The organism is Flavobacterium rhizosphaerae (genome assembly GCF_046000445.1).
GTDB lineage: Bacteria > Bacteroidota > Bacteroidia > Flavobacteriales > Flavobacteriaceae > Flavobacterium > Flavobacterium rhizosphaerae.
The window spans coordinates 461371-546333 of the sequence record NZ_JBELPZ010000001.1 but is presented as its reverse complement, the minus strand read 5'-3'; the positions used below and the strand labels follow the sequence as shown (position 1 = coordinate 546333).

The following is an 84963-nucleotide window of genomic DNA, read 5'->3' as shown; positions in this document are numbered from 1 at the left end:
TACTTTACCCCGAACGGGGATGGCTACCACGACTACTGGAACATCACCGGGCTGGATGCCTCGGCGCGGATCTACATCTTTGACCGTTACGGCAAGCTGCTGAAACAAATAAGCCCTGACGGCATAGGTTGGGACGGTACCTTTAACGGTCAGCCGGTACCCTCGGATGACTACTGGTTCCTTGTAGAATACACCGAAGGAAACCAGAGCAAAGAGTTCAGGTCACATTTTGCCATAAAAAGGTAATACTATACAAACACTATAAACTATAAAAGGCAGCCAACTAGGCTGCCTTTTGTCATGTTAAATATCAATGTTTCAAAAATAAGCATTGATATTTTTGTTATTTTTGTTTTCTACCAAAAAAACCATGAAGAATTACTTTTTGTTATTAGGGGTTCTATTTACATTACTTTCTTGCAGTGATGATAAAGATTATATATCAACGGGCGGGGGGTCAGGCCCTGATAGCCAGGGTAATATTATTTCCCTTCCGGATGTAGCATATAATTACAGTAACCCTGACTTTCCCGATTATTTTTTTATTGATGATAACGGCGGTCTGCCAAGCTCTGTAAATGGCATTGATAATACACCTTCAGATAATGAAATTACCGATGCAGGCGCTACGCTGGGCCGGGTATTGTTTTATGATAAAAACCTAAGTGCTAACCGCACAACGGCATGTGGCTCGTGTCACAGGCCGGAAAAAGCTTTTGCAGATTCAAGTCCGTTAAGCCAGGGGCTTCATGGAGAAAATACCAAAAGAAATGCCATGACTATGGTTAATTTACGCTTTTATAAAAGAGGGCATTTCTTTTATGATGAAAGAGCAGAGACGCTTGAATTACAGGTATTAATGCCTATTCTGGATCAGAAAGAAATGGCCTTAACAGAGCCCGAAATTACCCAGCGTGTGGCAGAGCAGCCTTATTACAGTATGTTGTTTATAAAGGCTTTTGGTTCTTCAAGCGTAACGACCGACAGGATTTCTAAGGCATTATCACAGTTTATAAGGAGTATGGTAAGCTATACCTCTAAGTATGATGAAGGCAGGGCACAGGTAGCCAATATGGCCGACCCGTTTCCTAATTTTTCACAACAGGAAAACCGTGGTAAAGAGCTTTTTTTAAAACCTGTAACACAGGGCGGGGTAGGTTGTTACAGTTGCCATACAACCGAAGCTTTTGTAAGCCCCAATATTGGCCCTGTTAATAACGGGCTTGATGCTGTTACTACTAATGATGAAGGCGCCTATGACCATTATGGTACAGACCCGTATAAAGGGAAGTTTAAAATACCCACATTGCGTAATATAGTGCTAACCTCTCCCTACATGCACGACGGGCGCTTTAGTTCATTGGTGGAGGTGATAGATTTTTATGACTCCGGTGTGCAGGACCATCCTAATTTATCTCCTGCATTAAAAGATACAGACGGGCAACCCAGAAAATTACACTTGAGCCAGCAGGATAAATCGGCGCTTATGCTGTTTTTAAACACCCTTACGGATACCGAAATGACACATGATGTTAAGTTTTCAGATCCGTTTATTAACCAGCATCTTTAATTTTGGGTAAGCGCATGTAAGCGGGCTACATATTTTCCTACTACATCAAATTCAAGGTTTACAACAGTACCTTCTTTAATGGTATTAAAATTAGTATGCTCATAAGTATACGGTATAATGGCTACACTAAACGTTCCATTACCAGAGTTTACCACGGTAAGGCTTACACCATTTATAGTAATACTCCCTTTTTCTATAGTAATATTATGGGCAACCGTATCATATTTAAAGGTAAAATACCAGCTTCCCCCGGCTTCTTTTACAGCAGTGCAGGTGCCTGTCTGGTCTACGTGCCCCTGTACAATATGCCCGTCAAGCCGGTCGCCCAGTTTCATGGCACGTTCCAGGTTTACTTTACTGCCCTGCTGCCAATTTTTTAAATTTGTTTTATCAAGCGTTTCTTTTATAGCCGTTACGGTATAGGTGTTATTTTCTAAAGCTACTACAGTAAGGCATACGCCATCATGGCTAAGGCTCTGGTCAATTTTCAGTTCATTTGTTATGGGGCTGTGAAAAGTAAAGTGTATATTATCTTCCTCTTTTTGTATATGTTGCAGTATTGCGGCGGTTTCTATTATTCCTGTAAACATGCTGATTTTATTTTACTAAATTTGTAGATGTAAAAGTAGCAATAAACACCATTATGACAAAAACGGGAGAAAAAGTGATTGTAGGCATATCAGTGGGCGACCTGAACGGGATAGGGACAGAGGTAATATTAAAAACCTTTGAAGATGCGCGTATGCTTGAGTTGTGTACCCCGGTGCTTTTTGCCAACATAAAAATAATATCATTTATAAAAAAAACACTTGGGTTAAATGTTAATGTGCACGGTATAGACAAACCCGAGCAAATTGCGCCCGGTAAAATAAATGTAATTAATATATGGCGCGAAGGGGTTAATATTGAGTTTGGTAAAAATGACGAAGAGGTAGGCAAATATGCTATAAAATCATTTACTGCGGCTGTAGCTGCATTAAAAGAAAAGTGGATAGATGTGCTGGTAACCGCACCTATTAATAAGTATAACATACAAAGTGAAGATTTTAAATTTCCGGGCCATACCGATTATCTGGATCAGCAGCTCGATGGCCAGGCTATTATGCTGATGGTTCAGGGTAGTTTAAGGGTAGGGTTGTTGACAGATCATATACCTGTAAATGACGTATCATCACACCTTAATGAAGCATTAATACGCAAAAAACTCACTACCTTAAACCATACGCTTAAACAGGATTTCAGGATCAGTACACCAAAAATAGCCGTGTTGGGGGTAAATCCGCACAGCGGCGATAACGGAGTTATTGGCAGGGAAGATGATGAAGTGGTAAAACCGGTATTAAAAAAATTGTTTGAAGAAGGGATGCTGGTATTTGGCCCCTTTAGTGCCGATAGTTTTTTTGGCAGCGGGCAATATGAAAAATATGATGCCGTTATAGCAGCCTATCATGACCAGGGGCTTATACCCTTTAAAACACTGGCCTTTGGTAATGGTGTAAACTATACCGCAGGGCTGGAAGGCATACGCACATCGCCAGATCATGGCACAGCTTATGAAATTGCAGGTAAGGGGCTGGCAGATCATAATTCTTTTAAAGAAGCCGTTTACCTGGGGCTTGATATATACCAGAACAGGGAGGAGTATAAAGAAATTACACGAAACCCCCTGAAGGTGAAAGAAAAGCAGTTGTAAAAAAAATATTCTCAACAGTTTTGTGTTTATAATTATTTTATATCTTTGCACGCTCAAAACTGTTGTGATAAAACAAGTTGCAGTATATTTAACTGCAAATAGATTACTAACGGTTTAAAAACTGGAACCATGAAAATGAAAAAGGAATTTTTAATCCCTTTTGTGGGGTTAAAACAGGGAAAGCACCAGTTTGAGTTTAATGTAGATAAAACGTTCTTTGATGCCTTTAATTTTGACGAATATAATGACGTTAATGTTAAGGTACAGCTTGTTTTGGAAAAAGGGAGCACCATGATGGAGCTAAACTTTAAGCATAAAGGCACGGTAAACGTACCTTGTGATGTAACTAATGAAGATTTTGACCTGCCCATTAAAGGTAAGTTAAGGCTTATAGTAAAGTTTGGCGATGAGTATAATGATGATAATGATGAAATACTTATACTGCCACATGGTGAATACCAGGTAAATGTAGCACAGTATATTTATGAAATGATTGTGCTTTCGGTACCAACAAAACGGGTGCATCCGGGAATTTCAAAAGGTACCGTTGGTGCCGGTATTTTACATAAACTGGAAGAGCTTGCCCCAAAAGAGCAGCATGAAGAAAAAGAAGAAGAAAAAACAGATCCCCGTTGGGACGGATTAAAAAAACTATTAACGGATAATAAATAATATAGAAAATGGCACATCCTAAGAGAAAGACATCGAAAACCAGGAGAGATAAAAGGAGAACGCATTATAAAGCTTCAGTTCCTCAGATAGCTACATGCCCGGTAACTGGCGAAGCACATCTTTACCACAGGGCTTACTGGCACGAAGGTAAAATGTACTACAGGGGACAGGTAGTTATAGATAAGCAGGAAGCTGTAGCCTAAGGATTTAAAAGTATAGGGTAAAACTCTCACTAAGTGGGAGTTTTTTTGTTAAATATGCTTTTTTTAAATTAAAAAGGCAGGTTAATCTCTGCCGTTTTATAAAATTTTTGTAATTTCCACCACTTTTCAATTATCCTACCCCGGAAGTTGATTTGTTTATTATTATCCCTATGAGTAAAATAACTGCCGCCATTACCGCCGTTGGGGCCTATGTGCCGGATTTTGTGCTGACAAATGAGTTGTTGGAGACCATGGTAGACACAAATGACGAGTGGATTACCTCCCGCACAGGAATAAAGGAAAGGCGTATACTTAAAGATGACACAAAAGGTACTTCTTACCTTGCTATAAAAGCTGCCGAAGATTTAATTAAAAAATCTGGCATAGATCCAAAAGAAATAGATGCCGTATTACTGGCTACTGCCACGCCAGATCAGCCCGTTGCTGCCACCGCAGTATATGTGGCTACACAAATAGGTGCTGTTAATGCTTTTGCTTATGATTTGCAGGCAGCCTGCTCCAGTTTTTTATACGGTATGAGCACCGCAGCGGCCTATGTGCAAACAGGGCGTTATAAAAAGGTGCTTGTAATAGGCGCAGATAAAATGTCGTCTATTATAGATTATACAGACAGGGCAACCTGTATTATTTTTGGAGACGGTGCGGGCGCAGCCCTTTTTGAGCCTAATTATGAAGGTTTTGGGCTTATAGATGAAATATTAAGGAGTGACGGCGTAGGCCGTGAGTTTTTGAAAATTGAGGCAGGTGGCTCACTTTTGCCCCCAAGCCACGAAACTATAGATAACAAGCAGCATTACGTATACCAGGATGGTAAAACCGTATTTAAATATGCCGTATCTAACATGGCAGGGGTAAGCGAAAAAATAATGCAGCAAAACAACCTTTCTCACAGCGATGTAGACTGGCTTGTGGCACACCAGGCCAATAAAAGGATTATTGATGCTACTTCATCACGTATGGGCGTGGAAGACAGTAAAGTATTAATAAATATAGAAAAATACGGAAATACCACTTCAGCTACCCTGCCGCTACTGTTAAATGATTTTGAACATTTGTTTAAAAAGGGAGATAACCTGATATTTGCATCTTTCGGAGGCGGATTTACCTGGGGTTCAATTTACCTTAAGTGGGCATACGATAAAAAATAGACACACACACACTAAAACAAAATACGGAAATTATGGATATTAGAGAAATTCAAAACCTAATAAAATTTGTGGCGAAGTCCGGGGCTACAGAGGTAAAATTAGAAATGGATGATTTCAAAATTACTATAAAAACTACTACAGATAGTGGTACGCCCGAAACTACAGCCACATACATACAGCATGCACCAATGGCACAGCCGGTAGCAGCGCCCGTGGCTGCACCACAACAGCCTGTAGCAGCCGCAGCACCTGTTGCCCCTGCTGCAGATGACACCTCTAAATTTATTACAATAAAATCGCCGATGATAGGTACATTGTACCGCAAACCGGCTCCGGACAAAGCAACTTTTGTAGAGGTGGGCAGCACTATATCTAAAGGTGATGTAGTTTGTGTTATTGAGGCCATGAAACTGTTTAATGAAATAGAATCTGAAGTTTCCGGTAAAATAGTTAAAGTACTGGTAGACGATGCATCTCCTGTTGAGTTTGACCAGCCTTTATTCCTTGTAGATCCATCTTAAAGAAATTTTAAATGATGAATTTTAAATGACGGAAACCTTTTTTCGCCATTTATTAATTTAAAATTTATGATTCAAAATTTAAAATTGATAAGCGATGTTTAAAAAGATATTAGTAGCCAACCGCGGTGAAATTGCACTACGTGTAATAAGAACCTGCAAGGAAATGGGTATAAAAACGGTGGCTGTATACTCTACAGCTGATGCCGAAAGCCTGCATGTAAAATTTGCTGACGAAGCCGTATGTATAGGGCCACCGCCCAGCAACCTTTCGTACTTAAAAATATCAAATATTATAGCCGCCGCAGAAATAACCAATGCCGATGCCATACATCCGGGGTACGGTTTTCTTTCAGAAAACGCCAGATTCTCAAAAATATGTAAAGAGCATGGCATAAAATTTATTGGGGCATCGCCGGAAATGATTGATAAAATGGGCGATAAGGCTACTGCAAAAGCTACCATGAAGGCAGCCGGCGTACCTTGTGTTCCCGGTTCAGACGGTTTGCTTGATTCTTACGAGCATGCCGAAAAACTTGCTAAAGAGTTTGGTTACCCAGTTATGCTAAAAGCTACTGCCGGTGGTGGTGGTAAAGGTATGCGTGCCGTGTGGAAAGAAGAAGACCTGCTAAAAGCATGGGAAAGCGCCAAACAGGAAGCCGCGGCTTCTTTTGGTAACGATGGTATGTATATGGAAAAGCTTATTGAAGAGCCACGCCATATAGAAATACAAATTGTGGGTGATGCCTATGGCAAAGCCTGCCACCTGAGCGAAAGGGACTGCTCTGTACAGCGCCGTCATCAAAAGCTTACCGAAGAAACCCCATCGCCGTTTATGACGGATGAGCTTCGTACAAAAATGGGTGAAGCCGCCATACGCGCTGCTGAATACATTAAGTATGAAGGGGCCGGTACAGTAGAGTTTCTTGTAGATAAGCACAGAAACTTTTATTTTATGGAAATGAATACACGTATACAGGTAGAGCACCCTATTACCGAGCAGGTAATAGACTATGACCTGATACGCGAACAAATATTAGTAGCATCGGGTGTGCCAATTTCAGGGCGCAATTACCTGCCGGAGATGCACTCTATAGAATGCCGTATTAATGCCGAAGACCCGTATAATGATTTTCGCCCTTCACCGGGAAAAATTACTACCCTGCATATGCCGGGCGGGCACGGTGTAAGGCTCGATACCCATGTGTACAGTGGGTATACTATCCCTCCAAATTACGACTCTATGATAGCAAAGCTTATCACCACGGCACAAACACGTGATGAAGCCATAAGCAAAATGAGGCGTGCACTGGATGAATTTATTATAGAAGGTATAAAAACAACTATACCTTTTCACCGCCAGTTAATGGATGACCCGGCTTATGTAGCGGGCGATTATACTACAAAATTTATGGAAGGCTTTAAAATGAAGGAGCCGGCACAAGAATAAAAAAATAGCCCCTGCAAAATGCAGGGGCTATTTTTTTGCAATATGTTACCGCAAAAATTTGTATCTATGCTTTATGTAAACCATAAAACTATACAGATGAAATTTAAAAGCCTTAAAAAAATGCTGTTTGCAGCCGTGCTGATGCTGCTTTTTACAATTAATGCTACTGCCCAGGACAAAACTGTTGAAGGTGCAAAAGATGTGACTTCTTATATGAAAGAGCAACTGGACCTGAATGATGGGCAATACACAAAAGTGTATGATGTAAACCTGACTTTTTTGCAAAAAGTTGCTGAAAACAATAAGAAAAACACCGGGGTAGAAAGGGTTAAAAAATTACGTGCCCTTGAAAGCGAACGAGACGAAAAATTAAAATCGGTACTTAGTACAGAGCAGTATAAAGTATATGTAGGTAACAAAACGGCAAACCGCAAAAAAATTGCTGAATATTACAAATAAGATATTTGATAATGGAACACCCGGCTTGATAAAGCCGGGTGTTTTGGTTTATAAGGAGAGTACTGCCTACTTATTATAAATTAAAATTTTTCTACCGAAGCCTTTTTCCAGAAAAGATGAAAATTATCAGGTAATGAATTTTCATCAAGCAGGGTGCCGGGCTTTAGGTCAGGATAGGTTTCTTCATACGTTTCAATTTTGGTTTTATCTACCCGGCGGCTCACCACAGTACGGTCTACTTCATCAGGATGCCTTATCCCGGCCGAAGCCATAAGATCCATCGCGTTTTTCACAGTTTCCTGGTGATAGTTAAATACATGTATATGTTTTTCTTCGGGCACAAGGCCTTTGATAAGTTGCGGGTCTTGTGTTGCCACACCGGTAGGGCAGGTGTTAGCATGGCATTCCAGTGCCTGTATGCAGCCCAGCGCAAACATCATCCCGCGGGCAGAGTTACAAAGGTCAGCCCCAATAGAAAGGGCTTTAATAACATCAAAACCAGTTATGATCTTTCCGCTGCAAATAATTTTTATCTGGTCTTTAATACCAAAGCCTTTAAGGCAATCATGCACAAACGCTACGGCATCGCGCAGGGGCATACCCACATGGTCACTATATTCCTGTGGTGCGGCACCTGTACCGCCTTCGCCACCGTCAACCGTAATAAAGTCAAAATAGGTTTCGGTTTGTACCATTGCTTTACAAATAGATATAAACTCTGATTTGTTACCAATACAAATTTTCATGCCTATTGGCTTACCGCCAGAACCTTTACGTAATGTTTTTATAAAATCCATTAATTCTAAAGGGGTAGTAAAAGCCGTATGGTAAGGGGGAGAAATGATATCGTGCCCTTTACTTACCAGCCTGATGTTTGCAATTTCATCGGTTACTTTTTCTTTAGGCAGTATGCCGCCATGCCCTGGTTTGGCACCCTGAGAAAATTTTATTTCTATCATTTTTACAGTATCCAGCTGTGCCCTTTTGCTATATTCCTCATAAGAAAAGTTTCCATCTTTATCACGGCAGCTAAAATATCCTGTACCAATATTCCAAACCACATCACCACCCTGTAGGTGATAAGGAGATAATCCCCCCTCGCCGGTATTGTGGTAAAACCCGCCCAGTTTTGCACCGGCATTTAAGGCCATTATGGCATTTTTGCTTAATGAACCGTAACTCATGGCACTAATATTAAACAGGCTTGCCTCATAGGGTTTCTGGCATTGGGATGAACCTATTTTTATCCTTGGGTCCATATTTATCTGAATAAACGGTATTGCCTTTATGCTGTGGTTTATCCATTCATAGCCTTGGTTATACACGTCCAGTTGGGTGCCAAACGGCATCATATCCGGCAGTTTAGAGCTGCGGTGGTATACCAGCTCACGTTGCAGGCGGTTAAAAGGTTTGCCGCTAAGGTCGGTCTCAATAAAATACTGGCGCATTTCCGGCCCTATTGACTGTAATGCAAACCGAAGCCGCCCCAGCAGCGGAAAGTTGCGGCGTATGGACTGGTTTGATACATACATATCATAAAGCCCCATAAGTATAAGGGGTATAAATATGAGCAGTAACAATGCCGATTTAATATTGATGTAAGTTAAGAGTGCAATTATGGATAACGAGGTTATTGCAAAGAGTATGAATATTTTTCTCATCAGGAAAAAACTTATTAATATAGCAAAAGTACAAAATAAAAGCCTGGAACTATCCCGGCTTTAAATGCTTTATATTCTTATATACTTAAAAAGTATAGCCAATGCGCAGGTGCAGGTCAACACCCACACCTTCCTGATCGTAAAAATATTTTTTGTTGTCGCCTAACATTACGTAGTACCCTATGCCAATACCTGCTTCATAGTTAAAATTACTTTTGCCTATATTTCTGCGTATACCCCATTTAGGTATAAAAAAAAGTGTGCTGGCGGTTTCTGAATCATTAGTAGAAAAAACCATGAAATCAGGATTGAAACGGGTAGATATTGTTACAAAGTTAGCCGCATTGCCAGAGATATTTCGGCCTTTACCGGCACGCTTGCCAATGTTATAGTAATAGCGCGGCTCAAGGTTTATCATTGGGATGAGGCCCCATTCTGAACCTTCAGTGTTTATAGAGAACCCGGCATCTAAACCAATTTCTGTCCGGAGCGCAAATTTATTACCAAGCCTTGTTTCATTACTTACGTATACGCCCAAAAAACCGGTTTGTACATTGTAAACAGATTGCTCAATAAAATTTATTGGGGTTTGCTGGGCAAACAGCATGGTGCTAAATGTTGATGCACTAAGGCATAACATAAAAAATAATTTTTTCATGGTTGATATTTTTGCCGTAAAAATAGAAAATCCCCGCAATGTGGGGATTTAATATATAATAAACTTTATATTGCCTACTACCTTATTATTTACTGCTTAATATCCATCTTTTTAGCAAGGTCTTTTGGTAACCCGCCTTTATTAAGCAATATGGCTGTAGATTTATATTTTACAAAATTTTTGGTCATGTACATGTACCCCTGGTAATCGTTAGAGGCACCCCAAGAGTTTTTAATAATATAATACTCTTTACCGTTTTGGTCTTTGCTAAGGCCAACAATATGCATACCGTGGTCATCGGTAGTATCATAATTGTCAAATGCCTGTTGGCGCATTTCCGGAGTAATAACCAACTCTTCTTTAGGGCCTTTAAACAAGTCTTGTTTTTCTTCGGCATCCATGGCGCTATAATCTTTATTAGGCACAAAGGCTACACCATTTTTCCAGCTAAATCCTTTTTCGCTTACATCGCCTGCCCAGCCAACAGTATAGCCTTTTTTAAGGGCATTGTCTATAATATCGGTAAGGTCGTTCATTTTTACATTATAAATCATGTCAAGCGACCAGTTGTCCGGTACCATTAATACCATTTTTTCATAATACGGATGGTCAGTAAACGATGACAGCTCTACATAATCATCGGCATTAATGCCAATTACTTCTTTAGCAAAAGTTTGCGGAGTGTATTTTTTACCCTTATAAGTAAAGTTTTCCGGTACTTTGCCAAGGTATGTATCTATAACCGATGTATACGCATCAATCCAGTTAGGGGTAAGCTCACCGTTAGGGTTTTTTACCACGGCCTCTAAAAGCCCTTGGTTTATGGCCTGCATTTCGGCAAATTTATTATTGGCTGTGCCATAGTTTAGCCCGGTATATTCACTTTTTGGCAGGGCGCCATATTTTTTATACATGTTGATAACATCATGTAGGGCACCGCCATCGCCAAGGGTTATAGCGCCATGCATACGTACATAATTTTTACCTTTTTCTATATAGGCATTGCGTGCGGTATACACCTGAGAAATTTCTACAGGCTCTTTACCCATACGTATCATTTCACTCTCCAGGAATGAGTTGGCAGAGTAGCTCCAGCAGGTTCCTGATGATCCCTGGTTTTTTACCGGGGTATTCTCTATATTAATAACATCGGTAAAGATAAATGTCTCTTTACTATTGTCACTTTTATTGTTTTTTAACTGGTTAATCAGGTAATCCTGAGCATAGCCCGAATTAAGCCCAGCCAGTATAAGTGTGGCTGCTAATAGGGGTTTCATAAGTATTTTTTTCATAACGTTATATTACTATTGCATTAAACCGCTAAAGTACAGAAAAATTATAAAATGTTATTAAAAAGTGAAATTTCTACAATGTTTCTTCAAGCCACCTAAAAAATTCATGTTGCCAGGTTAAGCCATTTTGTGGTTTTAATACCCAGTGGTTTTCATCAGGAAAATAGACCAGCCTGCTTTTTATTCCGCGTAGCTGCGCCGCCTGAAAAGCCTCTAACCCCTGGCCTATAGGCACGCGGTAATCTTTACCCCCCTGGTAAATTAAAATAGGGGTATCCCACTTGGCTACAAGGTTTACGGGGTTAAATTGGTTATAGGTTTTTTGGGCAGCAGCATTATCCTTGTCCCAATAAGGGCCGCCGCTGTCCCAATTGGTAAAAAATACCTCTTCGGTTGTGCCATACATACTTTGTAGGTTAAAAACACCATCGTGTGCTATAAACGTTTTAAAACGTTTGTTGTGTATGCCGGCAAGGTAAAATACCGAATATCCGCCATAACTGGCGCCTACAGCGCCCAGCCTGTCTTTATCTACATAAGATTCTTTAGCTACATCATCTATAGCAGAAAGATAGTCGCGCATAGGTTGCCCTCCCCAGTCTTTACTAATTTCCTCGTTCCATGCCACGCCATGCCCGGGCATGCCGCGGCGGTTTGGCGCTACCACAATATAACCCTTTGCTGCCATAACCTGAAAATTCCACCTGAAACTGTAAAACTGACTCAAAGCGCTTTGCGGCCCGCCCTGGCAATAGAGTAGTGTGGGGTACTTTTTATTTTTATCAAAGCCTGGAGGGTATATTACCCATACCAGCATTTTTTTGCCATCAGTTGTGGTTACATAGCGTTTTTCGGTATTGCTAAGGCCAATGCTATTATAAACGGCATTGTTAACGGTGGTTATCTGGTTCCAGTTTTTCTTTTTAAGGTCATAACTGTATACCTCGGCAGCGTGGTTCATATCGGTGCGGGTAGCAATAATTTTATTGCCGCTAAAGCCTACTATTCCTGTTACATCAAAAATACCATCGGTTAACTGGGTAATCAAGGGTGCTATTTTCTTACTGCCGGGAAAGTTTACTTCAAAAAGTTGTTTGGTGCCGTCAACAGCGGCTAAAAAATAAACTTTTTTTCCGTCTTCGCTCCAGGTAAAACTGTCAACGGTACCATCCCAGTTCGCGGTAAGGTTAAAGTCGCCGCCATTGTAGCGTACTATAATATCATTCTTATCGGCCTCATACCCATCGCGCTTCATTTGCAGCCAGGTTAAATGCCCCTGTGGCGAAAAGGCAGGCTGGGTATCATAACCGGGGTTGCCGGGTGTGAGGTTTTTTGTCTGTTTTGTTTCAAGGTTATATTCATACAGGTCAGTATTAGTGCTTATGGCATATTCTGTGCCTGCTTTCTTTTTACTAACGTAAATAATAGTTTTACCATCAGGGCTCCAGGTATAATCTTCTTCACCGCCAAAGGGTTTTTGTGGAGAATCATACGGCTCTCCCGGCATAATGTCAGTAAAATTTTCTTCATCGGTAACGGGGGTATAGCCTACATGGTTGTGCGTACCGTTATTCCACGTATCCCAATGGCGGTAATCAAGGCCATCATATATTTGTGCTGTGGTTTTGTCAAGGTTGGGGTATTTGTCTTTCCCTAAGAGGTCTTGTACTTTTATCTCTTTACTGGTAAGTTTCCATTTGCCGTCTGGCGAGATATATTTGTCTTTAAGCAGTTTTTTATACTCTTCAACTTCTGTAGCTCTACCGCCTTCTATAGGTATGCTGTAAAACGTGCTTTGTAGTTTGTTCTCATCAATATTGGGTACAGATACCTTATAAACAAGGGTTTTGCCATCGGCAGTAATGCCCAGGGCACTTACCCGGCCCAGGCTCCAAAGCAATTCGGGTGTCATGTTTTGTTGCGCCGAAGACGATAATGCCATAATACTAAAGGTTAATACAATTAATTTTTTCATCAGGTAAATTTTAAAGGCTAAAAGTAATAATTTTTAAAAGAGTAACGGGTTCAATATGTAATTAGCCGGGTTAATGGAAATAATTTTATAGATAGTACCGTTTTACGTTAAACGTGTAAAGATTGTGTAAAAGAAATACCATTGGGCAATAAATTTACCCGCGATTAAAAAAATATGAGTATTTTCACACACTCAATCAAACGGACATAAAACAGCTTATATGAACGACAGCTTTCACTGGACTGACCTTTTAAATCCTGAATTTTATATTAACCTGCATATTGGTGGCGTACAGGTTGGTGTCTACGTGGTTTTATTTATAGTGTTTGCCGAAACAGGCCTTTTTGCCGGTTTCTTTTTGCCGGGAGACAGCCTGTTGTTTTTGGCGGGTATTTACAGTGACTCACTAATGGCTACTTTGTTTTCTATAGATGGCGATTTCATGAATGTAACCTTGCTGGCAACGCTTGTAGCCATTTCCGGTATATTAGGTAATACGTTTGGTTACTGGTTTGGCTACCGCAGCGGTGGCTACCTGTATAAAAAAGAAGATTCTTTCTGGTTCAAGAAAAAATACCTGATACAATCGCACGAATTTTTTGAAAAACACGGTGGGCGTGCTATTATATTTGCCCGTTTTATACCTATAATACGAACCTTTGCCCCAATAATTGCAGGGGTGGTAAAAATGGAGAAAAGCAGGTTTATGTTTTTCAACATCATCAGCTCATTTATGTGGTCTTTCGCCCTTATTTTTTCAGGGCATTATTTAAACGAACTTTTCCGCAATCAGTTTGATATTGATCTTAAATCGCACATAGAGCTAATTATTATCGGGATAATTGCCATTACTACCGTACCGCTTATTCTTAATGCTTTTAAAGGTAATAAAGTAACAGAACAAGAGGCTATTGAAGAGGCTGAAGATGATGAAAGCAGTATACTGCCTAAGTAAGCTTAGGTTTATGCTTTTGTAGTTTCAACAAATTCCATAATATCCCCCGGCTGGCATTGCAGTGCTTCGCAAATGGCTTCCAGGGTACTAAAACGTATTGCTTTTGCCTTTCCTGTTTTAAGTATAGAAAGGTTAGCGGTGGTAATGCCTATTTTTTCTGCAAGCTCATTACTGCGCATTTTTCGTTTGGCAAGCATTACATCAAGATTGATAATTACAGGCATATATTAAACGCTTAAATCATTTTCTTTCATGGTTTTTGCTGTAAGCAGTACATCACCCAGTACCATAAAGAAGAGCCCCAGCATGGGTATTAAAAGTGTATAGCCCGAAATTTCAAAACCAATGTAAGATTTTGCAATTATTACATATATAATGCCTGAGCATATGTAGATTAAATAGCCAATTAAGATAGCTTTACCGGTTTGGAGCAGGTTTTTAATAACATCGGTGTGAAAAATTTTCTTCTTTAAAAACATTCCCAAAAGGTTTTTAAATAAATAGAGTGCATAGGTATAAAAGCTAAAGGAAACAGCAAATGCTAACATCATAAATATGTGCTCAGCATCCAACTCATTTGCAGGTATGCCACCTATTGTAAATGGCACCTGTTGGGGCATTACGGCTACGATAAATATAAAAGGATAGGCAAAAAACAGCGTGATACACATAAGGGTAAAGACAATACCGGCTATTAATTTTAATAATTGTAAGCGTTTCATGAAAAAGAAATTTAAAGCCAAAAGTAAAATTATTGTTTATCAATAAAAAATAATTGTTTAAAAATATTCTTATTGTAAGTTTTTATTTATTTTTTAAATAGTGACTATAAATATAATAATTATGGCAAAAGGTTTTAAAACTGTGAAAACTTTGTTAAATTCGCTGTAAGAATCATCGTATTTATGGACAATTTTCCAAATATATTGCAGGATAAGCTCTTGGAGCGCGAAACAGAAAATTCACTTCGTACTCCCGGCTCTTTAGGGAATATGATTGATTTTTCTTCTAATGATTACCTTGGGTTTGCAGGTTCTGAAGAACTTTTCTCGGCTACAAACACATATATTACAGAGAATAATATAAAGGCAAACGGGGCAACAGGTTCAAGGCTTATTTCGGGTAACTATGGCCTTTATGATGTAACCGAGGCCTATATTGCGCAGCTTTTTAATGAAGAAAGCGCACTCATATTCAATTCAGGCTATGATGCCAATTTAGGCTTTTTTAGCAGTGTACCACAAAAGGGCGATGTTGTTTTGTTTGATGAGTATATACATGCCTCCATACGCGACGGGCTTAAACTTGGCCCGGCTACATCCTATAAATTTCCTCACAATGATGTAGAGGCATTATATAGCCTTGTAGAGCGGCACCGGTTTAAAGCAGGCGAAATGTATATTGTTACCGAATCTGTTTTTTCTATGGATGGCGATACGCCCAACCTGCATGATATTGCAGATATTGCCCGGAGGTATAAATGCAGGCTGGTTGTAGATGAGGCCCATGCGGTAGGTGTGCTGGGGCCTGGTGCTTTAGGGCTTGTGCCTACCATTAGTAACCACGAAAATGTTTTTGCGCGTATTGTTACGTTTAGCAAAGCATTCGGTGTGCATGGGGCCGCAGTTTTAGGGCCGGCGCAGCTTAAAAATTACCTGTTAAATTTTGCGCGTAGTTTTATTTATACCACCGCATTGCCGCCCCATACGCTGGCAGCTATATTTACATCCTGCAAGATGATGCAGGCTATGCCGCAAAAACAGGAAGACCTGCATGCTATTATTATGCATTTTAAAGAGGAAACAGAAAAGCTTAACCTGGATTTTATTCTGAGCTTTTCGGCCATACATTGCATAATAGTACCCGGTAATGAAAGGGTAAAACGTATTGCAAAAAAACTACAGGATCAGGGTTTTGGCATAAAAGCAATACTCTCACCTACAGTGCCACAGGGGCAGGAAAGGCTGCGGTTTTGCCTGCATACCTATAATACTAAAACACAGGTTTCTAAAGCATTGTCAATACTTATTCAGGAACTTCGTTTTCTATAGCTTCTTTCGCCTGTGCTTCTTTTTTTTCCTGCCGCTTTCTTTGATGTTTTCTTGGGCTACGGCTCCTGCGCTTAAACCAGTTGTTGTCTTCTTCGCCAAACAGGTAGGCATAGGGCTGTGTGGCGGGGCTTAATTCAAAAAGTTTTTTTAATATGGCTATAGAAGGTATAATCAATATCATGCCTATTATACCCCATATAGCGCCTCCTATCAATAACCCAACAAAAGTAATAAGGGCATTTAAGTTAACATTGCTTCCTGTTATTTTGGGAGTAAGAAAGGTGCTTTCTATTATTTGGATAATAGTAAAAGCTATTACCACTGCAAAAGGATAAAAAAGGCTGTCTTTGGTTATCAGGGCAAATATAAAAGGCAATACAGACCCCAGTGTTGGGCCCAGGTACGGTATAATATTAAGCATACCGGCCAGTACGCCAAAAAAAATAGCGTGCTTAATGCCCAGTGCAAATAGCACCGCAGTATTTAATACTGCCAGAATCAACATAACTTTTCCGGCGCCAAGCATATAGGCGTGCACAATTTTTCGGATGGAGGTAAGTTTATCCAGTAAAAAATTGTTGTTTTGCCTGTGAAACACTTTAGTAACAAATACGGCAAGATGGTCTCTGTAAATAAGCAGAAAAAATATAAATACCGGTAGCAGTATTATGTTGCCCAGTGTATTTATGGTTTGAAATATAAGTTGGGTTGGTGTAATATCTTCGGGGCCTACCATTTCAACGGCCTTTTCAACTTCAAATCCGTGTGGCATACCCAGGTCAAAACCAAGATGTACTTTACTCCATTTATTCGCCTCAATTACAAATCCGTTAATTCGGTTTCCCAGTGTATCTCCCAAATCGTTTGTAAATCCACGTACCTGTAAGTATATAAACAATAAAACACCCCCAATTACCAGTGTAAATATCAAAAGGCATATAAATGCACTAAATGACCGCGGGATTTTTCTGCGTTCAAGCCTGTTGCAGGATGAAGTAAGCAGCATTGCTATATAGCCGGAAACAAGAAGTGGTATTAAAATAGCCTTTGCAATAATCATAAAAAATACAATTATGATTATGAGCATCGATATTATGAGTGCCCTTACATAAGGGGGTAGCTTTATTTCCATTTTTGAGAAAGAGTCAGGCGTTGTGTTAAAAATAATAAATTTTATCAAAAGTAAAAATTAAAAAAATTCAGATATGGTAATATTTTATTAAATTATGTAAGATATTTACTTAAATATTTTATAAAACGTGTTACCTGACAGGCGTTTGCTAAATTTGTGTTTATGGAAAATGCATTTCAAAAGGTAGCAGCTTATCAGTATTCTTCAGAAGCCATAGTGATAAAAGGCAGGCTTGAGGCCGAAGGCATAGAGGTATTTATGGCTGATAACTATACTATTGATGTGGATCCTTTAGTGAGCAATGCCATTGGCGGCGTAAAACTGTTTGTGCGGACAGAAAACGTTGAAAAAGCAAAGGAAATACTCTCTGAAATAAGCCGTTACGCCCCTTACTAACGAAGGAAAAAGTGTTGTTTGCCCTAATTGTGGCAGCACAAAAGTTGAGATGATGAGTACAATAAGGGATAAAAAGGGTTTTTGGGGATTTTTACTGGGTACAATACTTTTTACTTCACTTCCCATCTTTATAAAATATAAGTACCACTGCGATAACTGCAGGCATGAATTTGAAATAAAATGAAACTATTTATTACCGGCATTGGTACCGATGTAGGCAAAACCATTGTGGCGGCTATTGTTACTGAGGCCCTTGAGGCAGATTACTGGAAACCGATACAGGCAGGTGATCTTGATGATTCTGATACTCATAAGGTTAAGCGTTATGTGAGTAATACAAAAACTATATTGCACCCCAACAGTTATGCGTTAAAAACTCCGGCAAGCCCGCATCTTGCAGCAGCTCTTGATGGGATTGTTATAAACCCTGATGTTATAACAGAACCGGAAATCAACAATGAGCATCTCGTTATTGAAGGGGCGGGCGGGCTATATGTACCTGTTAACAGCGATGCCACCATTGCTGACCTGATAAAGCCGGACTATAAAGTAATTGTGGTATCACGCCACTATCTGGGTAGTATTAACCACACCCTGCTTACTATTGAGGCGCTGGTGAACCGTAATATTCCGGTCGCGGGTATTATATTCAATGGACGTGAAAATAAGCCGACAGAGGATATTATACTGCAAAAAACCGGTATTGCATGTATTGGGCGCATAGATGAGGAGCCTTATTTTGATAAAAACGTTATTAGCTATTATGCAGCTGCTTTTAGAAAAGAGCTTTTAGCATTAGAGTAAAAATATTACCAATGGAAGATGTATACACTATAACACCGCAGGAAGCGGAGCAAATGTTGTGGCACCCCTATACCCAACATAAAACAGCGCCGATGCCCGTAAAAATTGTAAGGGGCGAGGGTGCCCTGTTATGGGATGAAAACGGAAAAGAATATATAGACGCCATAGCCTCGTGGTGGGTTAACCCTTACGGGCATAGTAATAAATATATTGCCGATGCTATTTATAAGCAGCTTACTACACTGGAGCATGTGCTTTTTGGTGGATTTACCCATAACCCTGCACAGCAGCTTGCCGCACGTTTAAAAGGTATATTGCCCGATAATCAAAACAAGTTTTTTTTCAGCGATAATGGGTCTACAGCTGTTGAGGTGGCGCTTAAAGCGGCCTTACAGTATTATTATAACAAAGGGCACAAACGCACTAAAATAATAGCGTTTGAAAACGGTTTTCATGGCGATACATTTGCGGCTATGGCGGCCAGCGGTATTTCCTTTTTTACCGAAGCATTTAAGGGTTCGCTTATTGAGGTAGCCCGTATTCCTGTACCTGTTGCAGGGAAAGAGCAGGAAAGCATAGACAGTTTGAACTATCTGGCAGCCACAGGAGAATATGCCGCTTTTATTTTTGAGCCCTTGGTGCAGGGTGCCGCGGGCATGGTTATGTATGAACCCGGTCCGCTTGATGCGTTATTAAAAATATGTAAACAGTATGGCGTGTTTACTATTGCAGATGAAGTAATGACGGGCTTTGGTAAAACAGGAAAGAACTTTGCCTGTGATTATCTCACACAACAACCGGATGTGATGTGCCTTAGCAAGGCGCTTACAGGTGGAACGATACCTATGGCTATTACTACTTTTACCCAACAAGTGTTTGACGGTTTTTATAATGATGATGTAAATAAAGCTCTTTTTCATGGGCATACGTTTACAGCAAACCCAACCGGTTGTGCGGCAGCATTGGCAGGGCTGGACCTGCTGCTGAGTGATGAAATGCAGCAAAACCTGATACGTATAAATAAAAATCACCTGACTTTTAAGGAGAGGCTCAGTACTCACCCACAGGTAAAAACCGTTAGGGTTACAGGTATAATACTGGCGCTTGAAGTAAGGCGCGAAAGCAACGAAAGCTACTACGGTAGTTACCGCAACAGGTTATATGATTTTTTTATAAATAACGGGTTAATAATCAGGCCTGTGGGTAACGTTATTTATGTGTTGCCGCCTTACATTATAAGTGATGTATTATTAGATAAAATTTATGAAACTGTTATAAAAGCAATACAGGAAATAGTGTAAATTTAGCTTAAACTTTACATTGTTTTTTATGATGCACCCTGAAACTGAGGTCCGCTTTATTAGTGATAGAGTGGGCTATGGCGTTGTAGCCAAAAATTTTATTCCGAAAGGAACTATTACATGGGTTCAGGATGACCTGGATACCATTTATTCGGCAGAAGCAATTCAAAAGTTAAATCCCCTAATGCTTGATTATATTGAAACCTACTGCTTTACAAATGGCAGGGGAGAAAAGGTGTTGTGCTGGGATATAGCAAAATATGTTAACCACAGCTTTAATTCCAACTGTGTAACTACTGCTTATGACTTTGAGATTGCCATACGTGATATTTATCCCGGCGAACAGATAACCGATGATTACGGTTACCTGAACGTATCTGAACCTTTTGAGGCAGAAGATGAGGGGTATGAAAGAAAAGTGGTATATCCTGATGATATACTACGCTATCATGAGCAGTGGGATAAAGCTGTGCTGGATAATTTATTTGACATAGGCAGCGTGCACCAACCTCTTAAAAAGTTTATACCCGCACTGCATTGGGAAGGTTTTAGCCGTGTTATTGCTGGGCAGGAGCAACTCAGGTCTATACTCACCTGTTATTATGACCAAAAAATAATTGACCGCTTATTTTAGCGGTTTTTTGTTATACCGTACTTTTGCAGAAATAAATTTTTTGTGGCTACACCGGTTTCAATAATAACATTGGGTTCTTTTTCTCCCTTGGGCAGTACTCCCCAAAAAGTATGGCAAACGTACAAAACCAAAGCATCTTGCATTAAAACCGTGAGTCTTGGCGGTAATGAAGTTCCTATAGCTGCATTACCACACTACCTGACAGATGAGGTAGAAGCATTAAGACAATCGGCCATACATTATAAAAATTTAGATAATTCTGTGCTGTATGCTATTTTAGCCGCGCGTAATACATTACAAGCAGCAGGGGTACAGGCAGGCAACACCTTTGGTGTCAACATTGGCTCATCACGCGGCGCGACAGGTTTGTTTGAGGGTTATTTTGCAGATTTTTTAAAAACCGGTAAAACAGGAGTGCAGGCCTCTCCTGCCACCACGCTGGGCAACATATCATCATGGGTGGCGCAGGATTTAAAAACTTCCGGGCCGGATATTTCTCATTCTATTACCTGTTCTACGGCTATGCATGCTGTATTAAACGGCATTGCCTGGCTTAATGCCGGTATGGCGGATGCCTTTTTGGTAGGGGGGAGCGAAGCGCCGCTTACACACTTTACTATTGCGCAAATGCAGGCCATGAAAATTTATTCGAGGCAGAAAAATCCTTTTTATTGCCGGGCACTTGACTTTGAGAAAACAGAAAACACTATGGTATTGGGCGAGGGTGCCAGTATGGCGCTTTTAAAACCCGGAAGGGTAGCAAACGCTATAGCATATATTGAAGGTTATGGTTATGCTACCGAAATACTTAAACACAGCGTTTCTATTTCTGAAGAGGCTATATGTCTTCAAAAATCTATGGAAATGGCGCTTAAAGATATAAACCTGTCTGAGGTTGATGCAGTGGTCATGCATGCTCCCGGCACTATAAAGGGTGATACTTCTGAATTTGCGGCTATAAAAAATGTATTTGGTGCCCATAAACCATTACTCACTACCAATAAATGGATAACGGGGCATACTTTTGGGGCTTCGGGTTTGTTGAGCCTGGAGTTTGCCTTGCTGATGTTACAGCATAATGAGTTTATACAGTCTCCATTTTATCCGCAGCAGCAACACAGTTCCCTTAAAAAAATACTTGTAAATGCCGTTGGCTTTGGTGGTAATGCCGTTAGTATTTTAGTTACTAAAGCTATATAAAAAAAGAATCCCGGCAACTGCCGGGACTCCTGCATCCAACTAAAAATTACTAAAATATATGGGTAAGTCTCCCATAATGTTTTAGCATTTACTTTTTAAATATTCTGTGAGATTTTCAGAACATTATTTGTACAAATATAATTTATTATCTCACGGTTTTATTAAAAAAAATGCTGGTAAATTTATTTTTCTATATCCAAATTGTTTAAGTTAAAATTTAAATAATTCGGTATAAAAGGTTTTAATAAGCAGGCTGTTTATTTACAACCTGCCTATCAAAACTTAGGGGCCAATATTAGAAAATAAGTTTTTTGCTTACTTTACCTTTATCGCTGTTTATCTCAACAATAATCATTTGTTCCTGAGACCTTAAACCGCTTAATACGGTATGGGTGTCATTTACATTGTTAGCAGTGTATATAACCCTGCCGTGTATATCGTAAATGTTTACACTGGTCATTACAGCTTGTCCGGCATTTATATTGATGTTTCCATCCTGTTTGTAAACAATTACAGTGTTAGCATCAAAAGGTGTATCAGTACCAAGGCTGTTTCCTGCCATATATACTATTTCAAACCTGTTATCAAAAGTTCCGGCTTCACTTGTAAAAGTATACGCTTCGGCTTTAATGTCATGTGTAACGCCTAGCAGGTTATCTTTAATATAAATATCCTGGCCATCTTCAAAAATACCATCTGTATGGTCTATGGCTAAGGTAAAGTTACCTGCATTATTAGCAACATAACCTACAGGCACCACATCGGTATTTTCAAATGCAGGACGAGCCTGTATTGTCAATTCGTTACCTTCAGCAAGTGAATATAAGCTTACGTTAGTACTAGTAGACATCCTGCTTCCGTCATAACCATAATCCATACCCAGTGTAGCATCATCTTTATAACCTACTATAATTTGGTTAAATCCGTTTTGGGTATCGGTTATGTTAAGCCAAAGGCGTGATATAGTATTAAAGTTACCATCTCTAAAGAAACCTTGGTTTGCACCTGGTGTAGCTCTTCTCATACTGTTTTTAAATACAATATCGGTTGTAGAAGGCGATGTAGAAGTTTTTACATAAAATCCTTGTCCTGGTGCAATTACCCAGTTAGAAACATTTCCTGTATAATAACCAGCCTGATTCTGTCCGCCGTACTGGTAACCTGGTGTTGGTGCGCCACCAGTATCTGGTGCTCCTCCATTAGCTACAAAGCCCATAAGAGTAAGTGTAGCGTATGATGTTATTGAACCATCATTTTTCTTTCTCCAGAAATATACACCGGTATTATCACGCAGTACATTAGAGTTCTCTAAATAAAAGTCTACAAGGCTTATTGGTGATGGGTAAGGGTTACCTACACCATTACTGCGCATATCTGTTGTAGAAGCCTGTACTGTAACATCTCCATTATTAGGTACTCCGGTAAATACACCGTCAAAAGCAAGCTGATATGTTCCGGCGTTATAAGCAAGGAAGTCATTAGTAATAGGAACTCCTCCTGCTGTAGCATAAAGTTTGTTAGGCATGCGGATAAGGTAACCTACACCAGGCTGAAAGCTTTCAGAAGCCGGATCAGCTACTTGTATGTAGGCATCTTCACCATTTTCTATACCATAAGTGTAAAAACGGTTAGATAGTGTTAGCGGTGAAAAAGCCTGAAGGTTTTGTCCTGTTACTGGTGAAGACCAAAAAGTATAATCAAGCCTGAAAAGCGGATTTGCTTTTTTGTGCATAGTTATCTGGCCTGTATTAGCAACGTTATTATCCTGTACAAGTGCGCCGTTATTTTCTATTTCGAATGAGCTTGAGCTGCCAGAATTTATAGCATTAACAACATGTAAAGTACCTCCGGTTTTAACAAGTAATGAAGCACCGTTTTCTAATGTAACGCTTTTTCCACTTGCTGTGCCTGAAATAACAGGTTGATTTTGCGGTGCAACTGGTATTATAACATCATTATATGTAGTTGGTATGTTACCGCAAGACCAGTTTCCACCGGTGTTCCAGTCAGTACTGATTGCTCCAATCCATGTTGTACTTTCATTAACAACTACAGTGCTAACATCTGATGCCTCAGAACATCCACCATTTTGAGAGATAACAAATGCTCTGTAATATGATGTTGTTGTTAGGGGCTGAGTAGTATATGTTGCAGTAGTGCTGCCAAAACCTTCAGTAACATCTGCCCAGTTGTTTACACCGTTAGGTGATGTTTGCCAATGTATATTTCCTGAATATCCTGTAATAGTTAAGTTTACTGTATTACCAGCACAGATTGACTGATCGCTAGATATAGTGCCAGCCGATACAGCCGGGTCTACAGTAACTTTTATAGGGGCAGACTTGGTAGTTGTACAGGTGAAACCTGTATTATATACTTCTGCATAATAATATTTAGTACCAACTGTAAATTGTGAAGGGGTATATGTTGATGATGTTGCACCACTTATTGCAGTACCTCCTGTATTAGAGTTACTGTTGTTGCTATACCACTGATAATGAAGGTTTAATCCACTTCCGGTAACTTCTATTGTTGGTGCTATTTGATCAGCAAAACAAGCATTTATCTCAGTAGTTACTGCTTGTACTGTAGCATTAAAATATATAGGTTCTGATATTGTTGCACCAGATGGGTTTGTTATAAGGCATGTATAAGTACCTGCATCAGATAATGCAACAGGGCTGATAGTAAGTGTAGCAGAGTTAGCGCCTGATATAGTACTGCTGTTAGTAACATTTACACCATTTTTCCTCCACTGATATACAGTTTCAGTTCCTGGCGACGCTACATTTACGGTAAAAGTAGCCGTACCACCCGGACAAACTACCTGAGAAGAAGTCTGGCTTACAATTTCGGGAGAAGGTATTTGGAATGTATTACGGTTATAAGCCATAAATGCCATATCACTGGTACCACTTGGCATTACTTTAAAGTAAACTGCCTGGTCTTTATTACTTGGGTTAATACCAAAGTCTGATAATTTATAGGCTACAAGTTTTAACTCACGCGTAGTATCTCCAATATAAGTTGCTTGTGTAGGAGTAGCTGTGTTAAGCGATGTATTTGTTAAACTGAAGAAATCAGATTTATATGTTCCTACAGATGGTATAGAAGAGGTAAATTGTACCTGTACAGGGTTACCTACAATGTTTCCATTTGCATCTACAAACGAATAAACATCATAAGAGCTACTTGGGGTGGCAATCTGTGTAACTAAAATATCTGGTATGTTGTCATCAATCCCGTCTGCAACTATATTTGTTGCCTGAAACAGCATCACTGCAGATGATGGTACATTGGTTACACCTGTACCTATATCAAGGCCCCTGAAGCCATCAATCAACACATCGCGTATTGTACGGCCTGCTATATTTGATGATAATACAGTTGATGTAGCGCTACCATCAATTTTGCTTGCCATAACCAGTAGGGTAGGGTTAGAAGCATTGGCTGCTATACTGCCTTCCAGGTTATTAATAGGTAGAGCCCTAAAGTTACCAACGGTATAAGGACCAGCGCCATTATTTTGAAGCACACTTGTTATCTGGCTCTCGTTACCTGTACTATATAATGTGTTGTTATATTTAAAAGCGCAAAGGTTATGATCCAGGTCGGGCTGGTTGGCCGCATTGCTACTTGTTGTAGATGAATTCCAGTAACCGTTCCAGTCAGTAATAATTTGCGTAACTTTTGCAACCTGAGGTGTAGCCTCTGCTGCAATAAAGGTAAAAGTACTTGCAGAAGTAACTGTTCCTCCTGTTGTTGTAACTTTAATAGTGCCTGAACCAGCATTTTGCGGCACAACTGCCTTAATCTGGCTTGATGAAACATAAGTAATTTCAACGGCATTAACACCATTGAATTTAACATTAGATAAATTTGACGCCATTGCAGACGTAAAATTAGAACCTTGTATACTTACACTTGTGCGGTAAGTAACTTTGGTAGGGCTGAAACTTGAAATAGTTGGTGCCTGGGCGTAGGAAGCTGTAGCCAGGAACATTGCGAACAGTAGTAAGCACCACTGTTTGCCAATAGTAATTTTTAGCATAATAAATAAATTAAATTTTGTTTTTTTTGGGGCAAGAACATTATATGGATATATTCGTAAAATAAATATATTTATACGTATGCTCTTACGGGCTCAACAAATGTATATAATTTATTTGTTGATAATCAATGATTAATGTTAATTATTGAATATTTAAATATTATTTATATTTTAAATATTGAATTAAATATTTAGTACATAAACATGAGTTTTTTACATATTTTTCTTTCATTATGTATAGATATTATAGTGGCTTATTTTAAAATTACAATCAATACGTAAGAATAATACTCCAAATTTATTTGAGAAAATGCTAATTTTGGTGTTTATGTTAAGGTTTTATAAAAACATGTTTTTTAATGCTTTAATTCTCATATTAATAGGTATTTAGCATTTATTTATTGAAGCCTTTTTCTTGCTAAATCTATTTTATGTTTTGGTGTAAGATAAATGCAAAACCCCACCTTAAAATACATTAAGATGGGGTATGCATCCAACTAAAAAATTACTAAAATATTACAACGGTGAACCGAAGCAATTTCTTTATAGCAGTTGGTGGCTAATTGTATTTTTGGGGGAATTATATTTAAATTTTTGAAAACAGGCCCCGGCTTATAGGGCGCGGGGCCCTGATCCAACTAAAATTACTAAACAATTATAACGATTAATTCATTATAATTTTCTTTGAAACAACTTGTTGGTTTTCAAGTGTTATACGTACTATTACTACCTGTTGGGCAGTGGTTATGTCTGAAGTATTAAATTCAGTTGCTGCTATATTGTTGTTACTGCTGTATAATTGTCTTCCTAGCATATCATATACTGTTACCGAAGAAATATTTTTAGGGGCAGTAATATTTATCTGGTTGCCATTGCGGTATGCTATCACTTCGCTGTTGTTGATAACAGGAACATCAGTGCCTAATGCAGATTCGCCGGTATAAACAATTTCAAAACGGTTATCAAAAGTACCTTCATCGGTAGTGAATACATAAGCCCCTGTTTTAAGGTTGTGTGTAGTTCCTGTAAGGTTGTCTACCACATATATGTCCTGGCCAGCACTAAATACACCATCAAAGTGATCAAGGCTTAATTCATATTGCCCGGCTACTGTTGTTTTAAAACCTAATGACACTCTGTCTGTTACTTCAAATGCGCCACGGGCTTCAATTGTAAGTTTAGTAACTTCATCATTTATATTTAGGGTTGAATACAGGTTAATAGACCCCGAAGCAATCATTTTACCATCATAGCCGTTATCATAACCTTTAGAGGTTTCGGCGCTGTAACCTACCGCCATTTGGCCAAATTTATTGTTACTGCTTTTTACATTTAACCAATAGCGGCTAATGGTTTGTTCTACAGCAGCAGGGGTTTGCTCAAAATTACCTGTTTTGAAAAAGTTATTATAATTATGTTTTACCCTCATACTGTTTTTAAACACAACATCATCAGTTGTTTTTGCAGCTACAATAAAGCCTTGTGCGGTATTAATTATTGGGTCAAGTACTCCATCGCCATCCAGGTCAAGTATAAATGGATCAGCTATCAGATCATTTCCATCATTTCCATCACCCAGTGGGTTACCTCCACCAAGTGCCATGTTAGCAACATAAGCCATTTTAGTTACAGTAGAGTAGCTGGTTTCATCGCCATTGTTTGTTTTTCTCCACAACCATATTGTACCTTCAATAACATCTATATTTTCATTGATGAATTCTTTTACGCTCAATGGAGATGGGTAAGGGTTACCAATCATATTGTACCTGTAAGTCTGATCCTGATAATCAACAGGTATCCTTACATCGCCATTGTTAGGTGTACCTTCAAACGAAGCAAGAAAACTAAACCTTATGTTGCCAGCGTTATATTGAAGGTAATCATTAGTTATAGGTATTCCTCCACCTGTAGCATAAAGTTTATTAGGCATACGTATAAGGTAACCTTTACCTTTTTCAAATTTTGTAGTAAATGGGTCTACAGAGTCATAGATTTCTTCAAAGGTATTGTATACATAAAAGCGTGCTACAGGAGATGTTTGTGTTAGTGGAGAGAAATCGTGTAGCGACTGGAAATCCTGTCCTGCTACAGAAGAGCTTCCCCTGTAATCGTGTACCGGTGCCGACCATATGGTGTAGTCAAGACGTTTAAGTTTTGAGCCGTAACGTTTTACTGTAACAATACCAGTATTCTGGTCGTTTTCAAGTTGTAAAAGGGTAGTATCGCTTTCAAAAGTAAGGCTAGCGCCATCAGCAACATTTACATTGTGTTTAACAGTAGCGTTAGCAGCGTTAGTAAAATCTACATTAGCATTACCTTCAACAAATATTGAACATGCATTAAACGTTCCGCCATTCTGGGTATAGTTTCCTGTAAAAATAACATCGGTAGATAAAGCATCTGCTTCAGACATTTCAAGAGGATTACCGTTGCTCCAGCTGGTACCGTTCCATGTGGTAGAAACATCACAATATACGCCATCATTGCTTCCTGGCTCTGGCATTGTAACACTACCAAATTCATCAGCGCCTATATCTGGGGTTGTAGTACTACGTAGCTGTCCGTCGATATCTTTTGGTACAGTTGTTATATAAGCATTTGTACCTTTGTTGTTGTACTGGGCTATTGTATTTGCATAAGGGTTTACATGTAGGTCGCTGGCAGATATAAATTCTGGTAATACATCTAATGAATGTGCATCAGTAGCTGTAATGCCTTTCCATATTTCAAAATCCTGTACATAATCAGGGTTTTCATTTCCGGGAGAGCTAACATCTCCCTCTCCCCACTGGTTGGTTATATAACCAAACCTTCCGGCAGAGTAGTAAATATTATAATCTAAACCGTTAGGGAATACAGTGCCTAAAGTGTTAACGTTTTTATGTATGGTTATAGCTGTCCTTCTTACATTAGTATTAGTTTCATTATTTATAAGTATGTTGTTTTTAACATCTAGGTTAGAAACTGCATTGTTAATGTACAAGGCTGATGAATATCCGCTGCCGGGGTTAAACTGGCCTTCAGGATTATCTTTAAGGTATATAGTGTTGTTGAAAATTTTGTAGCCACCACCCGATACAACTATCATACCGTGTCCGCCGTATATTGCACCGCCACTTGTAGTACCTACTACCCTGTTGATAAAGTTGTTGGCAACAAGTATTTGTGTATCTGTAGCAGAAGACTCTAATACGATACCGGCAAAGTAAGAACCGTTATCAGCTGTTTTGGTTAAATCTTTTATGTTATTTTTAGTAATAGTACCATTTGTAGAATTACCAGATACATATACACCTGAGGCAACTAAATTTCCTCCGGTATTATCTCTGTAAAGGTTGTAGATTAAGTTTTCTGAGTAAGTAAAAACAGATACGTTATTTAAACGCGTTGGCTGCACAATTGTTTCCAGGTTGTTTTCTGCACCAAGGTCGTTTTTAGTTATTTCTACATTTGTGGTAACAGTGTTACCTCCATTTACATATACACCTTGTTTTACGTTTGTAAACTTGTTGTTTGTTACCGTAAGGTTGCTGTTATTAGCAGTAGCAGCATCGTTACTCCATGCGTTGTTTGATACGGTGTTGTTAGCAGAAAATATACCTACACAATATGCATAACTCTCATTTTTACTGATCATTTTTAAAGTACTGTTTTTAACAGTGATATGTGTAGCGCCATCTGTACCATTAGATGCAACCCATATTATAGAACGGTCTGCATAATTAGTAACATCCTCGTTGTAAAAAGTTAAGTTTCTTGTAGTTCCACCAGTAGTATTGCTTCCATCAAACGTAATATAATCGGCACCGTTAAGTTTAATAACAGTTGCTAAAGGGCTGCTGTTGCTGCCGCTTATTATTGCATTGTTACCCGGTGCAGGCTTAAATGTTACATTATTAATTGCAGTAAGGGTGTTGTTGCTGTTGATAACCAAAGGAAATGTTTCTCCTGTTGTAGTACTGTAGGTAGCATTAGTAAGTAAAAAGGTTACAGGGCCTGAAACACCATTTGCGTTTAAATAGTTAACCGCAGATGTTAAGGTTGTAAAGTTACCGCTTGTACCTACATAATATGTTCCGTTTAGGGCGCCTGATGGTGCGGTAGCTTGCACAGTAATGTTTACCGTTGCAGTAGAAGCAGGGTCTGTAGTATTGTTTATTGTGTAATTAAAGCTATCAGAGCCTACATAACCGTTAAAAGGGTTGTAAGTAATAGTTTTGTCTGTATTTACAGTAACACTACCGTGAGAAGGTGTTGTAGTTGTTAATGTTGTAACAGTGTTGGCTTTAACGTCGTTAGAAAGTACATTTATGGTTACAGGAGTATTTGGATTTGTAGTTGCAGCATCAGCGTTAGCAGTTAGCGCGGTTACAGGAACAGATGCTTTTAAAACCGGGCCAGGTACACTGCCCTCTGCGCCTTTAATTCTCCATGGAGACCAACCGCCATTAGAACAATCATAAGCAAAAATACGGATAGTTACTGTTTCTGAGGGGGCTAAAGAAACATTTGAAAAAGTACCTGTGGCTAATAAATTATCAGAATGATTAGTTTGTGCACTGTTAGGAGTATTTGTTTCAGCAATCAGTATTTCATAAGTAGAAAAACCATCTTTAGAATACCTTACTTGATACTTATTACATCCTTTTCCATCCCACCATGCATTATAGTAAAATTCAAATGAATTTAAGTTGTAGGTAGTTGTACTGTTGTTTGTGGCTGTAAATTGTATGTATTTATCTGCGTTTAAGATTGAGCTTGAAGGAAGGTTTTCAAACCGGAACCATCCATAATTCCATCCCCAATATTCCCATGAAGACGAATTAATACCACTTTTTGTAATATCTCCACCGGAAATGTTTGTTGCATTATAGGTTGGTGAAAATGAACTTCCGTCCCATTGTACCAAAGCTGTTTGAGATAGGGCAATAAAAGGCATTGCCACTAATAATAATAGTAGTTTTTTCATTTTAGTAAAATTTAAATTTTAGATAGTTAAGGGGGCTTAACTAATTTTTTGGATGCGGGTGCAAAAGTAGATACACTTTGTTAAATACTAATGCGATTTTTAATTCTTTTAAAATCTTAGTTTATTTTTAATTTACATCTGATAGATAGGGACTTAAACTATAATATCAGTTGTTTGGATCATGGTAAGGAAAATAATTTCCTTACAACATAAAGGTGTACTTTAAAAATAGCTATACGACCTGCAAAAAGATAGTTGAATGTGATTTTGTCATTTTAATAATTTTTAGTTTATACTTAATTTCTCTTGTGTAAATTAAATTTTTGGATGCATATAATTTACATTACAAATGTATGGCGCCAAGCAAAGGGTTTTGACATTTATTCGATTACTGTCTTTTGAGTGTCGATAAACGGTTAGTTATATCAGACGAACAGCGTTAAAAAAATAATGTTTGATTTAACACATTGCTTAAAAACCGAGGGCAAAGTAAAGCCATGAAACTGTAATTTGGAAGAAAAACGTATAGACAAACTATAGACAAGACAAAAAAAATAGCATTGATAATCAATGCCTTAAAGATTAAGTGCATATTTTTTGGATGAAATGCGTTAAAAAACATGCTTATTTGTGTGTAAGTAATGTTTTATGGCAGGCTAAGTAAGAGCTGATCAAAATCTTCGTCATTCTGTATTTCCATCTTCTTTTTAATGCGGTATTTTTTGGTAATAACGCTCTCGTGTGATATTTGCAACAGTGCGGCAATTTCTTTATTTGAAAGATTGAGTTTTAAAAGTGAACAAAACTCTATATCATTTTTGGTGAGTTTGGTAAATCGTGTATTTAATTCGGTAGCAAAATCCGGGTGCAGGCTGTTAAACCTTTTTTCAAATTGTTTCCAATAATCGTTTTGTTTGTTTAATTGTGCCAGTTCTTTTTTAATATCGGTGATGGTTTTATAGGCACCATCATCACAATTTTGTATTATCTGTTTAATGCTGTCCTGAAAGTTAGACATTACAAGTGCAGAAGAGGTTAACTCGCGTTGTTTTTCTTCAATAGTTTCTTTTTGCTTGGCATTTAATTCGTATTCATATAAATGCTTTTGCTCAACAATATATTTATCGGTTTCAATAGATTTTAATTCCTGCTGTTGTAATTTGTATCTAAGCCTGTAGCCTCTTAAAAGTAATAAAACAACACACAATACAGCAAGACTAACTACTATATAAAGTATCAGCATGTGCTTTTCTGTACCTATTTGCTTTGTAAGTAGTATATTGCTGGCTTCAAGGCTCATGTTTTTTTGCCGTTGCAGTGCCGTTTGAAACTTTGCCTGACTCTCCCTTATAGCGCTTTGTTTCTCATTTTCATCAATAGAATCTTTTAATGCAATGGTTTTTTCAAAAGCATCTAACGCACGCACAGGGTTATTTGTTGCTTTGTAAGTTTGGGCAGCAGCATTGCTGTATACCATTTGGTCTTCAATATTTGTTTTGTTATAAATATTGAGTTTTTCTATATGGTTTATAATATTTAAGGATTTATCATACTGTTTTTGGCTATTTAAAATACCAATATATTCTGCGCCTATGCGTAATGTATGTATTGATTTTGTTTTTTCTGTATTGTTAAAAGCTATTTCATAATACTTAAGAGCTTTATTACTATTGCCTTTTATATAATTAATATTGCCTATTTTAGAGTAACAAACCCCTATAATTTCTTCATCTCCATACTGTTTTAAGCCCTCAGCGGCTTCGCTTAGTATTTTTTGGGCTTCTTTGTACTGCTTTAAATGTATTAGGGCTTCACCCATATTAACCAGGGTGAGGTAATAGTTTTTTTCCATGCCAAAGGCCCTGAAATCTTTAATGCACTCCCGGTACATATCCAAAGCAAATTCAAAATTATTTTTTGCCAGATAGGTATTAGCCAGCTTTTGACGTACCACGGCCAGGTGTATGGTATCTTTTTCAGCCTTAAATATCTCAATAGATTTTAAAAGATATTTAACCGATGTATCATACTTTAACATGTAGTTATAGTTAGAGGCCAGTTCTCCGTAAGCTATTGCAACACCTACTTTATTTTTTTGGTCCCTATAAAACTTTAATGCTTCTTTCTGGTATTTTATGGCAGTTTGGTATTCTCCTTTATTACGATAGCCAAGGGCAAGGTTCATCAGGCTTCTTACCCTGGTTTTTGGGTAATCATTAAGGTAGGTTAATGATCTTTTTGTATAGTAAATAACAGAATCGGGCTTGCCGGTCATGCCATAATATATACCATACAAATTATATGTATTACCATATACAGTATCATGTATGTTGGGTTGCGCAAGGGTATTTTTTATAATTGCCAGCGCACTGTCAGGACTTTTATAAATAAGCCTGCGGCATTCCTGTTCAGCTTTTTTAAAATCATATTTTTGTGCAGAAGCCGTAAAAACCAGTAATAAACAAATGAGCAAAGTGCTTATTTTGCTAATTTTTTGTATAGACATATATTGAACCATTTACTTTTTGCAGTGTTCTAATTTAACAAAAAATTAAGAAATAGATTTTTTTAATCGGGTAAAAATTAAAAATTAAAAATTAAATTTTTATTAAGATGACAAGGCTGCAATTTTATCAAAAACCAAATGGTTTTCAAAACCTTTTCGGATAAGGAAACCGGCTAATTTTTGTTTCTTTTTAAGCAGGTTAGGTTCTTTTATTGTCTCCCAATGGTGCTGTGCAATACGGTTAAAAACCGCATCATACTCATCTGCGGAAATTTCTTTTAACGCCCGGTCTATATTATATATTGATATATGCCGTGCTTTAAGTTCATTAATTATGCGTAGCCTGCCCCAGTTTTTAATGTTGAATTTGCCTCGTGCAAAACTGCAGGCAAAGCGTTCTTCGTTTAAAAATCCATGCTCAATAAGGTGTGTTACAATAACATCTATAGCCTGGGGTATCATATTAAGGCTCTTGAGCTTTTTTATAACCTCTTCATGGCAACGTTCCTGGTAAGCGCAGTAATACTCCAGTTTTTTTTTGGCTTCTTCTACCGTATAGCTTTTGTACATTTGTTTTGGTGCTTTTTGTGGGCATTGCCACACTATACCGGAATGTTTAGCTTTTTGTGGGTGCGTATTACTGCCTGCTCATTTTTATAATCTATCCAGCTCTGGCCTTTATATCGCCTCATGAAACCATCAAAATGGCGCATTATGGCAATGTTATAAGCGGCTTTTATAAGATTAGAAGGTTTTCGGGGTAGCGAACGTAAACTCATAGAGAACCCCGGCGTTACATATTTCATATAATGCCAGTATCCCTCCGGCATATATAGCATTTCGCCATGTTCAAGATCTGCCACAAGGCCTTCAGCATATTGTAATGCAGGCCATTTATCAAAATCGGGATTATCAAAATCTATATCCTCCCTTGATATAAGGGCATGCGGCACTTTATAAAGATAAGGAGTTTGCTCCGGAGCAAAAAGTATGCATCTTTTTTTACCATGAAAATGAAAATGCATTATGTTGCTGAAATCTATATCATAATGTATAAAAACCTTAGAGTTTTCTCCACCAAAAAAAAGCATGGGTAATTGCTTAATGAGTTTCAGGCCCATATCCGGCCATAAAAAATCATTTTTTAAGCTGGGTACCTCCTTCATAAGATTGTACAAAAATATCCGGTAATTGGTAGGTTCTTTTTGTAACAGGTCTATATAATCGGCCATTTTCATGCGGGCATGGGCTTCATTAAAGCCGTCTTTATGAGAAACAGGCCTGTCATCATACAAGGGTACAGTTTTTTCACCTGCTATATCTTTAATATAGCCGAGTTTCCATTTATTATAGGCAGGCCACTCCCGCGTCAGGTTTTCAATAACAAGGGGTTTTTGTTTTTTTACGTAATTGTTATAAAAATCTTCCCGCGAAATGGTTTTTACACGTTCAATTTGGGTTAATTTCAAAGACATATCCTTAGAGCTGTTTAGCAACATAATATAATAAATGTTGCGAAATTGTAAGCTAAGTGCTTAAAAATAAATGATATAATTTAATTTACCGATGTTATAATAGCGTTAAGTATAACTGAAGTAAACGTTTTGGTAATTTCTTAACCCAAAGGTATAAATCTATGTTTTACAAAAAATCAAATTAACTTTTTATAAAGATTTTCCCACTATTATAATGTTATAAACCACTCACAATAATAAATTCAATCCTCCTGTTTTTAGCGTGTTCTTCGTCAGTACAATTTTCACCACAATCAATAAGCGGTTCCGTTTCTCCATATCCCTTGCTGGAAATACGCTCTTTACTAATACCTTTAGACAGTACATACTGCATGGTAGCCCTGGCCCTGTCGTCCGATAGTTTAAGGTTATATTCTTCACTGCCGCGTGTATCAGTATGGGCTTTTATGTTAATAACCATGCGCGGCCTGCTTTTCATGGCCTGCACCAGTTTATCCAGCTCTTTAGCGGCTTCGGCTGTTATAAAAGACTGGTTGTATTCAAAATAAATGTTGTTTAGCATTACTTTGCCATCTACAATAATGTTTTCTACAGGCTGCAATACCACTGTTACTTCATGATTGCCACCCTTGCCGCTAAATGATGCTGTGTTGGCAAGGTAGCCATCAGCAGTAACCTGCAAGGTATAAAACCGGTTACAATCTACATCATACTTTACTGTGCCTTTATCATTGGTTGTTTTGGTCTCAATTACATTTTGTTTATCATCGGCAATAGCTACACTGGCATCGATTATTGTTTTACCGGTTTTTGCATCGGTTACTGTTATGTTTGCATTTACACCGCAAACAGGTATGGCCATATATAAATTATCATTCCCATCTTTACCGCTTGAAAAGAAACCGATATTTTTTTCTACGTTAAAGCTAAATGCAAAATCATCCTGCGGTGAGTTAATGGGCAGCCCCACATTAACTATTTCGCCATCATCCTGGTTCAGGTCAGTAAAAAAGATATCCAGACCTCCAAAGCCTTTGTGGCCGTTAGAGGCAAAATAAAGTATATTATCATCGGTTATATAAGGATTGTTTTCAAAACCTTCGGTATTTATTTTTTTACCAAGATTTACAGGCTCACTATAATTGTCGGGGCCAAGCACATCAACTTTCCAAATATCTGTAGCGCCAACACTCCCTTTTCTGTTAGAGGCGAAATACAGCGTTTTGCCATCTTTGGTTACGGCGGGGTTACCTGTGCTGTATGATGTGCCGTTAAAAGGTAAAACTTTTACATCTCCCCACTTGCCATCTTTTTTAGTGGCTTTATATAAATATATGAGGCTTTTGCGGTCTCCGCGTCCTCTTTCAGAATCGCCTTCCCTAAAGCTTTCACTGGCAAAATACATGGTGTTGCCATCACCGGTAACTGTTGCAGGCCCATCATGGTGTCTGGTATTTAATTCTTCAATGGGTACAGGTTCAGTAAATTTTCCTGTTGCCGGGTTGTATTCGGCGGTGTATAAATCAAGATAGGGTTCTTCATTTCTTCCGTATGTCCTGCGGCTGGTATTACGGGTGCTGGTAAAGTAAAATGTGTTATTATCATTTAGCACCCCGCCAAACGAACCGTATTTTTTATCATTGATATCCAGCTTTTTTTCGTCAAAAAGTTTGGTCTGGCTTTTTAATTTGGGTAAATAATTAGGATCCTGGTTAAAAATAACAGCACGCTGGTCTTTAGGTACTAATTTTGCAAAGGCCTGCATTTGTTTGTTTGCTTCTTCATAACGGCCTTCAGCCTTTAACATTTGCGCGTAGCGGTAGTAGGTTTCGGCATCCTGGGTGGTTTTTACCGCCTGGGCATACCATTTTGCGGCCTCTTTGCTGTTAAATACATTATAATAGCTGTCCCCAAGCATTTTATATACATAAGGCGTTTTATCTTTTACATCCAGATAGGCCCTGGCTGCATCCACGTACTCAAAACGGGCATAGAGTTTATCAGCTGCTGCAGTGTTTTTGTCCTGGGCCATAGTGCTATACAGGCCACTAATTAAAAATATAAATGTGAGGTAAGTGTTCTTCATCGGTATAACAGCTGTTTATCGGTTAATGCTGCCAGAGAGGGTTATCTGTTTACTTTAGTAAAGAGCAAAATATCCGGCAGGTAGGTAATTACTTTGTAAAAAAAATAAAATTCAGTTAAATAGTACGCATTTTTCAGGTTTTTTTTACTGTATTACATGTATTTAACATTAAGCATAAATTGTTTTGCCTGTTACATTAAAAAAAACAGGCTGCCAAGTGGCAGCCTATTCTATATATATCTGGTACATTTATATTTGTTTTCCTGAAGCTTTCAGGTTACGTTCAATGACATGACCGGGGCGACTCCATTTTGGTTTTTCGCCCAGTGGCTGGTATTGAGATTCGGTAGCCTCTACAGTTTTTGGCTGTGTTACTTTAGTGAAAGGTTTTTGCGGGATAAGGCCGAGCATTTCAAACATTTTCATGTCTTCATTAACATCGGGGTTGGGGGTAGTAAGCAATTTGTCTCCCGCAAATATAGAGTTTGCACCGGCAAAAAAGCACATGGCCTGGCCTTCGCGGCTCATTTGTGTGCGCCCGGCCGAAAGCCTTACCTGTGTTTGCGGCATAACAATACGGGTAGTGGCTACCATACGTATCATATCCCATATTTCTACAGGTTTTTCGTCTGCCATAGGGGTACCCTCAACAGCTACCAATGCATTTATAGGCACCGATTCCGGCTGGGGGCTTAAAGATGCCAGTGCTACGAGCATACCCGCACGGTCTTCTACACTTTCTCCCATACCTATAATACCGCCGCTGCATACCGTTACGTTGGTTTTGCGCACGTTTTCTATGGTTTGCAGGCGGTCTTCAAAACCGCGTGTAGATATTACTTCTTTATAATAATCTTCTGATGTGTCCAGATTGTGGTTATAAGCGTATAAGCCGGCTTCGGCAAGGCGTTTTGCTTGGGTTTCGGTAAGCATGCCCAGTGTGCAGCATACCTCCATATCCAGTTTATTAATGGTGCGCACCATTTCCAGCACCTGGTCAAACTCAGGGCCATCTTTTACGTTGCGCCATGCCGCGCCCATACACACGCGGGATGATCCGCCGGCCTTAGCACGCAAAGCCTGCGCCTTTACAGTTTGTACCGTCATCAGGTCGTTACCTTCTACATTGGTATGGTAGCGGGCTGCCTGCGGGCAATAGCCGCAATCTTCGGGGCAGCCGCCTGTTTTAATACTTATAAGGGTGCTTACCTGTACCACATTAGGGTCGTGGTTTTGGCGGTGTATAGTGGCTGCTTCAAAAAGCAGGTCCATTAAAGGTTTATTATATAGTGATATAATTTCTTCTTTGGTCCAGTTGTGCCTTATCATGCTCATACTCGTGGAAATTTAAAGGCTCAAAAATAACCAATTTCCAGTAAAAGCATCCCTGTTTAGTATAAAGATTTAATGACTTACGTGGCGTACATCATCTACTTCGTTGATTTTCTCTACTTTATCTTTCCAGTATTGCATTAGTGCAAAAGATACTATAGCAGTGGCTGCAAGCCCTTCAAGAGTTAATCCGAAAGCAAACTGGTAGATAGAAGGTTTACCTGCAAAAATGTATTTTTCTACAAAATGGTGCAAATATTCGTCTCCACCTTTATATTCAACATAGCCAATAAAGCTTAACACTGTAAGCGCTAAACTTACAACACCTGTAAGAAAGGCAGACTTAATATTGGTTAAATAACCGTAAATATGCTCGTCATAATTTTGTTTGATGGTGCGGTTAATACCATAAATAACAAATATGAAATTAAATAACCTGAGCCATACATTATCAGACATTCCAAACATTTCCATAAGTAGGAAAAAGGCAGCTATAGCTATATAAATTATTACACCGTTTATAATAACTCTTGAAATTTTCATAGTTCTTGTTTTTGTATTGATATTTAGTTTTATTGAATAATTTCTTAAAAATAACAGCACCGCAGGTGCCTGCCAAGTATTGGCTTTACCTGCAATATGTTACCCGAATTTAGCCATAATATGGCAGATATTAATATGAATTAATAAAACTTTAATACAACAAGTATGATTAAATTAAGAGATAGGTTAAATGTTTTATTTTATGATATTGCCGTTTTTATCATATAATAAAATCCAGTCGCAATGAGAAAAATAGTCCCATTTTGCTGATGCAAGATCAGTTTTATGGTCTATAAGCCTGTGGTATGGCCCCATGTTAATGCTGGCATGGCTATCGGCATATACGGCTACCTCTTTGCCCTGTGCGTTAAACTCCTGCTTAATGAGTTGTGCCGTTTGCCAAATCATGTCTGGCTTGGTTACCATTCCGTTGCGCTGCTTTGCAGTAAGCCGGTGGTTGATAGGGTAAAATAATTCTTTTCCTGTGGCTTTATCAATTACCTTAAAGTGTGTATGGCCGTTCCTGTTGCGCAACATCATGCGCCAGCTAAGGCGGTGGCCTTCTTCCGTCCAGAGTACATCACCTTTTATAAGATGGTGGCGCAAAGGCAAAATAAGTTGTATAATAATATAAGGTATAAAAAAACAATACAGTATGTTTTTATATTCATAAGTTGTATTGCCTTGTATAACAGGCGGCTTTTTACGAAAGAAGATTTTGCGTATTTTTTCGGGAGGGTAAAAAAATACAACAAAGCTTAACGCAAAAAAGGGGAAAATACCAATTTGCAAGGTAATGCTGTTGAATAGGTGGAAAATGAGCGATGCCACAAAAGCTATAGTCCTGGTTTTTTTAAACAGGAGTAAGGGTACCACAAGCAAATCAAAAGCAATGCCGGCATAAGCAATAAAAAGGTAAAACCATTTTTGGATAAATATGTTATGCAGTGTGGTATTGGTTACAGCACGTTCCAAAAGGTTTTTTGTAAATGTGCCGTCTAACCAGCCGGGATAAAATTTTGCTATAGTGGCAAAAAAGTATACTATGGTTACCTGCACTATCATAACCCAGGAGCACCACGCAGGCATGGTAAGTTTTTTTATGCGGGGGTTACGTACAGCATCTACAGAGGCATAGCGGTGTGCCGGAAGAAAAAACATAATGAGGCATACCAGCATAAGCAGGTAATAATGGTTGTTATAAGAGGTTTTTTGCACAAAGTAAGAGCCTGCCCACATAACAGTAAACAACCCGATACTGAAACGATATTTAAACCCGGCCATAACCATAAGCCCCAATAGCCCCATAATTACAAAATAATAATACATGCCGTAGCCGGGCAGGGGCTGTAACCACTGCATGCCAATATGCGAAAAGGTAACCTGGGGGGTTACCATATTTTCTTTAACCCATCCGGTGGCAATGGCGCCAAAGCATTCGCATGCCAGTAAAAAGCCTAAAAATATGCGGAATAATACCAAAGGGGCATTGTCTATTTCTGCAAAAAGGCGGTTTTTCATAGCTGGTTCTGGTTAAAGTAATGCAAGGTATCCTCTTTATCCTTTTTTAATTGCTCTTTAAGCGCATCAACCGATTCAAATTTTTGTTCATCGCGTAACCTGTAATGCAGGCTCACGGTAATATCTTTATTATATAAATCTTCGTCAAAATCAAAAAAATGGGCTTCAATCATGCGTGTTGTGCCATCAACAGTGGGGCGTATTCCTATATTCATCATGCCCAGCACCGTTTTATCGCCCAGCGGTGCAGATACGGCGTATACTCCGTTAGACGGGATAAGCTTGTACTCTTCGCTTACTTTAATATTAGCCGTAGGGAAACCAATAGTGCGCCCCAGTTGCTTGCCGCTAACTACGCTTCCGTTTATAAAATAGGGGTAGCCTAAATATTTGTTGGCCGTTTTTATATGGCCTTCGTTTAAGGCACTCCTTATTTTTGTGCTGCTTACCGAAACTTCATTTACCTCAAGCGCCGAAATTTCTTCCACTTCAAAACCATATTGTTCCCCAAACCGTTTCAGGTCATTAATATCGGCAGTGCGGTTACGCCCAAAGCGGTGGTCATACCCTATAATTATTTTTTGTGTTTGTAGCTTATCTACCAGTATATCACTCACAAATTCTTCCGCCGTCAGGCGTGAAAATTCGTGGCTAAAGGGATGTATAATCAGGTTGTCTATACCAAAATTTTCAAGCAGGTGCGCTTTTTCGGCCATGGTGTTTAGTAACCTTATATCGGTATTTTGCTGCAATACCATGCGCGGATGCGGAAAAAAAGTGAGCACCAGGCTTTCGTAACCGGTTGCCTGGCTGCTTTTTATGAGCTTTTCAAGAATGCTTTTGTGCCCTTTGTGTACACCGTCAAAAGTGCCAAGGGTAACAATGGTGGGCCTTGCAGGTATAAATTCCTGTAATGAGTTATACGTTTTCAATCGAAATATTTATATCGCAAATTTAAATATATGCAGCAAAACAGGCATAAGAGTTACTTTTTTTTTAATGAAATTATGTTTTTTATAACGGTACAGGCTGTTTTGTAACTGTAAATAAGATAATTTAAGATTTTATAATGGGCTTTATTGGTTAAATTTGTAGGTACTATTTTTTAATACTATAAAAATGAAAAGAATTTTATTATTACTCATTGTTGTTTTTACGGTAATAAATGGATATGCCCAAAACAGGTTTTGGAGGATGGCTGCCGAAAATGACCTGAGCACTTCAAAAAAAACAGAGCGGACTTCAATTCCTTCAGCTTATAATTTAATGAGCCTAGACCTTAACGCTTTTAAAGAAGCCTTGCAATATGCCCCTTTAAGAAATTCGGGTAGTACATCATCCCTTATCCTTCCTTTTCCTGACGGGAGCGGCAACCTGCAGCATTTCAGGATTTATGAGGCGCCCGTATTACAACGGGAACTTAGCGCACAGCACCCGTACATAAAATCGTACTCAGGGCAGGGGATAGAGCATCCTGAAGCTACCATACGCTTTAGTGTAACTATTTTTGGTTTGCATGCCATGCTGCTTTCTACAAATGGTACGGTGTACACTGACCCTTATACCACAGACCTTAAAAATTATATTGTATACAAAAAGGCATCGCTTACAGCACCGCATGCTTTTGGGTGCGAGGTTACGAGCCAAACGGGTAACACCGCAGGAAAATTGGGTAACCCGCAATTTACCACAATGTCTGACGATGGTTATTTCAGGACCTACCGCCTGGCAATGGCCTGTACCGTAGAGTATGCAGCCTACCATATAAGCGCCGCGGGGTTAAACAGTGGCACGCTGGCACAAAAAAAAGCAGCAGTACTTGCTGCCATGAGTGTTACCATGACCCGGGTAGATGGCGTGTATGAAAGGGATATGGCCCTGACAATGGAAATTATACCGAACAATGAAGACATTATTTTTATAACCTCTGATGAGCTTAATAATAACAATGCTAATATCCTTATTAACCAGATACAGGGTGTTATAGATGATGCTGTTGGTTTTAATAATTATGATATAGGTCATGTAGTAAGTACAGGAGCCGGGGGGCTGGCCTCTCTTGGGTGTGTATGTACAACATATAAGGCACAGGGGGTTACAGGTAGCCCTGCCCCTGTTGGAGACCCTTATGATATTGATTATGTAGCCCATGAAATGGGCCACCAGTTTGGCGCTAATCATACGTTTAACGGCAATACCGGCAGTTGTAATAATAATGCAAACCCTTCTACAGCGGTAGAGCCGGGCAGCGGCAGCACTATTATGGCGTATGCAGGTATATGCCCTGGAGCCAACGTGCAGAGTAATTCTGATGATTATTTCCATACGGTAAGTATTACCCAAATGCAAAATTATATTAGCGGTACCGGTTGTGCCGAAGAAACAATAATAACTAATACACCCCCGGTTATAGGAGACTTGCCTTCTTACAGTATACCTAAAAGTACTGCTTTTGTTTTAACAGGCACGGCTACCGATGTAGACGGGGATGAGCTTACCTATACCTGGGAGCAGACAAATGCCAATGGTGTACAGGTATCTACACCTTCGGCTACCGCTACCAGCGGGCCAAACTTTCGGTCATTACCGCCATCAGAATCGCCTGTACGATATTTGCCCTCTTTTAGCGATGTGCTTAACGGCAACCTTACCCCAACATGGGAAGTAGTGCCTGCTGTAGGGCGCACCCTTACCTTTGCTTTTACAGTAAGGGATAATGCCGTTTTTGGGGCACAGACTGCAACACAAAACACATCGGTTATAGTAAAAAATACAGCAGGGCCTTTTAAAGTTACTTCTCAAAACGAAGAAGATACAATATGGACAGAAGGTACCCAGCAGGTTATTACCTGGGATGTGGCTGGTACTACGGCAAACGGTATAAATACATCTGCCGTAAATATACTCATGTCTGTAAACGGAGGGGAAAGTTTTGATTATGTACTGGCAGCCAATACCCCTAATGACGGATCGGAGGTTATTACGGTTCCGGAGGCACAGGGCGCTTACTGCCGTATTATGGTTCAGGCTGTGGGTAATATATATTATGCAGTAAATGAGGTGCCATTTTCTATAGGGTATACGTTAGTAACCGCTTGCGAAACGTATGAAAACAATACCGTAAAGGCTATACAGGATGCTGCAAATGATTACCAGACATCAGCTATTTTTATAAGCGATGATGTTGATATAACATCAATAAATATAGGGGTAGATATTACCCATACACGTATTGGGGATTTACTGCTTGCGGTACTTAGCCCGCAAAACACACAGGTTGCCTTATGGAACCTGAACTGCAGTACCAGCGATGACCTTAATGTGCTTTTTACGGATTCCGGAAATACCGTTACCTGCGATAGCCCCACTACGGGGGATGTATTGCCTTATGAAAGCCTTGCCGCGATTGAGGGGCAATCATCCGGAGGATACTGGGTGCTTGGTTTTGCAGATATTTATGCACAAAATACAGGTACCTTAAATTCGTGGTATGTTGAAATATGTTCTAAAACATCAGTGCCATTAGATGCAGCACAATTTATGCTAACCGATTTTATGCTGTACCCTAACCCTAACAACGGTGAATTTACCATACAGTTTACTGCTGCAACACAGGGCGAGGTTGAGGTATATGTTAATGATATACGTGGCAGGAAGGTGTTTGGGCAAACGTATAATAATAGCGGCCTGTTTTCCCGCAATATAAACCTTGGGGCAGTACAGCAGGGTGTTTACCTGGTAACGGTACAACAGGGCGAGCGTAAAGAAGTACGTAAAATTGTAATTAAGTAATTACTTCCCTTTTAATAAATAAGTAAGAGCGCCCAAAGGCGCTCTTACTTATTTAAACTTTGCAATGACCTGTTGGGTTAATTGCCCGTCTATAATATCATCCGGCAATTGAATGGTAAGCAGGTTACCATGTAATGTAATGGTGCCACTTTGTGGTTTATAATAACCGGCTTTTCCCCGGCAAAAACACATAACCCCAAATAACGCCTTTGCTTCTTTTAAGCGAATCCCTTCCTTTAAGGCAGTTAATGAACTATCAGTTTCAAAAATTACCTCCTCATTATAAAAATCATCCTGGTAATCGGGATTACGTTTTTTACTATATGTATATTTTACTACCAGCATGCCGGGGGTATCGGTTATTTCATAATACGGGCGGTTTGTGGCCGTATCTGTTTTTATAGCCAGGCCTTTGTTGTGCAGTATCTCAAGGGTACACTCTCCTTGTGGCGGGCATTCACTTTCAAGGATATAATCATCCGTCAACCCCTTACCCGTAGCACAAGAAAAAAAGATAAGCGGCAATATCAATAACAGTAGTTTATTCATAGCCTGTTTGTTTCAAACTAAAGTAGTATTTTTTGGCCAAAATGTGAACGATTTCTACTTTCCGTTAAAGGTGCTCATGGTATTGGCAAGTCCGCTAAGGGTAAATTCCCGTACGGCATCGGCAGATTTATCCAGCCTTTCTGGCAGGGCAGATTTTTCTTCTTCGTCCCATTCGCCAAGCACATAATTTACCTGTTGCCCCTTTTTGAACTGGTCGCTTATCCCGAAACGGAAACGGGCATATTCGGTACTATTTAATGTTAACTGAGTGTTTTTTAGTCCGTTATGTCCGCCGTCACTTCCTTTTGCCTTAATGCGTATGGTTCCAAAAGGTATATTGAGGTCATCTGTTACCACCAGCAAATTTTCCTTCGGAATATTTTCTTTATCCAGCCAGTACTTTACCGCCTTACCGCTAAGGTTCATGTAGGTGTTGGGCTTTAGTAAAATTAGTGTACGGCCTTTAAGTTTATATTCTGCTACCTGACCCAGCTTGGCGGTAGAAAAATCAATCCCTTCCTGTTGGGCGATGTGGTCAAGTATTTTAAAACCAATATTATGGCGTGTATTTACATATTCGGCACCGGGGTTGCCCAGCCCTGCAATAAGAAACTTCTTCATGGGATCGGAGAATTCTTTTTCTTTTTTGGCAAACAGTTTGGTGAGCCATTTCATGATGCAAAGATACGATATTTTGGCAGTTGGATTTTTTTTGGATGATTAGGTTTGTCAAATAATCATAAAAAAAGCGCCCCCGTTGAGGAGCGCTTTTGATATATTCTGGAAAAGATAAATTATTTTTTCTTTCCTTTTGCAGGAGCTTTTGCAGCTTTTGCAGCTTCTTGAGCAGCTTTCATAGCAGCACGAGATATACGTATTTGTATCACCACAGTGTTATCCGGGTGAAGCAATTTGTAGTTTTCGCTAGCCAGTTTGGTAACATAAAGTTTTTGGCCCATCTCTAATCCTGAGATGTTAGCTTCTACATAATCAGGTAGGTCTGCAGGAAGTGCACGCACTTTAAGTTTACGCTGGTTAAGGCGTAGCACACCACCGGCAAGTACACCTGGAGAAGTGCCGGTAACTTTTACTGGAACCTCCATAGTGATTTCTTTATCCTCGTGTAGTTGGAAAAAGTCAACATGAAGGATTTTGTCACTTACAGGGTGAAACTGGATGTCTTGTTGTACAGCATTAAATTTTTTGCCGTTTTCAAGCTCAATTACTACTGTGTGTACATTGGGAGTGTAAACCAGGTTTTTAAAAGCTTTTTCCTCTGCAATAAAATGTACTGGCTGATCTCCTCCGTATAACACGCAAGGAACCATTCCAGCATTACGTGCCGTACGCGTTGCCGCCTTACCCACGCTTTCTCTTTCAGATCCTTTGATCGTAATTGATTTCATTTGAATAATATATAATTAATAAAAAAAGTTACTTATTGTAAAAACTTACTGCTTATAGAGTTGTTGTTTTGCACCATGTGCATAACTTCGGCAAAAAGGTCGGCACAACTTACTACCCTTATTTTAGGTGACTGTTGTTTAAGGGGTATGCTATCAGTAACAATCAACTCTTTTAATTGCGAATTTTCAATTTTTTCATACGCACCCCCGCTTAATATGGCATGTGTACAAATAGCACGTACACTAACGGCACCACGCTCCATCATCAGGTCGGCTGCTTTGGTAAGGGTTCCGCCTGTGTCTATCATATCATCTACCAGTACTATATTTTTTCCGGTAACATCACCAATAACTTCCATAGTATCAATCTTATTGGCTTCTTTACGCTGCTTGTAGCATATAACCACGTCTGATCCTAAAAATTTGGAGTAGGCATAAGCCCTTTTACTACCTCCCATATCTGGTGAGGCTATGGTTAGGTTTTCCAGGTTCATGGCTTTAACGTGCGGTACAAATATAGTAGACGCAAACAGGTGGTCAACCGGTTTTTCAAAAAAGCCCTGTATCTGGTCAGCATGCAGGTCCATCGTCATTATCCTTGTTGCCCCGGCCGATTCTAACAGCTTTGCTACCAGTTTTGCCCCTATGGGCACACGTGGTTTGTCTTTCCTGTCCTGTCTGGCCCATCCAAAATAAGGCATTACAGCTGTTATGTGCCTTGCCGAAGCCCTTTTGGCTGCATCTATCATAAGCAGCAGTTCCATAAGGTTATCTGCATTAGGAAAGGTGGAACAAACCAAAAACACCCTTAACCCTCGTATTGATTCTTCAAAAGATGGCTGAAATTCTCCGTCGCTATAATGGGCAAGCGACACTTTTCCAAGCGGCACGCCATATTTTTCTGCTATTTTTTCAGCAAGATAGGTGCTTTGGGTAGAAGAGAAAATCTTTGCATCCGGCTCAAAATAAGACATTTCAATAGGTTGTTTAGTAGTATGTTAGTGTTGTGTTTATAAACAGGGTGCAAATTTAGAAATTTAATTTTACAGAGAAAGTAATTTATCATCTATTTTTAATGCTATTAAATATAATTTTTTAAATTTGCACCCACAAAGCAGTAATGCCTGGATGGCGGAATTGGTAGACGCGCACGACTCAAACTCGTGTACTACGGTGTGTGGGTTCGATTCCCACTCCAGGTACTTAAAAACCTCAACAATTTAATGTTGAGGTTTTTTGTTTATAAGTTTAGCCAACATTTAGCCAACAACTTGAAAAAAGGCATGTGAAATAATAACCTGCCGATTTTTAGCGCGTTCTTCTAGTACCAGCCTTTCGTTCATTCCCTCAATAATATCACCCCTTAACAGCTTCATTTGTTTAAAGGGTATTAGGTTTAGTACGATAAGCAAGATAATGTACTTATAATCATAACCCGTTACTTGTAACAATACTCAAGAGTCCAATTAATATAAAAAAGATACCTATATGAGATATTAGAGTGAAAAAAATAAGGCTACTATTTATTTTATTATGGCTCATCGGTCGGTTTTTGCAACTTCCAGTTTTATTTATTCTTGCCTTCTGAGGGCTTTATTTGTGCGTTTTAGCAAGTCACAACTTTTATGTGTAGGTGTCTGAAAAAAAAGTTAATTACAGCGCCTTAACCCTAACACCTGCAGTGTGGCCGCTAAACTCGGGTGCATACATGCTTTGTATGGTAGTAATGCCATTACTAAACTCGCCGGAGTTGTTAAGGCGCACATCATATTCCAATACATAAGTACCGCGGCTTATACGACTAAAGAAGAAGTTTGTGGCGGCATCGCGTGTACTTTGGTAATAACTCAAGCCATCTTTATAGTGGTAGCCGCTCAATACATCAATCGGTTCAAAGGCGGCGGCGCGCATGTCTTTAAGGTGTACATACTCGGCATCTTCTGTAAGGGTAACTACCAGGCGAACTGTAACCATGTCGCCCACCTTAAGCAGTGTTTTTTTGGTTATATGCTCAAGGGTAATTTCTTTAGCGGCCGGGTTCTTTCGGTACAGCTCTTTCTTAACGCTCATAATGCCTTCGGCAGTGTGTTTTATTTTGTCAAGGTCTTCAAAATACTGCCAGTAAAATCCTCCATAACCCGGGCTTGCACTGTTGTTTTTTACGATAACAGTAGCCATGTCGGACGTAATTTCTTCCGGTTTCCATTGCAGTTTTATGTAGCCGGTGCCGGCTTCGGTTTCAGTTTCGGCCAGTTTTTTATCCAGCAGTTCTTTACTGCCAATTGTAAAGTTAGTACTGCCTTTTACACTCAGCCAGTCACTACCCTGCATCATAAGTGCATATACGGCTTCGGTTGTGGCCTTAGTGGTAGCCCAATGCTTGTTCTGCTTTTGCTTAATGAGCCACACACGCATAGCATCAACACTCTTAATATCGTTACCTACTTCTGCAAAAGCCTCAATAAGCAGTGCCTGGGTTTCAACTGGCGCAGTATACCACCACCAGCCTGATTTATTATTTATCCAATACATGCCCAACTCCTCGTTATTGGCTGAAGACTCTTTAAGATAAGTAAGTATTTTCTCGGAAGTTGTCGTTTCGCCATAGCGGTACATAACCAGTGCCGCCAGCGCTTTTTCATACAAGCTAAACTCAAACCAGTGTTGTTTTGTATAAGTAATGTGTGGCTTAACGGCTGCCGCAAGCGAATCGCTCATGTGGTAATCCTTCAGGTAAAAACTGCGCATGTACAGGTAATGCAGGTCAGAATATGCGTACTTCATGCGATAAGGGATGCCTTTTTTTAACGTTTTAACATGGGCTTTGTAACCGGCAACAAAGTTATTGTCTACATAGGGCAGGGCACGGTTAACAATATGTGCCACTTTTATACTGTCGGTTTTGGCAAGGCCGCCCAGTTTTTGCAGGTGGCCTAGGCCGGCTACTATATGGCGTGTTATATATACATCGGCATCATACCCCGGAAACCATGGGAAACTGCCGTCTGGCTTTTGGCGGTCTGCCAGCTTGTTAAGGTTGGCTTCAAGGCTTGCACGCACTTTGTCAAGCTCAAAAAGGGTAGCCAGGCGGTTGTTTTGTTCTTCCTGGTTTTGCTCGTCAAGCAGCCAGGGAGTTTCGGCCAGTATAATGCTTTTCAGTACCTCATTTTGTTCCAGTTTAGAAGGCATGCCTGTTTTTCGCCATGCATTAAATACCTCTGCAATTTTAGGGCTGCTGGTGATAATGTGGTTGGCAATACTGTTGGCATAAAAGCGCGAAAACAGCTGCTCAGAACATTCGTGCTCAAACTCCATAAGATACGGCAGAGAGCGCAGGGCAAGCCATGACGGGTTGCTTGTATATTCAATCGTTATGTTCTGGTGGCGTAATGTGGCAGAAGTATTGTTTTTAATATTATCAAACGTATAAGTTTTAGTGGTGTTTTCGCGTACCCATATCGGAATGCTCTCGGTAACCAGCATGCTGTTTGGCAATATGGGCAGTATGTTTTCTTCGCCATCGGTAAAGTTGCCGGCCTTAGCCACCACTTTATACTGCACGCCCTGCAGGCCAACGGGCACGGCTAGCGTCCAGCTTACAGAGGTGCTGCTACCGGCTGTAACGTTAAATGGTTTTGCTGAATTGTTGTTTAGCATTTGGTTGTCTATAGGCTGCATGGTAACGGCATCAAACAGTTGCAGCATGGCAGTGCCAGATTTCGGTTCAGTAGTAAGGTTGGTTATTTTAGCCTGTAAGGTAATGGTATCGGTTTCGCGAAGAAAACGCGGCATATTAGGAACCACCATAAGGTCTTTTTGGGTAATGAATTTTTTTTCCAGGTAGCCAGAAACTGCCTTTTTGTTATGGGCATACAGTCGCAATTTCCACTCGGTAAGGGCTTCGGGTGTAGTAAAGCTAAAGCTGATATTGCCCTTTCGGTCGGTTTTAAGTTGTGGAAAAAAGAAGGCCGTTTCATTAAAATTCTTACGGGTTTGTACTGATTTTAGCGTTTCCATACCTTTTTTGGTGGTGATGATAATCACGCCATTTGCCCCCCGGCTGCCATAAATAGCTGTCGCCGCTGCATCTTTCAGTATTTCCAGGTTTGTGATTTCGTTAGAGTTTATCTTGCGCAAATCGTCTTCACTAAGAGGCACGCCGTCTATAATATAAAGGGGCTGTATGTCGCCATTTATTGAACCAATACCGCGAAGTATAACCGTACTGTTAGCACCGGGCTCTCCTGAACCGGCAGTTATATTAAGCCCCGGCACCTGGCCCTGTAGGGATTCTATAAAGCTGACATTAGGTCTGTCTTCAAAAGTTTCAGAGGTTACGGTAGTAACCGCACCTGTAACGCTGTGTTTTCGTTGTGTGCCATAACCTATTACCACGACCTCCTCAAGCAGGCCATTGTTAGCCTCTTTTAGTGTTATATTCAGTACCCCGTTTGCCGGAGGGGCTATGGTTTGTTCCTCAAAGCCTATATATTGGAAACTTATTTTTTCACCTTTGGCTACATATAGGGTATATTTACCGTCAAGGTCAGTTGCTACACCTTCCGATGTGCCCGCTATTATAACGGCAGCGCCGGGCAGCGGGTTTCCGGTCGAGGCTTCGGTAACCACACCGCGTACGGTTATATCGGTATACTGAATTACCTGTAGGCGGGGGGTATACAGTATATATTCGTTATTGCTTTTCAGTATGCTGAACCCATAGGTATAAAATCCGTCGTTATCGGGTGTGTCTTTACTTGTAGTAGCGTGGTAGTTTGTAAAATATCCCGCATTGGTGCCGTGGGTTAAAAATTCTTGCCGCGGAGCATAGTCATGGATGTAGCTGTAGGTGTTAAGACCGTTCCAGTCTTTTTTTGTAAACTGGTCCAGAGAGGTATCATACATAGAGGCCAGCAGCTCTGCCTCCCGGTTTTTTCTGTTCTTTATGGTAAAGCTCCATGTTTGCTCTCTACCCGGGGCTAGCCTGCTGGTACTAGTTTCGGTTTCTATTTCTACAGCATCGGGTGGCAGGTGAAACAGGGCGTTGGCCGTTTCGGTATACAGTGCATTTTGCCAAACAAAGTCAAAATTTATAGCCATAACCGTTTCGGGGTTTTTAACGCCTGATATTTTTACCACGATACGGCCATTGGTTATGGTTACGTGTTTATCATACACCACCCCATGGTTTATTTGTGCAATAATGTTGCCGTACAGGGCGGGTAGTGCAGTGCGTATTTCCAGCTCCACATAACCGTCTTTTGCAGGGCTGTTGTTTAATATACGTACGCTGTACAGACTGTTATCAGGCAGGTAGGTTTCGTTTTTACGTACAAGCGAAAACTGCGCAAAGGCTTTTTCTTCGCGTCCCAGCGAATCTTTTACAATAAATTCGGCCGCATATTCACCCGATGGCCAGTTTTTAAATTGGCTTAACGCAATGCTTTTGTCTTTGCCGGTATTGATTTCCTTTACAAGGTAGGGCTGCGGCTCGCGCAGGGTATCGGCTTTATTATTAGTATACGGCAAGTGGGGGAACAGGGCGATAAACTCAGCCTCGGTCATAATGGGTACCTCCGGGGCAGCCCATGGCCTTTGAGCCAGTATGCGCTTGTTTCCGGCTTTTTTGTAAATTTTTATGGTACCGTTTACTTTTTGCTTCTGGTCGTTAGCATTGTTTGCATAAAAGGTGGCCTCAGCCCCTTTTGCGGCATCAATAACCGCAGGTATTGCAAGCTCCGGAAACAACAGCGTGGCACTAGCCTTAATACTAACTTCGCCCGAATGGGTTTCGCCGTTTATATCGGTAACATCGGCATAAATAGTATAAACATAAGTAGCACGGTCGTCATCATCGCCACTATTAGGTTCGGCCTTAAAGGTTATTTTAAAATTGCCTTGGGCATCAGTTTCCAGGTCTTCTTCTTCTATAAGGTCGCCACCATGGTATTCTTCAAGTTCGTCATCGTCATAATCATCTTCATTATAATAATAACTGTAGCGTTGTTGTTTTGTGCGGCGCAACCTGTATTCAACATCGGCCCCGGAAAGCCGCGCACCACTAAACGATTTTGCCACGCCGGTAACCGTAATGCTGTCGTTAAGGGCAAAAGCCTTTGTAACGGGTTCAAAGCTAACTTCAAAAGTGGGCCTTTTGTAGTCTTCTACCCTAAAGGTAAAGGTATCTTCAGAAAAATCTACGTTATCCCAAAAAGGGTGCTCGTTTTCTTTTTTATTATAGACGGGGTCTTCTTCAAGGTCTTCATCTTCTTCAACCGTAAATTCGTAAACTCCGGTCATGCCGCTTTTGGGCAGTTCGAACTCTCCTGTAAAGGAGCCGAACTCGTTTGTTTTGAGCCTGAACTCTTTTATATCATTACCCGAAGCATCTTCCGCATACATATGGAAGTACACATTAGGTGCCACGCTGTATTTGCCATTTAAGGATTGTGTAACAATACCTTTAAAGAATACCTTTTGACCTGGTCGGTATATGGCGCGGTCAAAAAATACCTGTACCGACGCCTTTGGGGTATTGTCTTCATACCTGCTGCTGTTGTAACTGTAATAGCTTGAATAAAGCGTATCTGTACCCTGCCTGAAGATAACCTTATTGTATTGGCCTCTCTTATCATTTTTTAGTTGCACACGCCCATTTGCATCGGTTTTGAGACCTGATGTAAAAAGAGTAGTAACCGCCACGACCGGAATGGGCTTACCGGTTTCGCGGTTAGTTATAAAATAACGGGTTGTGTTTTCTTCGTGCTGGTTGGTGATGGCCATTTGCGATGCCTGTAGTTCTACAACCGCATAATTCTCTGCTCCGGCATCTATGCCGGCTGGGCCAAATGCTACAGCATAGCAACCGTTTTCTAACGGCGGCAGGGCAATTTCGGTAGTAAAGTTATAATGAGGTATAACTTTAGGCAGTGCATATACTTTTGTAAGCACTGGCATATGGTGGTTTATAATACTATCGCGCAGCATATCAAAATCACTATGGGGCAGCCCTGCCCAATCAAAATTTCCCGGATTTTTTATCCTGTAGAACGATACCTGTACCGAATCAATATTTTTGTAATTAAGGCTTACCAGTGCCGGCTTTCCGGGTGTTATATACCTTTCGGTTTGTACCCGTAGCGTGCTGTTTACAATATTGCTTTTAAGACTTTCGGCTTCATAACCAACATCATGTTTTCCTTTATGGGCAATAATATTGTTGCAAATATCAATGGTTGTTTGCAGGTACTCCGGATGTGTTGTTTTTGAGGAAGCATTGCGGTACTGATAAGCCAGCTGTAAACGGGCGCGCCATGCAAACGGGCTATCGCCCCAACGGTTGGCCAGTGTGGTATAGGTTTGCAGCAGGTTTTGGGTTTTAGATGCAGTATGTATTGCATTGCCTGTATACTCAAGGCGGCGCAGTACGGCACGCTGAAGGGCAAGGCTATCGTGTTTTTGCAGGTAAAATGTTTCGGTATCATGATGTAGCTTTACGGCAGGCCATAGCACGGTTAGCGAATCGCTCATAGTAATTTGCTGAAACGCCTGCGCATCCCCCAACAACAAGGGCTCTTGGGAAGTATGCGGTATAAGGTATACGTTTGTGGGTACCGTTTGCAGGTATTTTGCATAGGCTTCAAGCAAAAAGTCGTACAGCGAACGGTTGGTTTTAGCCAGTACCGGCGCAAAATCTATTACCTCGGCGTAGTCTGATAAAGGGGTTTTATACAGTAGCTCGCGGTTAGCAATGCTATGCTCAAAAGCCTGCATAATGGCCTGCTGGTAGTGGTTGGCACTCCATTCGGTAAATTTTTCAGGTAGCGGGCCGTCTGCATTAGTACGTTGCCGTATGGCATAGGCGTTACGGTTGTACACGTCCTGTAGCATTTGTGCATAAAGGCTTTCCAGCAGCGCAGCGGTTTCAGGCGGTGCTGTTTTAATATCGGCCCTCAGGTTTTTAAAAATGAGCAGTTGCGCGTCTTCCTCCATCATTTGCAGGTATTTACCCCTGAAAAAAGTGCCTTTAATAAGTTGAGGACCGTTGTTTTTTTTCTTTGCCAGGTTATAAATGGCGTTGGTTTCTTTAGCGGCTTCCTTAAAGTAGCCTTCTGATTCCAGGCGCGTTACCTTTTCCCAGCGGGCATCAAAGTTTTGCGCCTTGGCAGAAAGGGTGATAATCAGTGCAATGATAAGGTGTTTCATAGTATTCGGAGGTCAGTGTTGAGTTTTCAGTATTGGCAGTCCGAGGCCCGAAGTCGGATTAGAAAAACTCTAAGAGCCCACGGGTTATCGGACTTCGGAGACCGACCTATAAATATAGAGCATTTTTATTGCGGAAAGGTTGGCTTGTGAGTCGAAATTTTTTTGAATTGAAAGTTGAAAGTGTTGAAAATGCACATTTTCAGAAATTATTTTACGATAATTTTATTTGTGACATTAATCTTTTGAAATATTGGACTGTATTAAAAATAATATCTTACTAACAAATATTAATAATAATCAGGGCAACTGTCACACTTCTTCTCCCAATCAAAATGATAAAGCAAAAATTAACCCTATACTCAAATCAAAGCGGTTAAACTTTCCTTGCTGCATATAGTTACCTGAAAAAGAATCTTGGAATTGTATGGAAAAAGGTATAGAACTGTATATCTGTAAACCTAACTTAATACCCGGTATTGACAGAAAAAACATTTCTAAAGGTAAATTTCCAGTATTTAGTTCAGGTAGAGGTGCTTAAAAATAAAAGCTCCCTAAGTGGGAGCTTTTTGTTATCGTGTCATTATATACTATAAATCAGTAATGGCTTTGTATTTTGGTACCAGTAGCTTCATTATTCCCCAAGCTATTAGATAAGCCAGGGCACAAAACGTAAACATAATGGTGTAGCCTGTTTCTATATGGCCCAGTTTTTCATAATGGTCAAAAAGGGCACCTCCGGTTTTAGAAACAATAACACCACCAATACCTCCTGCCATACCCCCAATGCCTACTACAGAGCCAATGGCTTTTTTAGGAAACATATCAGACACCGTTGTAAATATATTGGCGCTCCAGGCCTGGTGTGCCGCAGCACCTATGCCGATTAGCAGTATGGGCAGCCAGTAGGTTATATCGCCTAAGGGCTGTGCAACAAGTATCACCAATGGGAAAAGTGCTATTAATAACATCGCTTTCATCCGCCCTTCGTAGGCATTATTGCCTTTCCTGATAAAAATAACAGGCAGCCATCCGCCGGCCACGCTTCCTGCCATAGAAATGGCATATAGCAAAGCGAGGGGAAGCATTACGCCCTCGTCCACCACATTATACTGTGCTTTAAGGTAAGCAGGCAGCCAAAACAGGAAGAACCACCAAACACCATCTGTCATAAATTTACCAAATGTAAAAGCCCAGGTTTGGCGATAGCCCAACAGTCGGAACCATGATACTTTTTCATTCTCTTTTTTTACTACCGGCAATGTTGCCTCGTCTTCTTTATCGCTGTTGATGTATTCAAACTCTTCGGCAGAAAGGCGGGGCTGCTCTTCCGGTTTCTGGTAAATAAAAAGCCAGAAACCGAGCCATACAAACCCAAAAACACCTATTATAATAAAAGCGGCTTCCCAACCCCAGTTAATATAAATCCACGGAATGGTAAGGGGTGCCAATACCGCACCAATACCAGCACCGGAATTAAATATACCTGTAGCAAATGAACGTTCTTTTTTAGGGAAATATTCGGCAGTAGCCTTAATTGCAGCGGGAAAGTTGCCCGATTCTCCAAAAGCAAGCAGTGCACGGCTGAACATAAAACCTACTACTGAAACTGAAAATACCGACAGGCCAGCCCAACCAAAAATTGTAATAATGGTGTTGCCCATTGGTAATGCAAAAGCATGTGCCATAGCACCTAAAGACCATATAATGATGGCCCAGCCGTAGCCCCACTTAGTTCCAAGGCGGTCTACAAAACGGCCGGCAAACAGCATGGATATAGCATAAGCAAACTGAAATATGGCTGTAATATTAGCATAATCGGTATTAGACCACCCAAAAATTTCTTCAAGGTGCGGCTGTAGTAAACTGAGCACCTGCCTGTCCAGATAGTTTATAGTTGTGGCCGCAAAAAGCAGGGAACAAATTGTCCATCTGAACTTACCTACAGGTTTTATAACAGCATTTGTGTTCATAGAAAAAGTTTTAAGGTTTGGTTAAAGCAGGGCCATCAACCCCGTATAGATTTTATGATGTCTATTACTTGTTTTGTATTGTTTTTAATAGTAGCATAATCTTTTTGTTCCATAAGGGATTTGCTTACCAGCTTACTGCCCATACCTACAGCACATACCCCGGCATCCAGCCATGATTTTATGCTTTCGGCAGTGGTATCAACCCCCCCGGTAGGCATAAACAACAGGTTGGGAAATATATCACGGATGCCACTCATAAAGCCCGGCCCAAGCATGTTGCCCGGAAAGAGTTTAATAAAACCAACACCGCTGTTTTCAGCGGCTATAATTTCGGAAGGCGTCATGCAGCCTGGAGCATAGAGTATTTTTTCCTGTTGTGCAAATCCAGCTATTTCGGACACAAAACCGGGGCTTATTAAAAAATCAGCGCCGGCCCGGGTATATTTTTCTGCATCATCCCGGTTTTTTAAGGTACCTATGCCTAAAAACATATCGGGCATTTCAGTATTGCGTAATTGTACCAATGCCTTAAAATTATCAAAAGCTGCCTCACCACGGTTGGTATACTCAACCGCACGGATGCCTGCCTGGTAAAGTGCCTGCAATACGCCTATGCTAATTGATTTATCACTATTAAAATACAAGGGCAGTACCCCCTGTTGTTGTATTACCTTAAGTATATCTTCTTTCATATGTCTTTGTTTTACCAGTCTAAAGTCCGCCTTTTCGCCTGTGTTAACTTAAATCTACCTCTTAAGTCTTCCGTCCAGGTTGCCCTGTGCCACTTCTGTTATTTCGGCCACGGTGGCAAGGTTTACATCACCGTGTATGGTATGCTTAACAGCGCAGGCAGCGTTGGCAAATACCAGTGAGTCTACATCGTCCATGCCGGTTTGCATTGCATAAATAAGACCGGCGGCATAGGCATCACCCGTGCCGATACGGTCTACAATCTGTGTCATTTCAATTTCTGGGGTTTTATATAATTGCTTTCCATCCCACAATTGCCCAAATATTTTTTGGTGCGAAGCAGTAATACCGGTGCGTATCTTGTCAAACACTTTGGTTATATTTGGGCAATCTGCCATAATTTTTTTGGCGGCAGCCATAAAACCTTCTTCATCTTTTGTGAAAGAGGTACCCAGTATTTCATTAATTTCATTTACTCCCCCAATAAATACGGTGCTCAGGCCTACTAATTCAGCCAGTACCTCATGCCCGCTACGGCCATATTGCCACAGGTTACTGCGGTAAGCAGGATCAGCAGTTATAGTAATGCCTTTTTTCAGGGCTTCCTGAAGCCCCTGTTTCAGGGTTTGGTAAGCCCCTTCGCTAATAGCGGGTGAAATACCTGTCCAGTGTAGTAACGTACAGCCTTCAAGCACTTCTTCCCAATTTACCATATCCGGCGTTATATTGGCAAATGCCCCGTGCAGGCGGTTATAGGTAATGCGGCTGGCACGCATGCCACTACCGGTTTCCATAAAATACAGCCCAAGCGGATGGTTTACTTTGTTAATATGTGCTGTATCTATACCATAGCCCTTCATACAGGCTATGGCAGATTCGCCTACAAAATCATCGCTTACATTGCTTATATGCTGTACCGGTAGCCCTAACTGTGCCAGGGAGGCCCCCACATTCATTTCGGTACCGCCGAAAAAGAATTCCAATTCGTGGCTTTGCCTCATTTTGTTGCATCCCGGTGGCGAGAGCCGCATAATTACTTCACCAAAGGTTACTATTTTACCTGTTGCCATATAGTTATTGTTGAGGATTTACCTCTTATTCATTCATAGGTTTGCCAATGGTGGCCAATATGCCACCATCTACATAAATAATTTGCCCGTTAATAAAATTACTGGCTTCTGATGCCAGAAATATAGCCGTGCCCGCCAGGTCTTCCGGGTTGCCCCAGCGCCCGCTTGGTGTGCGGTTTATAATAAACTCGTTAAACGGGTTGCCTGCTACACGTATAGGTTCAGTCTGGCTTGTGGCAAAATAGCCCGGGCCAATGCCATTAACCTGAATGTTGTATTTTGCCCATTCTGTAGCCAGATTGCGTGTAAGCATTTTTAACCCGCCTTTGGCTGCGGCATAAGCACTTACATTATCGCGCCCCAGTTCGCTCATCATAGAGCAGATGTTTATAATTTTACCACTGCGGCGTGCAATCATGCCCTTGGCTACCAGTTTGCTCATAATAAAAACACCCACCAGGTCTACATCAATAACCTTACGGAAATCTTCCACAGGCATATCAATAGCCATAACCCTTTTAATAATTCCGGCATTATTTACAAGTATGTCAATCTGCCCGTGTTCATCAATCATCTTTGTCACATTTTCTTCCGCAGCCTTTTCATCGGTAACATCAAAAACATAGCCGTATGCTGCAAAGCCAAAACTCTTATAATATTCTAATGCCTCTTCCAGTTTTTGAGGGGTGGTGCTGGTTATTAACAGCTCTGCGCCTGCCTGTGCAAGCCCCATAGCCATAGCCATGCCCAGCCCGTGTGTGCCTCCCGTTATTACTGCTTTTTTGCCTTGTAAACTAAATAACTCCATAGTTGTTGTTTGGTTGCCTGTTGTTGCCAGAATTTTTAATTTGTAATTGGAACTCCATAATTCTAAAGAAGCCCATCGGGAGTTACGCCATCCATATCGCCATAATCAAGGTTTTCACCCGCCATGCCCCATATAAATGAGTAGTTACTGGTACCGCAACCGGAGTGTATACTCCATTCAGGAGAGATAACAGCCTGGTGCTTCTGCATAAAAATATGGCGTGTTTCCTGTGGTTCACCCATAAAGTGGCTAATGGTTTGCCCTTCGGGCAGGTCAAAATAAAAATAGGCTTCCATCCTGCGGGTATGGGTATGTGCCGGCATGGTATTCCAAACATTACCCTCATGCAGCTCGGTAAGCCCCATCTGTAGCTGGCAGGTTTCTACTATGCTGTTTACAATTAGTTTATTTAGTGTGCGTTTGTTGGCCATTTTCTGGTCGCCCAGTTCAATTACTTCGGCATCTTCCTTACCAACTTTTTTAGTAGGGTAGGCATGGTGTGCCGGGGCAGAGTTGATATAAAAATAAGGCTGTTCGCCATCTGCAGCTTCAAAAATCACCTCTTTATTGCCGCGCCCAACATATAGTGCTTCCTTTTTGTTAAGCTCATATACGGTACCGTCTACCGTTACTTTTCCTTTGCCGCCTACGTTGATGATACCCAGCTCGCGGCGCTCTAAAAAATAATTGGACTTAAGTTCATCAATAGTTTCCAGTGTAAGGGGTTTGGTAACGGGGAGTACGCCGCCTACAATATAGCGGTCATACATGGTATAGGTAAGGTGTATAGTGTCTTGTTCAAAAAGGGTAGGGATAAGAAAATGTTCCCTTAATTCTTCAGTAGTATAATATTTTACATCATCGGGATGGTGTGCGTACCTGAAATCTGATTTTGTCATGTCTTTTTAGTTTGCATTTATGAATATGATAGAGGTACTACGGCAAATGTATAAAAACACTCGGGTAGGAGTGTAAGTTTAACCCGACTCATTACTATAACGTTTTCCGTAGCCTGTTCTCACTAGTTTTTATTTGCTGCTTTTTCCTGTTCTGCCAGTTCTTTATAATAGGCCTGCAGTACATAAAAGGCTTTTTTCTTATTACCGTTATTGTCTATGAGCCCTTTGCGGTTCCACCCTTCCTGATAATCCGGATTGTTTCGTTTTGGCGAACGGAAATCAGCCAGTATCCACGGTGAAAGTCCGCTAAAACTGTCCGGGAAACGGGTTTTAAACATATTTACCTGCTCCTTATAATACCATTCCTGGTATTCTTCTGTAAAGCGGGCTTCTTTATTGCCATGGAAGCCACCTTTTGCGCCGGCACCTGTCTCACTGATAAAGAAAGGCTTATTATAAGCTACCTCCCAGTTTGCGGTGCGGCAGGATGCAGGAGTACCGCTGTACCAGCCAAGATATTCGTTTAACGAAACAATATCGGTATATTGCCCCAGCGGGTCATCTACAAGGTTTACGCCATTATCATGGTGTACTTCCAGCGCTGCTGAAATTAACCTTGAAGCGTCCAGCTTTTTTGCCATTTTTGCAAGCGAACTCATAAACTTAGTACGGGTTTCACTTACAGGGGTTTCATTACCTACCGACCATATAATGATGCTGGCGCGGTTGCGGTCGCGGGTTATCATTTCCTGCAACTGTTTTTCTGCTTTTTTAAGCACTTCCGGGTTGCCGAATTCTATAGTCCAGTATACGGGAATCTCACTCCACACCATAAGGCCAAGGGAGTCGGCAGCGTGGGTCATGTTTTCATTGTGGGGATAATGTGCAAGGCGTACCATGTTACAATTCAGTTCCTTTGCCCAGCCCAATAGTTGTTCTGCATCTTTTTTACTTGTGGCACGGCGCATTTCCTGCGGAATTTCTTCGTGGATGCTTATGCCCCTCAGGAATATCTGTTTGCCATTCAGCATAATCTTTTTGCCATCGGTAGCAATTGTGCGAAAGCCTATTTTATCTGTTATGGTTTCGTTGCCATAACGTAGTTTTACCTCATATAACTTAGGGTTTTCCGGAGACCAGAGGCTTACTTTTTTTGCTTCAAAATTAAAGGCAATGCTGTCACCCTGTACGCTATATTGCTCTTTTATTTTAAGTTCCGGTATTTCAACGGTAACTTTTTCTCCAGCAGCCGGGTTGGTTATTTTGGCGAACCCGGTTAAGATGAATTTTTTCTTTTTAATAGCTGAGGTTATATCCTGTTTTACATCAAGTTGCACATTATATTTCTGAATAAAATGTTGTGGCACTACTATCAGTTTTACATCGCGGGTAATGCCGCCGTAGTTCCACCAGTCGGTATTTACGGTAGGTACTTCTTCAGCATGGCGGCGGTTATCTACACGTACCACCAGGAAATTATCTTTCTCTTTTAGTACATTTTTTGGAATCTTGAAGTTAAAAGGTGTAAAACCCCCTTTATGCATGCCAAGCTTCTTCCCGTTAAGGTATACGTGGGTTTCGTAATTTGCCGCCCCAAAGTACAAATACAGGTCTTCCACATTTGCCATTTGCGGTTTGTCAAAATTTCGTTGGTACCAAACGGTGCCTTCGTAATAAAGAAACATTCGGTCCTGGTGGTTCCAGTCTCCCGGCACCTGAATGTTATACGGGCTTTTAAAAGCGTGCTCGGTCCATTCGGTTTCATTTTTCGGGGTATTCTCATTCCAGTAAGCACCGGAATTATCTTCGGCATATTCTTTAAAACGGTAGTCGTAAAATCCTGTATCATAAGGGTCTACTATATAATGCCAGGTGCCGTTTAACGATACGGTTTTGCGTCCGTCAGGGTTAACAATAAGCTGATCCTGCGCTTGGGCAGCAGTTATGGCGCTTAGTGCGGCTATTGTGATTAAAATCAGTTTTTTCATGGGTTTGGGTTTATCTGGGAAATGGGTTTTTATTTCAATCTTTCAGCACGCATCAGGGCTTCCACAAAATAATAGTCGCCATAGCTGAGTGGCACATCAATTTCAGATTTGTTGGGTATGTTACCCACGCCGTGTTTCAGCAAAAAGCCACCGTTGGTTCCGGGTGCGGCAAGGTATTCGGGGCTTTTTAGGGTGGTAAGTATTTTATCTGCGGCTTCCCTGTAGGTGTCTGTTGCATCGCCATCGGTATAGGTACTCAGCTCAATAAGTGCCGAGGCTATAATAGCCGCTGCCGAAGAATCCCTGTATGCATCAGGTATATTGGGTGCATTAAAATCCCAGTAGGGCACCATATCCTTAGGCAGGTTAGGGTTATTCAGTATAAAATCGGCTATGTGCTGCGCCTGCTCCAGGTACTTTTTATCTTTGGTTTCGCGGTATACCATGGTGTAGCCATACAGCGCCCAGGCCTGCCCACGTGACCATGCCGACTCATCTGCTGCGCCCTGTACCGTAACCCTGCGTACTACATCTCCGGTTTTCTTATTGTAAACTACATCATGATACGAGCTGTAATCATCCCTAAAATGATTTTTCATGGTAGTATCGGCATGGCTTACCGCTATTTTATAGTACGTACTGTCTTTACTGAATTTTGTGGCCCAGAAAAGCAGTTCCAGGTTCATCATATTATCTATAATTACCGGCATTTCATTTTCGCCGGCATGGTTCCATTCCGCACTGTCCCAAGATTGTATACAGCCCACGGCTGGTACAAAACGTGTACTTAACGATTTGGCGCTGTTCATCAGCACATCTTCATATTCTTTATGGGGGTTCAGCCTTTCAGCATTGCCAAAGCTGCAATACATCATAAAACCTAAATCGTGGGTTGATTTATTATACTGTTCCTTTTTAAGCCCTTCAAGAGCTGTAAGGGCTTTTTCTTTAAGTTCAGGTGCGTTTTGGGCTTCATCAAGATACAGTAGCGTACCGGGGTAAAAGCCGCTGCACCACCAACCTGAATCGCTCGTTTCCAGCGAATCTTTATCAGCATGGTAGGTTTTGGGGTAACGGCCCTGCGGCACTTTTTCACTAAGTAGTGTATATTGTTTTACAGCTACTTCCAATGGGGCTTCGGTTTTAGATGCTTCTTCTTCTTTTTGCTTATTATTGCACGAAGCCATCACAAAGGCTGCCATAACTAACGGCAGGTACAGTTTTTTCATGTTTTTGGGTTTAGTTTGGGTAAAAACTTATAGCCTGCAATATACGTAATTCTTCAAAATACATCGTTGTAATAGCCTGTTATTGCCCGTTTTTGTTGGTTTGATAACACTTCTGGCAGCGCACCTGCTTGCACACCATAAAGCATAGTACTACCTTTACAGGTAGCCAACAAGGGCAACAGATTACCGTTATGCACGAAAAGCCTACATTAGAATGGCAAATGCAGTTACCGCCAAATCCTCTCAAAGATTTTGTAGCGGTATACGGACAGTTTAAAAATACATCTGCGGTGCCATACAATACCATAGTAGTGCCCGATGGCAGGGTTGATGTTATATTTCTGCTTCAGGGCAGTGCCTTTCGTTGTGTGCTCCGTGGCCTTGATACCGGGCCGGGGCAGGGTATCATACCGCCTGGGGCAGCTTATTTCTCGGTTAACTTTAAGCTTCCGGCGGTTGAACATATATTAGGCAGGCACATTAGCACGTTACTGAATAGTGGTGAAATCCTGCCTGAAGGCTGGTGGGGTATTACCCGGGAAGACCTTTTGGATTTTGATGTTTTTTGCGACAAGATTTCAGCAGTTTTGCTGCCATTGATAAAACCCATAGACATCCGTAAAAAACGCCTTTTTGAACTTATTTATGAGTCAGACGGCACCCTGCCTGTAAAAGAACTCTCTGTACAGGCTGGCTGGAGCAGCCGCCAGATGAACCGCTATTTTCAGGACTGGTTCGGGCTCTCCCTTAAGGCCTATTGCAGTATTGTGCGCCTGGGCGCTTCGTTTAACCACATTAGTAAAGGAAAGCTCTTTCCTGAACTGGACTACACCGACCAGAATCATTTTATTAAGGAAATAAAAAAATATACGGGTGTTACCCCTAAAGAACTCAGCAGGAACCAGAACGACAGGTTTGCTATCATCACTGCATTGAAAAAAACCAGTTCCTGAAACGGCTGTTTTTTACTATTTTTTCTTTTACCGTTACAGCAATTTTGTAGGGTAATTTTAAATAAAGAAAAAATGGAACAGTTAAAAAATAAGCAGGTAGCAATTATTGGCGGCGGGCCCGGCGGGCTTACCCTTGCAACGTTATTACAGCAAAAAGGTGTACAGGTAAAAGTGTACGAAAGGGACAAAGACCAGTATGTACGCCAACAGGGCGCCACGCTCGATTTGCATTATAACAGTGGCCTGGCAGCGCTTGGTGCGGCAAACCTCATGGATGAGTTTACAAAAAATTACCGCCCCGGTGCCGACAAGATTCGCGTACTTAATGGGCATGGTAAACTGTTTTATGATGAGCATGTTTCCGGCAAGTCTTTACTGGATTTTAACAGCCCGTACTCCCGTCCTGAAATTGACCGTGGCCCTCTGCGGGATATGCTTATCGCTTCTTTGCAACGAGGCACTATAGTGTGGGATGCCCAGTTTGCAGAGATGCAGCCCAATGGGGAAGGCTGGCAGGTGTTTTTTAAAAACGGCACCTCTGTGTATGCCGACTTAGTTATAGCTGCCGATGGAGGGAACTCTAAAGTGAGGAAATATGTTACCGGTATACAGCCGGTATACAGTGGTGTTACTATTGTAGACGGTACCATTTATAATGCAAAAGAAAATGTGCCTAAGCTATGGGAGCTTACTAATGGAGGGAAGGTTTTTGTAATGGGCAATGGTAAAACACTTTGGTTGAGTTCTAAAGGCGACGGCTCGCTTAATGCCTATACTACCACTGCCGAACCCGAAGGTTGGGTAGCGGCATCGGGTATTGATTTTAATGATAAAGCACAGGTTAAGCAATGGTTTATAGAGCGATATGCCGAATGGAGCGATGTATGGCTTGAAATTTTTGAAACGGATGACAGTTTTTTTGTACCGAGGCCACAATATCATTTTCCTGAAAACCAGCATTGGGAGCCGCATACCAATGTAACGCTGTTGGGCGATGCTGCGCATCGCACACCACCTTCCGGCGATGGGGTAAATCAGGCAATGCTGGACGCATTGGTGCTAAGCAGGGCTTTAACAGGTAACAACTCTAAATCTGTTTATGATGCTATAGCAGTTTATGAGCAGGATATGCTGGTGCGGGCAGCCGAAACCACCAGGGAGGCCCTTGATTTTGTAGAAATATTGCGATCTGAAAACGCGCTTGATACCATGCTGGAGTTTTTTACTGCCTCTCATCACAGCGAGTAGTCTGGATTAGCTATGTAAAACATCGGGGGGTGGTATAGTATCTATGCCACCTGATTTTTTATCCGATAAATATTACACTTTGCGGAGGCCGGCTATATCTAACAAGGTTATTTTTTTGCCTTCAAGCGAGATAAGTCCTTTTTTGTTGAATTCAGAAAGCAGGCGTATGCAACTTTCCGTTGCGGTACCCGTCATACCGGCAAGTTCTTCACGGGATAGTTTTAATTTAAGGCTGCCGTCGTTATGGGTGCCAAAACTTTCATGAAGGTAAATAAGCGTTTCTGCCAGGCGTTGTTTTACAGGTTTCTGTGCCATGGTTACCAAGTGGTCATCAGCCTCTTTAAGGTCGCCGCAAATGGTGCGCATTACGTTCATGCTAAAGTTATTGTTCTGGTTAAAAAAGCCCAGTACTTCTGCTTTAGGTACAAAACAAACTTCCATATCTTCTACGGCAATGGCGCTCAGGTTCACGGGTTCATCACTAATCATACTGCGTTGCCCAAGCAGTTCCCCTTTAGAAATGAGTTTTACAATCTGCTCATTGCCGTTGGCGCTTAATTTAGTCATTTTACAAACCCCGTCTTTAATGCAAAAAATACCCTGCACATTTTCACCTTCGGTAAAAATAGGTTCGCCCCTTTTAATGGTATAGGATGTTTTGCACGAAGCCAGTGTAATAAGTTCCTCTTTATTAAGGGCTTTTAACGAACTGAACTGCCGCACAATGCATTGCTCGCATTTGCTCATAACTAAAAATGATTAGTAAATGCAAAGTTATTGATTGTATGATAAATATCATATTTTTTTTAGTGCTCCTGTAAGAATTTTGTACAAGGTATAAAATTAGGAGCAGATTATGGAAACAAAAACCTGTTATCATTGCGGCGAAGCAATAGATAAAAAAGATGAGGTTGTTTTTGATGATAAATCATTTTGCTGCACGGGCTGTAAAACCGTGTATGAGATTTTCAGCGAAAACGGCCTGGCATGTTATTATGATTTTGAGAGCGCACCGGGTAAAACCCCGCAAGCCCTGGCAGGAAAGTTTGACTTCCTGAAAAATAAAGAAATAGCAACAAGGTTGCTGGAGTTTAATGAAGACGACCTCAATATTACCTCCATATATATTCCGCACATACATTGCAGTTCCTGCATCTGGATACTTGAAAACCTCAACAGGCTAAACGCGGGCATCAGCAGTTCACGCGTAGATTTCAGTAAAAAAGAGGTCAGGGTTGTTTTTAACCCGAAACAAATCAGCCTTTATGATTTAGCGTTACTACTTAGCAGTATCGGTTATGAGCCGTATATAAGCCTTGATGACTATGAGGGAAAGGGTAAAAAAACCGACCGCAGCCTTATATACCGGCTGGGTATTGCCTTTTTTTGCTTTGGCAACATCATGCTGCTTTCTTTTCCTGAATATTTTGAAGTAGAAGAATACTGGCTGGACAGCTACAAAGGCTTTTTCCGATGGCTCGTATTCGGGCTTTCATTACCCTCATTTTTATACTCAGCCAGCATATACTATAAATCAGCATGGAAAAGCCTGCGTGCGGGTATACTAAACATTGATGTGCCTATTGCGCTGGGGCTTATAGTAATGTTTGTACGCAGCGCCATAGACATTGCCTTTAACCTGGGTCCCGGTTTTTTTGACAGCCTTACCGGCCTGGTGTTTTTTATGCTGCTGGGCAGGCTGTTTCAGCAAAAAACATATAAATTCCTTTCTTTTGAGCGCGATTTCAGGTCTTATTTTCCCATTGCCGTTACCAAAGTTACCGATGAAGGCAGGGAAGAGTCAGTACCGGTTTATGATGTGCAAAAGGGCGACAGGCTAATCATCCGTAACAGTGAGCTTATTCCAGTAGATGCGGTGTTACTGGATAAAACCGCAAAAATAGATTACAGCTTTGTAACCGGCGAAGCCGAGCCCATAACCAAAACGCAGGGCGAAAAACTCTTTGCAGGCGGGCGGCAGTCCGGCCCGGTAATTATGGTTAAGGCACTTGCCCCGGTATCGCAAAGTTACCTTACCCAATTGTGGAGCAATGAGGTATTTGCCAAGAAAGACACGCATAACTATAAAACCCTTACCGATACCATTAGCCGCTACTTTACACCTGTACTGCTGGCTATTGCGGCAATTTCGGTAAGCATTTGGGTGTTTATAGATCTTGGCAGGGCATTCAGCATATTTACGGCAGTGCTTATTGTGGCCTGCCCTTGTGCCTTGGCGCTTAGCGCGCCTTTTACACTGGGCAATGTGCTGCGTATTATGGGTAATAAAAAGCTCTATCTCAAAGATGCCAATGTAGTAGAAAAAATGGCAAAAATAGACACTATAGTGTTTGATAAAACCGGTACCATTACTACCAATAAAAAAAGCAACATAACCTATGATGGTGAACATATAGACTCAAAAGAACGCGCCTTTATAAAATCGTTACTCCGCGGTAGTAACCACCCGCTAAGCCGCAGGCTGTATGATTACCTGCCCGAAGCTGGTTTGTTTGAGGTAAAAGATTTTAAGGAGGTTACCGGTAAAGGCATCAGCGGTTATATAAACGGTTTTTATGTGCAGGCGGGTTCAGCCGCTTTTATTGGTGCCGAAGCAGGGGCATCGCTCGAAACCTCGGTATACATAGCCTTAAACCGTAGCTGCCTGGGCAGGTTTGTGTTTGAGAACCATTACCGAGAGGGCATGCAGGAACTGTTTGAAATGCTATCTGCAAACTACGAGGTAAAAATACTCAGCGGTGATAATGAAGGCGAACGTGCTGCGCTGGTGGACGTATTGCCAAAAGGTACCGAAATGGTTTTTAACCAAAAGCCCGAACAAAAACTGGCTTATATAGAAAACCTGCAAAAGCAGGGCAAAAATGTAATGATGGTGGGCGATGGGCTAAACGATGCCGGTGCGCTGGCACAAAGCAATGTAGGTATATCCGTTTCAGAAAACATTAATGTATTTTCCCCTGCCTGCGATGGCATTTTAGATGCCTCACAGTTTAAAAACCTCGGCTGGTTTCTCCGGTACTCTAAAAACGCGGTTAAAACCATAAAAATGAGTTTTGTGCTATCGCTCCTTTATAATGTTGTGGGGTTGTCTTTTGCCGTAACCGGTGGGGTAAAACCACTTACAGCAGCCATTATCATGCCGCTAAGCACCATAACCATAGTGAGTTTTGTAACGCTTATGAGTAATTATTACGCACGGAAAAAAGTAAAAGTAAAGGCTATAAAACCATCAACTTCAGATTATAAATATTCTACAGAAAAAAAATTGCACACAATTACCGGGGTATGACAAATATCATGTTTTATCCCAATGCACGACCCTAACTTTGTTAACATAAATTTAAGAAGTATGAGCGTAATCTATTTATTAATCACCGTCAGCATCATTGTAGCCCTGCTGTTTTTATATGCCTTTTTAAGGGCTGTAAAAAATGGACAGTTTGATGATGCCTATACGCCGTCAGTGCGAATGCTTTTTGACGACGAAACCAAGAACAAAACAGAAAAAGAACAACCAAAAGCTAACAACAGTTAATTATGGAAATGCAGCAGTTTTATTACGATAATAAAATAGTTAAAAAATTCCTCTACGCTACCATAGTCTTTGGCGTGGTGGGCATGCTGGTTGGGTTACTTGTTGCCGCTTTTTACCTGTTTCCGGGCTTAACCCACGGTATATCGTGGTTAAGTTATGGCAGGCTGAGGCCCTTGCATACTAATGCAGTAATTTTTGCCTTTGTAGGTAACGCAACTTTTGCCGGTATTTACTATTCATTACAAAGGTTACTAAAAGCCCGTATGTTTAGCGATGTGCTCAGCAACATCAACTTTTGGGGCTGGCAGTTAATAATAGTAGCCGCAGCCATAACCCTGCCTTTGGGATATACCACCTCTAAAGAATATGCTGAGTTAGAATGGCCTATAGATATTGCCATAGCACTGGTATGGGTAATATTTGGTATTAACATGATTGGAACCATACTAAAAAGGAGGGAACGCCACCTGTATGTAGCCATCTGGTTTTACCTGGCAACGTTTGTAACCGTTGCTTTACTGCACATTTTTAACAGCCTTGAGTTACCTGTAAATGGGTTAAAAAGTTACTCAGTATATGCCGGTGTTCAGGATGCTTTGGTGCAATGGTGGTACGGGCACAATGCCGTGGCCTTCTTTTTAACCACGCCGTTCTTGGGCTTAATGTACTACTTTGTGCCAAAGGCGGCTAATAGGCCTATTTACTCTTACAGGCTTTCTATCATACACTTCTGGTCATTAATATTCATATACATCTGGGCCGGCCCGCACCACCTTTTATACAGTGCACTGCCCGACTGGGCACAAAACCTGGGTGTGGTATTTTCTATCATGCTGATAGCTCCAAGCTGGGGTGGTATGATAAACGGTTTGCTTACCCTGCGTGGCGCCTGGGATAAAGTGCGCCAGAGCGCGGTACTTAAATTTTTTGTAGTGGCTATTACAGGTTATGGTATGGCAACGTTTGAAGGTCCCATGCTTTCGCTTAAAAATATAAATGCCATTGCTCATTTTACTGACTGGATTATTGCCCACGTGCACGTTGGCGCACTGGCATGGAACGGCTTTTTAACCTTTGGTATGCTATACTGGCTGATACCTAAAATGACAAAAAGCAAACTATATTCAGAAAAACTGGCCAATTTCCATTTCTGGATAGGTACACTGGGTATTATTATGTACACATTGCCTATGTATGTGGCAGGCTTTACACAAGCCAGTATGTGGAAACAGTTTAACCCTGACGGAACCCTTAAATACGGTAACTTTCTTGAAACTGTAAAACAGATTATGCCCATGTACTGGATGAGGGCCATAGGCGGTACACTTTACGTAATAGGTATGCTGGTATTAGTGTATAACATTATACAAACGGTACGCAAAGGGCATACTATAGAAGATGAGTTTGCCGAAGCACCTGAGCTGGAACGCATAAGCAAAAACAGGCTTAAAGGCGAAAAATGGCACGGCTGGCTTGAAAGAAGGCCGATACAGCTTACCATACTGGCAACCATTGCTGTAACTATAGGTGGTTTAATACAAATTGTGCCTACCATAATGGTAAAAAGCAACATACCTACCATAAGCAGTGTAAAACCATACACCCCGCTGGAGCTTGAAGGGCGCGACCTGTACATACGCGAAGGCTGCATAGGCTGCCACTCTCAAATGATACGTCCTTTCCGCAGTGAGGTAGAACGCTATGGCGAATACAGCAAATCGGGAGAATATGTGTATGACCACCCATTCCTTTGGGGCAGTAAGCGTACCGGGCCAGACCTGATGAGGATTGGCGGTAAGTATAGCGACAACTGGCACTTTAACCACATGTGGGATCCTCAAAGTGTATCAGAAGGCAGTATCATGCCATCATACACCTGGCTGTTTGATAACAAAAAAGCCGATTATTCTGATATTCAAAAGAAAATGGAGGTTATGGCAAAACTGGGCGTGCCTTATACCAATGAGGATATAGCCAATGCAAACAGTAGTATTGCAGCGCAGTCAGCCAAAATTGAGGAGAACCTGCATACCGACCCTGATTTTGTAAAAAGTTATGAGGCAAGCAAAAGAGCCGCCGAAGCAAGCGGTGAAGAGTTTGTGCCGATGAAAGACCGAGAAATTACCGCGCTTATTGCTTACCTGCAACGCCTGGGTACCGACATCAAGATAAAAAATACTAATACCACCGCATCTAAATAATTTACCATGCTGAAGTATGTAAAACATAATTTGGAAACTATCTCGGGAGTTGAGATATACCCAATACTATCGTTACTTATTTTCTTCCTCTTTTTTGTAGGGCTGTATACATGGGTATATACCTATAAAAAAGAAAAGATTAAAGAAATGAGCCAATTGCCATTTTCAGATTCCGAAGAAAACAGCAACACATTGTTTAACCAGAAAAACACAGGAATATGAAAAAGTTCATCCCGGTATATGTACGGGTACCCGTAATTTTTGCACTGGTATTTATGGCGCTGGAATTTTTTATAGATTCCGGAGACAAGCCGGCTTTTATAGAATATCCAATGGTATCTGTATTTCTTTTAGTATTCCTGTTTATACAGATAGCTATAGAAATTGTGGTGCTGGCTATAGACAGGGTTACCTATGCCATACTTACTGACGAACAAAAAGCTAAACTGGCAGCGGCCGATGCACTGGATTATAAAGACAGTAAGTGGTTTAAAAAGTTGAGCAGCTTCTTTAACAAATCTAAACCTATTGAAGAAGAAGGTACTATTATTATGAACCATGATTATGATGGCATTAAAGAGCTTGATAATGTATTGCCGCCATGGTGGGTAGGATTGTTTTATGTAACCATAATATTTGGGTTGGTATATCTGGTGCGTTTCCATATTGTTGGGGATAAAGACCAAAAGGCAGAATTTGAGCAGGAAATGGCCGATGCCAAAATAGCGGTTGAAGAATACAAAAAAACGGCTAAAGACCTTATAGATGCCAATTCAGTAACGTTGCTTACAGACCCGGCAGACCTGGCTAAAGGTAAAGAGATATTTGAAAGCAATTGTACGCCCTGCCACAGAGTCGATGCAGGAGGTGCTATTGGCCCTAACCTTACCGACCAATACTGGATATTGGGCGGCGGTATAAAAAATGTATTCCACACCATTACAGAGGGCGGTCGCGATGGTAAAGGTATGGTAGCATGGAAGGGTACCCTGAAACCCTCTGAAATACAGGAGGTAGCCAGCTATGTGCTGTCGTTACAGGGCACTAACCCGGCTGACCCTAAAGAACCACAGGGCGATCTTTGGCAAGAGGAGAGCCAGCCAGCTGCGGAAACAACCTCTAAATAATTAGATTATGTCTGAAAATAGGTATGGGCAGGAATATGATGATGAGGAATTTAGGGATCATATAGGTACTATAACCGAGGATGGAAAGCGTGCCTGGGTATTTCCTAAAAAGCCTAAGGGAAAGTTTTATGACAAGCGTAAAGCGGTAAGCTGGTTTTTGCTTGCTTTTTTAGTGGCAGCGCCTTTTGTAAAAATAAACGGCAACCAGTTTTTAATGTTCAACGTGCTGGAACGCAGGTTTAATATTTTCGGGTTTCCGTTCTGGCCGCAGGATTTTTACCTGTTCGTAATCAGTATGATTATCGGTGTAATATTCGTTGCCCTGTTTACTGTGGTATTTGGCCGTATATTTTGCGGATGGATATGCCCGCAAACCATTTTCATGGAAATGGTATTCCGCCGTATTGAGTATTGGATTGAGGGTGACCGTGGGGCACAGATGAAACTCGCCAAAATGCCCTGGAATAAAGAAAAAATCCGCAAGAAAGGGCTTAAATGGTTTGTGTTCTTTATTATATCGTTTTTAATAGCCAATGTGTTCCTGGCGTATTTAATTGGCAGTGATAAGCTGGTTAAAATGATAGAAGAAGGCCCTGCCGGAAATACAGGTACACTGATTGCGCTGTTGATATTTACCGGGGTGTTTTACTTTATCTACAGCTGGTTTAGGGAGCAGGTTTGTATTATTGCCTGCCCCTACGGAAGGTTGCAGGGCGCATTGCTGGATAACAAGAGTATTATTGTAGCGTATGACCACGTTAGGGGTGAGGGCGAAACAGGCCGAGGTAAAATTGTGAAAAGTGAAGACCGTGCCGCCGTTGGTAAAGGCGATTGTATAGACTGCAAGCTTTGCGTAGCAGTATGCCCCACAGGTATAGATATACGTAACGGTACACAACTTGAATGTACAAACTGTACAGCATGTATAGATGAATGTAATACCGTTATGGATCGCGTTGGGTTGCCACAAGGGTTGATACGCTATGCTAGCGAAGATGAGATAAGCAAAAAAGAAAAATTTGTTTTTACTACCCGGATGAAGGGTTATACTGCCGTATTGGGTATACTGATAGCTGTATTTACAGGGATGCTGTTTTTGCGTAATGAAGTAGAAGCTACGGTACTGCGTCTTCCCGGACAGCTTTATGAGCACAAAGGAGAAAACATCAGTAATGTGTTTACTTATAAAGTTATCAATAAAACCACTAAAGAAATTGATAATGTACATTTTGAGCTGGAAGGCATAAAAGGAACTGTAAAGGTTGTGGGAAGCCAAAACTTTACCATACACAAAGAAGGTCTGGCACAGGGCACTATGTTTATAGAAATAAACCAGACACTGCTTAAAAGTGATAAAACACGTATTACATTGGGGGTGTACCAGGGAGATAAAAAGATAGAAACCGAAAAAACTAACTTTTTGGGGCCTAAAACATTTAATAATTTAAAATAGCAGCCATGAAAATAAATTGGGGAACAGGCATAGTAATAGCCTTTGCAGCATTTATGAGCTTTATACTGTTTTTTGTATTTCGTGTGCAAACAGACCATAAATATGATAATGAACTGGTGGTTGAAGAATATTATAAAGAAGAGCGCGGGCTTGAGGCAAGAAAGGATAAAGAAAATAATGCCGTGCAGTTACATAAAGATTTTAGTATTGATAATAATGCAGATGAAATTAAAATAACATTTCCCCAAACGTTTGATGTTACAAAAATAAAAGGAAAAGTGTCCTTATACAGGCCGTCTGACCAGAGGCTGGATTTTGAAATCCCTATTTCATTATCCAACCATCCATACCTGCTCATACCTAAAAAAGGTCTGGCAGGCGGCCGTTGGGACATTACTGTAGACTGGGCTTATGAAGGCACCGGTTACAGAGAAACGGAAATGTTTAATTTATAAAGATTGGCAGATATGAGATGATAGATAACAGATTATTCTACAAGGATATATTATCGGTTATCTATCATCTACTTCTGTAAAAAGAAATGCTCTACTCAGCCATTATATTAGGGTTAATAAGCAGCCTGCACTGCATCGGCATGTGCGGGCCCATTGCTATGATGTTGCCTGTAGACCATAAAAACCCATCCCGAAAAACCCTGCAGGTGCTTACCTATCATTTGGGCAGGCTTAGCGCTTATAGTATTTTAGGGTTAGTGTTTGGCCTGTTGGGCAGGGGGTTTTACCTGGCAGGTATGCAGCAACAGCTTAGCATTATTGCCGGAGTTATAATGATTGCCATAGTAATGGTTCCCGAAAAAAGTTTTGCCCGGTATAATTTTTCTAAACCGGCGTATAAAATAATAAGTAAAGTAAAATCGTCTTTAGGCAGGCAGTTTAAAAAACGGAGTTATAAAGCACTTTTTGCTACAGGGTTGCTAAATGGTTTCTTACCCTGTGGTTTGGTATACGCTGCATTGTTTGGTGCATTAGCCATGCAAAATATACTGTATAGCAGCGCCTATATGTTTTTATATGGTATGGGTACCATACCGCTAATGAGTACGGTTGTTTTTGCGGGAGGTATTATAAATCCATCTTTCCGCAGGCATTTTACAAAACTGGTGCCGTATGTTGCAGTACTGATTGGTATGCTTTTTATTGTGCGCGGATTAGGTTTGAGTATACCTTATATTTCACCCGGAAACATGAATCTTTTTGTGGGGGCACAACCCCATTGCAGATAAATTATTTGACATGGCTATGCAAAACTTTTCTCTTAACGGTATAGTATTTCAGTAATATATAATCATACAATAAGGCAATTACCAATATTCCGCAGGCAATTATAAGTACCTTAAGTTCCATAAATGTATAAGCAAGGCCGCCCAGTATACCTCCAAGAAAAAAACAACTGATTACGGCAACCTTCAGGTAAATTCCCCTTTTTATTTCGCGTTTTTCTTTACTTTCATGGTTAAAGAAAAGCAAGGAAATTTCATTGCCCAGATCTGTAAATATACCCGTAAGGTGCGTGGTACGTACTACCGATTGCGATACTCTGGTAACTAACGAGTTTTGCAATCCCATAGCAAAAAGCAATGTGCATGCAATAAAGCGGGTATTAAAAATATTATTTTGGATGCCAAAAAACGCAATAATGAGTAATGCTGCTATTTCAATTAATATAGGTACAACATACAAAAGGTTTTGCTTATTACGGCTCAAAGCTTCACTTATCAGGCCACATATAAAAGCTCCCAGCATAAAAGATAAAATAAAAAGGAGAAAGTGAGAGGCATGGGCAAAATTTTGATGTACAAATGATTCTGAAAAATAAGCAAAGTGCCCGGTGAGGTTAGTGGTAAGAATGTTTATTGAAAGCAGCCCGGTAATGTTTACCATACCGGCCACAAATGATAGTAGGGAAGCCAGTCGTAAATTATGGGTGTATGATCTCCTGTTTCCACGGTGCCTAAACATTTTTTTTAATTATTTATTACTATAAATTTAGCGATAATTTTCAGCATTTATGCAGATAAAACAAAGCCCGGATATTATTAAAACACCAGGCTTATACTATATTAAATTAGTTGATTGGTTTTAGACTTATACAACCATGCTAAAGAGTTGTGTTTGTGGTGCCTTTCTTTTAAGCCTTACATCAAATGCCATACAAATGTTGCGCACAAACGGTTTGCCTTTTTCGGTAACTGTCAGCCTGTTTTTACCCAGTTCAATAAGCCCGTCATGCTCCATTTCTGCAAGGCTTGCCAGTACGGCAGGTATTTCTTCAAACCACCCTTGCTGTGCACCCCATGTTGTTGTAAAGCTGCACATCAGGTTTAGTATATGTTTGCGTATCAACAGGTCCTCTTCTGTAAGCAGGTGCCCACGGAAAACAGGCAACTCTCCCAATGCTATCCTGTTGTAATAATCTTCAAGCGTTTTTTCATTCTGTGCAAAAGCATACCAGCTATCACTGATAGAAGATACGCCCAGGCCTATCATAAGCTGTGTTTTACCACTGCTGTACCCCATAAAATTACGATGCATGGTGCCGTTTTTATAAGCATGATAAAGACTGTCGGTTGTGGTGGCAAAATGGTCCATGCCTATTTCATGGAATCCTTTTTTTGTCAACAGGTTTTTCCCCACCTCATATAAGGCTCTTTTTTCTTCATCTTTAGGCAGGTTGCTGTCGTCAAAACCACGCTGCCCATTACCTTTTATCCAGGGCACATGGGCATAGCTGTAAAAAGCCAGCCTGTCAGGGTTTAATGATTTTGTTTTTTCTATAGTATCGGTTATGGTTTCAAGGGTTTGAAAAGGCAATCCAAACACCAGGTCATGGCTTATAGAAGTGTAGCCTATCTCTCTTGCCCAAAAGGTAACTTTGGCTACATTATGAAAAGGCTGTACACGGTTAATAGCTTTTTGTACGGTTTCATTATAATCCTGCACGCCAAAGCTTACCCGCCTGAAACCAAGGTTGTACAGGGTTTGCAAGTGCTGGCGTGTGGTGTTATTTGGGTGGCCTTCAAAACCAAACTCATATCCTTGAGCTTTAGCTGCCCGGTCAAAAATTCCGTTAATAAGAATTTCAAGGTTTTCCGGGCTAAAAAACGTCGGGGTGCCGCCGCCCAGGTGTAACTCTTTAATCAACGGCTTTTCAATAAGCAAATCACAATACATACCCCATTCTTCAAGAACGGCAGTTATATAAGCTGTTTCTACCTCATGCCGGCGGGTAACGCGTTTATTACAGCCGCAAAACGTACACATACTTTCACAAAAGGGCAGGTGTATATAAAGGCTGATGCCCTCGTCGCCATTGCTTTCTTTAAACGATTTTATAAACGATGTTTCCCATTTTTCAGCGCTAAAACCACTGTTATCCCAGTAAGGTACTGTTGGGTAGCTGGTGTAGCGTGGCCCCGGTACGTTATATTTTTGGATGATATTGTTTTGCATAATTATATTTCTTTTCCAATATCAAAAGTATAATACGCTTAGCGCTAAAAATATGACAAATGTCATGTTGAAAATAAAAGGCGTAAGAAAGTTTAATTTATAAATGTCATGGATTTTTTACTGAAATTTGCACCATGCAAAATTCATCTATTACCAAAACGCAAATTGCTGTAATGAGCATAACAGCAGGCGTATGTGTAGCCAATATTTACTATAACCAACCCATATTAAAAGACATAGCCCATCAGTTTAATGTACCGGAGAGCAAAGCGGGAATCATTTCGGTACTGGCACAAGCCGGTTACGGGCTGGGTTTATTCTTTCTTACCCCGCTGGGTGATAAGGCAGATCGTAAAAAACTCATATTAGCCTTTATGGGCATGTTGGTGGCAGTGCTGGTAGGCACTACTTTTGTTCAGAATTTTTTCTGGCTGAGTATATTTAGCCTGCTTACCGGGCTGTTGAGTGTTGCAGCACAGGTAATACTCCCTATGGCAGCAGGTATGGATGCAAAAAACCGGGGGCGTAATGTGGGAATTATTTTTACAGGAATACTGGTAGGCATACTCGCTGCACGGGTGTTTAGCGGTTTTATAGCTGAATGGCTAAACTGGCGGTGGGTATATGGTATTTCGGCTGCGATGGTACTGGCCTGCATGGCTATGGTACAGTTTTCCTTACCAAATGTAAAGGCGGGATTTAGCGGACACTATGGTAAGTTGTTGGTATCATCGTTAATACAGTTAAAACGCTTTTCTGTGCTGCGTAGAACCGCATTGTTGGGTGCACTGATGTTCGGTTTGTTTTGCTCATTCTGGACAACGCTTACCTTTCACCTTAGTGGTGAACCCTTTAATTACGGCACCGATATCATTGGGCTGTTTGGCTTTGTAGCTATTGGGGGCGCATTGCTGGCGCCTGTATTTGGCAAACTTGCCGATAAGGGTAACCCCACGCGGGCGCAGCTTTTTGCCGGATTAATGGTGTTAATTAGCATTATTTTAATAAAAGTTTTTCCGCATTCGGTAACAGGGCTTGTAATTTCGGTGTTCCTGTTAGATGTTGGCGTGCAGGCTACACAGGTTACCAACGTAGCTACTATTTATACCCTTGATGCTACCGCACACAGCCGTATTAACACCGCTTATATGACGAGTTATTTTATAGGCGGCGCACTGGGCAGTTTTATTGGGATACAATGCTGGGGTGCCGGAGGCTGGAATCTTGTAACCTGGCAATTGCTGGTATGGAGCGTTTTTGCGTTAGTCGTTGTTTTATTTAGGCGGAATAAATAATATGTTATGAAGAAAATATTTTTAACGGTATTGATTAGCAGTGCAGCTTTCGCACAAAACAAACTTGAAGAAGTAGCTTCTTTTGGTAAAAATCAGCCCATAGGCGTAACTGTAGAAACTGCCACCAACAGGCTGTTTGTTTCTTTCCCTCATAATGAGCCTTTTTTATATGGCCTTACAGAAATAAAAAATGGTGTCAGGGAGCCTTATCCTGATACCTCCTGGAATCAATATAACCCCGAAGCGTACAATTCCCATTTTTATAATGTGCAGGACCTGTATGCCGACGACAAAGGATATTTATGGATGTTAGACAGCAAGCCATCGGGGGCGGCCTCAGTTTTTGGAGATGATGGTAAAAAAGAGGAAGGAAAGTTTAAACTTGTGAAAATTAAACTTGCGAACAATACTGTTGAGCGTATATACCACTTTAGCGGGCTTAATAAGGTAAAAAGCGGGCTTAACGATATAAGGGTGGATACTGATAAAAACCTGGCCTACCTTAGCGACCCCGGCCAGGCGGCTATAATAGTGCTAAATCTGGAAACCGATACCATCAGGGTAGTTTTAGAAAAAAAGTACAGCACAACCATTGAGCCGGCTTTTGTGCTTGAAATTGAAGGCGTAAAAATGATTGACGAAAAAGGGAATCCTTTTAAAAGCAATGTAAATGGTATTGCCCTTACCAAAGACAATAAGTATTTTTATTACAAGCCGATAAATAAAAACGAACTCTTCCGTATAGAAACAAAATATCTGGCTGATGCCTCACTGTCTGAAAAAGAGTTGAACGGTAAAGTAGAAAGAATTGCCAATACAGGGGTTACTCACGGCCTGGTATGCGATAAGAAGGGAAATGTTTATTTTGGAAGTTCGCCGGAACACAGCATTAAATATGTTAGCCCTGATGGTAAAGTACATACCTTGGTTACCGACGACCGTATTATCTGGCCAGACAGTTTTGGTGTGGGGAGTAATAATTACCTGTATTTCAGTTGTGCACAGCTCAACCGTATTCCTAAATGGAACAATGGTACAGACAGGGTAGACTATCCCTTCAGGGTGTTCAGGGTAAAAATGCCGTAGCCGATTGTAGGTTGTTTGGGATTGTATTTATAAACCGCTAACTAATAACTGTTAGTTAACCCTAATCCCTTTCTTCCAGAAATTTTATCATCCTGAAGGCTTTAAGTAAATGTATCAGGCCGGGAATAATAAGCGCCCCACCAATAATAAGGCTGATGCCCAATACATTTATTACACTGTCAGGCGCAATATTGTCTAACAGGCTTATGGGCCCGTTTTTGGTAATAATAAGGTTAGGGAAGTGGGTGCCAATTGCTGCAAAAAGTATTAAAAGTACCTGTAGCCCGGCTAAAAATCGCGTCCATATTACGCGCCCTATGTGTATGGCTCGCCATAATGGGTAAAGTAATATACCCGATAGCACAACGGGGGCAATAGCCAGTGGGTTACTTAAAAATTCATTTGTAAAATCATTGTTTTCAATATAACCGGTTAAAATGGTTAACAAACCTACAAAAACTACAGTTATAATGGCAATGGCCGCCTTACGCATATACATACGCTTTTCATAGTCTTTTGCCTGCCCGATAAGAAAGGCCGCTGCCAGAAACACACACAGCGCACTAAAAAAGAATCCTGTTAGTATGGGAAATGGCTGTAGCCATGGATGTACATAAATTTCATAGAAGCCGGCGTTGGGTGATTGCTCCAGAGTAGTAATATCGCCCTCTAAAAGGGCACCGAAAGTCATTCCTAAAAATATAGGGGTAACCAGGCAGCTAAGTTCAAACATGGTATCATATAAATCCTGTGATTTATCTTTAACCGCATCATAGTGGCGGAACACAAAGGCCACACCCCGCAGTGTAATACCCAACAGTATAAGCGTAAGCGGTATGTGCAGATACACTATGATAATATTATAAAAATCTGGGAAGGCAATCCATAAAACCACGATAAGAATAATAATCCAGATATGGTTGGCCTCCCAAACCGGACCCAATACGCTATACACCGTTTTTTTTATAGATGCCTTATGTTCTTTAGACGAAAACAACTCCAGGGTACCCGCACCAAAGTCGGCACCCCCTAAAAGTACATACAGAAAAAAAGAAAGGACAACAAAAAGCAATACTACGTATAACATGGGCTTAATTAGTTTGCTGGTTCAATATTTTAATCTGCCGCGCCATAAGCCAGGTAACCGCTACGCTCAGCATCAGGTACAGGCATACGTACATGTAAAAACTGTATATCATGCCCGGCATTGGGGTTACGGCATCTTTGGTGCGCATCACTCCCTGAATTATCCAGGGCTGGCGGCCTACTTCAGTAACAATCCATCCCGCTTCCAGTGCAATAAAACCAATGGGCGCCATAAGTGCAAAAAACAGCCAGTAGCGGTGGTTGGCCTGCCATTTCTTTTTCTTTAAGCTGATAAAAAAGATCAATCCAGCCAGCACCAGCAGCATACCCAATCCTACCATTACCTGAAAGGCATAGTGCGTTATAGCCACAGGGGGCCGGTTTTCTTCGGGGAAATCATTCAGCCCCTTAACTTCGGCATCAAAATCACCAAAAGCTAAAAATGAGAGCGCTTTAGGTATTTCAATCTTATGGCTTACGGTTTTGTTTTCTTCATCTACAATACCGCCAATATATAACGGAGCGCCTTTTTCAGTTTCGTAATGCGCCTCAAGGGCGGCAAGTTTTACAGGCTGTTTTTCAGCAATAAACTTAGCCGAAATATCCCCGCTTATCGGTTGCAACAGCGCAGCCACGGCACCAAAGAAGATAGCAATATTAAAAGCCGTTTTATGCACCACTGTATTTCGCCCCTTATAAATCTGCCATGCGTGAATGCCCGCTACGGCGAATGAGGTGGCGGCGAATGCGGCAATAGTCATGTGCAGGGCCTGGCTGAACCACGCATCATTCAAAAAAGCACGTACAGGGTCTATATTTATAAATTCACCGTTAACATAATCAAACCCGGCGGGGCTGTTCATCCAGCTATTGGCAGAAACCACCAATATACCCGAGGTAATACCCGAAACCCCCACGATAATACCAGTGATGAGGTGAAAGCCTTCTTTAATTTTGTTCCATCCATACAGGTAAAAACCCAGTGCCACGGCTTCAATAAAAAATGCGGCGCCTTCTAAAGAAAAAGGCATACCGATAACCGGCCCCGCATGTTTCATAAACACGGGCCACAGCAGCCCAAGCTCAAAAGAGAGCGCGGTGCCCGATACTGCCCCGGTAACAAAAAATATCGCTACCCCTTTTTGCCACGCTTTGGTAAGGGTGAGGTATTCCGGGCGGCGGGTGCGCAGCCATTTGGCGTGGCTCAGCACCATAAAAAACGGCATTACCATACCAATACACGCAAAAACAATGTGGAAGATTAAGGTGAATGCCATTTGCATCCGGGCGGCATCTAAATTGTCCATAAGGCAGGGAGTTTAAGAAGCTAACCAAAGGTACAACACAAACGGATGCGGGTAAAGTATTTTATGGGGAAAGTTTTATGAATGATTGCAAGACGAAATTATGTATTATGGTAATACATTAAATGTTTCTCTATATCTTCTTCCTTAGGTTTTTTAAATGCTGTAGGAGCATAAAGACATGCGAAATATTTATTTAGATTGTTTGAGATGTCTATTAATTTTAACAATGTATATTTTTCAATTAAAGGTTTAAATTTTTCATATCCTTTATTCGTTAAACAATTAAAGAAGAGTAAACCTACTTCATTGTCAGAAAGCTGAGCCCTTATAATTGATGTGTAAGAATATTTGATTTTAAAATTTTCAACCTCATTTTCAACAAATTTTTTCTCGTCAATTAATTTAATTATACGATATAAATTTCTGAAATAATGTCCTAAATCTGTATTGAGTTTTCGATAAATAGTATCATAGATGCTTACCATCCTTGACTCAACACTAATATTATTATAATTAATAATAGAAAGTTTTATACCATCTATATTAAAAAAAATTCTTTTAAATAATTCTATGTTTAGACCATCATAATAATGATTTACATCATAAATTTTTTTGTCAAATATTAAATCATCTTCAATTAATGCTGTTAATATTTTATAACATAAATCGAAAAAATCTTGTGATTTAATAGTTTTATTCTCTCTTATATCTTTAAGGTAAGCACTATATGATGGATTTGATTGAAAGTATTTTTGTAAATCGCTATCATTTTTAATAAGATTTTCAGTGTCAAAATCGATATTTTGAAAAATTTGATGATGGATTGTTAATAAATTAAAAAAAGTATTCTCAAAATTTTGTCTGTAATCTATTTCTTGCTGCTTTATAAATTGTTTTTGAACCAAATCATTAGCATTAATTTGTGCTTTCAGTGCTAAATAAACCAGTATTGATCCAAAAAAGCTTAAAAAAGGTGCTGTTATACCACCGATGGTATCTCCTATTTGGCCTGTTTCCGTAAATGAAATTATATTTAATTTTAAAGTAAAAATTAATGGAAGTATGAAAATTAAAACTCCGATTATTATAAAAATTTTTATTTCGGTTTGATTCAAATTAATTATAAACTTAGATTTCTTTTTTATTTTATCAGACATAATAAAGTTGTTTGGTTTTTAGTAAAAATAATAAAAACCGTATTAAATCACTTTCTGCCAATAAATTTGTTTTTCGTACTTTCGTTACGGACAAATTAAAGTTATGCTGCGAAAAATATTCCGCTTTGTACAGCATTTACTCCACCCCCCTTATCACAAAAGTAACAATAGCCCAAATGGTAAATTGCTTGTCTTCGGTTACCTGTAGTGGTGGGTAGTCGGGGTTTTCGGGCATTAAGTATAACACCTTATCTTTTAGCTTCAGGCGTTTTACAGTAAACTCGCCATCTACCAGGCAAATGGCAATTTTTCCGTCCGCAGGTTCAAGGCTGCGGTCTACCACCAGCAGGTCGCCATCTTCTATCCCTGCGCCGCTCATGCTATTGCCGTCTACTTTAATGTAAAATGTGGCTAACGGGTTTTTGCTCAGGTGCTTGTTCAGGTCAATTTTATACTCCATAAAATCAAGCGCAGGCGAGGGGAATCCCGCCTTTACACCATCCGGAACATAGGGCAGGGCAGTATTGGCCTCCCAGTCGGGCTTATAGAAAGAAAGTTTGCTGTGTTTAGGGTTTACCGGCATTGTACGGTGAGTATTTCGTTAATATCGGTAGTATAACGGTTAGAGAGCCTTTCCTGTTTCATATCCCAGGTTTTCTTTTCCTGCGCAGCCAGGCGTATAATGCGGCTGCCGTTTTTTCCGTTTACCTTATCTATAGCTTTCATCAGGGCCTGGTGCCTGGGGTTTTCATTCATAAACATATCCAGTTGCAGGGTATCCTGCGGAATAAGTTCTGTAACAATAACCCCGGCTTTTTTAAATACCGTGCCCTGTGCTTCGGCCATTATTTGCTTAAAGCCCTCCAGTGCGGCGTTATTAATAGTAATGGCCGAGTTACTGGCAAAAGGCAGCGTTATGGCGCGGCTGTAATTATAGCGGCTGTTGTGTACTTTATGTTTATCGGCAATAAGCATTACAATAACCATGTGGCAGCTTGATTGCTGTTTGCGCAGCTTTTCAGCGGTAACGGTGGCAAAGGTGCTTACGCGCTCACGCAACAGGTCGTAATCGCTTATCTGTTTAGGGAAACTTCGTGTGGTGGCAATACTTTTTTTCTTTTCCGGAACAGCGCCGTCGCCAATTGCCGGCTTGCCTTCCAGTTCCATTTTTATCCGTAGGCCTACCACACCCCAGGTAGTTTTTATCCACCCTGCCATGCGCGGTTTAATAAAATCGTATGCCGTGTGTACCTCCATTGCTTTAAGCTTTTTAGCCATGCGGTGCCCAATGCCCCATACATCTTCAATCTTTATCCATTTAAGTGCTTTTATACGCTTTTCTTCGGTATCTATTACATATACGCCCTTGGTACGTTCCTGAAATTTTTTGGCAATTCTGTTGGCTACTTTTGCAAGGGTTTTAGTGGGGGCGATACCTACACAAATTGGCAGACTAAGCCATTGCTTTACGCGTTGGCACATCTGCTGCCCGTAGTCATTATAATCTTTAACTGCAATGCCCGTAAAATCAAGAAAGGCTTCATCTATACTATACACTTCTACATTTGGGGTAAACTGCTCCATAATGCCCATTACCCGTTCGCTCATATCGCCGTAAAGCGAGTAGTTGGAAGAAAAAACATGCACACCTTGTTCTTTCAGTTGTGTACGTATTTTAAACTCCGGGGCAGCCATAGGTATGCCCAGTGTTTTGGCTTCTTCACTGCGCGAAATAATGCAGCCATCATTGTTTGAGAGTACTACAATAGGCTTTCCTTCCAGCTTTGGCTGAAAGACCCGTTCACAGGAGGCATAAAAATTATTGCAATCAATTAATGCATACATAACACAAAATTAACTGATTTTGATTGTTCCTGCGGCTTTTGGCAGTGTTAAAACTAAATTTAGTAAAAGCAATAAAATTAAAGACTACAGTAGTTTGTCTGAAAATATTTAATAATTATATAATTTATTTTTAAACTAAGCTAAAAAATGTTTTATTTGATATGAAATGGAATGAAGTATGGATATAAAAAACTTATTGATAGCGTCTTCAGACGAAGCCTGGGAAAAGTATCTTCCGCATATTTCTATTGATTGCGTAGTTTTTGGTTTTCATGACGCATCGTTAAAAGTTTTATT

68 protein-coding genes and 1 tRNA gene (1 of these 69 only partly in view) are annotated in these 84963 nt (G+C 40.5%); 31 read left to right on the top strand and 38 right to left on the bottom strand.

Going from position 1 to position 84963, the window contains the following annotated elements; translation table 11 throughout:
• The coding region (locus ABS766_RS02375) for a T9SS type B sorting domain-containing protein (protein WP_408083490.1) at nt 1–246 on the top strand (246 nt) is incomplete at its 5' end.
• Between the two features lie 124 nt (nt 247–370).
• On the top strand, nt 371–1570 hold the full coding sequence (locus ABS766_RS02370; protein ID WP_408083489.1) for a cytochrome-c peroxidase: 1200 nt from the start codon (nt 371–373) through the stop codon (nt 1568–1570).
• Here the strand turns inward: ABS766_RS02370 and ABS766_RS02365 are convergent.
• Complete coding sequence (locus ABS766_RS02365; RefSeq protein WP_408083488.1) at nt 1567–2160, bottom strand: riboflavin synthase; 594 nt, start codon at nt 2158–2160, stop codon at nt 1567–1569. The two genes, ABS766_RS02370 and ABS766_RS02365, sit on opposite strands and share 4 nt — an antisense overlap.
• Nucleotides 2161–2213: 53 nt before the next feature.
• Between ABS766_RS02365 and pdxA the strand changes: the two genes are divergently transcribed.
• The 7 genes from pdxA (at nt 2214) to ABS766_RS02330 (ending at nt 7734) form a co-directional block, all read left to right on the top strand.
• Complete coding sequence (pdxA, locus tag ABS766_RS02360) at nt 2214–3263, top strand: 4-hydroxythreonine-4-phosphate dehydrogenase PdxA (protein WP_408083486.1); 1050 nt, start codon at nt 2214–2216, stop codon at nt 3261–3263.
• Nucleotides 3264–3392: 129 nt separating this feature from the next.
• Nucleotides 3393–3935: a YceD family protein gene (locus tag ABS766_RS02355; protein WP_408083485.1), complete on the top strand. Its 543-nt coding sequence runs from the start codon at nt 3393–3395 to the stop codon at nt 3933–3935.
• 8 nt (nt 3936–3943) lie between these two features.
• A complete protein-coding gene (gene rpmF / locus ABS766_RS02350; protein ID WP_082482157.1) occupies nt 3944–4138 on the top strand; it encodes a 50S ribosomal protein L32 in 195 nt (64 codons plus the stop codon).
• Nucleotides 4139–4308: 170 nt separating this feature from the next.
• Nucleotides 4309–5307, top strand: coding sequence for a beta-ketoacyl-ACP synthase III (locus ABS766_RS02345; RefSeq protein ID WP_408083484.1), 999 nt, complete (start codon nt 4309–4311; stop codon nt 5305–5307).
• A gap of 32 nt (nt 5308–5339) precedes the next feature.
• Complete coding sequence (gene accB, locus ABS766_RS02340) at nt 5340–5828, top strand: acetyl-CoA carboxylase biotin carboxyl carrier protein (RefSeq protein ID WP_408083483.1); 489 nt, start codon at nt 5340–5342, stop codon at nt 5826–5828.
• 94 nt (nt 5829–5922) lie between these two features.
• Nucleotides 5923–7275 (top strand): acetyl-CoA carboxylase biotin carboxylase subunit, encoded by a 1353-nt coding sequence (gene accC / locus ABS766_RS02335; protein ID WP_408083481.1) that lies wholly within the window; start codon nt 5923–5925, stop codon nt 7273–7275.
• Between the two features lie 96 nt (nt 7276–7371).
• Nucleotides 7372–7734 carry a hypothetical protein gene (locus ABS766_RS02330; protein WP_408083480.1) on the top strand — a complete coding sequence of 121 codons (363 nt, stop codon included), beginning with the start codon at nt 7372–7374 and terminating at the stop codon, nt 7732–7734.
• A gap of 80 nt (nt 7735–7814) precedes the next feature.
• On the opposite strand, the gene ABS766_RS02325 is transcribed toward ABS766_RS02330, so the two are convergent.
• The 4 genes from ABS766_RS02325 to ABS766_RS02310 form a co-directional block, all read right to left on the bottom strand.
• The gene (locus tag ABS766_RS02325; protein WP_408083479.1) at nt 7815–9395 is read right to left on the bottom strand and encodes an FMN-binding glutamate synthase family protein; all 1581 of its coding nucleotides are present in this window, start codon (nt 9393–9395) and stop codon (nt 7815–7817) included.
• Nucleotides 9396–9480: 85 nt separating this feature from the next.
• Nucleotides 9481–10053, bottom strand: coding sequence for a hypothetical protein (locus tag ABS766_RS02320; protein ID WP_408083478.1), 573 nt, complete (start codon nt 10051–10053; stop codon nt 9481–9483).
• A gap of 89 nt (nt 10054–10142) precedes the next feature.
• A complete protein-coding gene (locus tag ABS766_RS02315; RefSeq protein ID WP_408083477.1) occupies nt 10143–11345 on the bottom strand; it encodes a C1 family peptidase in 1203 nt (400 codons plus the stop codon).
• A 73-nt stretch (nt 11346–11418) separates the two neighbouring features.
• On the bottom strand, nt 11419–13320 hold the full coding sequence (locus ABS766_RS02310) for a S9 family peptidase (RefSeq protein WP_408083476.1): 1902 nt from the start codon (nt 13318–13320) through the stop codon (nt 11419–11421).
• A 220-nt stretch (nt 13321–13540) separates the two neighbouring features.
• On the opposite strand from ABS766_RS02310, the gene ABS766_RS02305 reads away from it, so the two are divergent.
• The gene (locus ABS766_RS02305; RefSeq protein WP_408083475.1) at nt 13541–14275 is read left to right on the top strand and encodes a DedA family protein; all 735 of its coding nucleotides are present in this window, start codon (nt 13541–13543) and stop codon (nt 14273–14275) included.
• Nucleotides 14276–14283: 8 nt separating this feature from the next.
• Here ABS766_RS02305 and ABS766_RS02300 read toward each other — a convergent pair whose 3' ends face one another.
• Entirely contained in the window at nt 14284–14499 is a 216-nt protein-coding gene (locus ABS766_RS02300; RefSeq protein WP_408083474.1) for a helix-turn-helix domain-containing protein, read from the bottom strand.
• A 3-nt stretch (nt 14500–14502) separates the two neighbouring features.
• Nucleotides 14503–14997 carry a DUF2975 domain-containing protein gene (locus ABS766_RS02295; protein ID WP_408083473.1) on the bottom strand — a complete coding sequence of 165 codons (495 nt, stop codon included), beginning with the start codon at nt 14995–14997 and terminating at the stop codon, nt 14503–14505.
• 183 nt (nt 14998–15180) lie between these two features.
• Here ABS766_RS02295 and ABS766_RS02290 point away from each other — a divergent pair, with 183 nt between their 5' ends.
• A complete protein-coding gene (locus tag ABS766_RS02290; protein ID WP_408083472.1) occupies nt 15181–16326 on the top strand; it encodes an aminotransferase class I/II-fold pyridoxal phosphate-dependent enzyme in 1146 nt (381 codons plus the stop codon).
• Here ABS766_RS02290 and ABS766_RS02285 read toward each other — a convergent pair.
• A complete protein-coding gene (locus tag ABS766_RS02285; protein WP_408083471.1) occupies nt 16301–17413 on the bottom strand; it encodes an AI-2E family transporter in 1113 nt (370 codons plus the stop codon). The genes ABS766_RS02290 and ABS766_RS02285 overlap by 26 nt on opposite strands.
• Before the next feature lie 207 nt (nt 17414–17620).
• On the opposite strand from ABS766_RS02285, the gene ABS766_RS02280 reads away from it, so the two are divergent.
• The 5 genes from ABS766_RS02280 (at nt 17621) to ABS766_RS02260 (ending at nt 21793) form a co-directional block, all read left to right on the top strand.
• A complete protein-coding gene (locus ABS766_RS02280) occupies nt 17621–17854 on the top strand; it encodes a putative signal transducing protein (protein ID WP_408083470.1) in 234 nt (77 codons plus the stop codon).
• Between the two features lie 180 nt (nt 17855–18034).
• Nucleotides 18035–18658, top strand: a complete 624-nt coding sequence (bioD, locus tag ABS766_RS02275) for a dethiobiotin synthase (RefSeq protein ID WP_408083469.1) — start codon at nt 18035–18037, stop codon at nt 18656–18658.
• An 11-nt stretch (nt 18659–18669) separates the two neighbouring features.
• Nucleotides 18670–19959 (top strand): adenosylmethionine--8-amino-7-oxononanoate transaminase, encoded by a 1290-nt coding sequence (bioA, locus tag ABS766_RS02270; RefSeq protein ID WP_408083467.1) that lies wholly within the window; start codon nt 18670–18672, stop codon nt 19957–19959.
• 28 nt (nt 19960–19987) lie between these two features.
• A complete protein-coding gene (locus ABS766_RS02265) occupies nt 19988–20593 on the top strand; it encodes an SET domain-containing protein (RefSeq protein ID WP_408083466.1) in 606 nt (201 codons plus the stop codon).
• Nucleotides 20594–20635: 42 nt separating this feature from the next.
• Complete coding sequence (locus tag ABS766_RS02260) at nt 20636–21793, top strand: beta-ketoacyl synthase N-terminal-like domain-containing protein (RefSeq protein WP_408083465.1); 1158 nt, start codon at nt 20636–20638, stop codon at nt 21791–21793.
• 295 nt (nt 21794–22088) lie between these two features.
• On the opposite strand, the gene ABS766_RS02255 is transcribed toward ABS766_RS02260, so the two are convergent.
• The 10 genes from ABS766_RS02255 to ABS766_RS02210 form a co-directional block, all read right to left on the bottom strand.
• Entirely contained in the window at nt 22089–25844 is a 3756-nt protein-coding gene (locus ABS766_RS02255; RefSeq protein ID WP_408083464.1) for an immunoglobulin domain-containing protein, read from the bottom strand.
• Between the two features lie 664 nt (nt 25845–26508).
• Nucleotides 26509–30813 carry a T9SS sorting signal type C domain-containing protein gene (locus ABS766_RS02250; protein WP_408083463.1) on the bottom strand — a complete coding sequence of 1435 codons (4305 nt, stop codon included), beginning with the start codon at nt 30811–30813 and terminating at the stop codon, nt 26509–26511.
• A 646-nt stretch (nt 30814–31459) separates the two neighbouring features.
• Complete coding sequence (locus ABS766_RS02245; protein WP_408083462.1) at nt 31460–33319, bottom strand: tetratricopeptide repeat protein; 1860 nt, start codon at nt 33317–33319, stop codon at nt 31460–31462.
• Nucleotides 33320–33421: 102 nt separating this feature from the next.
• On the bottom strand, nt 33422–33889 hold the full coding sequence (locus ABS766_RS02240) for a regulatory protein RecX (RefSeq protein ID WP_408083461.1): 468 nt from the start codon (nt 33887–33889) through the stop codon (nt 33422–33424).
• Nucleotides 33890–33921: 32 nt separating this feature from the next.
• On the bottom strand, nt 33922–34794 hold the full coding sequence (locus ABS766_RS02235) for a cupin-like domain-containing protein (RefSeq protein WP_408083460.1): 873 nt from the start codon (nt 34792–34794) through the stop codon (nt 33922–33924).
• 217 nt (nt 34795–35011) lie between these two features.
• Complete coding sequence (locus tag ABS766_RS02230; RefSeq protein WP_408083459.1) at nt 35012–36880, bottom strand: OmpA family protein; 1869 nt, start codon at nt 36878–36880, stop codon at nt 35012–35014.
• 249 nt (nt 36881–37129) lie between these two features.
• Complete coding sequence (gene bioB / locus ABS766_RS02225) at nt 37130–38215, bottom strand: biotin synthase BioB (RefSeq protein WP_408083458.1); 1086 nt, start codon at nt 38213–38215, stop codon at nt 37130–37132.
• Between the two features lie 69 nt (nt 38216–38284).
• The gene (locus ABS766_RS02220) at nt 38285–38755 is read right to left on the bottom strand and encodes a hypothetical protein (protein WP_408083457.1); all 471 of its coding nucleotides are present in this window, start codon (nt 38753–38755) and stop codon (nt 38285–38287) included.
• Nucleotides 38756–38950: 195 nt separating this feature from the next.
• Nucleotides 38951–40276: an HTTM domain-containing protein gene (locus tag ABS766_RS02215; protein ID WP_408083456.1), complete on the bottom strand. Its 1326-nt coding sequence runs from the start codon at nt 40274–40276 to the stop codon at nt 38951–38953.
• Nucleotides 40273–41208: a bifunctional riboflavin kinase/FAD synthetase gene (locus tag ABS766_RS02210; RefSeq protein WP_408083455.1), complete on the bottom strand. Its 936-nt coding sequence runs from the start codon at nt 41206–41208 to the stop codon at nt 40273–40275. The genes ABS766_RS02215 and ABS766_RS02210 overlap by 4 nt, the downstream gene beginning before the upstream one ends.
• Before the next feature lie 187 nt (nt 41209–41395).
• On the opposite strand from ABS766_RS02210, the gene ABS766_RS02205 reads away from it, so the two are divergent.
• The gene (locus ABS766_RS02205) at nt 41396–44068 is read left to right on the top strand and encodes a zinc-dependent metalloprotease (protein WP_408083454.1); all 2673 of its coding nucleotides are present in this window, start codon (nt 41396–41398) and stop codon (nt 44066–44068) included.
• Between the two features lie 48 nt (nt 44069–44116).
• On the opposite strand, the gene ABS766_RS02200 is transcribed toward ABS766_RS02205, so the two are convergent.
• From ABS766_RS02200 to ABS766_RS02185, 4 genes are all read right to left on the bottom strand, one after another.
• The gene (locus ABS766_RS02200) at nt 44117–44617 is read right to left on the bottom strand and encodes a hypothetical protein (RefSeq protein WP_408083453.1); all 501 of its coding nucleotides are present in this window, start codon (nt 44615–44617) and stop codon (nt 44117–44119) included.
• A 54-nt stretch (nt 44618–44671) separates the two neighbouring features.
• The gene (gene pth, locus ABS766_RS02195; RefSeq protein ID WP_408083452.1) at nt 44672–45292 is read right to left on the bottom strand and encodes an aminoacyl-tRNA hydrolase; all 621 of its coding nucleotides are present in this window, start codon (nt 45290–45292) and stop codon (nt 44672–44674) included.
• Nucleotides 45293–45411: 119 nt separating this feature from the next.
• Nucleotides 45412–46023: a 50S ribosomal protein L25/general stress protein Ctc gene (locus ABS766_RS02190; RefSeq protein ID WP_408083451.1), complete on the bottom strand. Its 612-nt coding sequence runs from the start codon at nt 46021–46023 to the stop codon at nt 45412–45414.
• A gap of 32 nt (nt 46024–46055) precedes the next feature.
• Nucleotides 46056–46997, bottom strand: coding sequence for a ribose-phosphate pyrophosphokinase (locus tag ABS766_RS02185; protein WP_408083450.1), 942 nt, complete (start codon nt 46995–46997; stop codon nt 46056–46058).
• 148 nt (nt 46998–47145) lie between these two features.
• On the opposite strand from ABS766_RS02185, the gene ABS766_RS02180 reads away from it, so the two are divergent.
• Nucleotides 47146–47225: transfer RNA gene (locus tag ABS766_RS02180), tRNA-Leu, on the top strand.
• 451 nt (nt 47226–47676) lie between these two features.
• On the opposite strand, the gene ABS766_RS02175 is transcribed toward ABS766_RS02180, so the two are convergent.
• The 8 genes from ABS766_RS02175 to ABS766_RS02140 form a co-directional block, all read right to left on the bottom strand.
• Nucleotides 47677–54228, bottom strand: a complete 6552-nt coding sequence (locus ABS766_RS02175; protein WP_408083449.1) for an alpha-2-macroglobulin family protein — start codon at nt 54226–54228, stop codon at nt 47677–47679.
• A 587-nt stretch (nt 54229–54815) separates the two neighbouring features.
• The gene (locus ABS766_RS02170; protein ID WP_408083448.1) at nt 54816–56198 is read right to left on the bottom strand and encodes an MFS transporter; all 1383 of its coding nucleotides are present in this window, start codon (nt 56196–56198) and stop codon (nt 54816–54818) included.
• A gap of 35 nt (nt 56199–56233) precedes the next feature.
• Nucleotides 56234–56890, bottom strand: coding sequence for a bifunctional 4-hydroxy-2-oxoglutarate aldolase/2-dehydro-3-deoxy-phosphogluconate aldolase (locus tag ABS766_RS02165; protein WP_408083447.1), 657 nt, complete (start codon nt 56888–56890; stop codon nt 56234–56236).
• 54 nt (nt 56891–56944) lie between these two features.
• Nucleotides 56945–57958 carry a sugar kinase gene (locus tag ABS766_RS02160; RefSeq protein ID WP_408083446.1) on the bottom strand — a complete coding sequence of 338 codons (1014 nt, stop codon included), beginning with the start codon at nt 57956–57958 and terminating at the stop codon, nt 56945–56947.
• A gap of 25 nt (nt 57959–57983) precedes the next feature.
• Nucleotides 57984–58766 carry a gluconate 5-dehydrogenase gene (locus ABS766_RS02155; RefSeq protein WP_408083445.1) on the bottom strand — a complete coding sequence of 261 codons (783 nt, stop codon included), beginning with the start codon at nt 58764–58766 and terminating at the stop codon, nt 57984–57986.
• A gap of 62 nt (nt 58767–58828) precedes the next feature.
• Nucleotides 58829–59665 (bottom strand): 5-dehydro-4-deoxy-D-glucuronate isomerase, encoded by an 837-nt coding sequence (kduI, locus tag ABS766_RS02150; RefSeq protein WP_408083444.1) that lies wholly within the window; start codon nt 59663–59665, stop codon nt 58829–58831.
• A gap of 122 nt (nt 59666–59787) precedes the next feature.
• On the bottom strand, nt 59788–61653 hold the full coding sequence (locus ABS766_RS02145) for a glycoside hydrolase family 2 protein (RefSeq protein WP_408083443.1): 1866 nt from the start codon (nt 61651–61653) through the stop codon (nt 59788–59790).
• Nucleotides 61654–61682: 29 nt separating this feature from the next.
• Nucleotides 61683–62882, bottom strand: a complete 1200-nt coding sequence (locus tag ABS766_RS02140; protein WP_408083442.1) for a glycoside hydrolase family 88 protein — start codon at nt 62880–62882, stop codon at nt 61683–61685.
• A gap of 128 nt (nt 62883–63010) precedes the next feature.
• Here ABS766_RS02140 and ABS766_RS02135 point away from each other — a divergent pair, with 128 nt between their 5' ends.
• Entirely contained in the window at nt 63011–63835 is an 825-nt protein-coding gene (locus ABS766_RS02135) for a helix-turn-helix domain-containing protein (RefSeq protein WP_408083441.1), read from the top strand.
• A 72-nt stretch (nt 63836–63907) separates the two neighbouring features.
• A complete protein-coding gene (locus tag ABS766_RS02130) occupies nt 63908–65083 on the top strand; it encodes an FAD-dependent oxidoreductase (protein WP_408083440.1) in 1176 nt (391 codons plus the stop codon).
• Nucleotides 65084–65155: 72 nt separating this feature from the next.
• Here the strand turns inward: ABS766_RS02130 and ABS766_RS02125 are convergent, their stop codons facing one another.
• Nucleotides 65156–65830, bottom strand: coding sequence for a Crp/Fnr family transcriptional regulator (locus ABS766_RS02125; RefSeq protein ID WP_408083439.1), 675 nt, complete (start codon nt 65828–65830; stop codon nt 65156–65158).
• A gap of 109 nt (nt 65831–65939) precedes the next feature.
• On the opposite strand from ABS766_RS02125, the gene ABS766_RS02120 reads away from it, so the two are divergent.
• The 8 genes from ABS766_RS02120 to ABS766_RS02085 all read left to right on the top strand — a co-directional run bounded on the left by ABS766_RS02120 (nt 65940) and on the right by ABS766_RS02085 (nt 74663).
• Nucleotides 65940–68393, top strand: a complete 2454-nt coding sequence (locus tag ABS766_RS02120; protein WP_408083438.1) for a heavy metal translocating P-type ATPase — start codon at nt 65940–65942, stop codon at nt 68391–68393.
• 60 nt (nt 68394–68453) lie between these two features.
• Entirely contained in the window at nt 68454–68639 is a 186-nt protein-coding gene (gene ccoS / locus ABS766_RS02115; RefSeq protein WP_408083437.1) for a cbb3-type cytochrome oxidase assembly protein CcoS, read from the top strand.
• Nucleotides 68640–68641: 2 nt separating this feature from the next.
• The gene (gene ccoN / locus ABS766_RS02110; protein WP_408083436.1) at nt 68642–70840 is read left to right on the top strand and encodes a cytochrome-c oxidase, cbb3-type subunit I; all 2199 of its coding nucleotides are present in this window, start codon (nt 68642–68644) and stop codon (nt 70838–70840) included.
• A 6-nt stretch (nt 70841–70846) separates the two neighbouring features.
• On the top strand, nt 70847–71062 hold the full coding sequence (locus ABS766_RS02105) for a CcoQ/FixQ family Cbb3-type cytochrome c oxidase assembly chaperone (RefSeq protein WP_408083435.1): 216 nt from the start codon (nt 70847–70849) through the stop codon (nt 71060–71062).
• A complete protein-coding gene (locus tag ABS766_RS02100; RefSeq protein ID WP_408083434.1) occupies nt 71059–71967 on the top strand; it encodes a cbb3-type cytochrome c oxidase N-terminal domain-containing protein in 909 nt (302 codons plus the stop codon). The genes ABS766_RS02105 and ABS766_RS02100 overlap by 4 nt, the downstream gene beginning before the upstream one ends.
• 7 nt (nt 71968–71974) lie before the next feature.
• Nucleotides 71975–73420 (top strand): cytochrome c oxidase accessory protein CcoG, encoded by a 1446-nt coding sequence (gene ccoG, locus ABS766_RS02095; protein WP_408083433.1) that lies wholly within the window; start codon nt 71975–71977, stop codon nt 73418–73420.
• A 5-nt stretch (nt 73421–73425) separates the two neighbouring features.
• A complete protein-coding gene (locus ABS766_RS02090) occupies nt 73426–73875 on the top strand; it encodes a FixH family protein (RefSeq protein WP_408083432.1) in 450 nt (149 codons plus the stop codon).
• An 86-nt stretch (nt 73876–73961) separates the two neighbouring features.
• Entirely contained in the window at nt 73962–74663 is a 702-nt protein-coding gene (locus ABS766_RS02085) for a sulfite exporter TauE/SafE family protein (RefSeq protein WP_408083431.1), read from the top strand.
• Nucleotide 74664: 1 nt separating this feature from the next.
• Here the strand turns inward: ABS766_RS02085 and ABS766_RS02080 are convergent, their stop codons facing one another.
• Both ABS766_RS02080 and hemN read right to left on the bottom strand, forming a co-directional pair.
• Nucleotides 74665–75399 carry a YoaK family protein gene (locus tag ABS766_RS02080; RefSeq protein WP_408083430.1) on the bottom strand — a complete coding sequence of 245 codons (735 nt, stop codon included), beginning with the start codon at nt 75397–75399 and terminating at the stop codon, nt 74665–74667.
• A 126-nt stretch (nt 75400–75525) separates the two neighbouring features.
• Nucleotides 75526–76890, bottom strand: coding sequence for an oxygen-independent coproporphyrinogen III oxidase (gene hemN / locus ABS766_RS02075; protein ID WP_408083429.1), 1365 nt, complete (start codon nt 76888–76890; stop codon nt 75526–75528).
• Nucleotides 76891–77024: 134 nt separating this feature from the next.
• Between hemN and ABS766_RS02070 the strand changes: the two genes are divergently transcribed.
• Entirely contained in the window at nt 77025–78185 is a 1161-nt protein-coding gene (locus ABS766_RS02070; protein WP_408083428.1) for an MFS transporter, read from the top strand.
• 6 nt (nt 78186–78191) lie between these two features.
• The gene (locus ABS766_RS02065) at nt 78192–79271 is read left to right on the top strand and encodes an SMP-30/gluconolactonase/LRE family protein (RefSeq protein ID WP_408083427.1); all 1080 of its coding nucleotides are present in this window, start codon (nt 78192–78194) and stop codon (nt 79269–79271) included.
• A 61-nt stretch (nt 79272–79332) separates the two neighbouring features.
• On the opposite strand, the gene ABS766_RS02060 is transcribed toward ABS766_RS02065, so the two are convergent.
• The 5 genes from ABS766_RS02060 to ABS766_RS02040 all read right to left on the bottom strand — a co-directional run bounded on the left by ABS766_RS02060 (nt 79333) and on the right by ABS766_RS02040 (nt 84666).
• Nucleotides 79333–80358: a cytochrome d ubiquinol oxidase subunit II gene (locus ABS766_RS02060; RefSeq protein WP_408083426.1), complete on the bottom strand. Its 1026-nt coding sequence runs from the start codon at nt 80356–80358 to the stop codon at nt 79333–79335.
• Between the two features lie 4 nt (nt 80359–80362).
• On the bottom strand, nt 80363–81664 hold the full coding sequence (locus ABS766_RS02055) for a cytochrome ubiquinol oxidase subunit I (protein WP_408083425.1): 1302 nt from the start codon (nt 81662–81664) through the stop codon (nt 80363–80365).
• 98 nt (nt 81665–81762) lie between these two features.
• Nucleotides 81763–82821, bottom strand: coding sequence for a putative phage abortive infection protein (locus ABS766_RS02050; RefSeq protein WP_408083424.1), 1059 nt, complete (start codon nt 82819–82821; stop codon nt 81763–81765).
• 136 nt (nt 82822–82957) lie between these two features.
• A complete protein-coding gene (locus ABS766_RS02045) occupies nt 82958–83404 on the bottom strand; it encodes a LexA family protein (protein WP_408083423.1) in 447 nt (148 codons plus the stop codon).
• On the bottom strand, nt 83395–84666 hold the full coding sequence (locus ABS766_RS02040) for a Y-family DNA polymerase (RefSeq protein ID WP_408083422.1): 1272 nt from the start codon (nt 84664–84666) through the stop codon (nt 83395–83397). Before ABS766_RS02040 ends, ABS766_RS02045 begins: the two co-directional genes overlap by 10 nt.
• A 178-nt stretch (nt 84667–84844) precedes the next feature.
• On the opposite strand from ABS766_RS02040, the gene ABS766_RS02035 reads away from it, so the two are divergent.
• Nucleotides 84845–84963, top strand: partial view of an NUDIX hydrolase gene (locus ABS766_RS02035; protein WP_408083421.1) — the 5' portion only. 628 nt of this gene lie beyond the right edge of the window; only the first 119 of its 747 coding nucleotides appear in the window; the start codon lies at nt 84845–84847; the stop codon falls past the right edge of the window.

Coding starts and splice junctions, on each gene's coding strand:
- ABS766_RS02205 (WP_408083454.1), top strand. CDS start 41,396: ATGAAAAGAATTTTATTATTACTCATTGTTGTTTTTACGGTAATAAAT.
- ABS766_RS02265 (WP_408083466.1), top strand. CDS start 19,988: ATGATGCACCCTGAAACTGAGGTCCGCTTTATTAGTGATAGAGTGGGC.
- ABS766_RS02070 (WP_408083428.1), top strand. CDS start 77,025: ATGCAAAATTCATCTATTACCAAAACGCAAATTGCTGTAATGAGCATA.
- ABS766_RS02170 (WP_408083448.1), bottom strand. CDS start 56,198: ATGAACACAAATGCTGTTATAAAACCTGTAGGTAAGTTCAGATGGACA.
- ABS766_RS02300 (WP_408083474.1), bottom strand. CDS start 14,499: ATGCCTGTAATTATCAATCTTGATGTAATGCTTGCCAAACGAAAAATG.
- ABS766_RS02125 (WP_408083439.1), bottom strand. CDS start 65,830: ATGAGCAAATGCGAGCAATGCATTGTGCGGCAGTTCAGTTCGTTAAAA.
- ABS766_RS02155 (WP_408083445.1), bottom strand. CDS start 58,766: ATGGAGTTATTTAGTTTACAAGGCAAAAAAGCAGTAATAACGGGAGGC.
- ABS766_RS02295 (WP_408083473.1), bottom strand. CDS start 14,997: ATGAAACGCTTACAATTATTAAAATTAATAGCCGGTATTGTCTTTACC.
- ABS766_RS02100 (WP_408083434.1), top strand. CDS start 71,059: ATGAAAAAGTTCATCCCGGTATATGTACGGGTACCCGTAATTTTTGCA.
- ABS766_RS02130 (WP_408083440.1), top strand. CDS start 63,908: ATGGAACAGTTAAAAAATAAGCAGGTAGCAATTATTGGCGGCGGGCCC.
- ABS766_RS02240 (WP_408083461.1), bottom strand. CDS start 33,889: ATGTACAAAAGCTATACGGTAGAAGAAGCCAAAAAAAAACTGGAGTAT.
- ABS766_RS02050 (WP_408083424.1), bottom strand. CDS start 82,821: ATGTCTGATAAAATAAAAAAGAAATCTAAGTTTATAATTAATTTGAAT.
- ABS766_RS02190 (WP_408083451.1), bottom strand. CDS start 46,023: ATGAAATCAATTACGATCAAAGGATCTGAAAGAGAAAGCGTGGGTAAG.
- ABS766_RS02310 (WP_408083476.1), bottom strand. CDS start 13,320: ATGAAAAAATTAATTGTATTAACCTTTAGTATTATGGCATTATCGTCT.
- ABS766_RS02085 (WP_408083431.1), top strand. CDS start 73,962: ATGCTCTACTCAGCCATTATATTAGGGTTAATAAGCAGCCTGCACTGC.
- ABS766_RS02165 (WP_408083447.1), bottom strand. CDS start 56,890: ATGAAAGAAGATATACTTAAGGTAATACAACAACAGGGGGTACTGCCC.
- accC (WP_408083481.1), top strand. CDS start 5,923: ATGTTTAAAAAGATATTAGTAGCCAACCGCGGTGAAATTGCACTACGT.
- ABS766_RS02235 (WP_408083460.1), bottom strand. CDS start 34,794: ATGTCTTTGAAATTAACCCAAATTGAACGTGTAAAAACCATTTCGCGG.
- ABS766_RS02080 (WP_408083430.1), bottom strand. CDS start 75,399: ATGTTTAGGCACCGTGGAAACAGGAGATCATACACCCATAATTTACGA.
- ABS766_RS02290 (WP_408083472.1), top strand. CDS start 15,181: ATGGACAATTTTCCAAATATATTGCAGGATAAGCTCTTGGAGCGCGAA.
- ABS766_RS02105 (WP_408083435.1), top strand. CDS start 70,847: ATGCTGAAGTATGTAAAACATAATTTGGAAACTATCTCGGGAGTTGAG.
- ccoN (WP_408083436.1), top strand. CDS start 68,642: ATGGAAATGCAGCAGTTTTATTACGATAATAAAATAGTTAAAAAATTC.
- ABS766_RS02255 (WP_408083464.1), bottom strand. CDS start 25,844: ATGCTAAAAATTACTATTGGCAAACAGTGGTGCTTACTACTGTTCGCA.
- hemN (WP_408083429.1), bottom strand. CDS start 76,890: ATGCAAAACAATATCATCCAAAAATATAACGTACCGGGGCCACGCTAC.
- pth (WP_408083452.1), bottom strand. CDS start 45,292: ATGAAATGGCTCACCAAACTGTTTGCCAAAAAAGAAAAAGAATTCTCC.
- ABS766_RS02245 (WP_408083462.1), bottom strand. CDS start 33,319: ATGTCTATACAAAAAATTAGCAAAATAAGCACTTTGCTCATTTGTTTA.
- ABS766_RS02370 (WP_408083489.1), top strand. CDS start 371: ATGAAGAATTACTTTTTGTTATTAGGGGTTCTATTTACATTACTTTCT.
- kduI (WP_408083444.1), bottom strand. CDS start 59,665: ATGACAAAATCAGATTTCAGGTACGCACACCATCCCGATGATGTAAAA.
- ABS766_RS02280 (WP_408083470.1), top strand. CDS start 17,621: ATGGAAAATGCATTTCAAAAGGTAGCAGCTTATCAGTATTCTTCAGAA.
- ABS766_RS02045 (WP_408083423.1), bottom strand. CDS start 83,404: ATGCCGGTAAACCCTAAACACAGCAAACTTTCTTTCTATAAGCCCGAC.
- rpmF (WP_082482157.1), top strand. CDS start 3,944: ATGGCACATCCTAAGAGAAAGACATCGAAAACCAGGAGAGATAAAAGG.
- accB (WP_408083483.1), top strand. CDS start 5,340: ATGGATATTAGAGAAATTCAAAACCTAATAAAATTTGTGGCGAAGTCC.
- ABS766_RS02200 (WP_408083453.1), bottom strand. CDS start 44,617: ATGAATAAACTACTGTTATTGATATTGCCGCTTATCTTTTTTTCTTGT.
- ABS766_RS02305 (WP_408083475.1), top strand. CDS start 13,541: ATGAACGACAGCTTTCACTGGACTGACCTTTTAAATCCTGAATTTTAT.
- ABS766_RS02160 (WP_408083446.1), bottom strand. CDS start 57,958: ATGGCAACAGGTAAAATAGTAACCTTTGGTGAAGTAATTATGCGGCTC.
- ABS766_RS02365 (WP_408083488.1), bottom strand. CDS start 2,160: ATGTTTACAGGAATAATAGAAACCGCCGCAATACTGCAACATATACAA.
- ABS766_RS02040 (WP_408083422.1), bottom strand. CDS start 84,666: ATGTATGCATTAATTGATTGCAATAATTTTTATGCCTCCTGTGAACGG.
- ABS766_RS02315 (WP_408083477.1), bottom strand. CDS start 11,345: ATGAAAAAAATACTTATGAAACCCCTATTAGCAGCCACACTTATACTG.
- ABS766_RS02250 (WP_408083463.1), bottom strand. CDS start 30,813: ATGAAAAAACTACTATTATTATTAGTGGCAATGCCTTTTATTGCCCTA.
- ABS766_RS02090 (WP_408083432.1), top strand. CDS start 73,426: ATGAAAATAAATTGGGGAACAGGCATAGTAATAGCCTTTGCAGCATTT.
- ABS766_RS02325 (WP_408083479.1), bottom strand. CDS start 9,395: ATGAGAAAAATATTCATACTCTTTGCAATAACCTCGTTATCCATAATT.
- ABS766_RS02120 (WP_408083438.1), top strand. CDS start 65,940: ATGGAAACAAAAACCTGTTATCATTGCGGCGAAGCAATAGATAAAAAA.
- pdxA (WP_408083486.1), top strand. CDS start 2,214: ATGACAAAAACGGGAGAAAAAGTGATTGTAGGCATATCAGTGGGCGAC.
- ABS766_RS02065 (WP_408083427.1), top strand. CDS start 78,192: ATGAAGAAAATATTTTTAACGGTATTGATTAGCAGTGCAGCTTTCGCA.
- bioD (WP_408083469.1), top strand. CDS start 18,035: ATGAAACTATTTATTACCGGCATTGGTACCGATGTAGGCAAAACCATT.
- bioA (WP_408083467.1), top strand. CDS start 18,670: ATGGAAGATGTATACACTATAACACCGCAGGAAGCGGAGCAAATGTTG.
- ABS766_RS02285 (WP_408083471.1), bottom strand. CDS start 17,413: ATGCTCATAATCATAATTGTATTTTTTATGATTATTGCAAAGGCTATT.
- ABS766_RS02145 (WP_408083443.1), bottom strand. CDS start 61,653: ATGAAAAAACTGATTTTAATCACAATAGCCGCACTAAGCGCCATAACT.
- ABS766_RS02230 (WP_408083459.1), bottom strand. CDS start 36,880: ATGAAGAACACTTACCTCACATTTATATTTTTAATTAGTGGCCTGTAT.
- ABS766_RS02215 (WP_408083456.1), bottom strand. CDS start 40,276: ATGAAAAACCGCCTTTTTGCAGAAATAGACAATGCCCCTTTGGTATTA.
- ABS766_RS02140 (WP_408083442.1), bottom strand. CDS start 62,882: ATGAAAAAACTGTACCTGCCGTTAGTTATGGCAGCCTTTGTGATGGCT.
- ABS766_RS02330 (WP_408083480.1), top strand. CDS start 7,372: ATGAAATTTAAAAGCCTTAAAAAAATGCTGTTTGCAGCCGTGCTGATG.
- ABS766_RS02060 (WP_408083426.1), bottom strand. CDS start 80,358: ATGTTATACGTAGTATTGCTTTTTGTTGTCCTTTCTTTTTTTCTGTAT.
- ccoS (WP_408083437.1), top strand. CDS start 68,454: ATGAGCGTAATCTATTTATTAATCACCGTCAGCATCATTGTAGCCCTG.
- bioB (WP_408083458.1), bottom strand. CDS start 38,215: ATGAGCATGATAAGGCACAACTGGACCAAAGAAGAAATTATATCACTA.
- ABS766_RS02175 (WP_408083449.1), bottom strand. CDS start 54,228: ATGAAACACCTTATCATTGCACTGATTATCACCCTTTCTGCCAAGGCG.
- ABS766_RS02220 (WP_408083457.1), bottom strand. CDS start 38,755: ATGAAAATTTCAAGAGTTATTATAAACGGTGTAATAATTTATATAGCT.
- ABS766_RS02345 (WP_408083484.1), top strand. CDS start 4,309: ATGAGTAAAATAACTGCCGCCATTACCGCCGTTGGGGCCTATGTGCCG.
- ABS766_RS02185 (WP_408083450.1), bottom strand. CDS start 46,997: ATGTCTTATTTTGAGCCGGATGCAAAGATTTTCTCTTCTACCCAAAGC.
- ABS766_RS02320 (WP_408083478.1), bottom strand. CDS start 10,053: ATGAAAAAATTATTTTTTATGTTATGCCTTAGTGCATCAACATTTAGC.
- ABS766_RS02055 (WP_408083425.1), bottom strand. CDS start 81,664: ATGGACAATTTAGATGCCGCCCGGATGCAAATGGCATTCACCTTAATC.
- ABS766_RS02355 (WP_408083485.1), top strand. CDS start 3,393: ATGAAAATGAAAAAGGAATTTTTAATCCCTTTTGTGGGGTTAAAACAG.
- ccoG (WP_408083433.1), top strand. CDS start 71,975: ATGTCTGAAAATAGGTATGGGCAGGAATATGATGATGAGGAATTTAGG.